The sequence below is a fragment of the Nocardia mangyaensis genome (assembly GCF_001886715.1).
In the GTDB taxonomy this organism is placed as follows: domain Bacteria; phylum Actinomycetota; class Actinomycetes; order Mycobacteriales; family Mycobacteriaceae; genus Nocardia; species Nocardia mangyaensis.
The window spans coordinates 5,049,396-5,164,738 of sequence record NZ_CP018082.1 but is presented as its reverse complement, the minus strand read 5'-3'; the positions used below and the strand labels follow the sequence as shown (position 1 = coordinate 5,164,738).

92 protein-coding genes and 3 pseudogenes (1 of these 95 only partly in view) are annotated in these 115,343 nt (G+C 68.7%); 44 read left to right on the top strand and 51 right to left on the bottom strand.

Features of this window, described 5'->3' with window-relative positions:
- From BOX37_RS23465 to BOX37_RS23440, 6 genes are all read right to left on the bottom strand, one after another.
- A protein-coding gene (locus BOX37_RS23465) for a fatty acid desaturase family protein (RefSeq protein WP_071929524.1) crosses the window boundary here: on the bottom strand, nucleotides 1–702 show its 5' portion. 345 nt of this gene lie to the left of the window's left edge; 702 of the gene's 1,047 nt are visible here — the first part of the coding sequence; it begins with the start codon at nucleotides 700–702; its stop codon lies beyond the left edge, outside the window.
- Nucleotides 703–824: 122 nt separating this feature from the next.
- Nucleotides 825–1,196, bottom strand: coding sequence for an RDD family protein (locus tag BOX37_RS23460; protein ID WP_071929523.1), 372 nt, complete (start codon nucleotides 1,194–1,196; stop codon nucleotides 825–827).
- 107 nt (nucleotides 1,197–1,303) lie between these two features.
- Nucleotides 1,304–2,020, bottom strand: a complete 717-nt coding sequence (locus tag BOX37_RS23455) for a TRADD-N-associated membrane domain-containing protein (RefSeq protein ID WP_071929522.1) — start codon at nucleotides 2,018–2,020, stop codon at nucleotides 1,304–1,306.
- A 150-nt stretch (nucleotides 2,021–2,170) separates the two neighbouring features.
- Entirely contained in the window at nucleotides 2,171–3,718 is a 1,548-nt protein-coding gene (locus BOX37_RS23450) for an endoglycoceramidase I (RefSeq protein WP_071931812.1), read from the bottom strand.
- A gap of 157 nt (nucleotides 3,719–3,875) precedes the next feature.
- A complete protein-coding gene (locus tag BOX37_RS23445; protein ID WP_071931811.1) occupies nucleotides 3,876–4,871 on the bottom strand; it encodes an LLM class F420-dependent oxidoreductase in 996 nt (331 codons plus the stop codon).
- A gap of 170 nt (nucleotides 4,872–5,041) precedes the next feature.
- A complete protein-coding gene (locus BOX37_RS23440) occupies nucleotides 5,042–5,728 on the bottom strand; it encodes a DUF899 domain-containing protein (RefSeq protein WP_071929521.1) in 687 nt (228 codons plus the stop codon).
- A gap of 78 nt (nucleotides 5,729–5,806) precedes the next feature.
- Between BOX37_RS23440 and BOX37_RS23435 the strand changes: the two genes are divergently transcribed.
- Nucleotides 5,807–6,388 (top strand): TetR/AcrR family transcriptional regulator, encoded by a 582-nt coding sequence (locus BOX37_RS23435; RefSeq protein ID WP_071929520.1) that lies wholly within the window; start codon nucleotides 5,807–5,809, stop codon nucleotides 6,386–6,388.
- A gap of 344 nt (nucleotides 6,389–6,732) precedes the next feature.
- A complete protein-coding gene (gene mgtE, locus BOX37_RS23430; RefSeq protein ID WP_240505026.1) occupies nucleotides 6,733–8,181 on the top strand; it encodes a magnesium transporter in 1,449 nt (482 codons plus the stop codon).
- On the opposite strand, the gene BOX37_RS23425 is transcribed toward mgtE, so the two are convergent.
- From BOX37_RS23425 to BOX37_RS23415, 3 genes are all read right to left on the bottom strand, one after another.
- Nucleotides 8,178–9,158 carry a peptidase gene (locus BOX37_RS23425; protein WP_071929519.1) on the bottom strand — a complete coding sequence of 327 codons (981 nt, stop codon included), beginning with the start codon at nucleotides 9,156–9,158 and terminating at the stop codon, nucleotides 8,178–8,180. The genes mgtE and BOX37_RS23425 overlap by 4 nt on opposite strands.
- Nucleotides 9,159–9,262: 104 nt before the next feature.
- On the bottom strand, nucleotides 9,263–10,210 hold the full coding sequence (locus tag BOX37_RS23420; protein WP_156910507.1) for a hypothetical protein: 948 nt from the start codon (nucleotides 10,208–10,210) through the stop codon (nucleotides 9,263–9,265).
- A 78-nt stretch (nucleotides 10,211–10,288) separates the two neighbouring features.
- Nucleotides 10,289–11,275, bottom strand: a complete 987-nt coding sequence (locus tag BOX37_RS23415; RefSeq protein ID WP_156910506.1) for a hypothetical protein — start codon at nucleotides 11,273–11,275, stop codon at nucleotides 10,289–10,291.
- A gap of 266 nt (nucleotides 11,276–11,541) precedes the next feature.
- Here BOX37_RS23415 and BOX37_RS23410 point away from each other — a divergent pair, with 266 nt between their 5' ends.
- The 3 genes from BOX37_RS23410 (at nucleotide 11,542) to nrdF (ending at nucleotide 14,397) form a co-directional block, all read left to right on the top strand.
- On the top strand, nucleotides 11,542–13,086 hold the full coding sequence (locus tag BOX37_RS23410) for a sodium-dependent transporter (RefSeq protein ID WP_071929516.1): 1,545 nt from the start codon (nucleotides 11,542–11,544) through the stop codon (nucleotides 13,084–13,086).
- On the top strand, nucleotides 13,086–13,193 hold the full coding sequence (locus tag BOX37_RS23405) for a methionine/alanine import family NSS transporter small subunit (RefSeq protein WP_071929515.1): 108 nt from the start codon (nucleotides 13,086–13,088) through the stop codon (nucleotides 13,191–13,193). The genes BOX37_RS23410 and BOX37_RS23405 overlap by 1 nt, the downstream gene beginning before the upstream one ends.
- 241 nt (nucleotides 13,194–13,434) lie before the next feature.
- Entirely contained in the window at nucleotides 13,435–14,397 is a 963-nt protein-coding gene (gene nrdF / locus BOX37_RS23400; RefSeq protein ID WP_071929514.1) for a class 1b ribonucleoside-diphosphate reductase subunit beta, read from the top strand.
- Nucleotides 14,398–14,458: 61 nt separating this feature from the next.
- Here the strand turns inward: nrdF and BOX37_RS23395 are convergent, their stop codons facing one another.
- Nucleotides 14,459–16,027, bottom strand: a complete 1,569-nt coding sequence (locus BOX37_RS23395; protein ID WP_071929513.1) for an AMP-binding protein — start codon at nucleotides 16,025–16,027, stop codon at nucleotides 14,459–14,461.
- Between the two features lie 46 nt (nucleotides 16,028–16,073).
- Nucleotides 16,074–17,366, bottom strand: coding sequence for a lipase family protein (locus BOX37_RS23390; protein WP_071929512.1), 1,293 nt, complete (start codon nucleotides 17,364–17,366; stop codon nucleotides 16,074–16,076).
- Nucleotides 17,367–17,461: 95 nt separating this feature from the next.
- Here BOX37_RS23390 and BOX37_RS23385 point away from each other — a divergent pair, with 95 nt between their 5' ends.
- Entirely contained in the window at nucleotides 17,462–18,133 is a 672-nt protein-coding gene (locus BOX37_RS23385) for a TetR/AcrR family transcriptional regulator (RefSeq protein WP_071929511.1), read from the top strand.
- A 248-nt stretch (nucleotides 18,134–18,381) separates the two neighbouring features.
- Here the strand turns inward: BOX37_RS23385 and BOX37_RS23375 are convergent, their stop codons facing one another.
- The 7 genes from BOX37_RS23375 to BOX37_RS23345 form a co-directional block, all read right to left on the bottom strand.
- A complete protein-coding gene (locus tag BOX37_RS23375) occupies nucleotides 18,382–19,248 on the bottom strand; it encodes a dioxygenase family protein (protein ID WP_071929510.1) in 867 nt (288 codons plus the stop codon).
- 97 nt (nucleotides 19,249–19,345) lie between these two features.
- Nucleotides 19,346–20,437, bottom strand: coding sequence for an ABC transporter substrate-binding protein (locus tag BOX37_RS23370; RefSeq protein ID WP_071929509.1), 1,092 nt, complete (start codon nucleotides 20,435–20,437; stop codon nucleotides 19,346–19,348).
- A gap of 49 nt (nucleotides 20,438–20,486) precedes the next feature.
- On the bottom strand, nucleotides 20,487–21,299 hold the full coding sequence (locus tag BOX37_RS23365) for an ABC transporter permease (RefSeq protein ID WP_084760015.1): 813 nt from the start codon (nucleotides 21,297–21,299) through the stop codon (nucleotides 20,487–20,489).
- Nucleotides 21,299–22,117 carry an ABC transporter permease gene (locus BOX37_RS23360; protein WP_071929507.1) on the bottom strand — a complete coding sequence of 273 codons (819 nt, stop codon included), beginning with the start codon at nucleotides 22,115–22,117 and terminating at the stop codon, nucleotides 21,299–21,301. The genes BOX37_RS23365 and BOX37_RS23360 overlap by 1 nt, the downstream gene beginning before the upstream one ends.
- The gene (locus tag BOX37_RS23355; RefSeq protein WP_071929506.1) at nucleotides 22,114–23,124 is read right to left on the bottom strand and encodes an ATP-binding cassette domain-containing protein; all 1,011 of its coding nucleotides are present in this window, start codon (nucleotides 23,122–23,124) and stop codon (nucleotides 22,114–22,116) included. The genes BOX37_RS23360 and BOX37_RS23355 overlap by 4 nt, the downstream gene beginning before the upstream one ends.
- Nucleotides 23,121–36,587, bottom strand: coding sequence for a non-ribosomal peptide synthetase (locus tag BOX37_RS23350; protein WP_071929505.1), 13,467 nt, complete (start codon nucleotides 36,585–36,587; stop codon nucleotides 23,121–23,123). The genes BOX37_RS23355 and BOX37_RS23350 overlap by 4 nt, the downstream gene beginning before the upstream one ends.
- 141 nt (nucleotides 36,588–36,728) lie before the next feature.
- Nucleotides 36,729–37,142 (bottom strand): AMP-binding protein, encoded by a 414-nt coding sequence (locus BOX37_RS23345; RefSeq protein WP_071929504.1) that lies wholly within the window; start codon nucleotides 37,140–37,142, stop codon nucleotides 36,729–36,731.
- A gap of 494 nt (nucleotides 37,143–37,636) precedes the next feature.
- Between BOX37_RS23345 and ctaD the strand changes: the two genes are divergently transcribed.
- The 11 genes from ctaD (at nucleotide 37,637) to BOX37_RS23295 (ending at nucleotide 47,620) form a co-directional block, all read left to right on the top strand.
- The gene (gene ctaD / locus BOX37_RS23340; RefSeq protein ID WP_071929503.1) at nucleotides 37,637–39,379 is read left to right on the top strand and encodes an aa3-type cytochrome oxidase subunit I; all 1,743 of its coding nucleotides are present in this window, start codon (nucleotides 37,637–37,639) and stop codon (nucleotides 39,377–39,379) included.
- An 87-nt stretch (nucleotides 39,380–39,466) separates the two neighbouring features.
- On the top strand, nucleotides 39,467–40,690 hold the full coding sequence (gene serB / locus BOX37_RS23335) for a phosphoserine phosphatase SerB (RefSeq protein ID WP_071929502.1): 1,224 nt from the start codon (nucleotides 39,467–39,469) through the stop codon (nucleotides 40,688–40,690).
- A gap of 80 nt (nucleotides 40,691–40,770) precedes the next feature.
- Nucleotides 40,771–41,205, top strand: a complete 435-nt coding sequence (locus BOX37_RS23330) for a protease inhibitor I42 family protein (protein WP_071929501.1) — start codon at nucleotides 40,771–40,773, stop codon at nucleotides 41,203–41,205.
- 73 nt (nucleotides 41,206–41,278) lie between these two features.
- A complete protein-coding gene (locus BOX37_RS23325; RefSeq protein ID WP_071929500.1) occupies nucleotides 41,279–42,067 on the top strand; it encodes a peptidyl-tRNA hydrolase in 789 nt (262 codons plus the stop codon).
- A 142-nt stretch (nucleotides 42,068–42,209) separates the two neighbouring features.
- Nucleotides 42,210–42,368, top strand: coding sequence for a hypothetical protein (locus tag BOX37_RS34215; protein ID WP_156910505.1), 159 nt, complete (start codon nucleotides 42,210–42,212; stop codon nucleotides 42,366–42,368).
- Between the two features lie 18 nt (nucleotides 42,369–42,386).
- Complete coding sequence (locus BOX37_RS23320) at nucleotides 42,387–43,220, top strand: ABC transporter ATP-binding protein (protein ID WP_071929499.1); 834 nt, start codon at nucleotides 42,387–42,389, stop codon at nucleotides 43,218–43,220.
- A 128-nt stretch (nucleotides 43,221–43,348) separates the two neighbouring features.
- A complete protein-coding gene (locus tag BOX37_RS23315) occupies nucleotides 43,349–44,155 on the top strand; it encodes an NUDIX hydrolase (protein WP_071931809.1) in 807 nt (268 codons plus the stop codon).
- 9 nt (nucleotides 44,156–44,164) lie between these two features.
- The gene (locus BOX37_RS23310) at nucleotides 44,165–44,941 is read left to right on the top strand and encodes an enoyl-CoA hydratase-related protein (RefSeq protein ID WP_071929498.1); all 777 of its coding nucleotides are present in this window, start codon (nucleotides 44,165–44,167) and stop codon (nucleotides 44,939–44,941) included.
- A gap of 199 nt (nucleotides 44,942–45,140) precedes the next feature.
- Complete coding sequence (locus tag BOX37_RS23305; protein ID WP_071929497.1) at nucleotides 45,141–46,118, top strand: class I SAM-dependent methyltransferase; 978 nt, start codon at nucleotides 45,141–45,143, stop codon at nucleotides 46,116–46,118.
- Nucleotides 46,119–47,417, top strand: a complete 1,299-nt coding sequence (locus BOX37_RS23300; RefSeq protein WP_071929496.1) for a THUMP-like domain-containing protein — start codon at nucleotides 46,119–46,121, stop codon at nucleotides 47,415–47,417. It abuts the gene before it with no gap.
- Nucleotides 47,414–47,620 carry a helix-hairpin-helix domain-containing protein gene (locus BOX37_RS23295; protein WP_071929495.1) on the top strand — a complete coding sequence of 69 codons (207 nt, stop codon included), beginning with the start codon at nucleotides 47,414–47,416 and terminating at the stop codon, nucleotides 47,618–47,620. Before BOX37_RS23300 ends, BOX37_RS23295 begins: the two co-directional genes overlap by 4 nt.
- 30 nt (nucleotides 47,621–47,650) lie before the next feature.
- On the opposite strand, the gene BOX37_RS23290 is transcribed toward BOX37_RS23295, so the two are convergent.
- Both BOX37_RS23290 and BOX37_RS23285 read right to left on the bottom strand, forming a co-directional pair.
- Nucleotides 47,651–48,187, bottom strand: coding sequence for a DUF1697 domain-containing protein (locus tag BOX37_RS23290; RefSeq protein ID WP_071929494.1), 537 nt, complete (start codon nucleotides 48,185–48,187; stop codon nucleotides 47,651–47,653).
- A gap of 47 nt (nucleotides 48,188–48,234) precedes the next feature.
- The gene (locus tag BOX37_RS23285) at nucleotides 48,235–48,984 is read right to left on the bottom strand and encodes an acyltransferase (protein WP_071929493.1); all 750 of its coding nucleotides are present in this window, start codon (nucleotides 48,982–48,984) and stop codon (nucleotides 48,235–48,237) included.
- A gap of 164 nt (nucleotides 48,985–49,148) precedes the next feature.
- Between BOX37_RS23285 and BOX37_RS23280 the strand changes: the two genes are divergently transcribed.
- Nucleotides 49,149–50,417 carry an outer membrane protein assembly factor BamB family protein gene (locus tag BOX37_RS23280; protein ID WP_240505025.1) on the top strand — a complete coding sequence of 423 codons (1,269 nt, stop codon included), beginning with the start codon at nucleotides 49,149–49,151 and terminating at the stop codon, nucleotides 50,415–50,417.
- Between the two features lie 2 nt (nucleotides 50,418–50,419).
- Here BOX37_RS23280 and BOX37_RS23275 read toward each other — a convergent pair whose 3' ends face one another.
- Entirely contained in the window at nucleotides 50,420–51,421 is a 1,002-nt protein-coding gene (locus tag BOX37_RS23275; protein WP_071929491.1) for a polysaccharide deacetylase family protein, read from the bottom strand.
- 156 nt (nucleotides 51,422–51,577) lie between these two features.
- On the opposite strand from BOX37_RS23275, the gene BOX37_RS23270 reads away from it, so the two are divergent.
- Entirely contained in the window at nucleotides 51,578–52,882 is a 1,305-nt protein-coding gene (locus BOX37_RS23270) for a putative glycoside hydrolase (RefSeq protein WP_071929490.1), read from the top strand.
- Between the two features lie 225 nt (nucleotides 52,883–53,107).
- On the opposite strand, the pseudogene BOX37_RS35985 reads toward BOX37_RS23270, so the two are convergent.
- The 4 genes and pseudogenes from BOX37_RS35985 to BOX37_RS23250 form a co-directional block, all read right to left on the bottom strand.
- A pseudogene (locus BOX37_RS35985) lies at nucleotides 53,108–53,288 on the bottom strand (hypothetical protein); the annotation flags it as partial.
- Nucleotides 53,289–53,348: 60 nt separating this feature from the next.
- Nucleotides 53,349–54,602 carry a glycosyltransferase family 4 protein gene (locus BOX37_RS23260; protein ID WP_071929489.1) on the bottom strand — a complete coding sequence of 418 codons (1,254 nt, stop codon included), beginning with the start codon at nucleotides 54,600–54,602 and terminating at the stop codon, nucleotides 53,349–53,351.
- Complete coding sequence (locus BOX37_RS23255; RefSeq protein WP_071929488.1) at nucleotides 54,599–56,158, bottom strand: 1,4-alpha-glucan branching protein domain-containing protein; 1,560 nt, start codon at nucleotides 56,156–56,158, stop codon at nucleotides 54,599–54,601. The genes BOX37_RS23260 and BOX37_RS23255 overlap by 4 nt, the downstream gene beginning before the upstream one ends.
- A complete protein-coding gene (locus BOX37_RS23250; RefSeq protein WP_071929487.1) occupies nucleotides 56,155–56,958 on the bottom strand; it encodes a methyltransferase domain-containing protein in 804 nt (267 codons plus the stop codon). The genes BOX37_RS23255 and BOX37_RS23250 overlap by 4 nt, the downstream gene beginning before the upstream one ends.
- Nucleotides 56,959–57,150: 192 nt before the next feature.
- Between BOX37_RS23250 and BOX37_RS23245 the strand changes: the two genes are divergently transcribed.
- The 3 genes from BOX37_RS23245 (at nucleotide 57,151) to BOX37_RS23235 (ending at nucleotide 59,681) form a co-directional block, all read left to right on the top strand.
- A complete protein-coding gene (locus BOX37_RS23245) occupies nucleotides 57,151–57,936 on the top strand; it encodes an electron transfer flavoprotein subunit beta/FixA family protein (RefSeq protein ID WP_071929486.1) in 786 nt (261 codons plus the stop codon).
- Nucleotides 57,937–57,972: 36 nt separating this feature from the next.
- Nucleotides 57,973–58,929, top strand: coding sequence for an electron transfer flavoprotein subunit alpha/FixB family protein (locus tag BOX37_RS23240; RefSeq protein ID WP_071929485.1), 957 nt, complete (start codon nucleotides 57,973–57,975; stop codon nucleotides 58,927–58,929).
- A gap of 101 nt (nucleotides 58,930–59,030) precedes the next feature.
- Nucleotides 59,031–59,681, top strand: a complete 651-nt coding sequence (locus BOX37_RS23235; RefSeq protein ID WP_240505023.1) for a Uma2 family endonuclease — start codon at nucleotides 59,031–59,033, stop codon at nucleotides 59,679–59,681.
- Nucleotides 59,682–60,145: 464 nt separating this feature from the next.
- On the opposite strand, the gene BOX37_RS23230 is transcribed toward BOX37_RS23235, so the two are convergent.
- Complete coding sequence (locus tag BOX37_RS23230; protein WP_071929483.1) at nucleotides 60,146–61,000, bottom strand: LysR family transcriptional regulator; 855 nt, start codon at nucleotides 60,998–61,000, stop codon at nucleotides 60,146–60,148.
- A 133-nt stretch (nucleotides 61,001–61,133) separates the two neighbouring features.
- Between BOX37_RS23230 and BOX37_RS23225 the strand changes: the two genes are divergently transcribed.
- The 4 genes from BOX37_RS23225 (at nucleotide 61,134) to BOX37_RS23210 (ending at nucleotide 71,046) form a co-directional block, all read left to right on the top strand.
- Nucleotides 61,134–62,477, top strand: coding sequence for an NAD(P)/FAD-dependent oxidoreductase (locus BOX37_RS23225; protein WP_240505022.1), 1,344 nt, complete (start codon nucleotides 61,134–61,136; stop codon nucleotides 62,475–62,477).
- A gap of 248 nt (nucleotides 62,478–62,725) precedes the next feature.
- Nucleotides 62,726–63,544 carry a GNAT family N-acetyltransferase gene (locus BOX37_RS23220; protein ID WP_071931808.1) on the top strand — a complete coding sequence of 273 codons (819 nt, stop codon included), beginning with the start codon at nucleotides 62,726–62,728 and terminating at the stop codon, nucleotides 63,542–63,544.
- Nucleotides 63,545–63,549: 5 nt separating this feature from the next.
- Complete coding sequence (locus BOX37_RS23215) at nucleotides 63,550–64,500, top strand: lysophospholipid acyltransferase family protein (RefSeq protein WP_071929482.1); 951 nt, start codon at nucleotides 63,550–63,552, stop codon at nucleotides 64,498–64,500.
- A gap of 381 nt (nucleotides 64,501–64,881) precedes the next feature.
- Nucleotides 64,882–71,046, top strand: a complete 6,165-nt coding sequence (locus tag BOX37_RS23210) for a non-ribosomal peptide synthetase (RefSeq protein ID WP_156910504.1) — start codon at nucleotides 64,882–64,884, stop codon at nucleotides 71,044–71,046.
- Nucleotides 71,047–71,059: 13 nt separating this feature from the next.
- On the opposite strand, the gene BOX37_RS23205 is transcribed toward BOX37_RS23210, so the two are convergent.
- Together BOX37_RS23205 and BOX37_RS23200 are read right to left on the bottom strand one after the other, a co-directional pair.
- Nucleotides 71,060–71,704 carry a Rid family hydrolase gene (locus tag BOX37_RS23205; RefSeq protein ID WP_071929480.1) on the bottom strand — a complete coding sequence of 215 codons (645 nt, stop codon included), beginning with the start codon at nucleotides 71,702–71,704 and terminating at the stop codon, nucleotides 71,060–71,062.
- A 29-nt stretch (nucleotides 71,705–71,733) separates the two neighbouring features.
- The gene (locus BOX37_RS23200; protein WP_071929479.1) at nucleotides 71,734–73,302 is read right to left on the bottom strand and encodes a flavin monoamine oxidase family protein; all 1,569 of its coding nucleotides are present in this window, start codon (nucleotides 73,300–73,302) and stop codon (nucleotides 71,734–71,736) included.
- Between the two features lie 251 nt (nucleotides 73,303–73,553).
- Here BOX37_RS23200 and BOX37_RS23190 point away from each other — a divergent pair, with 251 nt between their 5' ends.
- The 3 genes from BOX37_RS23190 to BOX37_RS23180 all read left to right on the top strand — a co-directional run bounded on the left by BOX37_RS23190 (nucleotide 73,554) and on the right by BOX37_RS23180 (nucleotide 76,198).
- Nucleotides 73,554–75,056 carry an APC family permease gene (locus BOX37_RS23190; protein ID WP_071929477.1) on the top strand — a complete coding sequence of 501 codons (1,503 nt, stop codon included), beginning with the start codon at nucleotides 73,554–73,556 and terminating at the stop codon, nucleotides 75,054–75,056.
- Complete coding sequence (locus BOX37_RS23185; protein ID WP_071929476.1) at nucleotides 75,053–75,778, top strand: IclR family transcriptional regulator; 726 nt, start codon at nucleotides 75,053–75,055, stop codon at nucleotides 75,776–75,778. Before BOX37_RS23190 ends, BOX37_RS23185 begins: the two co-directional genes overlap by 4 nt.
- Before the next feature lie 69 nt (nucleotides 75,779–75,847).
- A complete protein-coding gene (locus BOX37_RS23180) occupies nucleotides 75,848–76,198 on the top strand; it encodes a hypothetical protein (RefSeq protein ID WP_071929475.1) in 351 nt (116 codons plus the stop codon).
- Nucleotides 76,199–76,249: 51 nt separating this feature from the next.
- On the opposite strand, the gene BOX37_RS23175 is transcribed toward BOX37_RS23180, so the two are convergent.
- The 6 genes from BOX37_RS23175 to BOX37_RS23150 form a co-directional block, all read right to left on the bottom strand.
- Complete coding sequence (locus BOX37_RS23175; RefSeq protein ID WP_071929474.1) at nucleotides 76,250–77,101, bottom strand: 3-hydroxybutyryl-CoA dehydrogenase; 852 nt, start codon at nucleotides 77,099–77,101, stop codon at nucleotides 76,250–76,252.
- Between the two features lie 164 nt (nucleotides 77,102–77,265).
- Nucleotides 77,266–77,415: an amino acid permease C-terminal domain-containing protein gene (locus BOX37_RS36225; protein WP_420811559.1), complete on the bottom strand. Its 150-nt coding sequence runs from the start codon at nucleotides 77,413–77,415 to the stop codon at nucleotides 77,266–77,268.
- Nucleotides 77,416–77,529: 114 nt separating this feature from the next.
- The gene (locus tag BOX37_RS23165) at nucleotides 77,530–78,612 is read right to left on the bottom strand and encodes a Glu/Leu/Phe/Val family dehydrogenase (protein ID WP_071929473.1); all 1,083 of its coding nucleotides are present in this window, start codon (nucleotides 78,610–78,612) and stop codon (nucleotides 77,530–77,532) included.
- 162 nt (nucleotides 78,613–78,774) lie between these two features.
- On the bottom strand, nucleotides 78,775–82,248 hold the full coding sequence (locus BOX37_RS23160) for an indolepyruvate ferredoxin oxidoreductase family protein (RefSeq protein WP_071929472.1): 3,474 nt from the start codon (nucleotides 82,246–82,248) through the stop codon (nucleotides 78,775–78,777).
- A 192-nt stretch (nucleotides 82,249–82,440) separates the two neighbouring features.
- A complete protein-coding gene (locus tag BOX37_RS23155; protein ID WP_071929471.1) occupies nucleotides 82,441–82,926 on the bottom strand; it encodes an Lrp/AsnC family transcriptional regulator in 486 nt (161 codons plus the stop codon).
- A gap of 47 nt (nucleotides 82,927–82,973) precedes the next feature.
- Nucleotides 82,974–83,570 carry a TetR/AcrR family transcriptional regulator gene (locus tag BOX37_RS23150; protein ID WP_071929470.1) on the bottom strand — a complete coding sequence of 199 codons (597 nt, stop codon included), beginning with the start codon at nucleotides 83,568–83,570 and terminating at the stop codon, nucleotides 82,974–82,976.
- 143 nt (nucleotides 83,571–83,713) lie between these two features.
- Here BOX37_RS23150 and BOX37_RS23145 point away from each other — a divergent pair, with 143 nt between their 5' ends.
- Nucleotides 83,714–84,220: a DM13 domain-containing protein gene (locus BOX37_RS23145; RefSeq protein WP_071929469.1), complete on the top strand. Its 507-nt coding sequence runs from the start codon at nucleotides 83,714–83,716 to the stop codon at nucleotides 84,218–84,220.
- Nucleotides 84,221–84,236: 16 nt separating this feature from the next.
- On the opposite strand, the gene BOX37_RS23140 is transcribed toward BOX37_RS23145, so the two are convergent.
- Both BOX37_RS23140 and BOX37_RS23135 read right to left on the bottom strand, forming a co-directional pair.
- On the bottom strand, nucleotides 84,237–84,902 hold the full coding sequence (locus BOX37_RS23140; RefSeq protein WP_240505020.1) for an RNA polymerase sigma factor: 666 nt from the start codon (nucleotides 84,900–84,902) through the stop codon (nucleotides 84,237–84,239).
- A 26-nt stretch (nucleotides 84,903–84,928) separates the two neighbouring features.
- Nucleotides 84,929–85,162 (bottom strand): anti-sigma factor family protein, encoded by a 234-nt coding sequence (locus tag BOX37_RS23135; RefSeq protein WP_071929467.1) that lies wholly within the window; start codon nucleotides 85,160–85,162, stop codon nucleotides 84,929–84,931.
- A 290-nt stretch (nucleotides 85,163–85,452) separates the two neighbouring features.
- Here BOX37_RS23135 and BOX37_RS23130 point away from each other — a divergent pair, with 290 nt between their 5' ends.
- Nucleotides 85,453–85,935, top strand: coding sequence for a TspO/MBR family protein (locus BOX37_RS23130; RefSeq protein WP_084760013.1), 483 nt, complete (start codon nucleotides 85,453–85,455; stop codon nucleotides 85,933–85,935).
- An 8-nt stretch (nucleotides 85,936–85,943) separates the two neighbouring features.
- Here the strand turns inward: BOX37_RS23130 and BOX37_RS23125 are convergent, their stop codons facing one another.
- Complete coding sequence (locus BOX37_RS23125) at nucleotides 85,944–86,432, bottom strand: GbsR/MarR family transcriptional regulator (RefSeq protein ID WP_071929465.1); 489 nt, start codon at nucleotides 86,430–86,432, stop codon at nucleotides 85,944–85,946.
- An 11-nt stretch (nucleotides 86,433–86,443) separates the two neighbouring features.
- Nucleotides 86,444–86,953, bottom strand: a complete 510-nt coding sequence (locus tag BOX37_RS23120; protein ID WP_084760011.1) for a GbsR/MarR family transcriptional regulator — start codon at nucleotides 86,951–86,953, stop codon at nucleotides 86,444–86,446.
- An 89-nt stretch (nucleotides 86,954–87,042) separates the two neighbouring features.
- Between BOX37_RS23120 and BOX37_RS23115 the strand changes: the two genes are divergently transcribed.
- From BOX37_RS23115 to BOX37_RS35495, 3 genes and pseudogenes are all read left to right on the top strand, one after another.
- Nucleotides 87,043–87,957 carry an ABC transporter ATP-binding protein gene (locus tag BOX37_RS23115; RefSeq protein WP_071929464.1) on the top strand — a complete coding sequence of 305 codons (915 nt, stop codon included), beginning with the start codon at nucleotides 87,043–87,045 and terminating at the stop codon, nucleotides 87,955–87,957.
- On the top strand, nucleotides 87,954–89,612 hold the full coding sequence (locus tag BOX37_RS23110; protein WP_240505018.1) for an ABC transporter permease: 1,659 nt from the start codon (nucleotides 87,954–87,956) through the stop codon (nucleotides 89,610–89,612). The genes BOX37_RS23115 and BOX37_RS23110 overlap by 4 nt, the downstream gene beginning before the upstream one ends.
- A 65-nt stretch (nucleotides 89,613–89,677) precedes the next feature.
- Nucleotides 89,678–90,445: pseudogene (locus tag BOX37_RS35495) on the top strand (alpha/beta fold hydrolase); the annotation flags it as partial.
- Between the two features lie 47 nt (nucleotides 90,446–90,492).
- On the opposite strand, the gene BOX37_RS23100 reads toward BOX37_RS35495, so the two are convergent.
- The 5 genes from BOX37_RS23100 to kdpA form a co-directional block, all read right to left on the bottom strand.
- Complete coding sequence (locus BOX37_RS23100; RefSeq protein ID WP_206045703.1) at nucleotides 90,493–91,845, bottom strand: glycosyltransferase family 87 protein; 1,353 nt, start codon at nucleotides 91,843–91,845, stop codon at nucleotides 90,493–90,495.
- A 41-nt stretch (nucleotides 91,846–91,886) separates the two neighbouring features.
- On the bottom strand, nucleotides 91,887–93,194 hold the full coding sequence (gene nhaA / locus BOX37_RS23095; protein ID WP_071929462.1) for a Na+/H+ antiporter NhaA: 1,308 nt from the start codon (nucleotides 93,192–93,194) through the stop codon (nucleotides 91,887–91,889).
- A gap of 296 nt (nucleotides 93,195–93,490) precedes the next feature.
- Entirely contained in the window at nucleotides 93,491–94,360 is an 870-nt protein-coding gene (locus BOX37_RS23090) for a potassium-transporting ATPase subunit C (RefSeq protein ID WP_071929461.1), read from the bottom strand.
- Nucleotide 94,361: 1 nt separating this feature from the next.
- Nucleotides 94,362–96,497, bottom strand: coding sequence for a potassium-transporting ATPase subunit KdpB (gene kdpB, locus BOX37_RS23085; RefSeq protein ID WP_071929460.1), 2,136 nt, complete (start codon nucleotides 96,495–96,497; stop codon nucleotides 94,362–94,364).
- Nucleotide 96,498: 1 nt separating this feature from the next.
- Entirely contained in the window at nucleotides 96,499–98,169 is a 1,671-nt protein-coding gene (kdpA, locus tag BOX37_RS23080) for a potassium-transporting ATPase subunit KdpA (RefSeq protein ID WP_071929459.1), read from the bottom strand.
- 455 nt (nucleotides 98,170–98,624) lie between these two features.
- Between kdpA and BOX37_RS23065 the strand changes: the two genes are divergently transcribed.
- The 3 genes from BOX37_RS23065 to BOX37_RS23055 are packed head-to-tail and all read left to right on the top strand — an operon-like array spanning nucleotide 98,625 to nucleotide 102,024.
- Nucleotides 98,625–98,783 carry a hypothetical protein gene (locus BOX37_RS23065; protein WP_156910503.1) on the top strand — a complete coding sequence of 53 codons (159 nt, stop codon included), beginning with the start codon at nucleotides 98,625–98,627 and terminating at the stop codon, nucleotides 98,781–98,783.
- On the top strand, nucleotides 98,780–101,317 hold the full coding sequence (locus BOX37_RS23060; RefSeq protein WP_071929455.1) for a sensor histidine kinase: 2,538 nt from the start codon (nucleotides 98,780–98,782) through the stop codon (nucleotides 101,315–101,317). The genes BOX37_RS23065 and BOX37_RS23060 overlap by 4 nt, the downstream gene beginning before the upstream one ends.
- Nucleotides 101,314–102,024: a response regulator gene (locus BOX37_RS23055; protein ID WP_420811558.1), complete on the top strand. Its 711-nt coding sequence runs from the start codon at nucleotides 101,314–101,316 to the stop codon at nucleotides 102,022–102,024. Before BOX37_RS23060 ends, BOX37_RS23055 begins: the two co-directional genes overlap by 4 nt.
- Before the next feature lie 86 nt (nucleotides 102,025–102,110).
- Here the strand turns inward: BOX37_RS23055 and BOX37_RS23050 are convergent, their stop codons facing one another.
- Nucleotides 102,111–102,551: a hypothetical protein gene (locus tag BOX37_RS23050; protein WP_071929454.1), complete on the bottom strand. Its 441-nt coding sequence runs from the start codon at nucleotides 102,549–102,551 to the stop codon at nucleotides 102,111–102,113.
- 195 nt (nucleotides 102,552–102,746) lie between these two features.
- On the opposite strand from BOX37_RS23050, the gene BOX37_RS23045 reads away from it, so the two are divergent.
- Together BOX37_RS23045 and BOX37_RS23040 are read left to right on the top strand one after the other, a co-directional pair.
- A complete protein-coding gene (locus tag BOX37_RS23045) occupies nucleotides 102,747–104,006 on the top strand; it encodes a sensor histidine kinase (protein WP_071929453.1) in 1,260 nt (419 codons plus the stop codon).
- Entirely contained in the window at nucleotides 103,994–104,638 is a 645-nt protein-coding gene (locus BOX37_RS23040) for a response regulator (RefSeq protein WP_071929452.1), read from the top strand. The genes BOX37_RS23045 and BOX37_RS23040 overlap by 13 nt, the downstream gene beginning before the upstream one ends.
- A gap of 43 nt (nucleotides 104,639–104,681) precedes the next feature.
- Here the strand turns inward: BOX37_RS23040 and BOX37_RS23035 are convergent, their stop codons facing one another.
- Both BOX37_RS23035 and BOX37_RS23030 read right to left on the bottom strand, forming a co-directional pair.
- Nucleotides 104,682–106,187 carry an alpha/beta fold hydrolase gene (locus BOX37_RS23035; protein ID WP_071929451.1) on the bottom strand — a complete coding sequence of 502 codons (1,506 nt, stop codon included), beginning with the start codon at nucleotides 106,185–106,187 and terminating at the stop codon, nucleotides 104,682–104,684.
- 63 nt (nucleotides 106,188–106,250) lie between these two features.
- The gene (locus tag BOX37_RS23030) at nucleotides 106,251–107,429 is read right to left on the bottom strand and encodes a serine hydrolase domain-containing protein (protein ID WP_071929450.1); all 1,179 of its coding nucleotides are present in this window, start codon (nucleotides 107,427–107,429) and stop codon (nucleotides 106,251–106,253) included.
- Nucleotides 107,430–107,531: 102 nt separating this feature from the next.
- On the opposite strand from BOX37_RS23030, the gene BOX37_RS23025 reads away from it, so the two are divergent.
- A complete protein-coding gene (locus BOX37_RS23025) occupies nucleotides 107,532–108,593 on the top strand; it encodes an alpha/beta fold hydrolase (RefSeq protein WP_240505017.1) in 1,062 nt (353 codons plus the stop codon).
- A complete protein-coding gene (locus BOX37_RS23020; protein ID WP_084760009.1) occupies nucleotides 108,577–109,476 on the top strand; it encodes a MerR family transcriptional regulator in 900 nt (299 codons plus the stop codon). Before BOX37_RS23025 ends, BOX37_RS23020 begins: the two co-directional genes overlap by 17 nt.
- Here BOX37_RS23020 and BOX37_RS23015 read toward each other — a convergent pair.
- Nucleotides 109,430–109,840 carry a hypothetical protein gene (locus tag BOX37_RS23015; protein ID WP_240505015.1) on the bottom strand — a complete coding sequence of 137 codons (411 nt, stop codon included), beginning with the start codon at nucleotides 109,838–109,840 and terminating at the stop codon, nucleotides 109,430–109,432. The two genes, BOX37_RS23020 and BOX37_RS23015, sit on opposite strands and share 47 nt — an antisense overlap.
- A 40-nt stretch (nucleotides 109,841–109,880) precedes the next feature.
- Between BOX37_RS23015 and BOX37_RS34700 the strand changes: the two genes are divergently transcribed.
- Nucleotides 109,881–110,051, top strand: a complete 171-nt coding sequence (locus BOX37_RS34700; protein WP_167659877.1) for a hypothetical protein — start codon at nucleotides 109,881–109,883, stop codon at nucleotides 110,049–110,051.
- A gap of 305 nt (nucleotides 110,052–110,356) precedes the next feature.
- On the opposite strand, the gene BOX37_RS36220 is transcribed toward BOX37_RS34700, so the two are convergent.
- The 3 genes and pseudogenes from BOX37_RS36220 to BOX37_RS36215 form a co-directional block, all read right to left on the bottom strand.
- Nucleotides 110,357–110,644 carry a carbohydrate-binding module family 14 protein gene (locus tag BOX37_RS36220; RefSeq protein ID WP_167659977.1) on the bottom strand — a complete coding sequence of 96 codons (288 nt, stop codon included), beginning with the start codon at nucleotides 110,642–110,644 and terminating at the stop codon, nucleotides 110,357–110,359.
- A gap of 515 nt (nucleotides 110,645–111,159) precedes the next feature.
- Nucleotides 111,160–111,339: a TetR/AcrR family transcriptional regulator C-terminal domain-containing protein gene (locus BOX37_RS35860; RefSeq protein WP_276207213.1), complete on the bottom strand. Its 180-nt coding sequence runs from the start codon at nucleotides 111,337–111,339 to the stop codon at nucleotides 111,160–111,162.
- Nucleotides 111,340–111,469: 130 nt separating this feature from the next.
- Nucleotides 111,470–111,541 (bottom strand): annotated as a pseudogene (locus tag BOX37_RS36215) (TetR/AcrR family transcriptional regulator); the annotation flags it as partial.
- A 157-nt stretch (nucleotides 111,542–111,698) separates the two neighbouring features.
- On the opposite strand from BOX37_RS36215, the gene BOX37_RS23000 reads away from it, so the two are divergent.
- Together BOX37_RS23000 and BOX37_RS22995 are read left to right on the top strand one after the other, a co-directional pair.
- Nucleotides 111,699–113,441: an N-acyl-D-amino-acid deacylase family protein gene (locus BOX37_RS23000; protein ID WP_071929446.1), complete on the top strand. Its 1,743-nt coding sequence runs from the start codon at nucleotides 111,699–111,701 to the stop codon at nucleotides 113,439–113,441.
- Nucleotides 113,442–114,113, top strand: coding sequence for a TetR/AcrR family transcriptional regulator (locus BOX37_RS22995; RefSeq protein ID WP_071929445.1), 672 nt, complete (start codon nucleotides 113,442–113,444; stop codon nucleotides 114,111–114,113).
- Between the two features lie 272 nt (nucleotides 114,114–114,385).
- Here BOX37_RS22995 and BOX37_RS22990 read toward each other — a convergent pair whose 3' ends face one another.
- Nucleotides 114,386–115,153, bottom strand: coding sequence for a hypothetical protein (locus BOX37_RS22990; RefSeq protein ID WP_156910502.1), 768 nt, complete (start codon nucleotides 115,151–115,153; stop codon nucleotides 114,386–114,388).
- Between the last annotated feature and the right edge of the window lie 190 nt (nucleotides 115,154–115,343).

The following is a 115,343-nucleotide window of genomic DNA, read 5'->3' as shown; positions in this document are numbered from 1 at the left end:
CTGGTGGACGGCGAAGAACGCCAGCGCCTTGTCGGCGGGCAGTACCGCGAACAGCGCGGTCAGGTAGAGGGCGAAGTGACCCAACAGCAGGGCGCCCTCCCATCCGCGGTGTTTGACCGACCGATTTCGGAGCGCGCGAACGCCTGCCACGTGGAGGTTGAGACCCTCCAGCAACAGCAGGGGGAAGAACAGGAACGCCTGCGCCCGGCCGATGAGGCGCGGTAGACCTCGGCTGGACCGTGCCTGCCGCTGGGACCAGACCAGAACGTCGGGCGCGACATCGGGATCGAGTTCCTCGTGGTTCGGATTGGCGTGGTGGCGGGTGTGCTTGTCCTGCCACCAGCCGTAGCCGAGGCCGATGCCGGCGTTGCCGACGATTCGCCCCACCAGCTCCGTCGGCTGCCGCAACCGGAACACTTGACGGTGCGCGACATCGTGCATGACCAGCGCGATCTGTGCGAAGGTCACCGCCATGAACGCCGCGACCAGCAGCGTCCACCACGAATCACCGAGGAGCACGAACGCCGCCCAGCCCGCTACGAACGCGAGCCCGACGAGTCCGAGCCGGGCGGCATAGTAGACGGGACGCCGCGTCATCAGCCCGGCGTCGGAGATCCGGCGTAGCAGACGGGCGTAGTCACCCTCGGCGCCACGCTGCGACACCCGTCGAGATGATCCGGGGGCCAGGTCAGATGTGGTCATGACTCGACGCTATCGGCGGAATTCTCGATGCCGGTAACCCTCTGGTATGGCAGGGAATCAGACGTCGGTGTGGTATCCGACCACTCCGCGGCGGCCGAGGTGGCCACGGTCCACCGCCGACTTCAGTCGACGCTGCCGAAGACATCGAAGCAGCACAGGCCGCCTCGGAACCACTGGCCGACCAACTGCCCGGTCGAGGGGTAGGTGCCGTCCACGTGGCGCAGCTCGAGCCCGAACGAGCACTTGCCGACCGTGGTGCGGGTGAGTCGTTGGATGAGGGTCCGGTGCAGGAAGGACGCACCCAGCCACGCCACGATGCCGTAGAGGACGGCGGTCGGACCGGACGCGATGGACCAGGCGGTGGCACCGATCGCGGCGTGCAGCGTCATGTCGATGAGGAACGCCGCGATCACCCCGGTCTCGTCGCCGTCGGAAGTGCTTCCGGTGAGCGGAAACTCGTTCGCCGCACGCTGGGGCCGTACTGCAGTGGTCATACGGGTCAGCGTGGTGAACGCCGCTTAACAGACACCAAGTGACGACCTTGCTGCCCTGCTTGATCGCTCGTGTCACCACCGCAGTGGCGTCGGTAGGCGTTGACTGCTCAATTCGCCACCGGGAGTGTGGATTCTGGAACGACCTCGTCGACCTTGGCCCGGTCCGCTTCGCATTCGCTCTCGATCTGCTCGGCCATGCGCCAGATCTCCGGCCCCGCCAGTGCGGGGAACGCCGAGCTGAGCAGGACGGCGGTGGTGAAACGGTCGCGGGTGCCGCGGTCGAGGATCACCGCGGACATGCGCAGTGCCTCGGCGCGCGCGGCCGTGGTGGAGATCCGTTCGGCGAACTTGTCGGCCCGGATGCTGGCGCTGCGGGACTGCCAGAACAGCAGACCGCTGGCCGCGCCGGGGAGGATGCCCGCGGCCGCGGCGGCGACGCCTTGCGGATCGCTCGCGCTGCCGACGAACAGGCCGAACATGACCACGCCGATCGCGATGACACCGCACAGCAGGCTGGCCACCGTGGTCCATCGCTGCTGCTGCAGTGCCGCGGCATGGTTCCTGACATCGAGGCTGGAACGTTCCCGTGCGATGGACTCGAGCCAGTCCAGTCGGGCCTCGCCGGTCTGCGTCCTGGCCTCGACGGTGAGGGCAGCACCCTCGCTGTGGTCGCCGGCCACCGCGATGGCCTCGTTCAGCTGCTCGACCTGTCGCGCCGCGCCACGGGCATCGAAGAGCTGCAGCACCGCCGCGTAGATCGCGCCGACCGTGGTCGAACCTGCCGCGAGGAGCAGCACCGCGGTGTCGGCGAGAGTGTCGATCACCAGAATTCCCCCTTCCGAATCTGTCGAGATCGCCGGTCCGGGTGGCGATCCGACAGATTCGGGGTCGAGGCTACCGGGTCGCGGATTCCTCGGGAAACGGCATGCTCCGTCCGTAGCGCGTTGTCCGGGAACCGAGTTCGGACGACGTGGTCAGCCCGCCGAGCCGGTGGGCAGCCGGGGGAAGCCCGAGGACGATCCGGTGCCACCCGACGATGATCCGCCGTCACCACCGGACGGTAGGTCGGCGCCCGGCGAGCCAGGGCGGTGGATCCGGACAGTCACCGGATCGGTGCCGTCGGCTTCCACCGTGACGATGCGGGCGCCAGGCGCCGAGGTGACCGCGCCGCCGGTGATCCGTACCTCGTAGCCCTCGGGATAGGCGAGGTCGGAGACGTAGATCTTGGTGGGTGCCGAGGTCGGTCGCGGGTGGTAGCGGTAGGCGAAGTCCCCGTTGCCGGAATCGAAGATCATGCGGTCCGGAGTGCCCGCCGTGGCCTGGGGATAGGTGCGGACGAGTTCCCTGCCGAGTTCGCCGCGGAACGGATCGCCGTCGCTCGCGCTGTAATGCCAGTAGTGCCAGCCGATGAAGCGTTCGTCGGCGCGGGTGACGGTGTTGCGCAGCACCGTCGGGTCGCCGTCCCCGAATTCGGTGACCATGGTGGGAATGTCGGTGCGCTCGGTGAACGAGTCGATGTTCGACCATGTCTTGTCCTGCTGCACCGGGCACAGGGCGCGCAGTTCCTCGGGCAGGCCCAGGTAGATGGCGAGCTGGCTGGGGATGCAGTAGTCGTGTGGGGAGAACACGATATTGGGGCTGGTGATCGGCGGGTTCTTGCCGAGGTGGCTCGGCATGGTCTCGTTCCAGGTGACATTGGGTTCCCAGAACACCGGTACCGCGGAATTGCGCGAGTGCACGGCATCGGTCAGTTGCTGCAGTGCGCGTTGATATTTCGCGTCGAAGTCCGGGCAGCCGTTGGGGAAGCAGGTGAGAAATGGTGTGCCGGGCCACGGTTCGTTGAGCAGTTCGATGCCGAGCACGCTCGCGCGCCCGTTCATCCGCTCGGCCAGCGCCGCCAGCGCGACCCCGAGATGATCGAGTACGCCATAGGTGTTGTTCCAGACCTCGTCCCAGCCCTTGTTCATGCTGGGCATCAGGTAGTACAGCGGGAACCCGGGATTCGGCTCGTCGGCCGCCGGTCGCGCCCGGATCGCCCACTCCGGAAAGCCGTTGCCGCCCCAGATCTTCGACAACCCGTCCTGATGGTTGTCCAGCAGCGTGTAGATCCCGTGCGCCGCCAAGGTGTCGACCACGTTGGCGAGCCGATCCAGATACGCGGTGTCGACCACGCCCTCGGTCGGCATCAACCCGTCGAACGACACCCCGAGCCGCACGGTGTTGAACCCGTGCCGCGCCAACAACGCCGCCGACGCATCGGTCAGCGTCAAGCCGTCTCCGGGCTGTACATACGGCGGCGACTTGTCGACATTGTTCACCCCGTGCAACAGCACGGTCCGCCCGAACCCGTCGACGATCTCGGCCCCCTGCGTCCGCAACGGACTCAACCCGCCCCCGGGTTCGGCCACCACCGGCCCGCCTCCGGCGGCGACCACGCCCGTGACCAGGGAGATCACCGCCAACCATCGCGCAGTGATCCGCCGCCCACTGACTGCGCGCACTCGTCGCGCATCGGTCAACATCATTCGTATCCCTCGATCCCCAGCAGGACGTCCGTTGAACTGAACGTCCGTCCAAGTCTGTTGGCGAGAGAACATAGCCGGAGCAACGCGGTGTGGTCAAGGCCACAGCAATTCGAAATCGCTACCGGGAGAGTGCAACTGGCCGCGGCGGAGAGGTTCAGGCGGTGAGGGCGGGGATCACCTCGCGTTCGAAGAGTTCGATGCCGGAGGTGTCGTAGGCGGCTTCGGGGAAGTTGAGTACGGCGTAGGCGAGGCCGAGATCCCTGACGGTGGTGAGGCGTTCGATGATCTGTTCGGGGGTGCCGGTGGTGGCGCTGTTGGTGAACTGGTCGTGGACGTGGACCTTGGCTTCGTCGGCGCCGAGGAAGGGCGTGAGGCGTTCGACGATAGCCGAGAGGCGTTCCTGGACTTCGGATTCGGTGCTGCCGACGATGGCGTTGAAGTTGGCGCTGCGGGTGATCGCGTCGAAGTCGGTACCGACGTCGACGGTGTGTCGGCGCAGGATCTCCGACTTACGGGCGAACTCCTCGGGGTCGCCGCTGAAATTGGTGTAGTCGGCGTACTTCGCGGCGATACGCAGCGTCTTCTTCTCGCCACCGCCCGCGACCCAGATCGGAATCCCGTGCTCCTGCAACGGACGTGGGTGCACGATGGCGTCGTCGACCTGGTAGTACTCGCCATCGAGGGTGGCGCGGCCGGTCCGCCAGGCCTGGCGCAAGATCTGCACGCCCTCGTCGAGGCGGCCCAGCCGCTCACCCGCGGACGGGAAGCCGTAACCGTAAGCGCGCCACTCGTGTTCGTACCAGCCGCCGCCGATGCCCATCTCGACTCGTCCGCCCGAGATCAGGTCGACGGTGGCGGCCACCTTGGCCAGGTAGGCGGGGTTGCGGTAGCTCATGGCCGTACACATCTGGCCGAGCCGCACGCGCGAGGTGGTCGCCGCGAACGCCGACATCAGCGTCCATGCCTCGTGGGTCGCCTCGTCGGTGGGAACGGGCGTGGTGTGGAAGTGGTCGTAGACCCAGATCGACTCCCACTCGGGCGTGCTGTCGAAGCGCTGGGCGAGCTCCCGCATCACCGCCCAGTGGTCGGCCGGTTCGATACCGACCAGATCGAGTCGCCAGCCCTGGGGGATGAAGATGCCGAAGCGCACAGGTTTCTCCTCGGTGTTGTCCTGAACGGTGTTGTCCTGAACCGATGTCGCGGCGCGACTCACCGCGGGTGTCGGGTCCACTGTCGCACTGTCGGCCGCCCGGGCAGCTGTGGTGCGCGCGTCGGGCCTGATCCTGGACCGGCCGGTGTGCGCCGATACTCACCCATGGCTCACGCGCTCGGGTCGCCGTAGGAGGCGGCGATGTCCTGGGAACTCGGCCAGCGACTGTAGGTCGGTGATTGCGGCCAGCCTTCGGGGCTGTCCTGCCATTCCTCTTGGCGGCCGTAGGGGAGGGCATCGACGAGGCCGAAGGTGTAGGAGAGCTGCTCGGTGCCGCGACCGTCGGTGTGCCAGCTGCGGTAGACGGTGTCGCCGTCGCGCAGGAAGGTGTTCACCGCGAAGTTCCCGCCCGGTGCCGCGCCCATGTCGGCGCCGAAGGGGCTCTCGGCGGTCGAATACCAGGTCATCGTGTTGCCGACGCGGCGCTTGTAGGCCAAGGCCTCGTCGATCGGGCCCTGGGTGACGATGACGAATCGCGCGTCGTAGGCGTCGAGGAAGTCCAGGCGTGCGTATTGGGCGGTGAGCCCGGTGCAGCCGGGGCACTGCCAGGTGTTACCCGGGGTCCACATGTGGTGGTAGGTGATCAGCTGGGAGTGTCCGTCGAAGACCTCGGCGAGCGAAACCTCGGTCCCGTCTTCGGCTTTCAGTGTGTAGTCGGGCAGGCGGACCGCGGGCAGGGCGCGTCGCTGCGCGGCGACGGCGTCGAGTTCGCGGGTCGCCGCCTTCTCTCTGATCCGGAGCCGGTCCAACTCGGCCTGCCAGGTGTCCTGATCGACGATGCTCGGCAGTGCGGTCATGATGCCACCCTTCGATGTGTACGGCGTGCACATTTGATATGTTCACAGCGTATACTTCGCGGGAAGGGGGTTCAAGGGTTGGCCTATCACCACGGTGACCTCGCTGCGGCACTGGTCGAATCCGGGCTCGAACTCACCAGGTCCGGCGGCCCCGACGCGCTGACGATCCGCGAGGTCACCCGCCGTGTCGGCGTCACGCCGAACGCCGCCTACCGGCACTTTCCCGACCGGCAGGCACTGCTGCGGGCGGTCTCGGCCGCGATCGAGGTGCGGATGGCGACGGGCATGGCGGCCGACCGCGGCCTGGCCACCCCGCGCCAGCGCCTGCGTGCCGTCGGTCTCGGCTATCTCGCGTTCGCGCTGGCCGAACCGGGTTGGTTCGCGACCGCCTTCTTCGGTGCGGGGGACACCTCACCGGAATCGGTGCTCGACTCACCCGCCTACCTCGCGCTCGCCGACGCGCTCGACCTGATGGTCCACATCGGCGACCTGGCGCCCTCGGCCCGCACCGGCGCGACCTGGAGTTGCTGGTCCACCGTGCACGGCTTCGCCGAGCTGGCCCTGCGCGGACCGCTGCGTCACGTCGACCGCGCCGAGCTGTGGGTCCTGGCCGAACAGGCCGTCGACACCGTCATCGCGGGGTTGCCGCCGGTGGGGTGACTGTGACCAGTGGTACGCACGGGTCGAGATGAAATGCCTGGCCTCCGCGTGTACTGTTCTGGGTCGAGTGTGTGCCCGAACGGGTACTCCAACGATCTGTATCGGCGACAGCCTGCAGCGACGACGAGGAGGTGGTGTTGCCATGTGCAACGAACCCCCCAGTCGAAGGCCGCGCGGCGTCGCCCCTTCGTCCTCGCACTGAGTCCCGGCCGGTTTCGGCCCGGTGGTGCGTGATGGTCGTGGCGCGGTGACGCCCGCGGTGTACATCGCCGTCTCCCCAACCACTCGTCGCATTCCTGCAGCCCGGCCGTAGGTATGCCGCACGCGCGCCAGAGGACTGTCCCATGTCGCAGATCGATCTTGTCGAAGCCCGTCACGTACCCGCTGATTCCGCTGTGCCGGAATCGAATTCGCCGCGCAACGCCGACATCGAGGACCACTCGGTGACCGAGGCGCTGGCGATCCTGTCGGATTCGGTGCGTGACATCGTCGAGACCCACCGGGTCGACGGCGCGATGGACTGGCTCGACAACCGCCCACCGCACGTCATCGCCGACGCGCTGGCCCGCATGGACGCCGTGCAGGCCGGCGTGGTGTTCCGGCTGCTCGACAAGGATCGGGCGATCGCGGTGTTCGAGGAACTCGAGCCCGTGGACCAGCAGCAGATCCTGCAGGGCCTGCGCGAGAAGAGCTTTCGCGATCTGGTCGAGGCAATGGACCCCGACGACCGCGCCCGCATGCTGCACGAGGCGCCCGCCAAGGTCGCCAAGAAGGTGCTCGCCGGGCTGAGCCCGCGCGAACGCCGGATGACCGCCGCCCTGCTCGGCTACCCGGAGGGCTCGGTCGGGCAGTACATGACCCCGGAGGTCGTCGCGCTGCCGGGCAATCTGACCGTGGCCCAGGCGCTGGCGTGGGTGCGGGTCAAGGGCGGCACCGCCGAGACCGTGTACACGCTGCCCGTCGTCGACCGCGGCCGCAGGCTCACCGGCATCGTCGAGTTGCGCGAACTGGTGCTGCACGCGCCCGAGGCGATGGTGTCCGAACTCGTCGTCACCGAACCGCCGTTCGCGCGGGCCACCGACTCCGCGGAGAAGGCCGCCCGGTTGATGAGTTCGACCAACGACATCAACCTGGTCGTCGTCGACAGCGAGGACCGGGTGGTCGGTCTGCTCACCATCGACGACGCGATGGAGGTGCTCGAGGCCGCCGACAGCGAGGACGTCGCCAAGCAGGCCGGTTCGGCGCCGTGGGAGGGCCACTACATGGCCACCAAGGTGTTCCAGCTGGCGCGCTACCGGGCGCTGTGGCTGATGCTGCTGCTGTTCGCCGCCACGCTGACCGTCAGCGTCACCGACATGTTCTCCACGACGCTCGAGCAGGCCGCGAGCCTCGCCCTGTTCATTCCGCTGCTGATCGGGGCGGGCGGGAACGCGGGCGCCCAGGCCGCGACGGCGTGCGTGCGCGCGCTGGCCGTCGGCGAAGTGCGGGTCTCGGATCTGTTCAAGGTGATCTGGCGGGAATGCCGGGTCGGGCTGGTGCTCGGCACCATGCTGGCCGCCGCCGGGCTGCTCATCGGCACGGTGTTCGTCGGGCCGAAGATCGCGATCGTCGTGGCGATCACGCTGGTCATCATCTGCGGCTGGGCGGCCACCATCGGCGGCACGATGCCGCTGGTGGCCAAGCGGTTCCGCATCGACCCGGCGGTGGTCTCGGCGCCCATGGTGACCACCCTGGTCGACGCGACCGGGCTGATCATCTACTTCACCACCGCGAAGCTGGTGCTGGGGATCTAGCCCTGCGGAAACAGCGTCAGCACCTGGCCCAGCACATCGCGGCCGACATCGTCGGTCACCGAGACCACCTCGACGACCGGGATCCGGGTGCCGAACTGGGTGCTGTCGGCGGGCAACTCGGGTCCGACCGCCGTGGTGAACATCGGGATGCGGCTGTCGTAGATCGAGACCGAGCGGTAGACGGGATGGTCGTCGATCCGCTCTTCGGTGCCGCGAGCACCGAGGTAGTCGGGCACCCGGTACTCGTAGCTGACGGTGACCCGCTCGCCCCGATAGGTGAACAGGCAGGTGGTCAGCCGCTGCTCGCCGGTCTCGGCCGTGCCTTCCAGTCTCTCGCGGACCTCGCACGGGTCGGCGCCGAGCAGCACCGTGGACACGGTGTCGGGCGAGGTGCCCTGCGGCGGCGATTCTCGCCACCGGTCCAGCATGCCGGGCATCAGCCCATCGGCGACATCACACGGGTTCTGCCCCGGCGGGGTCGACAGGCCCAGGTAGAACGCGGCGCCCGAGGGGAAGCGGGCGGTGGCTCCGCACGAGCGCGGCTCGCCGGCATCACGGTCGGGCACCAGGCGCACGCTCGCGTCACCGAACTGCTTGGTGGTGCCGCGTCCCGAGGAGCCGAGCGAGTCGAGCAGGGTGGAGTGCCAGGTCAGGGTGGTGCCTTGGCCGGGCTGGTCGGTGTCGAGAATGGCCCGGCACGAGTCGAGGCCAACGGTCACGCTGTGCACGTGGTCCAGTTCGTCGAGGACGTCGCGGGGGAGCAGGGCGCACACGTCGACCTGGCGGGTGGCCTGGGCGACCATCGCACGCTGTTCCTCGGTGGTGGCAGGCGTCGACCAGAACTCCGGTGGTTGCGCGGGGACCACGGGGGACGGCGGTGGGGGCAGGTCGGCGCGATCAGGGGCGGACGAATCGTCACCGCCGCAACTCACGACGGTCAGCACTGCGAGAGCAGCCAGCGAGAGCGTGCGGTACATCGTCACCCCTGTCCTCGACAGACTCGGGCCGGAATCGGCGTCCGACCATCGAGTCTGCCCGCAGCAGCAACTGGTGCGCAAACATCCCGGTCGGCGCGGGCAGGTCAGGGCAGCAGCGCCAGCGCCTCGCGCATGATCTTCTCGGCGACCGCGGCGTCGGTGGTGACCCGGACCGTCGGCACCTGTGGGCCCAGCAGCGAGTCGGCCGCACTCGCGGCGAGAGCGGGGCCGACGATCGCGGTCAGCGAGGTGATGTCGGATTGCGCACCCTCGGAGCGATACACCTGGCCAGGCCCGGCGGCGAAGGCGGGGGTGGCGCTGGTGACCGAGCGTTCCGGGCCGTAGCCGAAGGTGACGATGGCCTCATGGCCATCGACGGTCAGCCTGCAGGTGGCGATGCCATGATCGGCCACCGGGACACGTGTGCCGAGGAAGGCGGCGACCGCGCACGGATCGGCCCCGGTGATCGCCGTGCGGTCGGAATCCGGCGAGCTTCCGTGGGCGGGTTCGTCCCGCCACTGGACCAGTGCGATGCGAAGCAGGTCCTCGACTGTCGCACAGGCATCCTGGGGCGCACGCACACTCAGCATGAGGTCGGCACCGGAGACGAACGCGGCGCGCGCGTCACAACTGTCGCGGACCTGCGGGTCGGCGGAGGTGGATGGTTCGTCGCGATAGAGCACCCGCACATCGCCCATGGCCCGCTCGACCACCGGCTCACCCATCGTTGGCTCCACCACCCCGTACGACGTCCCGACGCTCCAGGTCGCGGCGATCCCGCCCGGATGTCCGTCGACGGCGATGTTCGCCCGGCACTGATCAGGCTGCACATTCTCGACCTCGCTCACCTGTCCGAGCGCGGCGAGCGATTCGCGAGGCAGCAGCGCGCACACATCGATCGCACGCACCTTCTGGATGACGGCGAGCTTCTCGTCATCGGATACCGCTCCCGTGGACCAGAATCCGCCCTCGGGCATGGAATCCGTGGCCTGCCCGCCCTGACAGGCGACTGCCGTCAGACTCGCGGCGATGAGCATGAGAATCCGTCGCACAGTCGTTTTCCCTTCTTTGGCGCTGATGTCGAGGCCGCTTCGAACTGCCGGCAGCTGACTCGGTCGTCTCGTTCCGGTTCAGCGGGCGGGAAAGAGTTCGGTGGTGGCGCGCAGGACCGCTTCGACGTTCGCGCGGTCGGAACCGAAGACCCGGACGACGGGAAGGTTCGGGCCGGCATAGGTGTCGGGACCGGGTAGCTCGGGTCCGAGAACCGCAGCATAGGAGCCGAATTCGCTGTCGATGTCCGGATCTCCGTACGCCTTGTGGCCGTTGACCACGAACAGCGGCTCGCCGCGCACCACCAGACCCTCGCTGTCGTAGGTGTAGTCCACGTCGACGGTGCCATCGCGATAGCTGAACTGGCAGCCCCACAGTCGCTGGTCGAGCACCGGCGCCTGCACGCCGAGGGCGGTCGCCACCGCACACGGATCCTCCCCGAGCAGCACCGTGTCCGGGGTGTCCGGGGATGTGCCCTGGGCAGGCTCGTCGGCGAGTGCGCTCATCGCCTGGGTCAGCGCCGCCTGGGCGGCTGGGCACGGTTCGGTGCCCAGTGGCGTGCTCACCCGCAGCGGCAGTGTGACGGTATTGGCGAAACTGGCAATGGCCGAGCAACTCCGCTCGGTGAGCTGACCTTCCAGCTGCGGTGAAGCATCGAGATCGCGGAGCATGCCGACCGTGATCCCGTCGACCTCGTCGCGCTTGGTTTCGCCCCAGGTGTAGCCGCGGGGAGCCACCCCGAGCGCCCAGCTGATCTCGGTTCCCTTGCCGTGTTCGAGGGAGCCGAAGGTCGCCGAGCAGCTGTCCGGATCGTCGATCTCGACGCGCAGCGGCTCGCCGAAGCGTGCCAGAACCGAGCGGGGGATGAGCGCACACACGTCGATCGCGCGGATCCTGCGCAGAAGCTCCCAGCGCTTGTCGTCGGAGCTGGGAGCGGTCTTCCAGAATTCCGGCATCGAAGCGGCGACCGAGATCGGGGTGTCGGCGGGTTGTCCGGGCAGCTCGTCCTGGCACGCCACCAGGCCGAGCATGACGGCGACGACCATCGCCGAACGGCGCACCAGCATCGAAAATCCCCCTCGCACGGGGCATCCCCGCCTGTCCACTGCCTGTACCGGGTGCCCAGTGTGCCCGATCTCCGGTCGCGGAGCCGCATCAGGTCGGCCCGCGTCGTCGAGGCGCTCGCTCACCGCGCCGATCCGCCGGATGCCTGATCCGGCCCGATCGACGCCATGACGAGACCTGTTTCGCGAGAATCGAGCGCTGTCGGCTCCCTACACTACGTTTGTCGCGAATCGGAGCAGACGGCGTCGTCAGCGGATGGAGAGTGCACATGACCGCACCGGCCAGGGAACAGTGGGCGACGAGGGCGGGCTTCCTGCTCGCGGCGATCGGCTCGGCGATCGGCCTCGGCAACATCTGGCGGTTCCCCTATGTCGCGTACGAGAACGGTGGCGGTGCCTTCCTGGTGCCCTATCTCGTCGCTCTGCTCTCGGCGGGCATCCCGCTGCTCATCTTCGAATACACGATCGGCCACAAGTTCCGTGGCTCACCGCCGCTGGCTTTCCGGCGCATGGCGCGCGCGGCCGAGCCGATCGGGTGGTGGCAGGTGGCGATCAGTTTCGTCATCGCCGTCTATTACGCGGTGATCATCGCGTGGGCGATGCGCTATGTCGGATTCTCGGTGGGTCAGCAGTGGGGCGCCGATCCGGAGACGTTCTTCTTCGAGGACTTCCTGCACATCGCCGAGCAACCCGGATTCGCCGCGCCGTTCGTGCCCGGGGTGCTGTGGCCGCTGATCGCGGTGTGGGCGGTGACTTTGATCGTGCTCGCGCTCGGTGTCCGGCGTGGCATCGAAATCGCCAGCAAGGTCTTCATTCCACTGCTGATCGTGCTGTTCGTCATCCTGGTGGTACGCGCGCTGTTCCTGCCCGGCGCGCTCGACGGGCTCAACGCGTTCTTCAGCCCGGACTGGTCGAGCATCACCAACGGCAAGGTGTGGGTGGCCGCGTACGGGCAGATCTTCTTCTCGCTGTCGGTCGGCTTCGGCATCATGGTCACCTACGCGTCGTACCTGCGCCGCAAAGCCGACCTCAGCGGATCCGCCATGGTCGCCGGCTTCGCCAACAGCTCGTTCGAGATCCTCGCCGGAATCGGCGTTTTCGCCACCCTCGGCTTCATGGCGCACCAGACCGGGGTCGCGGTGAGCGAGGCGTCGACCAGCGGCCCCGGCTTGGCGTTCGTCGCCTTCCCGACGATCATCTCCGAATTGTCCGCTGGCGCGGCCTGGTTCGGCATCCTGTTCTTCACCTGCCTGGTGCTGGCCGGGCTGAGCTCGCTCATCAGCATCGTCCAGGTGATCGTCTCCTCGGTCCAGGACCGTACCGGCCTGGCCAGGGTTCCCGCGGTGCTGATCATCGGTGGTTTCACCGCCGTGGTCTCGATCGCGCTGTTCCCCACGCGCAACGGTCTGTACCTGCTCGACGTCGCCGACCACTTCATCAACCAGTACGGCATCGTCCTCGCGGCCTTTGTCGCAGTGGTCCTCGTGGCCTGGGTACTGCGCAAGCTGGGCGTGCTCAAACTGCACACCGACACCGTCTCCAGCCTGAAGGTCGGACCGGTGTGGGTGATCCTGCTCGGGGTGATCACTCCGCTGGTTCTGGTGTGGATGATGATCGACAGCCTGCGCCAGGAGTTCGACGAGAACTACGGCGGATACACCACGAGCTACGTGCTCGCCGCGGGTTGGGGGGTCGCGGGCGCGGCGATCCTGTTCGGTGTGCTCATGTCCCTGCTGCCGTGGAAACGAGCCGGCACCCCTGACGACGAAGACGGCACCCCCGCGGTGCCGGTGACCGAGGAGGCGAAGTCCTGATGTCGGCTGGTGCGATCACAATGATGATCATCTCGATCGTGGTGGTGTGGGGCGGGCTGCTGGTGTCCATCGCCCTGTTCCGCCGCAACTCCGACGACTCGGAGTAGGCGGCCCCGCCTATGCGCTGAATCACTGGCGATGCGATGCGGGACCAGTGGCTCCGGTGGCGCACAATGGGGGCCGCGTGTGTGGTGCGCGGCCCCGGCCATTGGAGTCGGTTTCGGCGCGCCGCAACACAAGCTGTTGTGTTGGCCGGAGTTGTCACCCACTACGAGTAGTGTTCAGGGTGAATCGGCTCGCGCGCGGCGAGGTGTGGGTAATGGTCTGGCAGAAAGGTGTGGAGGCGGAATGAAGCTCATCGATCGGGCGTCGGCCATCAACTGGAATCGGGTGCCCGATGAGAAGGACGCCGAGGTCTGGGACAGGCTGACCGGCAACTTCTGGTTACCGGAGAAGGTGCCGGTGTCCAACGACATCCCCTCCTGGAACACCCTGAGCCCAGATGAGAAGCAGCTCACCATGCGGGTCTTCACCGGCCTGACGCTGCTGGACACCATCCAGGGCACCGTCGGCGCGGTCTCGCTCATCCCCGACGCGCTCACCCCGCACGAGCAGGCGGTGTACACCAACATCGCGTTCATGGAGTCGGTGCACGCCAAGAGCTACAGCTCCATCTTCTCCACCCTGTGCTCCACCAAGGAGATCGACGAGGCGTTCCGCTGGTCGGAGGAGAACCGCAACCTGCAGCGCAAGGCCGAGATCGTCCTGTCGTACTACAACGGCGAGGACCCGCTCAAGCGCAAGGTCGCTTCCACGCTGCTGGAGAGCTTCCTGTTCTACTCCGGCTTCTACCTGCCGATGCACTGGTCCTCACGGGCCAAGCTCACCAACACCGCCGACATGATCCGCCTGATCATCCGCGACGAAGCGGTGCACGGCTACTACATCGGGTACAAGTACCAGAAGGGCCTCGAGCTGGTCTCGCAGGCCGAGCGCGACGAGCTCAAGAACTACACCTTCGAGCTGCTCTTCGAGCTCTACGACAACGAGGTGGACTACACCCAGGACCTCTACGACGAGGTCGGCCTCACCGAGGACGTCAAGAAGTTCCTGCGCTACAACGCCAACAAGGCGCTGATGAACCTCGGCTACGAGGGCCTGTTCCCCAAGGACGAGTGCGAGGTGAACCCGGCGATCCTGTCGGCGCTGTCGCCCAACGCCGACGAGAACCACGACTTCTTCTCCGGCTCGGGTTCCAGCTACGTCATCGGCAAGGCGGTCAACACCGAGGACGAGGACTGGGAGTTCTGAGGCGGTAGCGCCGGGTGACACCCAAGACGGCGGCGACCCCTCGTCGCCGCCGTCTTGTGCCTCAGCTCAATGCCGCGATGCCGCGGCGATCGATCTTGCCGGTGGGCGTGCGGGGTAGTTCGTCGACGAAGACGACATCGCGTGGTGCTTTGAAGCGGGCCAGGTGTGTCTTCACGTAGGCGCGGACCGCGTCGGCGTCGAGTTCCGCGCCGCGAACGATGAAGGCGGCCAGACGCTGGCCGAACTCCTCGTCACCGACGCCGACCACCGCGGCCTCGGTGATCGCCGGGTGCCGGTAGAGCAGGTCCTCGATCTCGCCGGGGAAGACGTTCTCACCGCCGGAGACGATCATGTCGTCGTCTCGGCCGTCGATGAAAAGCCTGCCGCCGGAGTCGAAATGGCCGAGGTCGCCGGTGCTCATCAGCCCGCCTCGCACCTGCTTGGACCCACCACCGGAATACCCGTTGAAGGCGATGGAGTTGCCGACGTACACGGTGCCGACCACCTCCGGCTCGGTGATGTGGGTGCCGTCCTCGGTGTAGAGCGCGACCGAGATACCCACGGGCGCTTTGCCGACCGTGCCCGGGGCGGCGAGCCAGTCCTGCGGCGTGGCGATGGTCGCGGTGCCGGTCTCGGTGCAGCCGTAGAAGTTGTAGATCACCGGACCGAACACCTCGATCGCCCGCGTCCCCAGCGAGGAGGGTAGAGCGGCGCCCGCTGTGAAGATGATCCGCAGCGACTCGGTATCGGTGGCGGACAGCACCTCTGGATCCAGATCGAGGATGCGGCGCAGCATCGTCGGCACCAGCACCACCATGTCGGCGCGATGCTCGGCGATCTGGGCGAGTGCCCGCGCCGCGTCGAACCTGCCGTGCAGCACGATCGTCGAACCGAGGTTCAGCGCCAGGATGAACTGTGACAGTGCGGTGCCGTGGAACAGGGGTGCGCACAGCAAAACGGTTTGTCCGCGCCGCAAGGGCACTCGATCGACGAATTGCGCACCAGCCAAGGGTGATTCGACCCGACGAGGGGCGCCCTTGGGTGTGCCGGTCGTGCCGCCGGTGAGCAGGACGAACCCGCCTTGCTCGGCCGGGTCGGGCAGGCGGGAGGTGGTGTCGGCGCCTTCGGTGTCGAGCAGGGTGATCCCGTCGGGCAGATCGGCCGCGAGCGCGGTCAGGCTCGGGTCGAGTGCGAGTGCGCCGACCTGTTCGCGAACGAGCACATCACGCAGCTGCGCCGCACCGAATCCGGTGTTCAGCAGCACCAGCTTGCAGCCGAGTTTCGCCGCGGCGGCCATGGTTTCGACCAGGCGCAGGCCATCGGGCCCGAGCACGCCGATGGTGTCTCGTGCCCGCAGCCCCTCGGCATGCCAGCGGGCGGCGATCGCGTCGGTGCGCTCGTCGAGTTCCCGGTAGCTGACCTGCCGATCATCGTGGACGACAGCGATGCGGTCCGGTGAGCGCCGCGCCGCGGTCCGGATGCCGCCGGCGATCGGCCCGAGAATGCGCATCGCACGGGCGGTCTGGACGACCTGATCGGGACGCCGGAGGTCGATGAGTCCGGCGCGCTGCATGGCGCGGATCTGTCGCGCAGATGTGCCGGCGGTGCGAATCCAGTGGGTGGGGTTCATGTCGAATCAGCCTGTCGGTCAAGGGGGTCGAGGTCAGAACACACGGTCAACACACCCGCGGCCCCGGATCGGCGCCCGCGGTCACCGCGAGCAGCCAGGCCACCGTGCCCAGCTCGGGGACGATCTCGGCACTGATGTGCTCCGACATCGGCACCCAGAACATGCGCATGTCCACTCCGCGCGCACAGTAGGCGGCGGCGATGTCGGTGATCGCCAGTTCGGCGGGCAGCAGCTGGTCGGTGGTCGAATGCCACATGAGCAGGGGCATGTCGGGTGTGTTCTCCGGCTTGCCGAAGCTCGCCTGCGCGAGACCCGCGTGCGCGGCCGCCAGCGCGGCGTCCGGATCGGTGAGGTAGTCGATGACCGGGCGCAGGAACGTGGTGCCGACGGCGGTGTAGAGGCAGCGATCTCTCAGGTCCTCGGCGACCTGCTTGCCTTCCGGAGTCAGATACTGCTGCAGTGCGCGGTCGAACTCGGGAAACTCGCGAGCCAGGCCGAGAATGGCCAGCCAGCCGGTGAAGTTGGCCTGCGGCTGCTGCCCCGAGATGGCGAACGGCGCGATCGCGACCTTGTCGCCGGGGATACCGCCCTGGGCGCTGCCGCGGATGTCGAGTTCGGGCGCGTAGTGCTGGCGCTGCTCGGCCGCCGACGCCGAGGAATTGCCGCCGCCCGAGTAGCCCCACAGCCCGATCGGCGAATTCTCGAGACCGAGCCCGCCGCGCTGAGCCGCGCGGATGCCGTCGAGGACCATGCGTCCCTCGCTCGGCGACATGATCGTGTTGTTCTTGCCGTCGAAATCGGTGACGACCACCGCTGCGCCCGCGGCGAGGAACTGGCCGATGAGCGCGATCTCCTTCTGCAGCCCGGCCCGCAGCGTGTAGGAGGGATTGCACTGCTGGCCCAGGCTGTCGATGGCCTCCTGATACGAGATCAGCGGGCGCGCACCGGGGCCGAGCCACGGGATGCCCGGCATCAGCACGGTCGTCGCGGTCGCCTGCGGCGCGTCGTGCGCGTCGGTGCTGCGCAGGAGCAGCTGGGTGGTGTGCACCGGGATCGGGATACCGAGCGAGTAGGTCTGCACGACGCGGCTGCGGATCACATCGCCGTTGGCGAAGGCGGCGAAATCGGCCGGGTCGTCGTACCAGGGATCGTTCTGCGGCGTCGGGACAGGCACGAGCGCCGGATACACCTGCGCTTCGTTGGGCAGGGGCGGGAGCTGGAAGTCCTGCGCGGCCGCGGGACCGGCGGTGACCAGCGCGGCGACGGCGACCAGCGGCAGGGTGCGCACACGGCGCCATCGAGATCGCGGTGACGGGTGGGTGGCCGTGCTGCGCTGCATGGCATCTCCTTCGGTAGGTGATCCTGATTACAGCACGCACTCTTGTTTAGAACAAGAGTGCTTGTTCTAAACAGGTGATCGGTAGGCTGAGCTGCGTGACCTCGACCGACAAGAGCCAAGTCCGCGCCCGGCGCATCCAAGGACTCGACGCCGAGCAACGCCGCGCGCGCAGACGCGAGCAGATCCTGGCGGCCGCGTTCGAGCTGATCGCCGCCGAGGGCTATGTCAACACCGCCATCGAGCAGATCTGTCAGACCGCCTTCGTCGGTAACAAGGCGTTCTACGAACTGTTCGACAGCAAAGAGGACTGCTACCTCGCGCTGCTCCAGCAGCTCAGCGAACAGGCGCAGGACCGGGTCGTCGCGGAGCTGGCGAAGACCTCCGGTGACCGCGACGCCATCGTGACCGCCGTCATCGGCGGCCTCGCTCACGCGCTGGTCGACGACCCCCGCGTCGCCAAGGTGACCTTCGGTGAGGCCAGCGGCATCTCGGCGAAGGTCGAACTGCAACGTCGCACCAACCGCCGCTGGGCCGCCCAGTTCCTCGAAAACCTTTGGCGCGACCACGAATTCGTGCCACCCGAAGGAATCGGCCGCGATCTGCACGCCCTGGCGGTCGCCACCATCGGCGGCCTGTTCGACACCGTCGCCGACTGGCTGCACACCGACGCCGGCGCCGCGGGCGACATCGACACCCTGATCCGCGACCTCACCGCGTTCATCGAGATCGTGCACCTGGGGTTGGCGGCGGCGCGGTCGGCGGGCTGAGGCTTGGTGGCGGTCTCGGCGGCGGGCCGGGGCCCTCGCTCTGCTGACCGGGTTCAGCTGAGGGCGACCACGGCGCAGGCGGCGAGAAGCACTGCCTGGAGCAGTGGTCGCTGGTCCACGGTTTCGCCACGCTGTGGCGCGAAGGCGCACTCGGCGGCTCGGAGCCGGCGTGGTCGCCGGATCCGGAACAGCTTGCCCGGGTCATGCTGGCGGCAGTGCAGTTCGACTGACGAGCAGACGTGTGCCGATCAGCGCGGCGGGCCGCCGCCAGGCGGGCGGCCGCCACCGGGAAATTCGCTGTCGGACTGGGTGTTCTGGGACTTCTCGGCGACACCGACGGTGAGAGAAACCGACATGGTGGTGGTGGGTGTGCCGGTGACAGTGGCGAGTTCGGCGTCCCAACCGTCGCCGAAGACGTTGTCGGAGGACAGGGTGACGCCGGACATGTTGCGGGTGCTGGTGGCGTAGCCGGGGTCAGCGGCGAAGACGGCCTCGCAGGCGTCCTGGGGGAGGGCGATCTGGGAGGTGAGGCGGGCGTTGTCGCCGGCCACGGCGGTGCTGAGGGAGTCGTAGACCTCGAAGTGGATGTGCGGCCAGCGGCCGGTGTAGCAGGCGGGGAAGATCGAGGTGAAGCGGACCGTGCCCGCCTCGTCGGCGACCTGGACGCCGCGCAGATAGTTCTGCTCGGTCACGCCCTCGCTGTAGAGGGAGTAGCCGCCCTCTCGATCGCAGTGCCAGACGTAGACGGCCATGCCCGCGCCCGCGGCGCCGATGGCCAGGTCGTACAGGTTCAGCGTGAGGTCCATCGGGACACCCTGGGCGACCCCGGAATACGCGCCGAAGCTGGTGGTGATGTCGGAGCGGACCACGCCCGACTCGATGAGGACGTTCGGCCCGTTGGAGCCATCGCCGGGGTAGGGGCCCGCGGTTTCCTGCGGTGCCGCCGCTGGGGCGGTGGTCGTGGTGGTCGTCGTGGATTCCGCCGCGGGAGTATCCGGCGACGTGCCGCAGGCCGCCGCCGCGGCCGCGACCCCGGCTATGCCGAGGGCACCGAATACCCGTCGGCGCGACATCACCCGCAGGTCGTGACCGAGTCCGAGATCGTGTTCGTGCATCGCCGCTCCTTTGTCTTGGCCGTGTCATCGACGACGGTAAAAGCGGGAACTGCGTCGGAGCTGGGGACGCGCTGGGAGTTCGCTGGGAGCCCGGCGATCAGTCGGTGACGTAGCCGTTGAGGCTGTTGCGCAGGTCGGTCAGGACGGCGCGGGCGGCGGTGAGGCCGGTGGTGTGCCAGATCTTGTCGTCGACGGCGAAGACGCGGCGGTCGGTCGCGGCGCCGAGCTCCTCGAAGTCCGTCGAGCGCAGGACCTGCTTGCCGTACTCCTCGCCGTCGGGGCCCGCGAACATCACGTAGATGATGTCGCCCTCGGCCTTGGTGGCGAGGTCGGCGCGGTCGATGTCGAAGGACTCCGCGCGCTGGGCGGTCGGTCGTTGCACGCCGACATCGGAGAGCACCTGGGCGGCAAAGGTTTCGGTGCCCTGGACCTGGATGGTGTCGGGGGTGAAGCGCAGGACCGAGGCCTGCGACTGGGCGGCGTTCAGGTCGTCGCCGAGGTCGTGCGCCTCGGTGAGATAGCTCCGCAGGGCGGCCGTGGCGGCGTCGGCGCGGTTCATCCCGGCGGCGTAGGCGGCGAAATCGGACTGCCAACTGCCGCCCGCACCGATGAGCACGGTCGGCGCGATCTGTTCGAGCGCCTCGTAACCGCCCGCGGCGGGCGCGATGTCGCCCAGGATCAGGTCCGGCTTCAGCTCCGCCACGCGCGCCGGGTCGGGGTGACCGATCGGGCCGACACTGGGCACCTCGAGCACCCCGTAGCCCAGGTACATCGGCTGCGGGCGGTCGCCGTCGAGAGTGACCGCACCCGCGACGCGCTCCCACAGGCCGAGCGCGCAGGCCGCGTCGAGTGCCGAACTGGTCAGTGCGACGATGCGCTGCGGGTCGGCGGGCACCTCGGTGACACCGGCGGTATGGGTGACCGTGCGGGTGGCGCCACCGGGATCGGGTGCGCTCGGTGTCGGGCACGCGGTGGCGGTGTCACGGTCGGCACCGACCACACCGGCGCCCGCGATGTTGGTGGTGGTGCGGATGATCGTGCTCGCGTCGTCGGCCTTGTCCGCGCACCCCGCGGCGAGCATCGCGGCGCACAGCAGCGTGGCGATGGCGACGATGCCGCGCGAGCGGGCACGGGCGCCCGGCTCGGCGGTGCGACGAAATCGGGTGCGTTCTCGGGCGCTCACCGGCATGCGCACGAGGGTACTGCGTAGCTGGTGGTGCGGACCCCGCGGGCCGATCTCACCGGCGGCTGGCCCGCCGGAAGCCGATGGCGGCGGGAATGGCGAACAGCAGGACCGCACCAGCGGACCAGAGCAGGGTCATGGTCAGCGGCCGGGCGATGGGGCCTTGGTCGGCGAGGCCGCGCATGGCGTCGACGGCGACCGACATCGGTTGATTGCGCACGACCGGCTGAATCCAGGTGGGGAAGGCGACCAGCGGGACGAATCCGGTGCTGAAGAACATCATCAGCGAGGTGAGGATGGTGATGCCCTCGACCAGGGAGGCCTTCGCGGTGTAGACGGCGACCGCGGTGACGATGGTCGCGAAGGCGAGTCCGAAGATCACCGGGACGAAGAAGAACGCCAGGGCGGCCAGCGGGCCCTGGTGGAAGCGGAAGCCGAGCAGGAAGCCGACGATCAGCACCGCGATGGTGCCGAGCAGGATGCGGCAGCCCTCGGCGAGGATGCGCGAGGCCAGGCCGGAGGCGCGGTGCACGGGCAGCACCCAGAATCGGGCGAGCAGGCCGGCATCGCGTTCGCGGCCGAGCAGGACCCCGCCGGCGACGGCGCCGGAGAGGGCACCGACCAGCGCGACCATCGGGACCGAGCCGTAGAGTGCGTCCTCGCCGGTGAAGCGCTCGATCTGACCGCCGACCACGATGTCGAGCATGATCAGCAGCAGGCACGGGATGAGCAGGGTCTCGAACAGCGTGATCGGGTTGCGCGCCCAGCGCAGCAGCAGGCGCTGGGTCTGGATCAGGGTGTGCCGGATCAGCGCGGCCGGTGAGGTCTCGCCTGCGGTGTCACCGGTGCGGGCGGCGAGCAGCGACATCATGCTCTCCTCGAACTCAGGCGGATGGCGACGGGCGTGCAGATCGCCACGATGGCGGCCAGCCACAGCAGTGACGGGCCCATCAGTGACCAGCTCACCGTCCCGGCATTGCCCGCGGTGTCACCGGCCAGCGCGCGCAGGCCGATGGCGAACTGGGAGACCGGCTGGTTGCGGACGAACCATTGGATCCACTCCGGGAACTGACTCGCCGGCGCCAGACCGGTCGAGAGCATGCCGAAGATCAACGGCGGCAACACCAGTGCCTGGGAGGTGGCCTCCGGACTTTTCGACAGGGTGCCGATCACGTCCGCGCCGAGGGTGAGGGCCAGGCCGATCAGTACCGAGAACACCAGGAATCCGAGGGTGTGTACGGCATCGAGTCGGAAGCGGAAACCGATGACGTATCCGGCGGCGATGGCCGCGGCCAGGGAGATCAGCAGCCGGAACAGATTGGCCGACATCCGGGCCGCCACGGGCACCAGCGGGCGCAGCGGCATGGCGCCGAAGCGGCGGTTGAGTCCGGCGACGGAGTCGGTGGCCGAGCGGAAGGCCGCCGAGATGGCGGTGAACGCGGCGGCCTGCAGGATCACCAACGGCATCATGTACTGGGCGTAGCTGCTGAAACCGTTGCCGGAGAACATCATCACGGTCTTGAGCGGAATGTAGAAGCTGGCGGTGAACGCCGCGGGGGCGAGGACCGAGGCCAGCACCTCGCCGGTCTTGACCGAGGGCACGATCAGGCGCATGGTCAGCACCCACCACTGCTGCACCGTGTCCGGGGTGGCGGGGGTGTGGGTGTGCCAGGTGGTGGCGGTCACGCGACCGGCTCCGGTTGCGTCTCGGTGCTGGCGAGATGGCCGGTGAGCTGGAGAAAGACATCGTCGAGCGAGGGGCGTCGCAGGGCGATGTCGACGAGTTCGACCGAGGCGTTGTCGAGGCGTCGCAGGGCTTCGGCGAGGGTCTTGGCACCGTCGGGGGCGGGGATGGTGATGCGATCCGATTCCGGGGTCAGCGCGGCCAGGTTCTCCGCGGGGAGCAGAGAACCCAGCGCGGAGACGATCGCGGGCAGGCCCTCGAGATCCAGCGGCACGATCTCGCAATAGCTGCCGCCGGTGCGGTGTTTGAGCTCGTCGGCGGTGCCGGAGGCGATGACCACGCCGTGATCGATCACGATGATCTGGTCGCTGAGGGCATCGGCTTCCTCCAGGTACTGAGTGGTGAGCAGGGTGGTGATCCCGGCGTTCTTGAAGCTCCGCACCAGGTCCCAGACGCCTTGACGGCTGCGCGGGTCGAGGCCGGTGGTCGGCTCGTCGAGGAACACCACATCCGGGCGGACCACCAGGCCGCAGGCGATGTCGATGCGGCGCCGCATCCCGCCGGAGTAGGTGCCGACGCGACGGTTCGCGGCGTGCTCGAGCGCGAATTCGGTGATGAGTTCGCGGGCGCGGGCCTGGGCCGCGGGCTTGCGCAGGCCCATGAGTCTGCCGAACATGACCAGGTTCTCGTAGCCGCTGAGCATGTCGTCGAGCGCGGCGTACTGACCGGTCAGCATGATGCGTTTGCGGACCGCCGCCGGGTCGGCGACGACATCGTGTCCGGCGACCACCGCCCGCCCGCGATCCGGGCTGATGAGTGTGGACAGGATGTTGACCATGGTGGTCTTGCCCGCGCCGTTGGGGCCGAGGATGCCGAGAACCTCACCGGGCGCCGCCGTGAAATCGACACCGCGCAGGGCTCGCACCTCTCCGAAGGATTTCTCGATGCCCTCGACGAGGACGCCGCCGGTTCGCGAATCGCTGTGCGCGAGAGTGGGTTCGACGCTCATATCCGGTCTCCTGCTTCCATGTGGTCGTCGAGCACCGGCGAGATGACCGACAGTGCGTAGGGGTTGGTCAGGTCGTCGTGGGTCACCGCGACGTCGTGGGTGACGATCTCGCCGGTCACGTAGGGCCGCCAGCCGTCGGGGCCCATGTGTTCCGAGGGATCGACCGTGGCGCGCACATAGAGGACGTCACCGTGGTAGACCGGGCGCTGATAGCCGGTCCGGGTGCCCGCGGAGGCGTTGTAGGAGCCCGCCATGCGCTCGATGGTGGCGGCGTCGAGGAGTTCGACGCCGCCGAGCCGCTCGGTGATGATCGCGGCCGCTTCCTCGGCGGTGGCCTCGGCGCAGACGTCGTCGATGCCGAAGATGGCGCCGAAGGTGTTGATGAACTGGCCCGCTGTCAGGCGTTCGATGCTGTCACCGTCGATGTCGGCGGTATCGGTGTCGAGCAGGGCGACGATGCCGACCCGTTCGCCCATGGCGGCCAGCTCGACCGCCATGGCCTGGGCGATGAGTCCGCCGAAGGACCAGCCGAGCAGGTGATACGGGCCGTTGGGTTGGACGGTACGGATCTCGCGGATGTAGCGATGCGCGAATTCCTCGATGGAGCGTGCGGAAGGTTCGCGGCCGCTGAGGTCGGGGGCTTGGAGTCCGTAGATCGGTCGGCCCGGTCGGAGATGTTCGGCCAAACCCAGGTAGCTCCACGACATTCCGGAGGAGGAGTGGACGCAGAACAGGGCGGGGCGGTCGCCGTCGGGGCGGATGGGCAGGAGCACGTCGAGGCCGAGGCCGGTGGGTCCTGCCGGTGTGGCGGTTCGCGCCGCCATCGCCGCCGCCTCGTCGGCAGAAGCTGTTCGGGCCGCCGGTGTTTCGGCGAAGCTCGCGGCCGCGCCGAGTGCTTCGACCCACAGATCCGCGAGTTCGGCGACCTCGTCGCGCGTCAACAGTTTTGCCGCGTAGCCGAACTCGGCGTGCAGGCGATTGCCGGTCACCATGGCGTTGATGTCGATCGGCGACATGATCGCGACGTCGGAGTGTTCGGTCGCGTCCAGGTCGCCGAGTTCGTCGGTCGGGAGCCAGCCGAGACCTTCCAGGCCGGTCGGGGTTTCGACGGAAGTGTGCCTGCCGAGATAGTTCACGCAGATCTGACCGGGGAGGGCGGTGGGGAACTGGGCGGCTGTTTCGGGGTTCAGATAGCGCAGCAGGCCGAAGCCGATGCCCTTGTCCGGAACTGTCAGGAGCTCGTGTTTGACCGCGCGGATGGCCGCACCCATCGCGGGGCCGCCCGCGAAGGCGTCGGCGATGTCGATATCGGTCAGGTCGAGACGCACCGGGTACAGGTTCGTGAACCAGCCGATGGTTCGGGACAGGTCGGCGCCGGGCACCACTTCTTCCTGTCGGCCGTGGCCTTCCAGGCGCAGCAGGGCCGAGCGTTCGTCGATGCCTCGGCGGGCGCGCCAGCGGACCAGGGCCAGGGCCAGGGTGGTGAACAACGCGTCGGTGACGCTGCCGTGGAAGAGGCGGGGCAGGGTGGTCAGCAGGGCGGTGGTGACCGCGTCGTCGACCTCGATCTCCAGACGGCGCACCGTCTTTGCCGAATCGATGGTGGGGTCGAGTTGTCGCGTGCCCAGGAGCGGGTCGGGGCCGTGCACGATGTCTTGCCAGTAGGCGAGTTCGGCGCGACGCTGCCCGGAGTGGGCCTGCTCGGTCAGCGCATGCGACCAGCGGCGCATCGAGGTGCCGGTCTCGGCCAGGACGGGGGTGGTGCTCGCGGCAACCTGTGCCCAGGCGGCGATCAAGTCCTGCACCAGGATTCGCCAGGAGACGCTGTCGATGGCGAGGTGGTGCGCGACGACGATCAGCTTTCCCGGTCGGGTGTGGGTACCCGCGTCGCCGACCGGGTCCAGCCAGACGAATTGCAGGACGACGCCGTCGGCCGGGTGCAGGCGGTTCATCGCGGAGTCGAGCTCGGCGCGGGCGTATTCGCGGAGTTCGACCGGGTCGGTGGTCGCGTCGAAGGGGGTTCGGTGGACGAGTGCGTCCACCTCGACCGAGCCGGGGTCGTCGACGCGCAGTCGCCAGCCGTCCTCGGTCGACCACAGGCGGGCGCGGAGCATGTCGTGCCGGTCGATCACGGCGGTGAGGGTGCTGAGCAGCTGTGTGCGGTCGATGCCGACGGGCAGGTCGAGTACGGCGGTCTGGGCGAAGCGGTCGAAGTTGCCGCCGCGTTCGGTCATGTAGCGCACGATCGGGGTGAGCGGGAGGTCGCCGGTGCCGCCGCCGGGCAGTTCCGCGAGGGCTTCGACGGTGCCGGTGGCCTCGACGGCCGCGGCCAGCGCCGCCACGGTGCGGTGCTCGAACACCTGCAGTGGTGTGCAGTGCAGGCCGCGCAGCTTCGCCTGGGTGACCAGCTGGATCGCCAGGATGCTGTCGCCGCCGAGGGCGAAGAAGGAGTCGTCGACGCCGACCTGTTCGCGGCCGAGGAGTTCGGCGTAGATCTCGGCGAGGAGGTGTTCGGTGGGTGTGCGCGGGGCACGGTAGGGGGCGTCGTCGGTGGCGAACACTGGTTCCGGCAGAGCTTTTCGGTCGAGTTTGCCGACGGCGTTGACGGGGATGGCATCGAGCACGACGAAAGCGGCCGGGACCATGTAGGCGGGGAGGATGTCGGCGGCTTCGGCCCGTACTCGCGCGACATCGAGGTCGACGTCGGGTGGGCGCACCAGGTAGGCGGCGAGAGCAGTGGCGCCGGTGGGGCCCGGAACACCCAGTGTCACGGCGAGATCGACGCCATCGATGCCGCTGAGTACCGCATCGATCTCACCGAGCTCGATGCGCTGACCGCGAACCTTCACCTGGAAGTCGGTGCGGCCCAAGTATTCCAGGGTCAAGGGTCCGGTCGTGGTGGCGACCGCTGCGACGGGAGCGTCTGACGAGGGCATGGCAGCGGTGTCGGGTGTCGGCGTCGAACGGCGGGCCCAGCGCACCAGATCGCCGGTGCGGTAGAGGAGTTCGCCGGGCTCGCCGAAGGGGTTGGCGACGAATCGGGTGGCGGTCAGGGCGGGGCGGGCGTGGTAGCAGCGGGCCAGGGCGGTGCCGGCCAGATACAGCTCGCCCGGGACGCCGACGGGGACCGGGTGCAGGCGGTCGTCGAGGACGAGGGTGGCCGCGCCGTGGATGGGGGTGCCGATGGTGACGGGTTCGGTGGCCGACAGTGGCTCGGAACCGGTTGCCCAGATGGTGTATTCGGTCGGGCCGTACAGGTTGACCATCGTCCGGCCCTCGACACCGCCGCACCAGCGGGCGACGAGGTCGGGGCCGACCGCCTCGCCGGCCACCGCGAGCACCCGCACACTCGACACCTCGGCCGGGTCGATGGTGGCCAGCGCGGAGGGGGTGATCACCATGTGCGTGACCTGCTCGGCCGCGATGAGCTCCGCGAGTGGGCCGCCGCCGAAGACCGCCGGCGGGGCGATGACCGAAGCGCCGCCGCAGCCGAAGGCCATCAGAGCCTCGAAGATCGACGCGTCGAAGCTGGGGGAGGCGACCTGCAGCACGCGGGAATGCTCGTCCAGCCCGAGGTCGGCGCGCTGGGCGGCCACCAGGTCGGCCAGGCCACGGTGGGTGACGGTGACGCCCTTCGGGGTGCCGGTGGAGCCGGAGGTGTAGATCATCCAGGCCGGGTTCTCGAGCCTGATCGGGACCAGGAGGTCGGCGGGGGTGAGTGCGGCGTCGCTGGTGGTGCGCAGGCGCGCGGCGATCTCGGGGTCGTCGAGAACCAGCCACCGGGTCGTGTCGGGGAGCTGGGAGCGATACTCGGCAAGGGTGATGCCCACGCGCGCGGCGGAATCGGTGAGCATGTGTTCGATGCGGTCTGCCGGATGTTTCGGGTCCACCGGCAGGAATGCCCCACCCGTCTTGGCTGTGGCCCAGATGCCGACGTGCAGTTCGGCGCAGCGCGGGAGGCCCAGGGCAACAACGGTTTCCGTGTGGGTGCCGGCTTCGATCAGCAAGCGGGCGAGCTGGTTGGCGTGTGCGTCGAGGACGCGGTAGGGGATCGTTTCGGCGCCCAGCGCGGGTGGGTGCGCGGAGTCCGTGCCGTTCGGGGTGGAAACAGCGGGGTGGTCTGGGGAGATCGCACCGGCGGTGGAGAGGGTGTGCTGGTTGCGGGTGTGGGTGGCGATGAGAGCGGGGCGGTCGGGGAAGGCTCCGGCGGTCGCGGTGAGGAGATGGGACAGGGTGATCGTGCCCGCGGTGGCAGGCCCGCAGACCGGGATCAGTTCGGTGCGTTCGGATTCGGCGAGGATGTCGATGTCGGCGAGGCGGACGTCGATGTCGGTGAGGACGGTGGTGAGCACTTGCTGCCAGCGGGTGGCGAACGAGGTGATGGTGGGAGCGTCGAAGAGGTCGCTGGCGTAGGTCAGGACGCCCTCGATGCCGGTGGGGCCGGTGTCGTCGAAGCGTTCGCGCAGGTCGAGGGTGAGATCGAAGGCGGAGGAACGGCGGTCGAAATCCTCGACCTCGAAGCGCAGGCCGGGGAGTTCGAGAACCGGTTCGATGAAGTTCTGGAGAGACACAGACACCTGGAACAGCGGGTGGTGGGCGGTGGAACGGGTGGGGTCGATGGCCTGGACGAGCTGCTCGAAGGGGACATCGGTGTGGGCGAAGGCATCGAGGTCGGTGGTGCGGACGGTGGCGAGGAGCTGGCGGAACCCGGTGCCGGGATCGACCGGGGTGCGCAGGGCAAGGGTGTTGACGAACATGCCGACCAGGTCGTCCAGCGCTGCCTCGCCGCGACCGGCCACCGGGGTACCGATGACGATGTCGGAGGTGCCGCCGAGCCGGGCCAGCAGGACCGCGAGCGTGGCGTGGACCACCATGAACACGCTGACGTTGTTCGCGGCGGCGAAGTCGACCAGGGCACGGTGCGTCTGCTCGTCGAGAGAGAAGTCGATGTCGTCGCTGCGCATGGACTGGACGGCCGGGCGGGGACGATCGGTGGGCAGTTCCAGGGCATCGGGAGCATCGGCGAGGGTCTCGCGCCAGTATCGGATCTGCTGCGCTGCCAAGGATTCCGTATCCGCCGCGCTCCCGAGCAGCTGACGGTGCCACTGCGCGAAGTCGGCGTACTGGACGGCGAGCGGTGGCCGGGTGGGGGCTTCGCCCGAGACCCGCGCCGAATAGGCGGCGACGAGGTCGGCCGCCAGCGGTGCCATCGACGCACCATCGGCGCTGATGTGGTGCACCACCAGCACGACAACATGCACAGGTGCGGTGCCGTCGGCGTGCGAGACTTCTGGTCCGCTCACCACACCTGGCCTGTCCTCCGGTACGGGGTGGGCTTCCCCCCGATCCGGCGTGCCGGAGACGACGCCGTTGAGTCGGAAGAGGCCGACTCGCAGCGGAGGTTCACGGGTGAGGTCGAAGCCGGTGGCTGCGAGGGTGTTGATTCGATCGCGCAGAGGTGCGCCGTCCTCGGTGTCGAGGAGGGGCATGGCGGGGGTGGCGGTGTCGCTGCCGACGATCACCTGGCGGGGGCCCTCGGCGTCGGCGGGGTAGCGGGTGCGCAGGGTTTCCTGGCGGGTGATGACATCGGCGAGGGCCTGGCGCAGCGCGTGCACGTCGAGAGTGCCGGTGAGGCGGAGGGCGATGGCGATGTTGTAGGCCGAGGAGTCCGGGTCGAGCTGGTTGAGGACCCACATGCGCTGTTGGGCGGGGGAGAGGGGGATCCGGTCGGGGCGCACGCGCGGGGCGAGGGCGGGGCGGCCCCGGGCGCCTTCGGCGGCGGGGACGATCCGCGCGGACAGTTGGGCCACGGTCGGTGCGTCGAACAGGTCGCGCAGGGCGATGGTGGCGCCGAGGGACGAATTGACCCGGGCGACGACCTTTGTCGCGCTCAGGGAGTTGCCACCGAGTTCGAAGAAGGACTGGTCGACGCTGACCCGGTCACTGCCGAGGACCTCGGCGAACACCTCGGCGACGGACTCTTCGATCGGCGTGCGCGGGGCGAGGTAGGCGCGCTGGGCAGCCGAGAAGTCCGGTACCGGAAGGGCTTTGCGGTCCAGTTTGCCGACCGGGGTGAGCGGAATCTCGTCCAGGACGACGACCGCGGCGGGCACCATGTAACCGGGCAGCTCCGCGGCCACCCCCGCCCGCAGGCGCTCGGGGTCGAGGTCGATGCTTGGACCGGGCAGTACATAGGACACCAGGACGGTCGCGCCCGCCGGTCCCTCCCGGCCGATGGTCACCGCGTACTCGACCTCGTCGTCGCGGGAGAGCACCGCGTCGATCTCACCGAGCTCGATGCGCAGGCCGCGGATCTTCACCTGGAAATCACTGCGGCCCAGGTATTCCAGGGAGAGTCCGTCCTCGCCGGTGACCCAGCGGACCATGTCACCGGTCCGGTACATGCGTTCTCCGGCGGTGCCGAACGGGTTGGCGACGAAGCGGCTCGCGGTCATCTCGAACCGGTGGAAATAGCCGCGCGCCAGCGCCGGCCCGGCCAGATACAGCTCGCCCTGGATGCCGACCGGCACCGGCCGCAACCAGCTGTCCAACACGACTACCGCCGCGCCGCGGATCGGCCCGCCGATGGTGACCGGCTCGCCCGCACGGAGTTCGGCGGGACCGGTGGCCCAGATACTGAACTCGGTGGGACCGTACAGGTTCATCATCCGCCTGCCCGCCGACCACTTCTCGATGAGCTCGGGGGTGGCCGCCTCACCGGCGACCGAGAGCACCCGCAGATCGGCGAGATCGGTGGGTTCCATCGTGGCCAGCGCCGACGGGGTGATGACCGCGTGGGTGACCCGTTCGGTGCGCAGCAGCATCTCGAGTTCGCTGCCGCCGTACACCTCCGGTGGCGACACCACGAGTCGTCCGCCCGCCGCGTGCGCGGTGAGCATCTCGAACACCGAGGCGTCGAAGCTGGGGGAGGCGACCTGCAGCGCGCTGGCGTTCTGATCGAGGGCGAGCGTGGCTTGCTGGGCGGCAACCAGATTCGCGATGCCGCGGTGGCTGAGCAGCACTGCCTTGGGTTTGCCGGTGGAACCGGAGGTGTAGATGAGGTAGGCGGTGTGGTCCAGGTCGAGGGGACCGCCGCGCTCGGCATCGGTGATCGGCGCGTCGGAGACCAGCATGGCGCGGCGCATCGTGTTGAGATCGTCGAGCAGCAGCCAGTCGATGGTGCCGGGCAGGGTTTCGCCGGTCTCGGTGACGGTGACCCCGATCGGCGCCTTGGAGTCGGCGAGCATGTGTTCGATGCGCTCCACCGGATAGCTCGGGTCGAGGGGGACGAAGGCCGCGCCGGTCTTGGCCAGCGCCCACACGGCGACCACCGATTCCAGCGAGCGGGTCAGCGCCAGGACGACGAAGACCTCGGGGCCCACTCCGCGACCGAGCAGGACCCGGGCGAACCGGTTCGACCAGGCGTCGAGTTCGCCGTAGCTCATCCGTAGATCGCCCGAGCTGACCGCGATCGCGGCGGAGTCGATGCGCGCGCCCGCGGTCAGGATGTCGGGCAGGGTGCGCATGGGCAGCGGCGGCGCGCCGTGTACCGGTGCCAGCGTGGCCAATTCGGTGTCGTCGCAACAGCGCAGCCGCGAGACCAGGGCGTGGGGGTTCTCGGCGAGTTGTCCGAGCAGCCGGACGAAGCGGTCCAGCAGTGACTGCGCGGCAGCGGGATCGAGCTGATCGGCCATGTACTTCACGCTCACGCGCAGCGCGTCGCCGGTGTCACCGCGCAGCGGAATCACCATGAGGTTCACCGGATACGGCGTCGCGTCGGTGCCTTCCACCTCGAGCACCCGCATGCCCGCGATGTCGAGTGCCTGGGAGAGCGCCTCGCGGTCGATCGGATAGGACTCGAAAACGGTGAGAGTGTCGAACAATTCGGCCAGGCCGACGGCGCGGTGGATCGCGGCGAGGCCGACATGCTGGTGGTCCATGAGCCGCACCTGCTCGGCCTGCACCCGCGCCAGCAGGTCGGTGACCTTCTCGGCGGGGTCGAGGCTCACCCGTACCGGGACGGTGTTGATGAACAGACCGACCATCTCCTCGACGCCGGGCAGTTCCGGCGGGCGGCCGGACACGGTGCTGCCGAACACCACCTCGGTGCGGCCGGTGAGCATGGCCAGCAGCATCGACCAGGCCGCCTGGACCAGGGTGTTCACCGTCGCGCCCGCCTCGCGCGCGGCGGCCTCGAGTTTCGCGACCGCGACCGGGGACAGGTCGTGCGAGAGCATCGCGGTCTCGGTCGAGGCGATCCCGGCGAGCGTGGGAACCGCACGGGTGGGGGTGTCGATGCCTGCCAGGGACTCCTTCCACGCGGCGATCGAGGCGTCCGCGTCCTGCTGGTCCAGCCAGGCCAGGAACTCCCGATAGGACCGGGCGGGCGGCAACATCGACGCGTCGCCCGCCGTGACGTACAGCGTGAGCAGTTCACGGACCAGCAGGGGGGTCGACCAACCGTCGAGCACCAGGTGGTGATTGGTCATCACGAGACGGCAGGTGTCCTGGTCGGTCCGGATCAGAGTGAAGCGCAGCAGTGGGGGACGGGTGAGGTCGAAGCGGGTGAGCGCGTCGAGCTCGATCACCCGGTCGAGGTCGCGGGCGCGCTGGGCGTCATCGGTGATCGAGGTGAGATCGACCTCGTGCCAACCGATCTCGGCTGCGGCGAGAACCAGCTGGCGAGGGCCGTCGTCGGTTTCGACGAAGGCCACGCGCAGATTCTCGTGCCGGTCGACGAGTGCCTGGGCGGCGGCGCGCAGACGGGTGGCGTCGACAGTGCCCGCGAGGGTGAGCAGGGACTGGACGGTGTAGCCGTCGGCGGTGTCGGAGTCGTAGAGGGCGTGGAAGAGCAAGCCGTACTGCAGGGGAGACAGTGGCCAGACATCGGTGAGTGCCGGATAGGTGCGCTCCCAGCTGTCGATCTGGGGCTGGTCGACGGTGACGAGGGGGAAATCAGAGGGCGTACGGCCGCCCGCGTCGGCCGAGCGGGCGTGGCGGCCGAGCGCGTCGAGGGCCGCTGACCACAGGTCGGCCAGCTCGCGCACATCGGATTCGTCGAGCAGCCTGCCCGCATAGGCCCAGGTGACATCGAGGCCCGCGTCGGTCAGGACGGCGTTGATGTCGACGGTGGCGGCCAGGGGCGCGTCGTCGTTGTTGGTGGCGGCGAAGCGTCGAGGCAGCCACGGGCCCTCGCCGGTGACCGCCCGGCCGAGGTAGTTGAAGCTCAGCTGAGGTATCGGTGCGTCGGCGAGCGCGGCGGCGGTGTCGCTGTTCAGGTAGCGCAGCAGGCCGTAGCCGACTCCGCGGTCGGGGACCGCGCGCAGCTGTTCCTTGGTCGCCTTGATCGCCGATCCCGCGGCTTCGCCACCGGCGAAGGCATCGTCGAGATCGATCCCGGTCAGGTCGATGGCCACCGGGTAGACGCTGGTGAACCAGCCGACCGTGCGGGCGATGTCGGCGCCGGGCAGCAGGGATTCGGCGCGGCCGTGGCCTTCCACGGTGAGCAGGGTGCCGGTGCGAGCGCGCCAGCGGGACACGGCGAGAGCGAGCGCGGCGAGCAGGACATCGTCGGCGCCGCAATGGAATTGCTCGGGCACGGTGGTGAGGACGGTGTGCGCGGTCTCGGCGGGGACGGTGGTCTGGCACTGCGCCATGGTGGCGACCGTGTCGAGGGCCGGATCGAAGACGCTGTCACCGAAGGCCGGGTCGGGCGTCGACACGATGCGTTGCCACACCGGGAGTTCCTCGGTGCGCGCGGCCGCCTGCTCGGGCTGCGCGTGGGCCCAGCGCCGGAACGAGGTGCCGACCGGGTCGAGCGCGCCGCCGAAAGCCGCGGTCGCCAAGTCGGGCAGCAGGATTCGCCAGGAGACCCCATCGGTGACGAGATGGTGCAGCACCAGCCAGCACAGCGGGTCGGCGTCCGCGCGCTCGATCAGCACGAAGCGGGCGACGACGCCGGATGCGGGATCGAGCTGGTCCGCGGCGCGCTGTAGAGCACGTTCGATGGTCTCGGCCATGTCGGAATCGGCTCGAGCTGCCTCATCAGGCGCGGAGTCGATCAGGGTGTCGGCGTCGACCGCGCCCGGTGCGGCGACAACCCATTCCCAGGTGCCGGAGGACCTGCGCAGTGTGGAACGCAGGAGGTCGTGCTGGTCGATCAGCGTTCGCAGGGCCGTGGCCAGGGCGGCTCGTCCGGTTCCGGCCGGCAGGCCGATCAGCACCGCTTGGCTGTAGCGGCTCCAGGGGGCACCGTCGTCGAGCATCGCGTGCACGATCGGGGTGAGCTCCACCGGGCCGATGCCGCCACCGGGTAGTTCCTCGACCACGTCGATCTCGGTCTCGGCGGCGACGGCGGCCAGTGCGGCGACGGTCTTGCGCTCGAAGACATCTCGGGCACTGAAGGTGATGCCCGCGGCCTTCGCCCGGGAGACGAGCTGGATGGAGACGATGCTGTCGCCGCCGAGAGCGAAGAAGCTGTCGTCGGCACCGATGGTCTCCAGTCCGAGTACCTCGGCGAACAGTGTGGCCAGCGTTTGCTCGCGCGGCGTCGACGGTGCGCGGCCGACGACGGGACCGGCGTGGAAATCCGGTGCGGGCAGGGCCTTGCGGTCGATCTTGCCGAGGGGAGTGAGCGGGATCCTGTCGAGGACCATCACGACGGCGGGCACCATGTAGGACGGAAGGTGCTCGCCGACCGCGGCTTTCACCGCCTCGGGGTGGACCTCGGCCCCCGGTTCGGTCGTGACGTAGGCGACGAGCGCGGTCGCGCCGGTGGGGGTTTCGACGCCGAGGGTGATGGCGAAATCGAGTTCCGGCAGGCGCTGGAGGGCGGCATCGATCTCGCCGAGCTCGATGCGGTAGCCGCGGACCTTCACCTGGAAATCGCTGCGGCCCTGGTATTCGAGAGTGAATCGTCGGTTGGGCGCGGTCCACCGGACCAGGTCGCCCGTCCGGTACATCCGCTGGCCCGGGGCGTGTGGATGCGCGACGAAACGGCTCGCGGTCAATCCCGTGCGCCGGTGATAGCCGCGCGCGACGCCGGGCCCGGCCAGATACAGCTCACCCACCGTGCCCGCGGGGACAGGGCGCAGCCAGGGGTCGAGGACCAGGGCGGACACGCCATCGGTGAGGCTGCCGATCGAGACCGGGGCGCCGGGGACCATGGGCTCGGTCAGGGTGGTGGTGATGGTGGTCTCGGTGGGGCCGTAGCCGTTGAGCAGTGCGCGACCGGCCCACTTCGACACCAGCTCCGGCGGACACGCGTCGCCGCCGACGACGATCGTGCGCAGGTCGGGCAGTGCCGCCGGATCGAGCGAACCGACCACGGCCGGAGTGACATTGAGATGGGTGACCCGATGCGCGCGCAGCACCTGTGCCATGTCCTCGCCCGCGTACGCCGACGGCGGGACCACCGCCAGCGTGGCACCCGCCGCGAGCGTCACCAGGATCTCCTCGACGGAGATGTCGAAACTCGGCGACACCGCGTGGGCGACAACGGAATCGGCGTCGACTCCGAACCCGGCACCCGAGCCGGCGACGAGACCGGCCAGCCCGCGGTGCGAGACCAGCACGCCTTTGGGCAGCCCGGTCGATCCGGAGGTGTAGATGACGTAGGCGACCTGATCCAGGTGGATCGTGGCGGCTCGGTCGGCGTCGGTGATCGCGGTGGAGTCCTGGGCGGCGAGGCGACCGAGGGTGGTTTCGCCGTCGAGGGTGAGCCAGTCGACCGTGTCGGGCAACGACGCTCGGGCCCGCGCGACGGTCAGGCCGGTGACCACGCCGCTGTCGTCGATCATGTGCTCGATGCGATCCGCCGGATGGGTCGGATCGATCGGTGCGAAGGCGGCGCCGGTCTTGGCGACCGCGATCGTCGCCAGTACGGACTCCGCCGACCGCGGAATCGACAGGGCGACAGTCTGTTCGGGACCGGCACCGGCGGAGATCAGGAGTCGGGCCAGCCGGTTGGTGTAGTCGTCGACCTGCCGATGGGTCATCGTGTCGCCGGTGCCCCAGCGCAGGGCCGTCGCGTCGGGGTCGATCGCGGCGCCGGCGGCGAGAATCGCGGGCAAGGTCCGGGGCTCGGGTCCCTGCGGACCACGGGCAGGCACAGAGACGGACTGCTCGGCGGCCGAGAGGACGGGCACCGTCGAGAGCGGGGCATCGGGACCGGCGACGAGGAACCGGTGCAGGAACAGCAGAAACCGTTCGTGATGGGCCGCCAGCTCGGCCTCGCTGTACAGATTGCCGTTGCCCTGTAGATCGATGTGGGTGCTCTCGCCGCCCACACCGGGATAGAGGTTGACGAACAGGTCGTCGATCAGCCCCGAGGTGAGCACGTGCAGCCGCCCGACCACCGGACCCAGTGCGATCCTGGTGTCCACCATCATCAGATTCACGGCGGGACCGAACGAGGCCGCCTCGTCCATCGCCCACCCGAGATCGCGGACGATGTCCTCCTGGCGATACCGCTGCCGGCGCAGCGCACCGGTCAGCTCGCTCTGCACGGCCAGGATCGCCGCGCCCACGGTCGTCGTCGGCGTGGGGGCGACGCGCAGCGGGACGACGTTGGCGAGCATGCCGCCCGAACGGCGCAGCGTCGCCGAGGTCCGCGCGGACACCGGCAGGCTCAAGACCACCTCCGACGCTCCGGTCATCGCGGCCAGATACGCGCCGAAGGCCGCGACCACGGTGGGCGCGACCCCCGAGTTCACCGCCGCGGCCACCGAGTCGAGCAGGACGGCGGTCTCCGCGGGCAGCGCGCCCGAGACACGGTTCGGATGGCTGTCGACTTCGGCCTCGCGCCCGGCGGGGTTCACCGGGTCGGGCATGCCGGTCAGGTGTTCGCGCCAGTACTCGCGGTCGGCCGCGAACCGGTCGGAGGTCCGGTAGGCCAGATCGGCCTCGACGATCTTCTGCAGCGGCTCGGCCTTGGAGCGTGGCGGTTCCCGGCCCTCGAGCGCGGCGTTGTAGAGCTCGCCCGTGCGCTGTACCAGCGCCAGCGCGCCCATGCCGTCCAGCACGATGTGGTGCATCCGTGAATACCAGAACCAGCGGTCCTCGGCGACGCGCAGCATGGCGAGGCGGACCAGGCGGTCGCGCATCATGTCCAGGGGCGCGGAGTACTCGGCGCGCATCCAGGCGTGCGCGGCGCGCTCGGGGTCGGGCTCGGCGCGCAGGTCCAGTTCGGAGATGTCGGCGTCGAGGGTCACATCGACGAGCTGGTGCGGTTGGCCGTCGACGTCGAGCAGGCGGAGGTAGCCGGTGCCGAACTCGCGGCCGGTCCGGCGCACGGCCTCGGTCAGCAGCGCGTGATCGACCGGGCCGGTCAGCTCGACGTACTGGGCGATGGAGATGGGGGTGTCGCCCGCGATGTGCTGGGCGAACCAGATCCCGCGCTGGGCCGCGGACAAGGGGAAGGGGACTTCGACCGCGCCCGGCGCGTGCGAAGAAGGCTGGATCATGAGCGGACCTGCGTTCTCATGTCTGGATCTCGGTGTTCACCGTGTGTCCCCGACCGTCGAGTTACCCGGTGGGTAGTACTCGCCGCTGCGTACTGCGCTCCAGATCCATTCTGGACCCGCGGGGACCGGATCGGAACGGGTTCAGCAGACCGCGCGCAGATCGGTACCCGACAGCGGCGCGTCCGAACTCACCAGGTAGCGGCGCAGGGTGGACCGGTCGTCGAGGACCAGCCAGTCGGCGGTGTCGGTGAGCTCGGCGCGGCGCTCCTTGGTGGTGATCCCGAAACCGGCCACGGGGGCGGTGCCCTCGGCGACCGGCACCGGGATCGCGCCGATCTTGCGCACCGCCGCCTCCGCGACGGTCGCCTCGATCGCGGGGTCGACCGCCAGCGCGATCCGGCTACCGACGCCGACACCACCGGCCAGCAGCAACCGGGCCAGCCGGTTCGCCCAGCGGTCCAGATCGGCGTCGGCGAGCTGCCCGGCGGCGATCGGCGCGTCCGCGCGGCGCGGCAGCTGGACGACGGTGGCGGTGGCGGTGGCCAGAGTGCTCATCGGGTTCCCCTTCGAGGCTGGTGGGAGGTGTTTTCGGTACACCTCCAATCTCGCCCTCGGAAGGGGGATCCGACAGCAACCCCAGCGTTGGAGACCCCGCCTCCAAGGTGGAGCGATTCCCACCCAAGGTGGATGAACCCGGCGAGCCGGCGCCGCAGCGCGTGTTTGCGCCGATGCTGAAGTGGTGGGCGCCGGTCGGGGTCGGTGCGCCCGGCCGACTTGCCGTAGGAGCTGTCGATCATGACGCGCCCAAGCGCGAAAAGTCATCGCCGACAACCGTTGCACCCGCGCTACCTGCGGAGGAGGATCGGGAACGGCGTCGACTCGACACGCCACCGATCGTCTACGGCGCGCCGAATACGACACAGAGTAGGACCCGCGCGGAATGCTGCGGCAGCACGGTTTACGATTCACTCCAACGCATGTCTGCTGCTGTCCTTGATCAAGGCGCGGTCGGGTCTGCGAGTGACGTACAGGCATCTTCAGGAGGATCAGTGACTGCGGTAGAGCCCAGGCCAGTCCCTCAGTTGGAAGCGACTCGACCGTATCCGGCTCGGACCGGGCCGAAGGGCTCGTTCCTCTACAAGGCGGTCACCACCACCGACCCCAAGGTCCTCGGCACCATGTATCTGGTGACCGCGATCAGCTTCTTCCTGATCGGTGGACTCATGGCGCTGCTGATGCGCGCCGAGTTGGCCCGCCCGGGTCTGCAGTTCCTCTCGCCGGAACAGTTCAACCAGCTGTTCACCATGCACGGCACGATCATGCTGCTGTTCTACGCGACGGCGATCGTGTTCGGCTTCGCCAACATCATCCTGCCGCTGCAGATCGGCGCCCCCGACGTCGCCTTCCCGCGACTGAACGCGTTCAGCTACTGGCTGTACCTGTTCGGCGGCACCATGGCGACCGCGGGCTTCGTGACCCCCGGCGGCGCGGCGGACTTCGGCTGGACGGCGTACGTGCCGCTGACCGACATCCTGCACTCGCCCGGTGTCGGCACCGACCTGTGGATCCTGGGTCTGGCGGTCTCCGGTCTCGGCACCATCCTCGGTGGCGTCAACATGCTCACCACGGTGGTCTGCCTGCGCGCACCCGGCATGACCATGTTCCGCATGCCGATCTTCACCTGGAACATCGCGGTGACCTCGGTCCTGGTGCTGCTGGCCTTCCCGCTGCTGACCGCGGCGCTGTTCGGTCTGGCCTACGACCGCCACCTGGGTGGCCACATCTACGACCCGGCCACCGGCGGCATCCTGCTCTACCAGCACCTGTTCTGGTTCTTCGGCCACCCCGAGGTGTACATCATCGCGCTGCCGTTCTTCGGCATCGTCTCCGAGATCTTCCCGGTGTTCAGCCGTAAGCCGATCTTCGGCTACACCACGCTGGTCTACGCGACCCTGGGCATCGCGGCGCTGTCGATCGCGGTGTGGGCCCACCACATGTACGCCACCGGCGCCGTGCTGCTGCCGTACTTCTCCTTCATGACCTTCCTCATCGCGGTCCCGACCGGTGTGAAGTTCTTCAACTGGATCGGCACGATGTGGCGTGGCCAGTTGACGTTCGAATCACCGATGCTGTGGTCCATCGGCTTCCTGGTGACCTTCCTCTTCGGTGGCCTGTCGGGCGTCATCCTGGCCTCGCCGCCACTGGACTTCCACGTCACCGACTCGTACTTCGTCGTCGCGCACTTCCACTACGTGCTCTTCGGCACCATCGTGTTCGCCACCTTCGCCGGCATCTACTTCTGGTTCCCGAAGATCACCGGCCGCATGATGGACGAGCGTCTGGCGAAGTGGCACTTCTGGACCACCTTCGTCGGCTTCCACACCACCTTCCTGGTGCAGCACTGGCTGGGTGCCGAGGGCATGCCGCGTCGCTACGCCGACTACCTGCCCAGCGACGGCTTCACCACGCTGAACACCATCTCCACCATCGGTGCCTTCATCCTGGGCTCGTCGATGCTGCCGTTCGTGTGGAACACGTTCAAGAGTTACCGTTACGGCGAGGTCGTCACGGTGGACGATCCGTGGGGTTACGGCAACTCCCTGGAGTGGGCGACCACCTGTCCGCCGCCGCGCCACAACTTCTACGAGCTGCCGCGCATCCGCTCGGAACGTCCGGCCTTCGAGCTGCACTATCCGCACATGATCGAGCGGATGAAGGCCGAAGCGCACGTGGGCTGGGGTTCGAGCAAGCACAGCACGCACGTCGCCGACGACGCGCTCGCGAAGAAGTAGAAACACCGTAGGACCAGGGTGTGCACCTGCTGGGTTCACCAGCAGGTGCACACTCTTTTTGTGGGTATTCGAACGGAGTTAACCGACTTGGCCGACACCACAGTTCTCGTGACCGTCACCGGCCCCGACCGACCCGGCGTCACGTCGGTGTTGCTGGCGGCGCTGTCACGGCATCAGGTGAGCCTGCTGGACGTGGAACAGGTGGTCATCAGGGGACGGCTCACCCTCGGGGTGCTGGTGTCGTGCCCCAACGACCCCGAGGCGCTGCAGGACGAGCTCGAAGAGGCGATGAACACCGTCGGCATGCAGGTCGACGTGTCGGTCGACGCGCGGATCGGCAAACCGCCCATGTCCACGCACGCCGTCGTGGTACTCGGCGCGCCCGTCACCGCGCACGCGTTCAGCGCGATCTCGCGGCTGCTGGCCGGCCTCGGCGCCAATATCGACACCATTCGCGGCATCGCCGACTACCCGGTGACCGGCATGGAGTTGCTGGTCTCGGCCACCGACTCCGGCGCCGACACCGACGCGCGCCTGCGTACCGCCCTGGCGGACGTGGCCGTCGCCGAACAGGTCGACATCGCGGTGGAACGGGCCGGGCTGGCCCGCCGGGCCAAGCGACTCATCGTCTTCGACGTGGACTCCACGCTGATCCAGGGCGAGGTCATCGAGATGCTCGCCGCGCACGCCGGCGTCGAGGAGCAGGTGCGTGAGGTCACCGAGGCGGCCATGCGCGGCGAACTCGACTTCGCCGAATCGCTGCGTCAGCGGGTGGCGACCCTCGAGGGGCTCGACGAGTCGGTGATCGAGGAGGTCGCCGACCGGATCGAACTCACCCCGGGCGCCCGGACCACCATCCGCACGCTGCGCAGGCTCGGATTCCGCTGCGGTGTGGTCTCGGGCGGGTTCCGGCAGGTGATCGAGCCGCTCGCGCACGAGCTGGAACTGGATTTCGTGCAGGCCAACACCCTGGAAATCGTCGACGGCAAGCTCACCGGCCGGGTGATCGGCGAGATCGTCGACCGGGCGTTCAAGGCGACCGCGCTGCGCAAGTTCGCCGCCGAGGCGGGCGTGCCGATGGAACAGACCGTGGCGGTCGGCGACGGCGCCAACGACATCGACATGCTCAATGCCGCCGGGCTGGGGGTGGCGTTCAATGCCAAGCCCGCGTTGCGCGAGGTGGCCGATACGGCCCTGTCGCATCCGTATCTGGACGCGGTGCTGTTCATCCTGGGTGTCACCCGCGACGAGGTCGAAGCCGCCGACGCTCGGGACGGTGGCGTGCGGCGGGTGCCGCTGCTCGGTCGGTAGGGGTCCAATCGCGATCTCGGGACATAGAGTGACGGGCGAGTATCCGAATCGTCGTCACTTCTCGTCACCGGGAGGCTGTTGTGCGTAGGTCCTCGCTCGTCCTGGTCGCCGTCGCCGCGGTGGGCGCCCTGCTCGCCGGATGTGGTGCTGACGACGACTCGGCGGACACGGATGTCGTCATCACCACCACTAGGGGCACGACGCCGCAGTCCGCGGCGGGTCCGATGACGATCGATCAGTCGGCCAACGGCAGCACTGTGGAGTTGATCGTGGGGCAGCGTCTGGTCGTGCGGTTGCCGCAGGACCCGGCGGCCACCGAGCAGTGGGGGATGGTGAACGAGGCGGAGGGCGTCCTGATCGCCGACGGCGGGCCCGAGAGCGAGGGCGAGACCACGGTGTGGCCGTTCCGGGCGATCGAGCAGGGGGTGGCCACGCTCGAGTTCGTCTACGCCCCGGCCAGTGCACCGCCGGTCGAGCCCGATCCCACGTTCGTCGTCGACGTCCGCGTCTCGTAGTCGAACCGGGGCGGTGCCGCTCGCTAGGCTGGTCGACGGACTGGGTGGCGTCGATCGGATCGGGTGGGTGGCTATGGGTAGCGCGGAGTCGAGCAGCGTGGAGATCCACGATCGGGTCGACGAGCGCGACGAGGCAGCCGAATTCGCCGTGCGGCACGCGGAATTGGCGCGGGGGTACGGCGGCAACGGCGATCCCGACGACCCGGCGCTCGTCCAGGCGATGCAGATGGTGCTGCACATCCCGAAGGTCGATCCGCCCGCGCGCAGCGCGCTGCTGGCGGCCGCGGCGGCCGCCGCCGTCGCGGTGTGTCTCGATTCGCGATCGGGGCCGGGCGGGGACTGGGCCGCGCGGTATCTGGCGTGGAAACGGTCGCGGATCAGGAAGGTCGCGCGCCGGGCCCGCGGGGCGCAGTGGGTGGCTGCGGGCGAGGTCGAGGGGGTGACCATCGAGGTCGACGGCGCCCAGGCCCGCGCGTTCGTGCCGGGACCGATCGGCGCGATCGACCCGCGAATCCGCAAACTCCAGATCGGTGGTACCGACCTCGCCCACGATGACCCGGGCCCGCCGGACCCGGAGCTGCCGGTGCTGTGGGTGAACGCGGCGCTGGAGATGTCGGTCGGCAAGGCCGCCGCCCAGGTAGGCCACGCGAGCATGCTGCTGGCCGGGGCGTTGCCCGTCGCGGCCGCCGCGGCGTGGGCCGACCGCGAATTCCGGTGCGCGGTGCGCGATGCCGACGAGCGGCAGTGGGCCCAGGTGTCGGCCGAGGTGGCGGCGGGGCGCGCGGTGGCCGTGCGCGACGCCGGATTCACCGAGGTGGCCCCCGGTTCGATGACGGTGATCGCCGTGGCGCCGCGCCGCTGAACCTCGGCGACACGCGCGGGGCGGATTCGACGGTTCGGTTGCGGTTTTCGCGACCCGCCGCCACAACACGGGGCGCTGGTGTTTCCTCGGGGGTATAGGTAACCGACTGCTGACCCACATCGAGGCACACGGAGGTTCCGCGATGACGATGACGATTGTGGTGATCTTGCTCGTCTGGTTGGTGCTGTCGATCCCGGTGTCGTTCGTTGCGGCGCGGATGTTGCGCAGCGGGATCGACCCCGACCGCGATCGCTGCGCGCGGCGAACCGACGAATCCCACACGGGCCGGTCGTTCCACTGAGCGCCCGCGTGGGCCAAGATGGAGCGCGTGTCGCAACCCGATCCCGATCTGCTCATCGACTTCTCCGACGTCACCATCCGCCGCTCGGGCCGAACGCTCGTCGGCCCGGTCACCTGGCAGGTCGAGCTCGACGAACGCTGGGTGGTGCTCGGCCCCAACGGGGCCGGTAAGACCTCGCTGCTGAGAATGGCCGCCGCCGAGGTGCATCCGACCTCCGGCGCGGCAAACCTGCTGGGCGAGACGCTCGGTCGCGTCGACGTCACCGAACTGCGCCCGCGCATCGGCCTGTCCTCGGCGGCGGTGGCCAGCCGCATCCCGGTCGACGAGAAGGTCAATGACCTGGTCGTGTCGGCGGGCTACGCGGTGCTGGGCCGCTGGCGGGAACGCTACGACGACATCGATACCGAACGCGCCGTCGACATGCTGGAGACCCTCGGCGCCGAACACCTCGCCGACCGCACCTACGGAACCCTGTCCGAAGGCGAGCGCAAGCGGGTGCTGATCGCCCGTGCGCTGATGACCGACCCGGAGCTACTGCTACTCGACGAACCCGCCGCCGGTCTCGACCTGGGTGGGCGAGAGGAACTGGTCGAGCGCCTCGGCGATCTGGCCGCCGATCCCGACGCACCCGCCATGGTGCTGGTGACGCACCACGTGGAGGAGATCCCGCCGGGGTTCACCCACGCACTGCTGCTCAAGGAGGGCGAGGTCGTCGGGCAGGGACTGCTCGAGGACGTGCTCACCGCCGAGAACCTCAGTGCGGCGTTCAGCCAGTCCATCGCGCTGGACCGGGTCGACGGGCGCTGGTTCGCGCGCCGGGCACGTCGCTCGGGGCAGCACCGCCGCGCCTGAACCTGTCCCGGTCCCCGGACAGCTCCCGTTCCGATAGGAACCAAGCACGCGTTAGGGTGCTGGCAGGTCGACGTCGCGGCGTTCGACTGCGATCAATGGTGATCGCGCGAGCGGTGGAGAGGAACGTCATGAGTGAGTCCGGAGTGCAGGCGCGCGACGCGTCGACGGTGATGCTGGTGCGCGACGCCGCCGAGGGCATCGAGGTGTTCCTGCAGCGGCGGGTCACGGGGATGGCGTTCGCGGGCGGGGTCACCGTATTCCCCGGCGGTGGCGTCGACGCCACCGACGCGACCGCCGACATCGCGTGGGCCGGACCGGAACCCGCCTGGTGGGCCGAGCGTTTCGCCACCGACGAGCCGACCGCGCAGGCCCTGGTCGCTGCGGCGGTGCGCGAGACCTTCGAGGAATGCGGTGTCCTGCTGGCCGGGCCGACCCCGGATTCGGTCGTCGAGGATTCGGCGCGCTACCGCGCGGCGAGGGGCAAGCTCGAGTGCCGCGAACTCTCGCTGGCCGAATTCCTCGCCGCCGAGAACCTGGTGCTGCGCGCCGATCTGCTGCGGCCGTGGTCGAACTGGATCACTCCCGAGGCCGAGCCCCGCCGCTACGACACCCGCTTCTTCGTCGCCGTGCTCCCGCACGGCCAGGACGCCGACGGTGCCACCTCCGAGGCCGCCCACGTGGCCTGGCGGACACCGGAGCAGGCGTTGGCGAGCTGGCGGGCGGGCGAGCACGTGCTGATGCCGCCGACCTGGTCGCAGCTCGACGCGCTGCGCGGTTTCGCCGACACCACCGCCGTGCTGGCGGGCGAACGGGTGATCGAGCCGATCATGCCGAAGTACTCCCCGGGCGCCGCGGGCCATCCGCTCTCGGACTTCCCCGACAACGAACGGTATTTCGCGGAGCTGCCCGAATTGGGCGCACTGCGCGGCCGGTAGGTTTGCCGCATGGCCGAATTCGTCACCATCGAGCTGCCCGCCGAGCCGACAACGCGGGGCGTCGCGCTGCTGCGCATCGACCGCCCGCCGATGAACCTCGTCGACACCCAGCTGGCCCGCGAGGTGGCGGCCGCGGCCGCCACGGTGGCCGAGCATCCCGGGGTGGCCGCGCTGATCGTCTACGGCGACGAGCGGGTGTTCAGCGCGGGCGACGAGATGCGCGAGCTGGCCGAGCTCGACGCCGGGCAGGCCGCGGCCATGGCGGCCGATCTGCAGGCCGCGCTGGGCTGCCTGACCCGGGTCCCGCAGCCGACCGTCGCCGCGATCACCGGCTACTGCCTCGGCGCGGGCCTCGAGCTGGCGCTCGGTGCCGACCACCGCATCGTCGGTGACAACGTCAAGCTCGGCCTGCCGCAGATCAAAGCGGGCCTGATCCCGCTGTCGGGCATCCGCAGGCTCTCGCTGTTGATCGGTGCCAGCCGGGCCAAAGACCTCGTCTACACCGGGCGGCTGGTCGACGCCGAGGAGGCCGCCGCCCTCGGCCTGGTCGACGAAGTCGTCCCGCCCGACGACGTCCTCACCGCCGCCCGCACCTGGGCGGCCCAGTTCGTCACCGCGGCCCCCCGCGCCCTCGCCGCGGCCAAAGCGGTCTTCGAAGCGGGCCCCCACGGTCACTCCGCCGCCGTCACCGAATGGTCGGCCCTGTTCGAGACCGACGACACCCGAGTCGGCACCCGCACCTATGCCGCCGAGGGCCCGAACAGCGCGGTCTTCACCGGACGGTAGACGGAATCCCGGTGAACTTCACCGTGAGTTACGGCCGACTCCGAGGCTCCTGGCCGGAGGTAAGTGCTGATCTCGCGAATACATGGGTAACTCCCCGGCCACCTCGAACAGGTCTCGCTGGGACCGCATGCCCGATGCCGGAATTGTCACGTCGGGAGCCCCGGCAAAAGATTCGGGGCGGCGGGTAAGCTGCGCTGTTATGACGGTTCACCCCGATGACCCGGCGCCGAACCCGCACGCCACCGAGGCCGAGGTCGAAGCAGCGCTGAAAGACACCAAGCTCGCCCAGGTCCTCTATCACGACTGGGAAGCGGAGACCTACGACGACAAGTGGTCGATCTCCTATGACGAACGCTGTATCGCGTATGCCCGCGGCCGATTCGATCTCGCCGTCGGCCCCGCCCCGCTGCCCTACGAGCGGGCGCTCGAGCTCGGCTGTGGCACGGGGTTCTTCCTGCTCAACCTGATGCAGGGCGGCATCGCGAAGACCGGTTCGGTCACCGACCTCTCGCCCGGCATGGTCAAGGTCGCGTTGCGCAACGCCGAGCACCTCGGCCTGGATGTCGACGGTCGCGTCGCCGACGCCGAGACCATCCCGTACGACGACGACACCTTCGACCTGGTCTGTGGCCACGCCGTGCTGCACCACATCCCCGACGTGGAACTGGCGCTGAAGGAGTGCCTGCGCGTCCTCAAGCCCGGCGGACGGTTCGTCTTCGCCGGTGAACCGACCACGGTCGGCAACCTCTACGCCCGCAAGCTCGGCCAGGCCACCTGGAAGGTGACCACCGAGATCACCAAGCTGCCGTTCCTGTCCGGCTGGCGTCGTCCGCAGACCGAACTGGACGAGTCCTCTCGCGCCGCCGCGCTCGAGGCCGTCGTCGACCTGCACACCTTCGACCCGAGCGACCTCGAGAAGATGGCGTCCTCGGCCGGTGCCGTCGATGTGAAGGCCACCACCGAAGAATTCGCCGCCGCCCTCTGGGGCTGGCCGGTGCGTACCTTCGAAGCGGCCGTGCCGGACGAGAAGCTGACCATGGGCTACCGGATGGCGCAGTACCGCGCCTGGCTCGGCCTGAGCTGGCTCGACGAGAACGTGCTGCGCAAGGTCGTCCCGCGTGAGTTCTTCTACAACGCGATGATCACCGGCGTGAAGCCGGGCGCCGCGCAGAAGTAGGTGGGCTACCGCTTCGGCCGCGACGACGTCGCCTACCTCGGCAGCGCGGCAGGACGCGCCGCGCTGACCGAGGTGGACCGGCTGGAGCTGACCCCCGCGACGCACCTGCGCGACATCGAGCAGGTGCGTCGCTCGTTCGGCGACCAGGCCGCGGCGCTGATCGAGACGGTGCGCTTGCGTCGCAAGGCCGTGGTGAAGCTGCCCGCGGCCGCGGACTGGCTGTTCACCGACGACGCGCTGCAGCAGGCCACGCCTGCGCTGGTGGCCCGGCATCGGGCCGCCCGGTTGGCCGGGCGTTCGGTGCACGACGTCACCTGTTCGATCGGTGCGGAACTGGCCGAGTTGGCTGCGGTGTGCCCCGCGGTGATCGGCAGCGATCTCGACGAGGTGCGGTTGGCCATGGCCGCCCACAATCTCGGCGTCGCGCCCCTGTCGGATGTCGGAGGGACCGGAGTCGCTCGTGTCGCCGGTACGGACCGGCTCGCCCGGGGCCTTGTCGCCGGGGACCGCAGCGAGCCCGATCTCGCCGACACCGCGGCTCGGAGCCGAAACATCCTGCTGGCCAGGGCTGATGCCCGCACGCCGATCAGCAAGGACACCGTGATCATCGCCGACCCGGCCCGTCGCGCCGACGGCCGCCGCACCTACGATCCGGCGAAACTCCAACCCCCGCTGCCCGACCTGCTCGCCGCTTACGCGGGCCGCGACATCGCCGTGAAATCCGCCCCCGGCCTCGATTTCGACCGGCTCGGCTGGGACGGCGAAGTAGAGATCGTCTCCCTCGACGGCGCCGTTCGCGAAGCCTGCCTCTGGTCGCCCGGTCTGAGTGACGGCATCACCCGCCGCGCCACCGTCCTCGACTCGCGCGGCGCCGCGATCACGCTCACCGACGCCGACCCCGGCGACATCCCCGAGCGCGCCCCCGGGGACTGGATCATCGACCCCGACGGCGCCGTCGTCCGCGCGGGTCTGGTCCGCCACTACGCCGCGAAACACGGCCTCTGGCAACTCGATCCCCACATCGCCTACCTCACCGGCGACACGGTCCCGTCCGGCGTCCGCGGCTTCCGCATCGAAGACCGCTTCGACCTCCGCGAGAAGACCCTGCGCCAGGAACTCGCCCGCCGCGACTGCGGAGCACTGGAAATCCTCGTCCGCGGCATCGACATCGACCCGGACGCCCTCCGCAAGAAACTCAAACTCCGCGGCACCCGCCCCTACACCCTGGTGATCACCCGAGTCGGCCGCGCGGGGACAGTGTTCCTGTGCACCGCGCACGCATCGAAAGGACGCCGATGACCGACGAGACCGTCGACACCGAGTTCCCGCGGACGATCGGCAAGGTCGCGACCCGCGAACTGGCCGCGCACGGGTACACCCGCTACGCCCACCTCAGCACCGTCAGCGCGGCGACCCTGCTCGCCATCCACGGCGTCGGCCCCAAAGCCGTTCGCATCCTCACCGAGGAACTGGCTGCCCGCGGCCTCACCTTCGCCGCCTGAAGCGGTTGTCCCGAGGCCCGCCATCGCGGATCAGCCCATCTTCTTGACCACTCGCTGGACCGTGAGCCAGGTGCGGGTGGTGATGTCCTTGCCGTACTGCTTTTCCAGCCACGCCATGAAATCGGGGGTCTTGCCCACGGAGTTGTCGACGACGGCCAGGACCGCACGCGCGGCACGGTCGACACCGACCACCCGGGCGAGGGGATCGTCGAAATCGGGGATCTCGGCGGGCGCCTCGAGCGCCTTGAAGAAGGTGGCGATCAGGTAGGTCCCGCGGCTGTGGGTGAGACCGGGGAAGGGGTCGCTGTCGAGCAGAGCCCGCAGCTCCTCCCGCGAGCGCACGATGGTGCCGCCGGGGATGCCCAGCTCGGCGTTGAGGGCCTCCTGGATGCGGTCCTCCAGCGCCGGGACGTCGGTGTCGGCGCAGCGGAAGACGATGTTGCCGCTGGCCACCACCGAGCCCACGTCGGTGAACCCGAGGCCGGTGAACACCGCACGCAATTTGTCGTTGGTCATCTGCGGGTTCGATGGCCCGATCCCACGCAGCAACGCCGCATAGCTGTTCATGGCTGTGACCGTACCCACCGGCACCGACACGGCGGGTACGTCCAGGCTCAGTTCGCGTTGCTGGCGGCGTTCTTCTTGCGTTCGATGTCGGCCAGCGCCGCCAGGTAGGCAGCGCGCTCCTCGGCGGTGGCATCCCAGGCGACCTTGCGGTTCTTGACCACCTTGGCCGGTGCGCCGACCGCGATGGAGAAGTCGGGGACATCGCCGCGCACCACCGCGTGCGCGCCGAGCACACAGCCGCGGCCGACGCGGGTGTCACGCAGCACGGTCACCTTGGCCGCGATCCAGGTGTCCGGTCCGATCCGCACGGGGCTCTTCGCGATGCCCTGGTCCTTGATCGGCAGCGTGATGTCGTCCATCTTGTGGTCGAAGTCGCAGATGTAGCACCAGTCCGCGACCAGGGTCGATTCACCGATCTCGATGTCGAGGTAGGTGTTGACGACGTTGTCCTTGCCGAACACCACCTTGTCGCCGATGCGCAGCGAACCCTCGTGGCAGCGGATGGCGTTGCCGTCGCCGATGTGCACCCAGCGGCCGATCTCCATGCGAGCCAGCTCCGGCGTCGCGTGGATCTCCACATTGCGGCCGAGGAACACCATCCCGCGCAGCACGATGTGCGGATTGGTCAGCCGGAACTTGGCCAGCCGGTAGTACCGCACCAGGTACCAGGGGGTGTAGGCGCGGTTGGCGAGCACCCAGCGCAGCGAGTCCCTGGTCAGAAACCGCGCCTGCTGCGGATCGCGGCGGCGTGATCCACGCCAGCGCGCGCTCAGTGGCGCGCCCCACATGCTCGTCACGAACTACTCCCTCGAGAATGGAACGGCGATCCGTCGGGCAAGCACCCGGGGATTCGGTCATCGGGTACACAGAGTACTTTCGGAGCGCACACTTACCGTGCCATACCCCGATCCTTGGCTCGATGACACAGGGAGATCAGCAGGTGCGAACTCGGACTCGTGTCGTGACCTCGCTCGCTGCCGCCGGTGTGGTGGCGCTGGCGGGCTGCGGCACCGATGTGGACGACATCACGGTCGGCGCCGGAAAGGGTTGGCCCGCGGTCCATCACGACGGCCGCAACGGTGGCACCAGCCCGGTGAGCGGTGCGGAGTCGGTGTCACTGAGCTGGTCGCGTCCGGTGGGTGGACCGATCGCCCAGCCGTTGACGATCGGCGAAGAGGGCCAGATGTTCGTCACGACGAGCACCGGCAACTGCGCGATCTTCTCCTTCCAGATGCTGACCGGCCGCAAACGCTTCTGCAACCCGCTCGGGCCGTCCACGATCGAGGCGCCGACCGTGGTCGACCAGGTCTCCAACGTCTACGTCGGTGACGACGGCGCGGTCAACTCGTTCAACTACCTCGGTCAGCCCCGCTGGCGCACGCCCGTGGCCGGGGTCCCGGTGGCGATCCAGTTCACCGGCGACGGCAAGCTGCTGACCGTGACCCAGTCCGGTCAGGTCGATGTGCTCAGCCGTCAGACCGGCGGTCGCGAGGTGCCGACCCTGCAACTGCTCGGCGAACCCGACTTCCTGCGGTTCCCCCGCCTCACGCGCCCTGCCTCCGGCGACGGCCTCGACGACTGCCGCACCGGCGGCCCGCGCTGCGCGGTCGCCAACACCACCGCCGTCGACCCGGCCACCGGCCGCTTCTTCGTCACCGTGTGGCAGCCTGGCAATGGCGCGGCCTCGCTGCGCGCGATGCGCTACGCCGAGGGCAAGGTGACCCAGGACTGGAGCGCCGACATGCTCACCGGCGGCAGTGCCACCAGCCCCGCCCTGTCCGCCGACGGTGACACCGTCTACGTCGGTGACAACAGCGGGCGCCTGATCGCGGTGAACACCTCCGATGGCAGCACCCGCTGGACCCACGATCTCGGCTGGACCCCCGTCGGGGGCATCGCCGTCGCCGACGGCCTGATCATCCCGGCGGGCGACGAAGGCTACCTGACGGCCTTGCGCGACGAGGATGACCGCGCCGAGATCATCTGGGAGCGCAAGGATCTCGCCCTGCGCGGCACGCCCGCCCAGACCGCGGGCGGCATCGGCTACACCGTCGCCGCCATCGGCCCCGGCCTCAACCTGATCACCTTCGACACCCGCAACGGCAACACCGTCGACTCCGACCCCCTCCCCGGTGCCACCGGCACCACCACCGGCACCTCGATCGGTCCGGAGGGCGAGATCGTCGTCGCCACCCGCCTCGGCGAGATCTTCACCTTCACCCCCGCCTGACCTCAGTACGGGTTGGCCCGGTCCGCCCAGCGAGCATCGAGTTCTGTCGCGAGGTGCCGGGGGAAGGAGATGCGCGTGGCATCGCCGTCGGCGGTGTAACGCTGGTCGGGGTTGGCGGCGAGCCAGTCCAACCAGTAGGCGGAATCGAACGGAACCGCGCCCAGACCCGATCGGATGCGCGGCACGGCGGCCCGGTCGACGGCGCCGTACGGCGCGGGGGCCGGATTCGCGCCGACCAGCATCACCGCGTCGAAGGCGTAGGACGTGCCATCCCAGCTGCCCGCGGCTGCCAGGGCGTGATCGCGGGGATAGATGCCGAGCGGCAGTGCCATGGTGCGCACGGTCACCTCCGGCGCGGCCGCGGTCACCGCGCGCACATTCTGCACGAACTCGCGCTGCACGTTGTCGGCGTCCAGGCTCGCCAGGTGGGCGTGAGCGGCCGTGTGCGCGCCGATCTCGTGGCCGTGCGCGGCCAGCCAGGGCAGAGCGCGCGGGTCACCGCCGAAGGGCTCGTTGTTGACGTAGAACGTGGCGACGGGTCGGAAATCCGGGTAGCGGGCGCCGAACTCGGCGAGGATGCCCGCGGCACTGTCCGGGTCCACCTCCCCGGTGTCGGTGAACGTGAGCTGGCTGCGGGTGGAGTCGTCGAAGGTGAGCACCACCGGATGGGTGCCGGCCGGTAGGTCGAGCTCGCCGGCGATGTACTGGGCGGCGGTCACCGGTCGGTAGCCCTCGCGGTGCAGCCGTTCGAGTTCGTCGCGGAACTCCGCCGGGGTCTGGTCGTACTCGCCTGCCGGATGCGGGGTGATCTGGTGATACATCAGCACCGGGACGAGTCCCAGTTCGTTGGCGGCGATCTCGGCCGGATTCGGTGGTGCCGGTGTCGTTGTCGTCGCCGGTGCGGGCGGTTGCTCGCTCTGCGCCGGTGCCGTGCAGGCGGTGAGTGCCGCGGCCAGCAGGAGCGCGGGCGCAACTCGGATCATCGTGTTCGAACCACCTGCCATCGTGGCGATATTACGCGGCGGCAAAGGTTTTCCCTCGATCTTTCGATATCCGGCGGCGGATCCTCGATCTGCGAGATAGTGGCCTGACGACAACAGTGGAAGTTGGTGTGGGCGTTGGGTTTGCGACTCCGGTCGGTCGATCGACGACGATCGGTGATGATCGTCGTCGGGGTGGTTCTCGCCGTGGTGGTGGTCGCGTTGTCGGCCGGATTCGCGCTGAGCAGATCGGGCGGCACGCCGGTGGCGGATACCGCGCCGCCGGCACTGCAGGTGCTCCCGGTAGAACCCACAGGCTCCTATCGTGCACCGGTTGTGGTGCGCGGCAACACCATCGACGCGGTGCGTGTTTTCATCGGCTCGGTGAGCGTGACGCCCGATCCGGACGGCTCCTTCGAGATCGAGGTGCCGTGGGCGCCCGCCGTCGAGGTCGTCGCGGTGGACGCTGCCGGGAACCAGAGCAGCAGCGCCGTCGTCACCGCGGTCACGCTGCCGCGGATGCGGGCGGTGCACGTCACCGCGCATGCCTGGTCACACGAGGGGCTGCGCGAAGCCGTGCTCGATCTCGCCCGCGAAGGCCGTATCGACACCGTGCAGCTCGACATCAAGGACGAGGACGGCGTCGTCGGCTACGACTCCCAGGTGCCGCTCGCTCGCGAATCCGGTGCGGTCGAAACGATTTACGATGCCAAAGCGGCTCTCGCGCACCTGCATGATCTCGGCGTGCAGGTGGTCGGCCGCATCGTCGCGTTCCGTGATCCGACGGTGGCCGCGTGGGCCTGGCGCCACGGCCGACCCGACTGGGTCGTCCAAAACCCTTCCGGGCAACCCTATTCCAGCCACTACGGCGCGATCGCCTTCACCAATTTCGCCCATCCCGAGGTGCGCCGATACAACATCGATCTGGCGGTGGAAGCCGCGCAGCTCGGTTTCGACGGCGTCATGTACGACTACGTCCGCCGTCCCGACGGCAGCCTGAACAGCATGAGTTTCGCCGGACTCACCGGCACCCCGTCCCAGGCGGTCGCGGATTTCCTTGCCCAGAGCCGGTATCCGGTGCATCTGGCGGGCGCCCACCTCAGCGCCGCGGTCTACGGTATCGCCTCGACCCGACCCGACGAGATCGCCCAGGACATCCCGCTCATGTCCCGCAGCGTCGACTTCGTCGCCCCCATGGTCTACCCCTCCCACTGGAACTCCGGCGAATACGGCGTCGCCAACCCCAACGCCCAGCCCTACGACATCACCTTCCGCTCACTCCAAGACTTCCAAACCGTCACCGCGAACACCGGCGCCACCGTGATCCCCTGGCTCCAGGACTTCAGCCTCGGCGTCCCCTACGGCGACAACGAGATCCGCGCCCAGATCGACGCCACCCGAGACGCGGGCATCGACAGCTTCTTCCTCTGGAACGCCGCCACCCGCTACCACCGCGGCGGCATCGAACCCGTCGCCGCCCGATAGGTCCCGACCGCTGAGTGCGGTCGAGCGCGTTCACTCGACGGGTTCTGTTGGGATCAGGCTTGGTCTTGCGCACCGGCCGTTTGGTAGTGGCGACACCGCTGCCAGGGGTGGTCGGGGCGCTAGCGGACTGCGCGGGTCACCCCGACGGGCTCCTGTGAGGGGCCTCCGCCAGCTCCCGTGAGTCAGCTTCGTCGTCGACTCACGCGGGACTTGTGGTGTGACCGGTCAAGCTTTGCCGAACCGCTGGAACGCAGCGTGCCGGGTTGTATCCAATGCGGTTCCGATGACGGTCCAGGAGTTCCCCCCCCGCATGCGCTTCGCGGACTGCGGCCCGCAACTCGGCTTCTGCGGTGGCGACCTTTTGTCGTGCCGCGATGATGCGGGGGAAGTGTGTCGCGTCGGTTGCCGGGGTAGTGGCTGGATTGTCAAGGGCAGGTTTACACGGACTGGGTTGATGCCGTAGGGACTATTTCGGATCCCGTTCTGGGAGGGGGCGTTCGAGAATGGTGGGGCGGCCGAGGGAGGTGCGGACTCGGCGTTTGGCCACCGAATAGACCTGGGCGGTTTCGGCGGCCACGACGTCCCAGGCGAAGTCGGCGGTGAGGCGTTCGCGGGCGGTGTAGGCGCGGTCCTGGGCGGTGGCGGGGTCGTCGAGGACCGCGCGGGCGGCGTCGACGATGCCGTCGATGTCGGCGGGTTCGAAGGAGGCGCCGGTGACGCCGTCGATCACCGCTTCGCCCAGGCCACCCGCGGTGGAGGCGATCAGGGGGACACCGGCGGCGGCGGCCTCGAGGGCGACGATGCCGAAGGGTTCGTAGCGGCTGGGCAAGACGATGGCGTCGGCGCCGTGCAGCCAGCCGAGCAGTTCGGCGTGGCCGAGGCTGCCCACGAAATTCACGGCGCGGGCGACGCGATGCACGCGGGCGCGCTCCCGCAGCCAGTCGAACTGGGTGCCGACACCGGCCACGGTGAGCGTGGTGCCGGGGTGGGCGCGGCGGATGCGGGGCAGGGCCGCGATCGCGTCCTGCACGCCCTTCTCGTATTCGAGACGGCCGACATAGAGCAGTCGTGGCGGTCCGGAGCGCGGAGCGCGGGGCCGGAAACTCCACGAGCCGACGTCGATGCCGTTGCGGATCACCGTGATCGGGGACAGCTCGGGCCCGTAGAGCCGGTCCACCTCGTCCTGCATGGAGGCCGAGCAGGTGATGAGCTGATCGGATTCGTTGGTCAGCCACCACTCCACGGAGTGGACCTGCTTGTTGACCCGCCCCGACACCCAGCCGCTGTGCCGACCGGCCTCGGTGGCGTGAATGGTCGAGATGAGCGGCACGTCGTAGTACTCGGCCAGCGCGATCGACGGATGCGCGACCAGCCAGTCGTGGGCGTGCACCACGTCGGGCGTCCAGCCCTCGCCGACCCCGGGCTTGCCGAGTGCGACCCCCGCGCGAACCATCGCGTGCCCCATGGCCAGCGTCCAGGCGAGCATGTCCTCGCCGAAGTCGAAGCACGGCGGGTCCTCCGCCACCGCGACCACGAGCACGCGGTCGGCGATGTAGGAGTGTGTGGGGTGGGTCAGCGGATCGGTGCCGGTGGGCCTGCGTGCCAGCACCACCACCTCGTGACCGGCCGCGGCCAGCTCCACCGCGAGGTGGTGCACATGCCTGCCGAGCCCGCCGACCACGACCGGCGGGTACTCCCACGACACCATCAAAATCTTCATGCGAATCCTTCAGCGGCGGCCGACGGGACGGCGGTCGGCACCCGCCGCGCGTCCAGACCTGGGAAGAATCCGTCGGCCGCGTTCCATCCTGCCGCGAGTCGGGCCGCTTTGGCGAACTGACCGGCGCCGATCGCCTCGGCGAGTTCACGCACGGCGTGCGCGTGCTCGTGCGCCCGGTCGCGGGCGTACCCGGCCGCGGAGTCCTTGCTGACCATGAACGCCCAGTCGCTGGAGACGGTGAGAATCGCTTCGCGCAGCAACTGGTCGGCGACCGGATCGCGCAGGCCGGCCTCGTCGCCGCGGACCTTGTCGATGGTGTCCAGCGCCAGCCGCACCACCTCGGCATTGAGTTCGACGAGGTCGGCGACCTGGTCACCCGCCCACACCCGCCAGTCCTTGCCCGAACCCCACGACGAGTCGTTGAGCTGCACGGGTTCGCCCACGAAGCCGTTGTCGCGGGCGTCGGCGAGAGTGCCGACGGTGACACCGGCCGCGGGCAGCGCGCGCAGCACCTGCTCGAGCCACTGCGGCCCCTCGTGCCACCAGTGCCCGAACAGTTCGGTGTCGAAGGCGGCGACCACCAGCGCCGGTCGGCCGATGCGCGCGGACTCCTCGATCAGCCGGGCGCGCACGGTCTCGACGAAGTCGGCGACATCGCGGGTGATGGCCTCGGCGGCGAGTTGCGGATCGTAAGGGGCCTTGTCGGGACCGGCGACGGTTTTGCCGGTGACGCGCGAGGGTTTGAGACCTGTCGCGTGGTCGTAGTGGTGGAAATCGCGGTAGGCGCTCTGGCCCGGATAGCCCTGTTTCGGCGACCAGACCCGGTAACTCACCTGCAGATCGCGGCCGAAGGCGAGCACATCGGAGTCGCGAACCGGCCTGCCGAGGGTGGTGTCGCCGCGCAGTGACGGTCCGTCGACCATGAAATGCGTCACACCCGCGTCGGCGTAGCCGTGTTCCATGCCGGGGGTGTAGCCGCATTCCGGCGCCCAGATTCCGGTCGGGGTGGTACCCCAGCGCAACCGCGCGTCGGCCAGGCCCTCGGTGAGCTGGAACCGCCGCAGCCGGTCGTCGAGCAGTGGCTGGAAGGGGTGGGCCAGCGGACCGCCGAGCAGTTCGATCGCGTCGGCGTCGATGAGCGAGCGCCAGACCGGCGCGCTGCCGTGCCGCCAGTCGCGTTCGAACTCCGTCAAAGCCGTTGCGGCGAGCCGATGTTCGTGGCTGCCCAGTGCCACATTGCCCGACATCGACGCTTCATCGGCACGCAACTGCCAGTTGCCCAGCCAGTGGTGCATGCCCGCCAGGCTGTGCGGATCGTCGAGCTGGGCGGCGAGCACTGGCGTGATGCCGAGGCTCAGCAGATGTGAATGTCCTTCGGCTGCAAGGTTTTTCAGGACGCGGACCAGGGGTAGATAGGACGCGGCCCAGGATTGGTAGAGCCACTCCTCGCCGACCGGCCAGCGGCCGTGATGGGCCAGCCAGGGCAGGTGCGAGTGCAGGACGAGAGTGAACTGGCCCGGCACGGAGCCGGACCCGGCGGAGCGGGAGTCGGTCACCTTCTTGCCCGCCCGGCGCTTGCCTTTTCAGCGATCGCGACCAGGTCCAGGCTGGCGTCGATATCGCCCGCGCGCAGGTCGAAATCTTCGATGGTGACTGCGGCGACGTCGGCGGTGAGGTCGGCGGGCCAGGGCTCGCCGGCCAGCGCGCGCTCGATCTGGGCGTCGATGAACGACCCGCCGTGCTTGGCGTCGAGCGCTTTCAGGCTCGCGCCGTGGTGCACGCCGAGCATCTCCGTGACGGTGAACCCCGCCTCGACCAGCAGTTCGGTGAGTTCGGCCGCGTTGAGTTCGCGCGTGTGGAACGGGTTGAGCGGGGTGTCGCGACCAGGGGAGAAGGTGATCCGGTTCGGCGTGCTGATCAGCAGCTCTCCGCCCGGCCGCAGCACCCGCAGGCATTCGCGCAGGAATTGCGCCTGGTCCCACAAGTGCTCGATGACCTGGAAATTCACCACCACGTCGACGGATTCGTCGTCGAGTGGGAGCGCGGCGAGATTGCCCTGGATCATCCGCACGCGGGGGTAGCGCGCGCGCACGTGCGCGACGGCGCCCTCGTCGTAGTCGACACCGGTGACGCCCGCGGCGACGCCGGCGATCATGTCGGCGCCGTAGCCCTCCCCGGAGCCCGCCTCGAGCACGGTCTTGTCGGCGCAGCGGTCGAGCAGGCGAGCGTAGGCGATCTCGTGCCGACGGAACCAGTAGTTCTCCTCGGCGATGCCGGGCACGGTCCGCTCGCCGGTCAGTGGCAGTGGTTCATGTGTGTCGGCCACAGGTGCGGCAGGGATCACAGCCTCGCTCATGACCCTGACGTTACTGGTACCGCCGGTCCGGGTGGGAGTCAGGGATCGGTTGCGAACCTCTTGTGCAAGTAGGTTACCCACGAGTAACTTAGCGTAGGGTAGTGTTCCGCTCTGAGCTACTCACCCGGACGTACGGCCCAGCTCGTGCGGCCCACCACACCCGTGTCCCCAGAAGGAGGTCGACGAAGACCGATGCCGAACATCGTCGTACTCATCAAGCAGGTCCCCGACACCTGGTCCGAGCGCAAGCTGACCGATGGTGACTACACCCTCGACCGCGAGGCGGCCGACGCCGTGCTCGACGAGATCAACGAGCGCGCCGTCGAGGAAGCGCTGCTGATCAAGGAGGCCCAGGGCGGCGAGGTGACCGTGCTCGCAGCCGGTCCGGATCGCGCCACCGAGGCCATCCGCAAGGCGCTGTCCATGGGCGCCGACAAGGCCATCCACATCAACGACCCGGCGATCCACGGCTCCGACGCCGTGCAGACCGCCTACGTGCTGGCCGCCGCGCTCGGCCAGGTCGAGGGCGTCGAGCTGGTCATCGCCGGCAACGAGGCCACCGACGGTCGCGCCGGTGCCGTGCCCGCGATCATCGCCGAGTACATCGGCATCCCGCAGCTGACGCACCTGCGCAAGCTCACCGTCGACGGCGAGAAGATCACCGGCGACCGCGAGACCGACGAGGGCGTGTTCAAGCTCGAGGCGTCGCTGCCCGCGATCGTCTCGGTCTCCGAGAAGATCAACGAGCCTCGCTTCCCCTCCTTCAAGGGCATCATGGCCGCGAAGAAGAAGGAAGTTCAGGTCTTCACCCTCGCCGATCTGGGCATCGACCCGTCGACCGTGGGCGTCGCCAACGCAGGCACCCAGGTCACCGGCGCCACCCCGAAGCCCGCCCGCACCGCGGGCGAGAAGATCGCGGACGAGGGCGAGGGCGGCAACCAGATCGCCACCTACCTCATCGGTCAGAAGATCATCTGATCCGGCCCGTCCGAGACTTCGAAGGAGAAAGAAACAATGGCTGAAGTACTTGTGCTCGTCGAGCACGCCGACGGTGCCGTGAAGAAGGTCAGCACCGAACTGCTCACCGCCGCCCGTGCCCTGGGTGAGCCCGCCGCTGTCGTGGCGGGCCCGGCCGGGACCGCCGACAAGCTGGCCGCCGCGCTGGCCGCCGCGGGCGCCGAGAAGATCTATGTCGCCGAGTCCGACGACATCGAGGGCTTCCTGGTCACCCCGAAGGTCGACGTGCTGGCCGCGCTGGTCGATTCCGCCGCGCCCGCCGCCGTTTTGGTCGCCGCCACCGCCGAGGGCAAGGAGGTGTCGGGCCGCCTCGCCGCGCGCATCGGCTCCGGTCTGCTCATCGACGTCATCGACGTCAACGCCGACGGCTCGGCCGTGCACTCCATCTTCGGTGGCGCGTTCACCGTCGACGCCAAGGCCACCGGCGACGTGCCGGTCATCTCGGTGCGTCCGGGCTCGATCGAGGCCGCTCCGCAGGCCGGGGCCGGTGAGCAGGTCGCGGTCGAGGTCCCCGCGCAGGAAGACGGCGTCGTCAAGGTCGTCTCGCGTGAGCCGATCGTGGGCGGCGACCGTCCGGAGCTGACCGAGGCGAGCATCGTCGTCTCCGGCGGCCGTGGTGTCGGATCCGCCGACAACTTCGCGGTCGTCGAGGCGCTGGCCGACTCGCTCGGTGGCGCCGTCGGCGCCTCGCGTGCCGCGGTCGACTCGGGCTACTACCCGGGCCAGTTCCAGGTGGGCCAGACCGGCAAGACGGTCTCCCCCCAGCTCTACATCGCCCTCGGCATCTCCGGCGCCATCCAGCACCGCGCCGGCATGCAGACCTCGAAGACCATCGTCGCGGTCAACAAGGACGAAGAGGCCCCGATCTTCGAGATCGCGGACTACGGCATCGTGGGCGACCTGTTCAACGTCACCCCGCAGCTGACCGAGGCCGTGAAGTCCCACAAGGGCTGAGTTTCGGCGCTGAGCGCACCGAGTGGCCCCGTCCGGGATTCCGGGCGGGGCCACTTGCGTCTTGCAAGATCGGCGCTGGACGTGGTGCGTAGCATGAATGCATGGTCATGCCCAGTGTCGATCGCCCTGACCTTCCCGAGTGGATGACCTGGGAGGAGCTCGAGGCGCTACCCGAAGAGATCGCCGCCCAGATCGAGTTGTGGGACGGGCGGGTGGTGTGGATGCGTAGGGGGTCGGGCGAGCATCAGTTGGCAACCTTGTTGCTGACGCAGGAGATCAGGCGGTGTTCCAGTGATGACAGGTCCTCGCACCCTGAGCGCTGCTGGCGCGGAAATCTCGAAACCAATGTCTTCTTCGGCCACACGGGGAAGTCCGACTTCGTCACCCCCGACTTCCTCGTTCACCGGTGCCTGGAGCCGGGCGCCGACGTGCGCGCCACTGACACGGTATTGGTGGGTGAGGTGCTGTCACCCTCGAACACACCGACCGAGATCGAAGCCAAGAAGGCCCGCTACGCGGGTGCGGGCATTCCGTCGTACTGGGAAGTCGAACTGCGAAAGGACCTCACCGGCATCGCGGCATTGCGGGTGTACATCCTCGAGACCGGTCACGGCGAGCTCCCGCCGGGCGTGCGTCCCCTGCGCAAGGCGAACTACCTGCTGGCAGGGGAGTGGACACCCGATTCCGCAGCACGCGTTTCCTTCCCCTATCCCTTCTCGCTAGAGATTCCCTGGTCTGCACTGGTCTTCTGATCCTTGCAGGTCGACTGGTGTCACTGGGGGGTCATTTACTTGTCTCGCTCGGTAATTCGGATTGACGAGACGGGTGCGGGGTTGGCAGGGTCGAGTGGTGGCGTTGGAGCGCGTTGTGGTGTCGTTGCCGGTCGAGGTGGAGGCGACTATTCGGCAGGTGTTCGGGGCGGGCGGGGTGCGGTGGATCGCCGGTCTTCGCGAACGGCTCGCCGACCCGAGTCCACTTCTGACCGAGCAGATCTCGGCTGCACTGCGCGAACGCGTCGATGACGTGGGCCATCGAGGACGAGGACCCCGACATGCTCGCCCTGCACACCGCGGTCGCCTACGCACTCGCCGACCTGCCGGTGGCCTGACCCCGCGCGGTGGCGCGGGAACCGAAACTCTGGCGCGAAAGCTCCGCGAGCACCCGCGCTCGACTCGCCGACGGACCTCACCGGAACCTGGTGATCGGTCCGCGCGGCTCAGTCGCGATGCAGGGCGTCGAGGAGGGTGGCGATGATGGCGTTCTGGCGGCCGTCTTCGCGCAGGACGGCGGAGACGGGGATGCGGAGGCGGTGGTCGGTCAGGTCGAGGGTGAGCAGGCCCTTGGTGGGGCCTTCGTAGAGGATGGTCCAGGCGTCGGGGCGGTTGAGCAGTTCCATGGTGGCGGTGTGGTCGGGCGGGATGGGTGGGCCGAAGGTGGGGCCGGTGGGGAGGTCGGCGAAAGCGGTGCGGATGAGGGTGTGCAGGAGGACCTGCTCTTGTTCCGGGGGTAGGAGCAGGGGGTAGGGGCTGAGGTCGGCGAGGGTGACCGCGCCGCGTTCGGCCAGCGGGTGGCTGCTGGAGATGGCGATCACCAGGTCCTCGACCCACAACTGCTCGACCGCCAGGCCCGGCTGTTCCACGCTGCCGCGGATCAACGCCAGATCGCAGTCCCCGTCGGCGACGGCGTTGATCCGCTGCCGGAACGGCTTGATGACGTATTCGATCTCGGCGTCGGGATGCGCGGCGCGGGCGGCGGCGATCGCGGACAGCGAGGGTGCGGCGAAGGACATGTTCGCGGCCAGTCGCACCCGGGGCCCGGTGGTGCGCACGGCGGCGCGGATGGCCGATTCCAGGCTCAGCATCTGCTTGGCGAGCGGCAGTAGGCGCAGGGTCGCGTCAGTCGGGACGACGGCCCTGGTCGTGCGCTCGAACAGTTGCGCGCCGAGATCACGTTCCAGTCTCGCGATCTGGTGGCTGATCGCGGATTGGGAGATGAAGCAGCGGCTCGCGGCCCGGCTGAAGCTGAGCTCCTCGCAGACGGCGACGAAGTACGCCAGCTGGCGAAGTTCCACGAGGTGACCTCCATTGATTAGTCATACAGATAAGAGTCATCTTCAGTATGCGCCCAAACACGGGAAACGTTTCCGTTCCGCATCGCGTTTACTCATATGAAAGGAATCATTACCGATCTTGGAGCGCGCGATCATGGAACACACTGATGTCGTCATCGTCGGTTCGGGCTTCGGCGGCCTGGCCGCTGCCAAGCAGCTGGCCAAGTCACGGATCAACTACGTCTTGATCTCGAGCACCCCCGAGCACCTGTTCCAGCCGCTGCTGTACCAGGTGGCCACCGGGGTGCTCGCGCCGGAGGAAATCGCCCCGCCGATCAAGAACGTACTGCGCCGTCACCGCGAGGGCGACGTCCGCCTCGGCAAGGTCACCGGCATCGATGCCGAGGCCGCGGTGCTCACCTACGAAACCGCCGAGGGACCCCGTCAGATCCGCTACGGCTCGCTGATCGCGGCCACCGGCGCCAGCCAGGGCTACTTCGGCCGCGACGAGTTCGCCGAGAAGACCTACTCGCTCAAGACCATCGAGGACGCCCAGCGCCTGCGCGAGCAGATCGCCCGGGTCTTCGCTCAGGCCAAGGGCGCCGACGAGGCGACCAGGCAGAAGCTGCTCAGCTTCGTCGTGGTCGGGGCGGGCGCGACCGGCGTCGAGGTCGCGGGCCAGATCAAGGAACTCGCCAAGCGTCACTTCCGCCAGCGGGTCTCGGTGACCCTGGTCGAGGGCGCGGGCGAGGTGCTCCCGCCCTTCGGTGGCGGACTCTCGGAGTACGCGAAGCGCTCGCTCACCGACAGCGGCGTCGAGGTGCTGTTGGGCACCTTCGTCACCGATATCACGGAGGGCAAGGTGACCGTGCGCGATGCCGACGGCATCGAGCGTGGCATCGCCGCCGAGACCGTCGTGTGGTCGGCGGGCGTGCAGGTCGGCGGGTTCGCCGAGCTGCTGGCCGAGGCCACCGGCGCGGAGACCGACCGCGCGGGCCGGCTGCTGATCAATCCCGACCTGACCGTCGGTGGGCACGCCGACATCTTCGCCATCGGCGACATGACCTCGCTCAACGGCTATCCCGGCCAGTCGCCGGTGGCCATGCAGGAGGGTCGGCACGCCGCCGACATCATCCGCCGCAAGATCGACGCCGGTACCCCGTTCGTCTACTGGGACAAGGGCAGCATGGCGGTGATCAGCCGGTTCAGCGCGGTGGTGAAGCTCAACGACCGCATCAGCTTCCGCGGCACCATCGCCTGGGGCATGTGGCTGGCCGTGCACCTGCTGTACCTGGTGGGCTTCCGCAACCGCTTCGCCGCGGTCGCCTCGTGGCTGGTCGCCTTCATCGGCACCGCGCGGCCCGGTTTCGCCGACACCGAGGAGGTCGGCACGGTCGGCAAGCTCGAGAAAGCCGAGCGGACTGTGCGGGCCGCACCGGCCGAGCCCGAGACCACATCGCGCCGGGAGGAGTCGGAACGGGTGGGCGCCTCCGTCTGATCCACTCCCCATCGGCCCGCTGTGCGCACGGCGGGCCGATCGTTGTTTCCGCACGCCCCGGAAAGCCTGCCGTCGAAGCGGATTCTGCACCGAAACCACGGAGTTCGGCCAGAAACCCGCAGGTGGACGAACGATGGGCAGCGCATCGGTGAACGCGCGGTGTGACGGGTATCTCGTTCACCGAACGGGCATCGACACGACACTGACGCGTCGCTCCGATGCCAATTCGGGCTGGCTTCATCATCGGTATGACAATTTCGTCCGTGTTGACCACTCCGGCGCCGGACTCCGGGGTGGGGAAGTCTCGGTACTCGTTGGTTGTCGCCGCCGACGCCGAGCACAGGGAAGCCGCCCAGCGGTTGCGCTTCCAGGTCTTCGCCTCCGAGCCCGGGTTCCAGATGCCCGACAACGGTACCGGCCTCGACGCCGACCGGTTCGACGACCACTGCGACCACCTGCTGGTCCGCGACGAACTCACCGAGCAGTTCGTCGGCTGCTACCGGATGCTGCCGCCGGACAAGGTCACCGCGGCGGGCGGGTACTACACCGCCACCGAATTCGATCTCACCCAGCTCGATCCGGAGGGCCACCGGATCGTGGAGATGGGCCGGGCCTGCGTGGTGCCCGATCACCGCAACGGCTCGGTGCTCACCCTGATGTGGGCGGGAATTCTGCACTACATCCAGCTGACCGGCTACGACTGGGTGATGGGTTGCGTGTCGGTTCCGATGCGCGACACCCCCGAAGATCCCGCCGGTGTCAATGTCCGCGGCGTGCGTGACCTGCTGCTCGGACGCCACGCGTGCGACCCCGAGCGTCGCGTGCACCCGCACCGTCCGGTCGTCGTCGACGGGCTCTCCCTCGACGAGCTGACCCCGCCGAGCCGCCCCAAGTTGCCACCACTGCTGCGTGGATACCTGCGCCTTGGCGCCGAGATCTGCGGCGAACCGGCGCACGACCCCGAGTTCGCGGTCGCCGATTTCGTCGCCCTGCTCGGCATGGAAACCATCAACACCCGCTACCTGGAGCGGCTGCAGAGCGCGGCCGCCACCTTCGACGGGAAGTAATCACCATGGTGTTCGACGCGCCGCCCGCCACCGCCACCCATTCGTGGATGCCGTCGAGCCCCTGTGGGGCCGGGTGCATCGAGCCGATCGATCAGGTCGGCACCGCCAGGATGCTCGCCCGGCTGGCGGGCGTCGTCGGCCTGGTGCTCAGTTTCCCGGTGCTCACCGTCGCCACCCCGAAGTCTCGGCGCGAGAACCTGCAGCGCAGCTACGCTCGCGCCGCGCTCGGCTGTCTGGGGATGCGGCTGCGCATCGTGGACCGTCGCGCACCCGAGCAGGGCGCGTCGACGGACGGTTTCGCCGATTCCGGGACCGCGGTCATGGTCGTGGCGGGGCATATCGGCTGGACCGACATCGTCGCGCTGGCCGCCGTGCAGCCGGTGAGTTTCGTCGCCCGCGCCGACATGGTCGAGTGGCCGGTGCTGGGCAAGCTCGCCCGGCTCACCCGCGTGATCCCGATCGAACGCGCGCACCTGCGCGCGCTGCCGGGAGTGGTCGATCAGGTCGCGCGGCGATTGGCCGAGGGCAACCGGATCGCGGTGTTCCCGGAGGGCACCACCTGGTGCGGGCGCGCCTACGGCTCGCTGCGGCCCGCCATGTTGCAGGCCGCGATCGACACCACCACCCCGGTGCAGCCGGTTCGGCTGCGTTACCTCGACCGGCACGGCACACCGAGTACGGTCCCCGGCTTCGTCGGCGACGACACCTTCGCCGATTCGGCCGAGCGGGTGCTGCGCAGCAAGGGGATGGTCGTGGAGATCGTCCTGGAGCCGCTGGAGCGGCCCGGCCTGGATCGGCGCGATCTCGCGCGGCGGTGCGAGGCCGCGATCCGCGGCGCCGACCGCTCGCGGCACGGAGTCTTCGACACCGAGTGGATCGCCTCGGGCAACACTCGCGTGCAGGATCCGTCGGTGGACGCGCAGAATACGCGATCGACGTCGGCTACCGCCCGGTAATCTTCGCCGCCGCACATCATCGAACACCGGAGTGCCGCCGCGCGGCCTCCGGTGTTCGTGTGTCTGGGCCCTGGACCGGCAGTGATGCTCTGGACGGTTGCCGAGGGTTCCGATTCGGAGAAATGTGAAAAGGAGGCGTCCGCGCCAAGATTGTTCGCCATGCATATGACCTGCGTATGACCTGTGCTGCAGACCGGGCAGTCGGGTCCACCCGAGTCGAAGGGAAGTGAAACCCACTGATTGTCGTGACGCCGAAATTGATGAGATATTTGCGGTACCGTCACGCCGGATCTTTCCGATACCCCGTGTAGCCGAGAGTCCAAGCGAGCGTGAGAGCAGTGCGATCGCATGGGTGATCCATGGTGAAGGGAAGCGTTAACGGTGACCGAGCAAGTTCCTGGCGTCCGCCGACCAGTTCTGCGTCGCGCCCGCCGGGCGGCGACACCGACCCTGCCCCGCCTGCTGATGGCCGCTGTCGATCGCGCACCCGAGGCGATCGCGCTGCGGTCCGGCGGACGGCGCCTCACCTACGCTGAACTCGATCAGCGCTCGTCGCAGCTCGCCCGAATCCTGATCGCGCGCGAAACCGGCCCCGGTGACCGGGTGGTACTCGCGCTGACCAGGTCGATCGAGGCGATCGTCGCGATGTGGGCGGTGGCCAAGACCGGCGCCGCGTTCGTGCCGGTCGACCCGCGCTACCCGGCCGAACGCGTCGAGCACATGCTCGCCGACTCCGGCGCCGACCTCGGTCTGGCCCTCGGCGCCGACGCCACCCGGCTCGATGCCGGATTCCGTTGGCTGGCACTGGATTCGGCCGAGATCACCGAGGAGCTGTCGCGCGCGTCGAACGCACCGGTGAGCGCGGCCGAGCGCACCCGCAGGCTCTTCGCCGACGACCTGGCCTACCTCGTGTACACCTCCGGCTCGACCGGCGTGCCGAAGGGAGTCGCCGTCACTCACACCGGCCTGGCCGGACTGTGCGCCGAACAGGTCCGCCGCTTCGGCATCACCGGGGCATCGCGCACCCTGCACTTCGCCTCGCCCAGTTTCGACGCCAGCATCCTGGAACTGCTGCTGGCGATCGGCGCGAGTTCGACGATGGTGATCGCGCCGACCGACATCTACGGCGGCGACGAGCTGGCCGAGCTGCTGCGCGCCGAACGGGTGACCCACGCTTTCATCACCCCCGCCGCGCTGGCCGGTGTCGATCCCGCCGGACTGCCGGATCTGGCCGCGCTCGCGGTCGGCGGCGAAGCTGTTCCGCCGGAGCTGATCGCCGCCTGGTCGACCGGTCGCCAGTTCTTCAACGTCTACGGCCCCACCGAGACCACCGCCGTGGTGTTGATGAGCGATCCGCTCACCCCGGGCGACCCGATCACCATCGGCGGCCCGATCCCCGGCATGACCGCGCTGGTGCTCGATGCCAGGCTGCACCCGGTTCCCGACCGCGTCCCCGGCGAGCTGTACCTGTCCGGGCCCGGGCTGGCCAGGGGCTATCACGCCAGGGCGAGTCTGACCGCGGCCAGGTTCGTCGCTGATCCGGTCACCGGCGGCAGGCTCTATCGCACCGGTGACCTGGTGAGATGGGAGACCATCCCGGGCAGTGGTCCGCAGCTGGCCTTCCTCGGCCGCACCGACGCTCAGGTCAAGCTGCGTGGCTTCCGCATCGAACTGGGCGAGATCGACGCGGTGCTCGCGACCGACGACACCGTGCGCTTCGCCACCACGGTGGTGCGCGCGCTGCCCAGCGGCGTGGACGCGCTCGTCGCCTATGTGGTGCCCGCCGCGGGCACCACGATCGACCCGGCCGCGCTGACCCGGCTCGCCGAGCAGCGACTGCCCCAGCACGCGGTACCCGCCGCGATCGTGCCCATCGACCGGCTCCCGCTGACCCCGGTCGGCAAGCTCGACCACCGGGCGCTGCCCGAGCCCGAGCTCACCGCTCGCGCCTTCGAGGCGCCGCGCACCGAGACCGAGCGAGCTGTCGCCGCGGTCTTCGCCGATCTCCTCGGCGCCGACGAACCCGGCCGCGCCGACGACTTCTTCGCCCTCGGCGGCAACTCGCTGCTCGCCACACAGCTGGCCGGTCGCCTCGGCGCGGTGACCGGAGTTCGGGTGCCCGCCCGGACCGTCTTCGAACACAGCACGGTCGCCGACCTGGCCGCCGCGCTCGATGCCCTGGTCGGCGGCGCGGCGGTCCGCGTCCCGCTGACTCGCCGCCAGCGCGGGGAGCGGGTGCCGCTCTCGCTCGCCCAGCAGCGCATGTGGTTCATGGCGCGCCTGGACCCGCAGTCGAGCACCTACAACATCCCCGTGGCCCTTCGGCTGTCCGGTCCGCTCGACACCGCCGCGCTGACCGCCGCGCTCGACGACGTCCTCGACCGGCACGAGGTCCTGCGGACGGTCTACCCCGAAGACGACGGCGCGGGATCTCAGCGGGTGCTGACGGTGGCCGAGGCCGGTCTCGACGTGGCGGTGGTGCCTATCGAGGAGGCCGACCTGGGTGGCGAACTGGCCAGGCTGACCTTCGGCGGATTCGACGTCTGCACGCGAGTTCCCGTGCGCGCGGCGGTATTCCAGCTCTCGCGCACCGAGCATGTACTGGCCGTGGTGGTGCACCACATCGCCACCGACGGCTTCTCCCTCGGCCCGTTGACCCGCGACCTGATGACCGCCTACGTCGCCCGCGCCCAGGGCCGGGCGCCCGGTTGGGCGCCACTGCCGGTGCAGTACGCCGACTACACCCTGTGGCAGCAGGAGCTGCTCGGTGCCGCCGACGACCCCGAATCACTGCTGTCCCAGCAGCTCGGCTACTGGCACGCCGCGCTCGCGGGCACACCTGCCCTGCTGGAGCTGCCCACCGACCGCCCGCGCCCGCCGATCGCGGGCAGTCGCGGGGCCGCGCACAACTTCGAGCTGGACGGCGACCTGCATCGCGGGTTGGAAGCCCTTGCGCGCGAACACAATGCCTCGCTGTTCATGGTGGTGCGCGCCGCGCTGTCGGTGCTGCTGGCCCGGGTCGCGGGTACCGATGACGTCACCGTCGGTGCGCCGGTCGCCGGCCGTGGCGAGCCCGAACTCGACGAGTTGGTCGGCATGTTCGTCAACACCGTCGTGCTGCGCACCCGCATCGATGCCGCCGAACCCTTCGCCGCCCTGCTGGATCGGGTCAGGGAGGCCGACCTGGCCGCCTTCGCCCACGCCGACGTGCCGTTCGAACGCCTTGTCGCCGAACTGGATCCGCCGCGGTCGCAGGCCCATCATCCGCTGTATCAGGTGGCGTTGTCGTTCCAGAACTTCGGCGGCGCACGGCTGGAACTGCCCGACCTGGTGGTCGCGGCCGTCGATCTCGGCGAGGAGGTCTCGCCGGTCGACCTGCAGCTGACCGTCGTCCCGCACGAGGACGCCGATGGCCCGGCGGGCCTGCGCTGCTCCTGGCGTTATGCCACCGATCTGTTCGACGAGTCGACCATGGCCGGCCTCGGCAAGCGGCTGGCCGGGCTGCTGGCGGCCGCGGTCGCCGCTCCACAGCGGCCGGTCGGTGACCTGCCCCTGCTGACCGAGGCCGAGCGGGTCGAGCCCGCCGGCGAGGTCCGGCTCGTGCCCGACCCGACCCTGCTCGACGCGTTCCGGGCGCAGGCACAGCGTCGTCCGGACGCTCCCGCGGTCACCTTCGCCGAGATCACCCTGAGTTACGGGGAGCTGGCAAGCCGGGTCAACCGGCTGGCGCGGCTGCTCGTGGCGACCGGTGTCGGCCCCGGCGGCACAGTCGGGGTGGCGATCCGGCCGTCGATCGAGCTGGTGGTCGCCATGTACGCGGTGTTCGCCGCCGGCGGTGCCTATGTGCCGATCGATCCGGACTCGCCCGCCGAACGCCGCGCCGACATCCTCGCGGCCGCGGGCCCGGTCTGTGTGCTGACGACCACCGCCGACGCGATCGAGGTCGACGGCCTGCCGGTCGTCTCGGTCGACCTGGTCGCGAGTTCCGGTGCCCTGTCGGCGTTCTCGGATCGCTGGCTGACCGACGCCGACCGCTCGCGGCCGCTGCGCACCCTGGACCTGGCGTATGTGATCTTCACGTCCGGGTCCACCGGCAAGCCCAAGGGTGTCGGGGTGCCGCACTCGGCGATCGTCAACCAGGCCGCGTTCATGGTCGGCGAGTACGAGGTGGACACCGAAGATACTGTCCTGCAGTCGATCCCGTTCACCTTCGACGCGTCGATGATCGGTTTCGCCACCCCGCTGCGCGCGGGCGCGCACATGATCGTCGCGGCCTCGCACGGGCTCACCGATCCGGCCTACCTGGCCGCGCTGATCGCCCGGCACCGGGTCAGCGGCACCACGATCGTGCCGTCGGTGCTGCAGATGCTGCTCGAGGCCGCCCCCGCGGGCTCCCTCGGTTCGATCCGCGCGGTGTGGGTCGGTGGTGAGGCGCTGCCCAATGCCACGATCGCCCGCTTCGCCGCCGCGACCTCGGGGCGCCTGCACAATCTGTACGGTCCGACCGAGGCGACCGTGTCCATCACCGGTGCCGATGTCACCGAGATCGGGGACGGGACCGTCCCGATCGGCCACCCGCACTGGAACTCTCGCGCCTATGTCCTCGACGCCCGGCTGCGGCCGGTGCCTGTCGGCACCCCCGGTGAGCTCTACCTGGCGGGTGCGCAGTTGGCGCGCGGCTATCTGGGTGGCCCCGATCGCACGGCGGAGCGGTTTGTCGCCGACCCGTACGGCCCGGTCGGGGAGCGCATGTACCGCACCGGCGACCTGGTCCGCAGGCTCGCGTCCGGCGATCTGACCTATCTGGGCCGCACCGACGTCCAGCTCAAACTGCACGGGTTGCGTATCGAGCCCGGCGAGATCGAGGCGGCCTTGCGTACGCATGCCGCGGTCGCCGGTGCGGCGGTCGCGGTGCGCCACGAGCAGCTCGTCGGGTACGTGATCCCGGCCACCGGTCGTACGGTCGATGTCGCCGAGGTGCTGGCGACCATCCGAACCCTGTTGCCGCCCTACATGATTCCGCATCGGCTCCTGGTGCTCGACGAGTTCCCACTGGGCGCAACCGGCAAGCTGGACCGCAAGGCCCTGCCCGCGCCCGCGGTGGAGATTCGCGAATACCAGGCTCCGGTCACTGCCGACGAGCAGATCGTGGCCGAGGTGATCGCGCGGGTGCTCGAGCTCGAACAGGTCGGCCGCGACGATGACTTCTTCGTCCTCGGTGGCACCTCGCTCTCGGCGATCCGGGTCCGCGCCCAGCTGTCGGAGCGGCTCGACGTAGCGGTGCCGCTGCGGTTGCTGTTCAGTTATCCGCTGGTCAGCGAGCTGGCGCTGGCGGTGCGCGACGAGTCCTCGACCTCGTCCACCGGCCCCGATCCCGCCGCCGACACCGCCCTGGACCCCACGATCGACCCCACCGGGTGCGCGCCGCGTCGCACCGGCGCGCCGGCGACGATCCTGCTCACCGGCGCCACCGGCTTCCTCGGCAGTTTCCTGCTGCGCGAACTGCTCGACCAGACCGACGCCACCATCCACTGCCTGGTCCGTGCCGCCGACGACCGGGCGGCGGTGGACCGCGTGGTCGCCACCACCGCGAAGCTCGGCATCGACGTGACACCCCACCTCGACCGAATCATCGGTGTACCAGGCGATCTCGCCCGCCCCGGCCTCGGCATCGCCCCGTCGCGCCTGGCCGAACTGGCCGCCGACATCGAGGTGATCTACCACAACGGCGCGCTGGTGAACCATCTCGAGCCGTACGCGCGGATGCGCGCGGCCAATGTGGAGGGCACTATCGAAGTGCTGCGGCTGGCCACCACCACGCGGGTGAAGCCGATCCACTACGTCTCCACCCTGTCGGTGCTCGCCGGCATCCCGCAGGACGACGGTGTCCCCGGCGGGCTGCCCGGCTACGCGATGACCAAGTGGGTCGCCGAACAGCTGGTGCACACCGCGATCGAACGCGGCGTCCCCATCGCCATCTACCGCCCCGGCCTGATCACCGGCGACTCGCGCACCGGCGCCGCGCCCGCCGAGGACGCCTGGTGGACGATGCTGCGGGCCATGCTCGTCCTCGGCGTCGCCGTCGACGTCCGCGCGATCGGCATCGAGATGGCCCCCGTCGACTACGTCGCCGCGGGCATCGTGCGCCAGTCCCGCGACGCGGTCTCCCTCGGCAACATCTACCGAGCCTCGGGAACCCACGTGCCGTTGCAGGTCGTGTACGAGGAAATCCTGCGCCGCGGTTACCGATTCGACTTCATCGACCCGATGCTGTTCGGGCAGACGCTGAACTCCACCGCCGAACGCCCCGACGCCGACCCGATCCTGGCCCGCGCCGCCGCCCTGAGCGGCAACTACGCCGCCGCCATCGCCAAGGCGAACCCGGCCACCGTCCTGAGTTCGGTGGAAGGCGCTCCCGCCGAGGTCTTCCGCGGCCTGCCCATCGATTTCCCCGCCGTCGACGCCACCGCCATCACCCGCTATTTCGACCACTACATCGAAACCGGCTTCTTTCCCACCCCCGGCGGCCAACTGGCCAGGGCGTGAGACCTCGCGGCGCCTACCCGACCGTGGGGAAGACGGCGTCGACCTCGACCTCGACCAGCCAGCCCGGGACCGGGAGGCTGGCGACCTCGAGGGCGAAGCGGGAGGGGCGGGCCGGGTTGCGGACGAGGGGAGCGGCCGGGGCGGCGGTGCCGAGGGGAACGAGTTCGGTGTCGCCGGTGTCGAGGTTGGTGTTGGCGAAGTACTGGCGGTAGGCGCGGTTCCAGCCCGCGTAGTCGGCGCGGTCGGTTCCGGGGGCGTTGTCGAGGAAGACCCGCATGGTGATGACGTCATCGAGGGACAGGCGCTGTGCCTCGAGGTTCTCCTTGATCGCGGCCAGCGCCGCCATGCCCTGTGCCTCGGTGATCGTGACGCCCGGGCTCAGCTTCGCGTCGGGGAATTGGCTGGTGTCGATGAAGGATTCGGGACTGCCGGTGGGTGCCGCCTTGTTGGCCGCGGCGGGGCCGAGGCCGCTGGACTTGTAGATCGCGGCGTCCTTGGCGATCACCACGCCCTGGGCGATCATCGGAGTGGCCTGTCCGGCTTCGAGAATCGAGGTGCTGGGTGCGGTGTCGGGCTCGGCGGCGTCCGTGCCGGAGGAACAGGCGGTCAGCGTCATCGCCGCCACGGCCGCCACGGCCACATAGATGGTTCGCTTCATGGTCGATACTCCTTGTGAGGGTTGAAGTGTCAGCTGGCGGCGACGCGGGTGTGCAGGGCGGTCACCACGTCGCGGGCGGAGGTGAACGCGCCGTGTTGCCAGGCGATCGCATTGGACAGATGGTCTCCGGCGAAGTAGATCCGCTCGACCGGCTCGAGCAGCTTCGTGTACTCGGCGGTGGCTTCCCCGCCGTGGGAATCGCTACCGGACCAGCCGACCCACGCACCCTCGGAGTACCTGGTTCGCCGCCAGCTGCCGGAGAAGGCCGAGGCGATGTCGCGCCGGTAGTTCTCGCCGTGCAGCGCCGCGCCTTCGTCGATCGCTTTCGCCAATCGTTGCCGGTGCGTGAGGGATTCGAAGGCCAGGTGGCGCTTGCCGGTGTTGTAGTAGCCGACCACCACACCGCGATCACCGTGGTAGTGGTCGTAGGGGAACATGATCTGGGAGATGTCCTTGTCGGTGTTGCTGGCGCCGCCGTAGATGCGGTCGTCGAGCTCCCACCACCGGCGGGTGTACTCGATGCCGAGCTTGCCCGAGGAGATCGGGATCGCCGCCTTCAACGCCGTCAGCACGTCGCCGGGCAGGTTGTTGGCCAGGCGGCCGACGAGATTGGGCGGCAGCGTGCAGATGCAGTAGTCGGCGTCGAGCGACGTGCGCGTTCCGTCGCGGGTGTAGTCGATCCGCACCCCCTCCGGGGTGTTGTGCATCGCCGAGACCTCGGCGCCGAAATGAATTCGCTCGTCGCCGATCTCGCGCTGGAACGCGATGTAGATCCGGTCCATGCCGCCGACCGGGGTCATCATCATCATGGCCTGGTCGTAGCCGAAGTCGAAGCTGAAGTTGCGGCCGAGACCGCTGCGGATCGTCTCGGACATGCCGAAGGGTGTGCGCTGGTCGCCGACGTTCAGCCCGGCGCCGGGTTCGGAATCGTAGCCGCGCCGCGACGAGCCGAGATAGCGGCCGTCGCTGGAGAGGTCACCGAAATCGCTCAGGAACGACGACAACGCTTCTTTGTCGTCGACCGAGAGCACGTCGTCGAGCGCGCCGCGGGACGCCGCCTTCTGCAACAGCTCCGACATGTACCCGTACACGTCGGCCTTCGCCGTCCGGTACTGCACCGACTGCCCGGAGATCGGCGTCGAGCTCTGGTAGTTGACCAGGGTGTTGGCGTTCTGATTGCCGAACGGCTGGATCTCGACGCCGAGTTCGCGACAGTAGTCGAGGGTGATGTGGCTCTGCGGGATGCGCGTCGCGCCCAGATTGAAGTAGTGACCCTCGGCGAAGGTGCAGGTCTGCGTCTCGCCGTTGAGGTCGGTCTCGGTGGTGCCGTTGCGCACCGACCACACCCGCCCGCCCGGCCTGCTCCGCGCCTCGAGCACGGTGACGTCGTATCCCGCCTTGCCCAGTTCGTAGGCCGCGCACAGCCCGGCCGGACCGCCGCCGAGGATCGCGACCCTGGCGCCCGCTCCGGCCTTGCCGATCAGATCGCCCATGGCGGGGGACCGGTAGGAGACCTGTGCGCTCGCCGGGGCGAGGCCCAGCGTCGACAACGCGCCGTAGGCGAGCCCGGCGCCACCGGTGACCCCGAGGCTCTGCATGAACGATCTTCTGGTGACTGCCATGGGTGACTCCGTCCGCGGTCCGATCCTCGATGTGCTGCTGCGAAAGTCTGCGCAGCGCGCGGGTCGGTTCGACTACACCGGCGAAAACGTTCACCGGTCGGCGAGTGAGAGCGGTGTCGGCGCATTCTCGCTCGGCGTGCACCGACGGACTCCTGACCGCAATATCGCCGAAACCCGATCTGGATAGGGTCGCCCGCACAGTGGGCACGGTTCGGCGGAGGTGAGTGGTGACTGCTCTGGCCGACGCGCTCGCGCGTTCGTTCGCGGCGGGTGAACCCGAGCGGCCCGCGCTGTCTCCGCTGCGCGCGCTCGGCCGCAAACAGCTCTCCGGCGCCGCGGTGCTCGGCCAGTCGGTGGCGACCACCGCGCCCGCGGCGTCGATGGTGCTGGTACCGGTCACCATGCTCACCCACGAGACCCTGCTACCCGGACTGATCACGATCGTCGTGGCGACCCTGGTCGTCACCCTGATCGCGCACTGTGTCGCCCAGTTCACCCGGCGGCTCTCGGCGGCGGGTGGGCTCTACACTTTCGTCAGCCACGGCGCGGGTCCACGCGCGGCGCTCACCTGCGGTGTCGGCATGTTGGTGAAGTATCTCGGCAGCGCCGCGCTGACCATGTATCACGGCTCCCAGACCGTGCTGGCGCTGGCCGACCAACTCGGAATCACCGTGCGCGGCTGGGGAATCGCGGCGGTGTATTTGAGCATCGCCGTGCTCATCGGCGCGGTGCTGGTGCGCGGGGTGCGGTTCGCCGCCATCGCGATCCTCGCGGTCGAGGCGTGTTCGCTGGCCTTCATCGTGGGGCTCATGCTGGTCTCGGGTCCGGCGGCGCCGGTCACCCCGGTCGCGGCGAATGTGCCCGCGGTGCTCGCGGTTGCGATGGTGGCGCTGTTCGCGCTCGCCGGATTCGAGAGCGCCACGTTCTTCGCGCCGGAGACCCGCAGACCGCTGGTGACGGTGACCCGCACCGTGCTGCTCACCCCCGTCCTGTGCGGGGCGCTGTTCATCTTCGCGTCCTGGGCCGCCTGGTCCGGGCACGCGGGCGCGGTTGTCAACGCCTACCTGTACGGGACGGCGGGCGGCTCGAGTCTGGTGGTGGTGTTGCTGCTCGACGCCGGCCTGACGTGTTCGTGGCTCGGTTCGTCGATGGCCTCGGCCAATGCGGCCTCGCGGCTGGTCTATTCGATGAGCGTGGAAGGCGTGCTGCCACGGGTGTTCACCCGCGTCGGACCGCGCCTGCGGACCCCGCACGTGGCCTTGACGGTGATCATCGGGATCGTGACGGCAGCCGGGCTGACCTTCGTCGCCCTCGACGGCGTGCCCGACCCGGTGAAGACCGCCGTCCGGACCGCGCTCGCGGTCGCCTACGTGCTGGTCGCGATCGCGGCGGTGCTGTTCCTCGCCCGGATCGATGAGGTGAATCGGCTCGACCGCGCGGCGGGTCTGCTCGGCGCCGCGGCGTTGGTCGCCGTCCTCGGCTATCTGACGGTCTCCGACGCGCGCTACGGGGTGCTGGTCGCCCCGGCGACGGTGCTGGCCGTGCTGGTCGTCGGCGCGGTCTGGTACCGCTATCTCTGGTGTGCCAGGCCCCGAAGTCTCACCGCCATCGGGGTTTTCGACAGTCCGGAATCGGCCGACGTGCTGCCCGGCGCCGGGGCGTTCGCCATCAACGCCCGCGGCGCGATCGCCCTGGTCGGGGCGAATCGGACCGGTCGCGGCGAGTCGTGAGCGTCTCGACCCGCCGCGACGGGCCCACCGGGCACGAGCCGAGGGCGGTACAGAAGGCGCTGGCCTTGCTCGAGGCGGTCGCGCGGCTGGGGCCCGGCGCCACCGCGAAACAGATCGCGGCCCAGACCGGCACGCCGCCGGCGACCGCCTATCGGTTGCTGAATCTGCTGGTGGCCGACGGCTATCTGGTGCGGATCGAGGACCTGTCGGGTTTCGCGCTGGGCCGCCGTACCCGCGAATTGGCTGGTGCCGCCGCCCCCGAGCCCGACCATGTCCTGGCTGAGCTGCGCGATCAGCTGCGCTTCGGCATCCACCTGGCCTCCTTCGCCGGGAGCCGGATCCGGATCGTCGACAAGGATCCCGATCACGAACTCGGCGGGGAGAAGGTTCTGGTCAGTCATCCGCACGCGTCCGCGATCGGCAAACTGCTGATGGCGGATCATCCGGAACTCGTCGCCGCGCCTTTGCGCCGGGTCACCACCTTCACCATCACCTCACCGGTCGCGCTCGCCGAGGAGCTGCGCCGGGTCAGCCGCGCCGCCGTGGCGACCGAGGTGAACGAATGCCGGCTCGGGCGCAGCGCGATCGCCGTGCCGGTCCGCGCGGCCGGTGGGGCCGTGGTCGGCGCACTGGCCGCGATCGGGCGGACCGGGCGGCTCGCGGTCGACGATCGCGAGCTCATCGAGCTGCTCACGGCCTCGGCGCGACGGCTGCGCCGGTGACGTGTCGTCGGCGTGGCGCCCGCTATCCGTTGCGCCGCGGTCCGCCGGTGCGATATCAACTCGCACAGAGTGGTTCGGGTCACCGACCGCTGCAGCACCGACCACACCTCCGGTTCTCAGCAGAACTACCTGTCCAGGGGGCGCGGTGCGCTCCGCGCGCTGAGCAACCTGTTCGGCGATCGAATCCCCACCCTGTACAAGGCGTCCCATGCCGCGCCGAGCTACTCCAACAGCTGGGGCGGATCGGCCTCGGCCACCAAGGACAAGGCGTTCACGAAGGCCGTCGAGGAAGTACGCGGTGACTTCCGGCTCTGCGCGGCTGCGGCACCGCCCTCGACCTGCGTGTGCGCTGCGAATGCGGCCACGAATCCCAGGCCGGCGCCGCCTTCTGCGCGAATTGCGGCCGGGCGCAGCCGGTGACCTAGGGGACCGGCCCCGCAGGCGCCGAGTGGGCGCCCGCGGGGTGGAGGCTCACTGCGCGTAGTCGTAGAACCCGCGACCGGACTTGCGGCCGAGGCGGCCCGCCTCGACCATCCGGCGCAGCAGCGCGGGTGGGGCGAGGTGCGGCTCGGCGAACTCCGCGTACAGCGATTCCGAGGCGGCCAGGGCGATGTCGAGGCCGACGGTGTCGAGCAGGGTCAGCGGGCCCATCGGGTAGCCGCAGCCGCCCTTCATCGCCGCGTCGATGTCCTCGGCGGTGGCGTAGCCGGACTCGAGCATCCGGATCGCCGAGCACAGGTAGGGGATGAGCAGGGCGTTGACGATGAAGCCGGAGCGGTCACCGGCCTGCACGGTCAGCTTGCCCAGGGTGTTCTTGGCGTAGTCGGTGACGGCCGTGGCCGCCTCCGGCGCGGTCACCAGGGTCGAGATGATCTCGACCAGCGGCATCACCGGCACCGGGTTGAAGAAGTGCACGCCGACGACCCGCTCGGGCCGCTCGGTGGCACCGGCCACCTTGATCACCGGGATCGAGGAGGTGTTGGTGGCGAGAATGCCCTCGGGCTTGACGATCTTGTCCAGCTTGCCGAAGATCTCGTACTTCACCGCTTCGATCTCCGGCGCGGCCTCGATCACCAGGTCACGGTCGGCGAACTCGTCGATGTCGAGGGTGACTCGCACCCGGGCGATGGCCGCGTCGGCCTCCTCCTGGGTGATCTTGCCCCGGGCCACGCCCTTGCTGATCGACCCGGCGATCCGCTGGTGGGCAGCCTCGGCGAACTCCGGCTTGGTCTCGAGCACCAGCACCGAGCTACCGGCTTTGGCGCACACCTCGGCGATACCGGCACCCATGGTGCCGCCACCGATCACTCCGATCAACTCCACTGCAGTCACTTCCCATCGCGTCGCCCTGCTTGTCCCTGGGATTATTTCACCCCTGTCTGGCACTCAGTGCCACAGGCTGTGCGAAGTGCTGCCCGCCACGTCCGACGACACCGACCGGGTCGCCCCTGCCAGGGTCGACAAGCGGGGCGGCCCAGCGGTTTCGGCTACCGAGCCGGAGTGGGCCCGGACTCGGCCACGGGTGGTCGTTCGCGCCTGAGGACCGAGTGCCCGCGACCGTAGGTGAAATACACGATGACACCGAGGGCCATCCAGATCGCGAAGCGCAACCAGGTCTTGACCGACAGCTCGAGCATCAGCCACCGGCAGGATGCCGAGGTTGACCATCTCCTCCAGGGTGCCGAAGCCGACGAATCCGGCCGGCAGCGCGCAGACCACGCCGACGAGCACGGTCAGTCCGCTCGCTCAGGTCATGCACAGCGACCGGGGATGGCGTCGAGCCGGCGCTCGGCGAACCGGTTGGCGGCGGCGCCGGTCCCGATGCCCTCGGCCTTGGCGGCGGCGATGATCTCGCGGCAGCGCGGGTAGATCTCGGCCACCTCGTCGTCGATCTCGGCCGGAGCGGCGGTGCGCAGCTCGCCCGCCACCTGGATGAGCCCGCCGCCGTTGGCGACGAAATCGGGCACCCAGGTGATGCCGCGACCGGTGAGCGCCTGTTCCACCGCGGGGGTGGCGAGCTGGTTGTTGGCCGCGCCGCAGATCAGCGTGGCCTCGATCGCGGCGGCGCTCGACGCGGTGAGAGTGGCGCCCATCGCGCACGGGGCGTACACGTCGACCGGTGCCGTGGCCACCGTGGACAGCAGCCGCACAGCGGGCTGTTCGTCGGCGATGCGGTGCAGGGCGGCCTCGTTCACATCGGCGACGCAGACCTCGGCGCCGTCGGCGAGCAGCAGCGCGGTGAGTTCGCGGCCGACCTTGCCGACACCCTCGATGCCGACGGTGCGCCCGGCCAGTGTAGGTGCGCCCCACACGGATTCGGCCCCGGCGCGCATGGCGTGGAAGACGCCGAGGGCGGTCAGACGGGCACTGTCACCGCTGCCGCCCGCGGCGACACTGCGCCCGGTGACGTGGCGGGTGTGCTGGCCGATGACATCCAGATCGTCGGTGTTGGTGCCCACGTCGCCGGCGGTGATGTACCGCCCGCCGAGGGTCTCCACGAAGCGGGCGTAGGCGGCGAGCAACTCCTCGCTCTTCTGCGTGGCCGGATCGCCGATGATCACGGCCTTGCCGCCGCCGAGGTCGACACCCGCGGCCGCGGCCTTGTACGTCATGCCCCAGGACAGGCGCAGTACGTCCTGCAAGGCCGCGGATTCGTCGGCGTACGGGTGGAAGCGGGTACCGCCGAGGGCAGGGCCGAGCGCGGTCGAGTGGATCGCGATGATCGCTTTCAGCCCGGACCGGTCGTCCTCGCAGAACACCACTTGCTCGTGGGCGCGGGCGCTCAGTTCGTGCGATCGGCCGAAGACGCCTGCCTCGGAGTGCACAACGGTCACTGTTCGATTCCTTTCGGGTTGCCGCGCATCGCGGGTCGTGCCCGGGTGCGACGGTGTGCGGTGCCGCGGGTCCGCGGCGGTGTCGGCGCACCACGGGGTCGTGGTGCTGTGGCGTATCGGCGGCGTGATCGGGCTGCCGATACGAGTGTCGGTGTCTCGCGGTCAGCTCTCGATGCCGAGGTCGCGGAGCCCGGCGCGGTAGACCTCGACATTGCCGAGCTTGATGTCCTCGTAGCCACGCACCACATCGGGCAGCGCGGCTGCCGCGGTCGCGGTGTCGTAGTTCTCGGCGTCCAGATCGTTCGCCAGTCGGCGCACCATCGCGGTGTAGTCGGCCAGCAGTTCCCGCTCGACCTTGCGGACGTGCGCGTAGCCGAAGGGATCGAGGCGGGTGCCGCGCAGGAACTTGCCCTTGGCGAGAACCTTCAGCGCCACATGCGATTTCGGGGTCAGGTCGATCTTCTTGCGTCGGCCCATGGCCCGCAGTGCGGGCGGATGCAGCTTGTAGGTGAGTTTCTCACCGCCCGGCACCTGGGCGCGTACCTCGTCGAGGAACGCGGGATCGACCAGCAGCCGGGCCACTTCGTACTCGTCCTTGTAGGCGGTGAACTTGTACAGCCCGCGCGCCACCGCCTCGCTGAAATCGGTGCGCTCGGTGACCGTCCGCTCCGCCGACCACACGAGGTCGACGGTCTCGACATAGCGCCGCGCCACCGCGATGCTCTGATAGTCGATCAGATTCGCGGCCCGCAACTCCACCAGCCGCCGCACCTCACCGTGAAGACCGATGTGCGCCAGCAGTTCCGGCGGAACCGTCGCGGTGCTGCGCCGCGGCTGCCCCTGACCGACGGCCGCCGCGAACGCGCCCGGTTCGGCGACGGCGACGCGCCCCCACCGGAATGCCGCGATCGTGGCCGCCACGGCGACACCGTTGATTTCGATGGCCTCCTCGACCGCCGACGCGGGCAGCAGCAGCCCACCGGACTGCACGGCCGCGCCGACGATCAGGAAGTTGGCCGAGGCGGTGTTGCCGAACAGGGTCTGCGCCGCGGCGAGGGCATCGAAGTGATTGATCGAATGTGACACCGCCGCGAGACGATCCAGTAGGGCATCGGTGGCGGGATAGTCGACCGACTTGTCGTAGACCATGTCGCCGGTCGGCGTCTGGCTCGTCGAGGCCACCGCGATGGTCCGGTCCACGTCGCCGTACTGGAGGTAGCGGGATTCGGTCGCGGTGAGCAGGTCGACGGCGAGCAGGCAGTCCGCGCTGCCCGGGGTCAGCCGGTTGGACGGCTCCAGTTCCGTGGCGGCGAACCGCAGGTGCGAGACCACCGGGCCGGCCTTCTGGCTCATCCCGATCTGGTCCAGGCTCTCCACCGCGTACCCGGCGCGCAGCGCGGCGGTGGCCAGGACCTGGTTCACCGTCACGATGCCGGTGCCGCCGATGCCCGCGATCAACACGTTCTGGGTCCGCTGCGGCGCGCCCAGCCCCGGATCGGCTACGGCCGGCGGTTCGGCGGCCTTGCGACGCTTGGCCTTTCGCGTCTCCTCCGGTACCTCCACCGTGACGAACGACGGGCAATCACCGTCGAGGCAGCTGTAGTCGGTATTGCAGGAGCTCTGATCGATGCGGGTCTTGCGCCCGAACTCCGTGTCGACCGGCTGCACGGACAGGCAGTTCGATTTCGTGCCGCAGTCGCCACAGCCCTCACAGACCGCCTCGTTGATCACGACCCGGGTGGTGCGGACCGGCAGGGTGCCGCGCTTGCGCTGCCTGCGCGCGTCGGCGGCGCAGTGCTGGTCGTAGATCAGCACGGTGACACCCTCGATCTCGCGCAGCATCCGCTGGGCCTCGTCGAGCCGGTCGCGGTGCCACAGCAGTGTGCCCTTGGCGAGGGAGCGCTTGCGATGCCGCTGGGGTTCGTCGGCGCAGACGATGATCTGCCGGACACCCTCGGTCGTGAGCTTGTGGGTCAGCTGAGCGACGGTGAGCACGCCCTCCACGTCCTGGGCGCCGGTCATCGCGACGACCTCGTTGTAGAGCAGCTTGTAGGTGATGTTCACCCCTGCCGCGACACACGCCTGCACCGCCAGCTGTCCGGAGTGGAAGAAGGTGCCGTCGCCGATGTTCTGGAACAGATGCGGTACGTCGGTGAACGGCGCCTGCCCGATCCACTGGCTGCCCTCGCCGCCCATCTGGGTCAGTCCGGTGACCGCGCTGTCGCTGCGTCCCGACATCGTCACCAGGGTGTGACAGCCGATCCCGCCGCCGCCGATCGAACCCTCGGGCAGCGCGGTCGAGCGGTTGTGCGGACAGCCGCTGCAGAAGTACGGGGTCCGCTGGGCGGACAGGACCTCCAGCGGAAGTGGCGGTGGCGCGGCCCGTTTCAGCTCCACCCGGCCGTGCAGTACCCGGCGCAGTGGCGCGAGCAGCCGACCCGGGGTGAGCTCGCCGTCGACCGGTATCAGCCGGGCCCCACGCTCGTCGCGTTTGCCGAGGACGCGCGGGGCGTGGGGGGTGCCGTAGAGGATCTCGCGGATCTGGGTCTCGATGAACGCGGTCTTGTCCTCGACCACGACGAGTTCGTCCAGGCCGCGGGCGAATTCGGTGACCGCGGTCGCGCCGACCGGATAGGGCATGCCGATGCGCAGCAGCCGGATTCCGGCCCGGTGCAGGGCTGCCTCGTCGACGCCGAGGTCCAGCAGTCCCTGGCGGAGGGCATCGAAAGTGGTTCCGGTGGCGGCGATCCCGAGCTTGGCTCCCGCGGGATCCACCTCGATCACATCCAGGACATTGGCCGCCGAGTAGGCGTGCACCATCTCCCAGCGGGGACCGTAGAGATCGGCTTCGGCCAGCACGCTGTCCGAGGGCGCCGCCATCGGCCGCTGCCGGTAGGCGAACGGTCTTCCCTCCCAGTGGACCTCGGGAACCGTGACGACGAGGTTCGCCACGTCCGCGTCCACCGTCCACGCGCCGTCGGCGACATCGGCGACGATCTTCAGCGCCACCACGCACCCCGAGGCCCGCGACAGCGCGATGCCCTGCATGCCGAGGGTGATGATCTCCCGCGCAGTGCGCGGGAACAGCACCGGCACGCCCATCGCGGCCAGCGAGCGCTCGCTCACCGCGGGCACGGTCGACGACTTCGCCGCCGGATCGTCGCCCACCAGCAGCAGCATGCCACCGCGCGGGTTCACCCCGTACATGTTCGCGTGCCGGATCGCGTCGGTGGCCCGGTCGACGCCGGGCCCCTTGCCGTACCAGACGCCGACCACGCCGTCGTGGGTCGCCGTCCCGGTGGGCAGGTCCGCCTGGCTGCCCCAGACCGCGGTGGCGGCGAGTTCCTCGTTGAACCCGGGGACGAAGGTGATGTCGTGTTCGGCGCGAACCTCCGGCATGCCGAGCAGCATCTTGTCCACCCCGCCCAACGGGCTGCCCTGGTAGCCGGACACGAACGTCGCCACCCGGCGCCCGGCGCGCAGATCGCGCACCTGCTGTTCCACGAGCAGCCGGGCGATGGCCTGGACGCCGGTGAGCAGCACCGGACCCGCCCCGGAGCGATAGCGATCGGCGAGATCGTAGGGTGCCCCCGCCTGGGCCTGCGCTCCGGCACTGGGACAGACGATGGTGGTCATGAACGCCTCACCACACTTTCCACAACCCGGATCGCGAGCTGCGCAACGAAGGAATTTGCTGTCGGTGCAGCGAAATCTGCCGTGGTGGGGTGATCGGTGTCAACAGTCGGTCGGAAAGTTGATCATTCTGCGCAAAAGTGAGCTACGCCACTGCGGTGGAGGTGTCAGTCTGCTCGAGGTGGGAGACCTGGGTCACATGTCGGTCGAGCGATGGGTCAAGTGGTCGACCAGCGGCAGGCTCCGGTAGCCGATCGGGGTCGCCAGGGCGAGCATTGTCTCGGTGTGGTTCACGCCGTCGATGGCGTGCACCCGCTGGATGATCTCGAGCAGATCCTGCTGCGAGCGCGCGGCGATGCGGACCAGCAGGTCGGCGCGGCCGGTGGTGGCGTGCACCTCGAGGACGTGCGGGAACCCGCGCAGCGTCTCGATGATCGGGTCGATCCGGTTCTGGTCGAGTTCGACACCGAGGAACGCGTGCACCGCGAAGCCGATCGCCTGCAGGTCGACGTCGGGCGGGTAGCCGCGCACCGCCCCGGAGGACTCGAGCCGCTTCATCCGCGCCTGCACCGTGTTGCGGGCGACGCCGAGGCGCTGGGCCAGCTCGAGGATCGGCACGCGCGGGTCGTCGGCCAGTTCGGCCAGCAACGCGGAATCCAGCGCGTCGAACTTGATGGTCATGCCGCATTGTGGCACGCGGGCACATCATGGCGGCGCGGCCTGCCTGGTCAGGGGCGGAAGGCCCGCAAGGTGGTCTCCACGAGGGAATCGGCGTAGTCGGCGGTCAGCGGTCCCGACCGCAGGAGCCAGCGCTGGAACAGGGGCGCGTAGAGGAACTCGAGGACCAGATCGAGATCGGCATCGGGATCGAGCTGGCCCGCTTCTTGCGCACTGCGCAGCCGGGCCTTCTTGATCTCGTCCACCGGCGCGGCCAGCTTCTCGCGGTACTGGATGGCGAGTTCACTGTCATGAATGATCTCGATGTTGAGCGCGCGAATCGGGCGCTCGAAGTCGGGGTCGGCGAACTCGGCCACGGTCGCGCGCAGGACGAGTCTCAGGTCGGCCGCGAGATCGCCGGTATCGGGCAGCGCCGCCTCCTGCCCGGTGACCTCGCTGAGCGCCAGGAACGAATCGAAGATCACCGCCCCCTTGGACGGCCACCATCGATAGATCGTCTGCTTGCCGACCCCGGCCCGCGCCGCGATGGCCTCGATCGACACCTTCCCGTATCCCACCTCGGAGACCAGCTCGCGGGTGGCGGTGAGGATGGCCTGTCGGGACCGCTCACTGCGCCGGGAGGTCGCCGGACTCTGGGCATTCGACATGCCCGCAGCCTACAACGCATCGAGACGAAACGGTTCGTTTGATCCTTGGCCGCTGTAACGCGCACTGGAGTGCGAGGCACTGGGTTCACGGTGTGTGTCCGTCGATGAGGCGCGCGCCGACCTCTCACCGAACGGAAGATCTCATGGCCTCCACTCCCACCCGGCGCCGCGTACTCTCGGCGCTCGCTCTGTTCCTGGCCGCCCTCGTGGCGGTCGGCCTGTACTTGTTCCAGCCCTGGCGGGCCTTCACCACCGTCCGTGTCGACGAAACCGTGGTCGTCGCCCCCGACGGCGGGACAGCGCGCACGATCGCCACGGGTTCGTTCCTGTCGCACGAGCATTCGACCTCCGGGACGGTGACGGTGACGGCGCTGCCCGACGGCACGGTCACCCTTCGGCTCGCCGACCTGCGCACCTCCGACGGTCCGGCCCTGCGGGTGTGGCTCAGTGACCAACCCGTCGAACCGACAGGACTGGGCCGCAATCTCGACGACGGCAGGCACGTCGATTTGGGCGCGCTGAAGGGCAACGAGGGCAACCAGAACTACGCGGTGCCGGCGGGGACCGATCTGACGGAGCTGCGCACGGTCACCATCTGGTGCGAGCGGTTCGCTGTGTCCTTCGGCGCCGCCGCGCTCACCCTGGCCTGAGCCGGTTCCGCGCCGATCAGCTCTCCGTGGTCACGTCGCCGGTGATCGTGCGGAAGTACGGCTCCAGCTGGGCGCGGACGGCCGCGCGGGCGCGGTGCAGGATCACTCGTTGATTGCCCGGGGTGATCTCGAGCAGTGCGCAAACCTCTTCGCAGGTATAGCCTTCCGCGTCCCGCAGGGTCAGCACGACCCGGCTGCGGGCGGGGAGCTGCGCGATCGCGGCGGCGAGCACGTTCCCCAACTCCACCCGTTCGGCGGCGTCCTCCGGTTCGGACCAACGCCGGGGCTTCTCGCCGGGCCGCCAGTGGCCGGGATGGGGATCGTCGGCCGGACGGAATCGGTCCGGATCGACGGTGGGTCCGCTGTCTTCGGGCAGCAGGCTGCCGAAGGGCACGGTGCGGTGTTCCTTGATGCCGCGCTTTTTCGCCGTGTTGACCAGGATGCGGAACACCCAGGTCTTCAGCGCCGACCGGCCCTCGAATCCGTCGATTCCGCGGATGACCGCGAGCCAGGTGTCCTGGACGACTTCCTCGGCCGAGGCCGGGGTCGAGACGAACGACATCGCCAGTCGCAGCATCGACCCCGACCAGGCGCCGAGAATCACGGCGAAGGCCGAGTCGTCGCCGTCGCGCAGGCGCTCGACCAGCTCGTCGTCGGCGGGCATCGGGGACTGGCCGACCACGGACTCTCTCCGCCCTGGCGTCGCCGTCACGGTCGGGTGTTCCAATCACGGAACGCGGCCAGCAAGCTGGAGCGGGCACCGTCGGACAGATCCACCATGTGCAGCGAACCGACTTCGCTGATCGTCGCGCGCATCTGGTCGAGGTAGATTTCGCAGCCGTCGCACTCGGCGAGATGGGCGATGAAGCGCCGCTCGGTGTGCTCGTCGAGCGCGTCGTCGAGGAAAGCCGTGACCAGCTCGACGAATTCGTCACAATCCATAGCGCGCCACGGGGGAGAGTTCTCGCAGGATGCTGTCACCGAGGTCCATCCCGCTCAGCATATCGATGGTCGCCCGGTAACGCCGAGCCCGGACTGCGGCACTGGTGCGTCGATCCGGTGCACGGGCGTGCGCGGCCACCCGAAGTGCAGGTCGGGCGACTATCCTCAGGAACGTGTCGTTCGACAACGGGAACCTCTCGACGCCGCCGCGTCAAGGCGTGGACTCGCCGCGCCCGTGCTCGGTGTGCTGATGGCGAGCTGACCACGGCGAGGCGAGCGGAAGGGGCTCGGTGAGCACGATCGTTCGGTTGATCATCGCCGTCGTGATCGTGGTGATCTCCGCGGCCATCGGCGCGGTGGCGGCCGGTGACGCGCTGTCGGGGTGGTACCGCGGATTGCGCCAGCCGGCGTTCGGGCTGCCGTTGTGGGGCTGGGGTGTCGTCGGCGCGATCTACTACTGCGCCTTCACGGTGGTGTTGTTTCGTCTGCTCGGCGTGACGCGCGCCGGACGCGAGGACCCGAGCCGGTTCGTTCCGCTCGCTGTGACGCTGGGCATCATGCTCGGCAACGAATTGTGGAACGTGGTGCTGTTCGGCTGGCACGACCTGTTTCTGGCCTTCGCCGTGCTGTGGCCGTTCGCGCTGTACGTCGCGCTGGTCGCGCGGTATGTCTACCGCAGGGCCGACCGGATCGCCGGCGCGCTGCTCGGCGGCTACGCGGTCTGGCTGGTGTACGACCTCGCGTGGATGTACGGGCTGTGGCAGTTGAATTGACGGCCGGGTCAGGCGTCTCGACCAGGTCGTTGAGCGTGCCACCGGTCGAACATGGCGGGTAGCTCGGCGGCGAAGAACTCGAAGAAGTCCCGCATGTCGGCCAGCCGTTTGCCCGCGTCGCTGTCCGCGCCGAGCAGACCCATGCCTTCGGAAGCGGTGTCGGCCCACATCTTCATCAGCCGGTCGCGTTTGATGAAACTGGCGTACCAGAGGTCGTCGTAGAGGCGATAGCTGTCGCGGCGCTGTCCGGGCACGCGCTCCTTGGCGACGATGCCCACCTGGTCGAGGTAGCGCACGGCGCCCGAGACCGCGGCGGGACTGATGGACAAGGTATCGGCGAGCTCACCGGCGGTCAGGCGTCCGCTGTCGGTGACCAGCAGCGCGCCGAACACGCGCGCCGGAGTGCGCGGCCACCCCATGTCGACCAGGCCGAGGGCGAGTTTCTCGATGAATCGCACTGTGCCGTCGGCGTGCGATGAACTCGAAACCTCTGTCACGAGAGTCCCTTTCACTGATTCGGTGTACCGAGCGGATTCGCGAACAGCTCGTCGTGCCTGACGCGCCACCGTTGCATCGCCGCCGGCAGTTCGGCGCGCATGAACCGGTAGTACTCCAGCGTCTCGCGCACTCGCCGGGCGCCGGGTCTGGCCTGGTCGAGCAGTTCGACGCCCTCGCCGAGAAAGCGTATGGAGCGGTCGAGCGCGTCCTGGCGCTGCATCGTGATCGCGTACCAGACGTCGTCGTCGTAGACCCGATAGGTGTCGCTGCGGGCGCCGGGCTCGCGTTCGCGGCCGAGCAGTCCGATCCGGACGAGATGACGGACGGCGCCGGAGATCGCCGCGGGACTCACTCGCAGTCCGGTCGACAGTTCCTGAGCGGTATAGCGGTCGGCGTCGTCGGCCAGCACGTAGGCGAACACGCGGGCGGACATCCGCGGCATCCCCGAGTCGGTGAGCAGGAGCGCGAACTGCTCGACGAACCGCATCACGGCTTCCTCCTGCGGATCGCCCTCGTCCACGACCGGCCTCCTCTCGGGTGATTTCGGACCAGTTCCATCATAGCTGTCATAACATTCACAAATTTGTGAAAAGTGTGTACGCTTGCCGCATGGACACCGCGATCGCAATCTCCGGGTTGCACAAGTCTTTTGGCTCGACATCGGCCCTGGACGGCCTGGATCTGGAAGTGGCACACGGGGAAGTCCACGGGTTCCTCGGCCCCAACGGCGCCGGAAAGACCACGACCATCCGCACCTTGCTCGGGCTGCTTCGGGCCGACAGTGGCGAGGTGCGGTTGCTCGGCGGCGATCCGTGGGCGGACGCGGTCGCGCTGCACCGCAGGCTCGCCTACGTTCCCGGTGATGTCGAGCTGTGGCCCAATCTCACCGGGGGTGAGGCCATCGATCTGTTCGGCAGGCTGCGCGGGGGCCTGAACACCGCGCGCCGCGCCGAACTGATCGAACGTTTCGACCTCGACCCCACCAAGAAGGGACGCACCTATTCCAAGGGAAACCGGCAGAAGGTCGCGCTGATCGCCGCGCTGGCGGCCGATGTGGAGCTGTTCCTGCTCGACGAGCCGACCGCAGGGCTTGACCCGTTGATGGAGGTCGTGTTCCAGGACGTCGTCCACGAGGCCAAGTCGGCCGGTGCCACGGTGCTGTTGTCCAGCCATATCCTCGCGCAGGTCGAGAAGCTCGCCGACCGCGTCAGCATCATCCGGCACGGCCGGACGGTGCAATCGGGCACGCTCACCGAATTGCGGCATCTGACCAGGACCACCGTGGAAGCGGTGACCACTCGTGCGGTGGCGGGCCTGGCCGAGCTCGACGGTGTGTACAAGGTCGTCACCGAGGGCGATCGGGTGCGTTTTGATGTCGATGGTGCCGCGCTGGACGCCGCGATCGGCCGACTCGGGATCGCCGGTATCCGTTCGCTGACCAGCCACCCGCCGACCCTCGAGGAACTGATGCTTCGCCACTACGGCGATGAACTGGCCGCGACCGGGAACGGAGCAGCGGTATGACCGCGACCGCCACTGTGCCCGGCGTCGCGCCACACCGTCGAGTGAGCCCACGCCCGCAAGCGCTGGTGGGGACGCTGATCCTGGCCCGATTCTTCCTGCGCCGCGACCGCGTGAAGCTGCCCGCGTGGATTCTCGGCATCGCGCTCATGGGGCTCTACTACGGGTCGGCCCTGCCGCAGATCTACCAGACCGAGGACGATCTGCGGGCGGTGAGCCAGTTCGGCCGGGGTGTGGTCGGCGCCCTGCTCTCCGGGCCGGGCTACGGCCTGGCGGATCCGTCCGTCGAATCGCTGATCGTCGCGATCTACGGCCTGTACTTCCTGCTGCTCGCCGCCCTGATGAACATCTTGCTGGTGTCGCGGCACACTCGCGTCGAAGAGCAGAATGGCCGGGCCGAACTCGTGCGCGCCGACGTCGTCGGCAGGCACGCCCAGCTCACCGCCGCGTTGCTGGTGGCGGTGGTGGCGGACCTGATCCTGGCGCTGGCGGTCGCGGGTTCGATCGCGGCGGCCGGTCTGGCCACCGATGACGCGCTGTTGTTCGGCGCCAGTGTCGGAATGGCGGGTCTGGTGTTCGCCGCGGTCACCGCGGTGACCGTACAGATCACCGCCTACTCGCGGGCGGCGGCCGGACTCAGTGGTGCGATTCTGGGCCTGGCCTACGTGCTCCGCGCCGCGGGTGACGCGATGCGTGAAGGCGGGAGCGCGCTGTCATGGTTGTCCCCGCTGGCCTGGTCCCAGCAGACGCGGGCCTACGCCGACGGGCGCTGGTGGCCGTTGGGCTTGTCGGTGGTGTTCGTGGTGGTCACCGTCGCGGTGGCGTATGTGTTGTCGACCCGCCGTGATCTCGGTGCCGGACTGGTCCCGCCACGACCGGGTTCACCGCACGCCCCGCGATGGCTGAATTCGCCGTCCGCGCTGGCCTTCCGCTTGCAGCGCGCCGGCCTGATCGGCTGGGGATGCGCGCTGATCGCGTCGTCGGCGCTGTACGGGGGCATCGGCAACTCGATCGTCGCATCCTTCGAGGACCTGCCGGATCAACTCGTGGAGGTGATGGGCGGAGATGCCTCGCGGATGCTGGACGGCTATGTCGGCACCATGGCCCTGTTCGACGCGCTCCTGATCACCGTGTTCGTCATCCTCGGCGTCGGGGGTCTGCGCGGTGAGGAGACCAGAGGTCGCGCCGACCCGGTCCTGGCCACGGCGGTCGGGCGCCGCGCCTGGTACTTCGCCAACATCGGCGTGACCGCCCTCGGCGCGGTGCTGTTGTTGCTGGTGACCGGTCTGGTGTTCGGGTTGTCGACCGCGCTGTCGGTCGGCGACGGCGGCTATGTCTGGGCGGCCACGGCAGCGCATCTGGTCTACCTGCCCGCTGTGCTGGTGGTGCTGGCGGTGGCGGCGCTGCTGTACGGGGTGGCACCGCGTGCGATCGGCGCGACCTGGGCACTGTTCGGATTCGCAATGGTCCTCGGCTTCTTCGGCGCGATCATGGACCTGCCGGGGTGGGTACACGATCTGTCACCGTTCGAACACATCGCCCGGCTGCCGATGGATACCGTCCGGTGGCCCGCCCTGTGGTGGCTCACCGTCTTCGCCGGTGCGGCGGCCGCACTCGGATTCCTCGGATTCCGTCGGCGGGATGTGCATTCGAAATAGCCGCTCGTGCTGCGCGTCTCGGCACCGGCCGGACGGGCAGCACGACGAACGACAGGAAGACCGACATGCAGCCCGTCTACCGAAGCGACGACGCGCGGACCCGGGTGCGCGCGTGGTGTGGCGCCCGGCTCGACGCATGGCGCACGCCGCATGAACTGATCAGCGTGTCCACCGGCGCGGGCCCGACGAGCGTGGTCACCGTCGGTGCCCGCCGCGCCGCCGCGCCGACCGTCGTGGTGGTGCCGGGGACGAACATGTGCGCGGCGGTCTCACTCGATCTGCTCGACGCACTCGCCCGCCGGTGGCACACCGTCGTCGCCGACCTGCCCGGCCAGCCCGGGATGAGCGCCGATCGGCGGCCACGGCGCGACCGGATGGACTGGTACGCGCGCTGGCTCACCGACGTGCTCGACCACGTCGATCCCGGCCCGGTCGTGCTCGTCGGCCATTCACTCGGCGGTGCGATCGCGCTGGCCTGTCCGTCCCCCAGAATCACCGCCCGGGTGCTGCTCGCACCCGCCGGGCTGATCAGGCTCTCGGTGCCGCCTCGGGTGCTGGCGGCCACGATTCCCTGGATGACGCGGCCCAGTCCGAGTCGCACCGAACGCTTGCTCGGTCACCTGCTCACGCCCGGCATCCAGGCCCCCGGCTACCTGGTCGAATGGATGACGATGGTGGCCGCCGACTGCCGCAGCAGCCTCGCACCGCCGCCACTGTCGGCGGATCTGCTGGGCAGGCGACGCGGTAGCCGCTGTGTGGTGGCGGTCGGTGACCACGATGTGTTCCTGCCACCACGTCGACTCGGCCCCGTGGTGCGAGACCGGTTCGCCGAGGAGGCGCGGGTGTTGCAAGGCGTGGGGCACCTGCTGCTCGCGGACGACTACGCCGAGGTCGGCGCGCTGGTGGACTCCGTGCTGCGAGTTTCGCGCGGGCTGGCCTCGGCGTGCGTGGCGAGGGTCTTCTCCGCTGACGCCGTGATCGGCCTGCGGTCGGGTGTGGGAAAATCCGGTGCCAGGTGCAGCGGATCGATACCGAGCGCGAGGCGATTCTCCCGACGAGCCGCCAGGTAGCGGTCGCCGAGTACGCAGAACACGACGATCAGCAGCAGCGTCCAGCCGAAGGGCGCCCGCGAGTACTCCAGGTCGCGACCGAAGGCGGGCCACCGGAACAGCAACCATTTGTCGTAGGTGGCGAAGCCGAAGATCGCGAGCCAGGCAGGCCAATTCCTGAGTACGGATCGCTTCTGCACAACGGCGAGCAGGAACGGGAACAGGAACAGCGAGTAGTACTGCTGTCCCAGTGAACTCAGCGCGAATTCGCCGGTCAGTAGCACGCCGGTCATCGTGACCACGAAGAACAACTCGTCGTGGCGGCAATACCGGTACAGCAACCACAGGCTGACGGCGACCATCGCCGCGACGAGCACGCGGACCATCAGAATCGCTGTCGGCGCGATGTCGTAATAGGCGCCGAAGCCGGAGATCGAGGAATTGAAGTAGTCGCGCACACTCAAGCTGTACGGCAGGTTGTGCACGAAATAGGTGGCCGGGTCGACCGAGAACGGCCAGGCGATCGCGGTGGCCGCGACCGGAACCACACCGGCGACGACGATCGTCGACCACTGTTTGCGGACGGCGGGGATGAGCAGCAGCGGCGCGAGAATCGGTTTGATGGCGATGGTGAGGCCGAGAACCAGGCCCGCCGGGATGTCGCGGCGGGCCAGGACCAAGGCGAGGAACACGACCTCGGCGAGGAAGATCAGCCCATTGATGTTGCCGAAGGTGAGGGTGTTGATCAGCGCTTCGGACGCGAAGAGCGCGAAGTAGCAGATCGGTGCCAGGACCGACCGCTGGGTGTAACCGAACATCCGTAGCAGCAGGTAGACAGCGAGTACCGCCGCGGCGGCGTTGAGCAGCAGGAATACCGTCCGTCCTGCCGATTCGCCGAGGAGGCCCAGTGGGGCGAGGAGCAGTGTCCCACCGGGTGGGTACAGGTAGTGCGGATCGACCGACGACAACTCGGCGGTGTACACCGGCTGCTGGTCCAGGAACGCGCGGACAGCGGCGTAGACCGGTTTGAAATCATCGGTGACGCTTCCCCGGAACGCCTTGTCGAACACCATGTCGAGCGCGGTGATCACGGCCAGCGGCCACATGACGAGCCGGACCACCTGCGCCGCTGTCAGTTCGCCTGCCCCGAACAGGCGACGGATCGTGGAGACAGTGCGGGTCATACTGTGCCTTCTCGGTGAATGCTCGATTCGAGCCGGCCAGTTCAGGCGGGCGGGTTCGGCCGCTGATAGACGTCGGGGATGCCGTCCCCGTCGTCGTCCCGGGATTCGGCCTCGGCCACGGCACGGTAGGCCCGATTGCGCGTGTGCAACACGACCGCGGCCAGCGCCGCCGCGACGAGTGTGCCGAACAGCACGCCGATGCGCACGTTGTCGCCGTGGAAGGGATCGCCGGCGAAGGCGAGCTCGCCGACGAGCAGCGAGACGGTGAAGCCGATTCCACCCAGTAGTGAGACTCCGGCCACATCGATCCAGGACAGTTCGGCATCGAGCTCGGCACGGGTCAGTTTCGCGGTCAGGTATGTCGTCGCGGTGATACCGACCAATTTGCCCACGACCAGTCCCGCCATGATGCCGAGCGTCACGCGCTCGCCGAGCGAGTTCGTGAGCCCACTGAGCCCGCCGATCGTGACGCCGGCCGCGAAGAACGCGAACACCGGGACGGCGAAGCCCGCCGACAACGGCCGGATGAGATGTTCGAGGCGATGGGCGAGACCGGAGTCGGAGTCGCTCTCGCCTCGTCCGGCCAGAACGGGCACGGTGAACCCGAGCAGCACACCGGCGACGGTGGCGTGGACACCGGACCAGTGGACCAGCCACCAGGTCACCAGTGCCAGGGGGATCAGCAGCCACGGCGTGGTGATCCGGCGCTGCACAGCCACCGCGAACAAGACGAGGGGCACCACAGCCAGCGCGAGGAAGCGGAAGTCGAGAGAGCTGGTGTAGAAGACGGCGATCACCGTCACGGCCAACAGATCGTCGACCACGGCGAGGGTGAGCAGGAAGGTGCGCAGCGCCGTCGGCAAGTGGGTGTTGAGCACGGCGAGGACCGCCAGCGCGAAGGCGATATCGGTGGCGGTCGGGATCGCCCAGCCGTTGAGTCCACCGCCCGAGCTGTTGATCGCGACATAGATGAGCGCGGGGACCACCATCCCGCCGACCGCGGCGACGACCGGGAGGGCCGCCCGCCGGGGGTCTCGCAGATCTCCCGCGACGAACTCGCGTTTCAGCTCGAGACCGACGACGAAGAAGAAGATCGCCAGCAGCCCATCGGCGGCCCACTCGCTCAGTGACAGGTTCAGGTGCAGCGCGCTGGGTCCGATGTGGAATTCGCGCAGTGCCTCATAGCTGGCTGACCAGGGAGAATTAGCCCAGATGAGGGCAACGGCCGCCGCGATGATCAGCAGGATTCCACCGACGGTTTCGCGTCGGAGCACCGTGGTGATGCGGCGGGCTTCCGACCAGCTGCCACGTGTCAATAGGCGTTGACGCGGCATGGGTTCGGGCTTCATAGGGCATCACGAAGTAGCACGGGTGGACCTATCGTCGATCGGCCCGGCCCGACGTTCGCGGGACGGGTTGCCGACCAGACTTCCCGGCGCACCTACCCGTAAAGATGCCGTAAATGTCGTGCCCATGGCAAACCGACGGCCCACCGACCGTGGCCCGACCGCGTGTCTGTTCCTCGTCGAGGATGGGTGAATCGACGAGATCGGTGTACGCGAACGGGCGTGTGCCGGTCCGTTCAATCGGACCGGGACACGCCGATGTTCGCGCTGTTCGGACTGTCGTGCCGACGCCCGGTGGGTCAGCCGGGGAAGGGGTACCGTTCGTCCAGATCGAGGTTGAGTTCGAGCACGTTCACCCTCGGCGCGCCGAGGAAACCGAGCGTGCGTCCCTCGGTGTGCGTGTCGAGCAGGTCGCGTACCTGCTCGACGGTCACACCCCGGGCTTGGGCCACCCGGTCGACCTGGATGGCCGCGTACTCGGGGGAGATGTGCGGGTCCAGCCCGCTGCCACTGGCCGTGACCGCGTCCGGGGGCACCAGGGGTTCGGCGGGTCCGTCGCCGAGGATCGGGATGATCCGGCCGGCCGAGTAGTCCGCTCCCGGCTGCGCGCACTCGACGGTGACCTCGCCGAAGGTGGACAGGAACGGCGTCGCGGGGCACACCTCGTTGACACTGACGACCCGCACGGGCCGGGAGACATCGCCGTTGGCATCGCGCGGCCCGATCACCGAGAGCACCGCGCCCACTCCCGCTTCGGTGCAGAACGGCCGGGAGCCGTCGACCCCCTCACGGTCGCCGACCTCCTTGGACCGGGCGCAGACGGTGGTGAGCAGGCTGGTCCGGTCGGCGGTGTCGACGATGTCCTCTGGTCCGAGGTTGCTCGCGGAGGTGGCCAGTGGGTCGTAGCCCGCACCCGCGGCGGACGGGCGGCTCTGGAAGTACCACGGCAGGGCATCGCCGCCGGCGTCGGTGAAGGACTGCCCGATGAGGCTGGAGCCGACCAGTTGTCCGTCGCGCTCGATGAGCGAGCCGTCGGCCCTGCGGTCGAGTCCGGGCAGTTGAGCGACGGCGAAAACCGCCACGGGGTAGACGACTCCGGTGATCGCGGTCAGCACGAGCAGGGCGCGCAGGGCAGCCAGGTGTTGCCGGAGCCAGGTGGACAGACGCATTTCAGGCCATCCCGGGGAGAAGGTGGACGAGCAGGTCGATGATCTTGATGCCGAGGAACGGGGCGATGATGCCGCCGAACCCGTAGATCGCCAGGTTGCGGCTCAACAGTGTCGAGGCGTCGGCGGGCCGGTACCGCACGCCGCGCAAGGCGAGCGGGATCAGCGCCACGATGACGACGGCGTTGAAGATGACCGCGGACAGGATCGCCGATTGCGGGCTGGCCAAGCGCATGACGTTCAGCGCGTCCAGGCCGGGGAACAGCCCGACGAACAACGCCGGAATGATGGCGAAGTACTTGGCGATGTCGTTGGCGATGGAGAACGTGGTCAGCGCGCCACGGGTGATCAGCAACTGCTTGCCGATCTCCACGATCTCGATCAACTTGGTCGGGTCGGAGTCCAGATCGACCATGTTGCCCGCCTCTTTGGCGGCCGAGGTGCCGGTGTTCATGGCCACACCCACGTCGGCCTGGGCCAGCGCGGGGGCGTCGTTGGTGCCGTCACCGGTCATCGCGACCAGGCGGCCGCCGTCCTGCTCGGCCTTGATCAGGGCGAGTTTGTCCTCCGGGGTGGCCTCGGCGAGGAAGTCGTCGACACCGGCTTCCTCGGCGATCGCCTTGGCGGTCAACGGATTGTCGCCGGTGATCATCACCGTGCGGATGCCCATGCGGCGCATCTCGTCGAAGCGTTCCCGCATGCCCTGTTTGACCACGTCTTTGAGGTGGATGACACCGAGGAGACGCGGTGTTCCGTCGCGGAGTTCACCGACCATCAGCGGGGTGCCGCCGGAGGCGGAGATGCCGTCGACGATCACGGCGGCCGCACTCGGGACCGAACCGCCTTGGGCGCGCACCCATTCGGTGACGGCACCGGCCGCCCCCTTGCGTAGCCGGTGCCCGTCGGCGAGGTCGACACCCGACATGCGGGTCTGTGCGGTGAACGCGACCCACGTGGCGCCGGGCAGTTCCCCCGCGCTGCGTTCGCGCTTGTTGAACACCTGTTTGGCGAACACCACGATCGAGCGGCCCTCCGGTGTCTCGTCGGCCAGGCTCGACAATTGCGCGGCATCGGCGAACTCGTCGTCGGGGATCCCGGGCATCGGCACGAACGCGGCGGCCTGGCGGTTTCCGAGGGTGATGGTGCCGGTCTTGTCGAGTAGCAAGGTGTTCACATCGCCGGCGGCCTCCACCGCGCGCCCGGACATGGCGAGCACATTGCGCTGGACCAGGCGATCCATGCCCGCGATGCCGATGGCGGAGAGCAGGGCACCGATGGTGGTCGGGATGAGGCAGACCAGCAGCGAGACCAGCACGATGCCGGTGATGCCGTGCGCGTCCAGCGCCGAGGTGTCGGCCACGCCGGGGTTGTTCGCCTTCGAGAAGATCGCCAGCGGCTGCAAGGTGGTCACCGCGAAGACGAAGATGATCGTCAGCGCGGCCAGCAGGATGTTGAGCGCGATCTCGTTCGGAGTCTTCTGCCTGCTCGCGCCTTCGACGAGCGCGATCATCTTGTCGATGAAGCTGGCCCCGGGCTCCTGGGTGATCCGGACGACGATTCGGTCCGAGAGCACGGTGGTGCCGCCGGTGACCGCCGAGCGATCGCCACCGGACTCACGGATCACCGGAGCGGATTCCCCGGTGATGGCCGATTCGTCCACCGAGGCGATGCCTTCGACGACGTCACCGTCGCCGGGGATCACCTGTCCTGCCTCGACCACCACGAAGTCACCGCGCCGCAGTTCGGATGCCGCTACCCGCTCCTCGACGATGCGGCCACCGGGGGTCCACTCGGCCAGTCGTCGAGCGATGGTGTCGGTCTTGGCCTTTCGCAGGGAATCGGCCTGGGCTTTGCCACGACCTTCGGCGACGGCCTCGGCCAGGTTGGCGAAAACCACGGTGAGCCACAACCAGACGACGATGGCCCAGGCGAAGAAACTCGGGTCGGCGATCGCCAGGATGGTCGACCAGATCGCGCCGATCTCGACGATCAACATGACGGGGTTCTTCCACAGCGTGCGCGGGTCGAGCTTGCGTAGCGCGTCGGGAAGCGAGGTGAGCAGCAGCTTCGGATCCAGGATGCCCGGGGTCCGGTGTTCGTGCCGGGGCGCGGCCGGGGCTTCGAGAGTGGGAGTGGACATGTCAGTGGATTCCTTCGGCGAGCGGCCCGAGCGCGAGAGCGGGCAGGAAGGTGAGCGCGACCAGGATCACCGTCACCCCGACGACCATGCCGACGAACTGCGGACGGTGTGTCGGGAGCGTGCCGATCGACGGGGGAGTGGTGCCCTGCTGGGCGAGTGCACCGGCCAGTGCCAACACGAGGATGATCGGCAGGAACCGGCCGAACACCATGGCCAGGCCGAGCGCGGTGTTGAACCACTCGGTGCTACCGGTGAGACCGGCGAAGGCGGACCCGTTGTTGTTGGCTGCGGAGGTGAAGGCGTACAGCACTTCCGACAGGCCGTGCGGTCCACTGTTGAGCATGCCGGCTCGCTGGCCGGGCAGCGCCATGGCCGTCGCGGTGCCGACGAGCACGATCAGCGGGCTCACCAGGAAGTAGGACGCGGCCAGCTTGATCTCGCGCGGGGTGATCTTCTTGCCCAGGTATTCCGGGGTACGCCCGACCATCAGCCCCGCGACGAACACGGTGATCACGGCGAGGATCAGCATGCCGTAGAGACCGGATCCGACGCCGCCGGGCGCGACCTCGCCCAGTTGCATGTTGACCATCAACATCATGCCACCGAGGCTGGTGTAGGAGTCGTGGAACGAGTTCACCGCACCGGTCGAGGTGAGCGTGGTCGCCGCACCGAAAGTAGCCGAATTCGCCACGCCGAAGCGGGTTTCCACGCCCTCCATGGACGCGCCGATCGCGGTCGGCACCGTACCGTGGTGCTGGAGCTGGAACAGGTTGGTCAGTGCGATGCTCGCCAGCGCGATCGTGCCCATCACCGCCACGATCGCGTAGCCCTGTTTCGTACTGCCGACCATCCGGCCGAAGGTGCGTGGCAGCGAGAACGCGATCATCATGAGCAGGAAGATCTCGATGAAGTTGGTCCAGGTCGCCGGGTTCTCGAACGGGTGCGCGGAGTTGACGTTGTAGAAGCCGCCACCGTTGGTACCGAGCTCCTTGATCGCCTCCTGGCTCGCGACCAGGCCGCCGGGCAACGTCTGCTGGACGCCGCTGACGGTCTCGGCGACCTGATCGTGCACGTGGAAGTTCTGGACAACCCCGCCCGCGATCAGCACGATCGCGAACACGAACGCGATCGGCAGCAGGATGCGCAGGGTACCGCGCACCAGGTCGACCCAGAAGTTGCCGAGCTCGCCGGTGCGGCGGCGCGCGAAGCCGCGCACCAGGACCATCGCCACCGCCATGCCGACGGCCGCGGAGACGAAATTCTGCACCGCGAGGCCGGCCATCTGCACCAGATGGCCCTGGGTGGACTCACCGGAATAGTTCTGCCAGTTGGTGTTGGTGACGAAGCTGACCGCGGTGTTCCACGCCAGCGCCGGAGTCAGCTCGGTCCCCGGATCGGTCAGGTGCAGCGGCAGCGCCTGCTGGACCAGTTGGAACAGGAACAGGAACACGATGCCGACGGCCGAGAACGCCAGCACGCTGCGCGCGTAGACGCCCCAACTCTGCTCGACCTCGGGTTTCGCGCCGATGGCACGGTAGATCAAGCGCTCGACGCGCGAGTGCTCGTCGCTGGAGTAGACCCGGTACATGTAGTCGCCGAGCGGGACGTGTACCAGTGCGAGCGCGAGGACCAGGGCCGCGACGAAGACGATCCCCGCAGTAGTCGTGTTCACCTAGAACCTCTCGGGAAACAACAGCGCCGCCACCAGGAAGACGGCGGCGAGCCCAGCCAGTACGAGACCGATCAGGTTCGCGATCACAGCTTCTCCACCCCCCGCTGGATCAGGCCCAGCAACGCGAAGACAGCCACGGTGAGCACCGTGAACACCACGACAGACATTCCAACCTCCTTGGCGCTTCGAGCTGAAGCTCCGAGATGAGTGAAACGCTGAATTCCGACTCGGTGCGGTCTCCTTACGACTCTTTTGCGCCGTGTGGGCGTACCTTTGCGGATTGTTGACAGCCCTCGGTCATCGGGCGCGCGAATGCCGTCAAGGTCGAGCGAATTGCCGTCAACAATGCGTAAAGATCCAGACCAGAAGACTTTTCCGGCGGTAGAAAGGGTCACCGGCTCGGCGCGAAGGCCCGCCGGTCCCCAAGGATGGAAAGTGAGATCGCGGTGTCTGTGGTGACCGTTGCGGTGGTCGTCGGTTTCGTCGGGTTGCTGTTGGCCATCCGGTTGCTGAATCGGTTCGACGCCGCCCGCCCCTCGATGGTGACGGCCGAGGTGCTCCCCCCGGTGCGTTCGCGGGGTCCGGCACGATCGCGCGCGATGATGGACAGGTGAAACGCGGTCAACTGCGCATCTACCTCGGTGCCGCGCCGGGCGTCGGCAAGACCTACGCCATGCTCGGCGAGGCGCACCGGCGGCTCGAACGCGGTCGTGACGTCGTGGCGGGCGTGGTGCAGACCCATGGACGCGCCAAGACCGCGGGGCTGTTGGCGGGTATCGAGCAGGTCCCGCCGAAGCTGGCCACCTATCGGGGCGCGGAGTTGCCCGAACTCGATGTCGAGGCGGTGCTGGCGCGCCGACCCGCTGTGGTCCTGATCGACGAGCTCGCGCACACCAACATTCCGGGCGGCGCGCACGACAAGCGCTGGCAGGATGTCGAGCAACTGCTCGACGCGGGCATCGATGTCATCTCGACGGTGAACGTGCAGCACCTCGAGAGTCTCAACGACGTGGTGCGACAGATCACCGGCGTCGAACAGCGCGAGACCGTCCCCGACGCGGTGGTCCGTGGCGCCGACCAGGTCGAGCTCGTCGACCTCACACCAGAAGCATTGCGGCGCAGGCTCTCCCACGGCAATGTCTACTCCGCCGACAAGATCGACGCCGCCCTGCGGAACTACTTCCGTCCCGGCAACCTCACCGCGCTGCGTGAACTCGCGCTGCTGTGGCTGGCCGACCAGGTCGACGCGGCACTGGCGAAGTACCGCGCCGACCACAAGATCACCGAGGTGTGGGAGGCACGGGAACGGGTCGTGGTGGCGGTCACCGGCGGGCCCGAATCGGAAACCGTCGTGCGGCGGGCCGGTCGGATCGCCTCGAAGTCCAGCGCCGACCTGGTGGTGGTCCACGTCGTGCGCGGGGACGGCCTGGCCGGGGTCTCGACCGACCGGATGAACAGGTTGCGTGCGCTCGCGGCGGGACTCGGGGCATCGCTGCACACGGTGACCGGCGATGACGTGCCGACGGCGCTGCTCGAGTTCGCGCGGGAGGTCAACGCGACCCAGTTGGTGCTCGGCACATCACGCCGCTCGCGCTGGGCGCGGATGATCGACCAGGGCATCGGCGCCACCGTCGTGCAGCGTTCGGGCAAGATCGACGTGCACATGGTGACCCATGAGCAGGCCAACCGGGGGGTGCGCCGCAATCCGCTGCGCACCAGAGCCCCGCTCCTCGCCTGGCTCGCCGCGTTGGTGGTGCCCGCGCTGGTCAGCGCGCTCTGCTGGGCGTTGCTCGACGACTATCTCGAGCTGGGTGGGCTCAGCGCGATGTTCTTCGTCGGCGTCGTGGCGGTGGCGCTGCTGGGCGGTGTCGTTCCGGCGGCGCTGTCGGCGCTGCTCTCGGGGCTCATGCTGAACTGGTTCTTCGCCTCTCCGCGCCACAGCCTCACCATCGCCGAACCGGACAATTTCGTCACCGTGGTCGTGCTGCTGATCGTCGCGGTCGCGGTCGCCGCCTTGGTCGATGTCGCCGCCAAGCGCACTCGGCAGGCCCGCAAGGCTTCTCGCGAAGCCGAGTTGCTGACGCTGTTCGCCGGCGCGGTCCTGCACGGCGCCGATCTGCCGAACCTGCTCGAGCATGTGCGGGAGATCTATGGTCAGCGGGCTGTGAGCATGCTGTGTGGTGATGTCGTCGTCGCCGAGGTGGGCACCGATTCGCCGCGCCGATCCGGCGACGCCACGACCGTGATCGAGGCCGGTGACACCACCAGCCTGCTGCTGTTGGCCGGGCATCCACTCGATCCAGGGGAACGGCCGGTGCTCAACGCCGTCGCCAACCAGGCCGCCGGACTCGTCCGCCAGCAGCGTCTCACGGAGGAGGCCAGCGCCGCCGCCGCGTTGCTCGAGGCCGACCGCCTGCGCAGAGCGCTGCTCTCGGCGGTCAGCCACGATCTGCGCACCCCGCTCGCCGGTGCCAAGGCCGCGGTGTCGAGCTTGCGCAGCGACGATGTGGAGTTCTCCGCCGAGGACACCGCGGAACTGCTCGAGGCGATCGAGGAGTCCGTCGATCAGCTGACCGCGCTCGTGGGCAACCTGCTGGACTCCTCCCGGCTCGCGGTCGGAGTCGTCAGCCCACAGCTGCGACAGGTGTACATGGACGAATCGGTACACCGGGCACTGGTCAGCGTCGGGATGGGCGCGCGCGGACCGCGCCGTGCCGCGATGGACCGGGTCCGGGTCGAGGTCGGCGAGGTGTCGGTACGCGCAGATCCGGGTCTGCTCGAACGGGTGCTGGCCAACCTGATCGACAACGCGCTGCGACACTCCGGGCCCGACACCCCGGTGCGGGTCAGTGCGGAACACGACGGTGACCGGGTGTCGATCGCCGTGGTAGACCTCGGTCCCGGCGTGCCCGCGGGCAGCGAGGAACAGCTGTTCGAGCCGTTCCAACGGCTGGGCGACCGCGACAACTCCACCGGCGTCGGCCTCGGCCTGTCGGTGGTGCGGGGTTTCGTCGACGCGATGGACGGCACGGTCCACGCCGAGCCCACACCGGGCGGCGGGCTGACGATGCTCGTCGACCTCCCCGCGCCCGCGGGCCCCGACGCTGACGATGACACGGCGGCACAACGGACAGAGGCACACAGGTGAGTGAGAAGGACACGACCGCGCACCCCACGGTCACCGTGCTCGTCGTCGACGACGAACCACAGATCCTGCGGGCGCTGCGGATCAACCTGTCGGTGCGTGGCTACCAGGTGGTCACCGCCGCCGACGGTGCCGCGGCGCTACGGATCGCCGCCGAGAAACAACCCGACGTGGTGATCCTGGACCTCGGCCTCCCCGATCTCGACGGCATCGAGGTGCTCGCGGGCTTGCGCGGTTGGACCTCGGCACCGGTGATCGTGCTGTCGGCCCGCACCGACTCCGCGGACAAGGTCGAAGCGCTGGACGCGGGCGCCGACGACTACGTCACCAAGCCCTTCGGCATGGACGAACTGCTCGCCCGGCTGCGCGCCGCGGTCCGCCGTGGCGCGACCGCGGCGGACGGGGCGACCCCGGTGGTGGTCACCGACTCGTTCACCGTCGACCTGGCGGCGAAGAAGGTCACCAAGAACGGCGCGGCCGTGCATCTCACGCCCACCGAGTGGGGAATGCTGGAAATGCTGGTGCGGCATCGCGGAAAACTCGTGGGCCGCAAGGAACTACTGCGCGAGGTGTGGGGCCCCGCCTACGCGACCGAGACCCACTACCTGCGGATCTATCTCGCCCAGCTGCGCCGCAAACTCGAGGACGACCCGGCCCATCCGCGTCACCTGCTGACCGAGGCGGGCATGGGCTATCGCTTCCAGGAATGAGCCGCTGCGCCGCGGAACCATCCGGCGAACGTGCCTGAGCCGTGAACTCCGAACCGTGACCCGTATTCCGCCTCAGGACAACGGGTCTAGCTGTCCGGTGTGGCTTCGTGACCGGGACGGCCGTGGGTGCGGCGGGCTTCCTTCATCTCGGCCTCGTACAGGTGGGTGCGGCCGTTGACGAGCTCGTCGCGGATCTCGCGCTCGATCAGCCGGAACCGCGCATAGTAGCTCTCGTCGTATTCCTCCACGATCTGGAAAGTCCACCGGCCGGGCAGCACGTTGCGGCCGACCAACTCGGTAGCGAGCTTGTCGGCGAGCTGATGGTGGCCGGCGTCGTGCAGCATGTCCACCGCTTCACCGAGCGCGAGATCGGCGCCACCGGTGAGCTGGTGAAAGCTGTAGAGGTGCCCACGGGCACGTTCGGTCGTCTCCAACGCCTCGGACAGCTTGCCCACCGCGGCCACGGTCGCGGAGTCGACGCCGTCGGGCCGTCGGTGCCGCTCGGCGGGCTGCTCGTTGTCGGTCATATCACGAGGCTATCGCCGGGTATCGCTATGACCGGTCCATGACACCTACGAGTCTTCGGTCAAGCCTGGAGACGACGTAGGTCCGATGTCTGTGGTGCGCACGCGACCAGCCATGTCGCCCACACCTGCCCGCGGCCCGCTGGTCACTGGCACGGTGGGCACCGGCCAGGCGCGGTCGCGCCCTGTTCTGACAGCATGACGAGCGTGACCGAGGCCCTGCGCTGCGCGCGAGACACAGCACGGCGGCTGCCGGGCGCTGTCTGGTACCTGGCGGTCGGCGGTGTCACCGCGCTGCTCGCGCTGGTCGCGGTGGTCGGCCTGCTGATCGTCGGCGCGTTCTGCCTGATCGGCGTGGGGATACCAGCGCTGCCGGAGGCACTTCGGCTGGTCCGGCCGTTGGTGGCTTTCGATCGGCGCAGGGCGGCAGGGTATCTCGGTGAGCAGGCGGTGCGGGCCTATCAGCCGTTCACCGGCGGCTTGCGGCAGCGGGTCGCGACGGTGTTCACCGATCCGGCGAACCGCCGGGACGTCGGCTGGCTGGCCGCACACGCGCTGACCGGCATCTATCTCGCGGTGTTCGCACTCGCGCTGCCGCTCGCCACCCTCGTTCAGCTGGCGATCCCGGGATTCTGGCAGCTGATGCCGCCGGGGGAGGAGTTCGCCAGTTTCGGTTTCGCGGTCGACTCGTGGCCAAAGGCGATCCTGAGCTTCTTCCTGGCCTTCCCGGTGGCCCTGGTGACCCTGCAGCTTCCGGTGGCCGCACGCTGGCAGGCGATGGCCACCCGTGCCCTGCTGACACCGACCGAAGACGCCTTGCTGGCCGACCGGGTCGCGGCCCTCACCGCGACCCGGGCCGCCGCACTCGACGCGCACGGCGCCGAGCTGCGCCGGATCGAGCGTGACCTGCACGACGGCGCGCAGGCCCGGCTCGCGGCGGTGATCATGCAGCTCGGGATGGCCGACCAGCTGCGCGACCAGGACCCGGAAACCGCGCGGGATCTCGTGCGCAAGGCGCAGGACACCGCGACGGCCGCGCTGGCCGAGCTGCGTGATGTGGTGCGCACCGTGTACCCCCCGGTGCTCACCGATCGTGGCCTGGCCAGTGCCGTCTCGGCGGTGGCCGCTCGCAACCCGATCCCCTGTGTCCTCGATCTCCGCGACGTGGGCAGACGCCCCGCCGCCGTGGAGGCGGCGGCGTACTTCGTCATCACCGAGGCGCTCACCAACGCCACCAAGCACTCCGGCGCCACGGGCATCTCCCTGGTGCTCGCAGGTCTGCCCGAGCTGTTGACGATCGAGATCCGCGATGACGGGGTCGGCGGCGCCGTGGAGACCTACGACGGCGGGCTGGCCGGTATCCGGCGCAGGGCCGAAGCGCTCGACGGCGGGATGGTGCTGACCAGTCCACCCGGTGGACCTACTGTAGTGCGGGTGGAGTTGCCGTGCGGGTCATGATCGCCGAGGACAATGCCCTGCTGCGGGAGGGCTTGGTGCTGCTGCTGAGCACGGCGGGCATCGAGGTGGTCGCCGCCGTGGACAACGCGGACGACTTCCTCGCGGCGGTGGCCGCGGATCGGCCGGACGCGGTCGTCGTCGATGTGCGCCTGCCGCCGACGTTCACCGACGACGGATTACGCGCGGCCGTCAGCGCGCGCAAGCTGCATCCCGGCCTGCCCGTGCTGGTGCTGTCGTCCTGGGTGGAGGACAGCTACGCCGCGGAACTGCTCGGTGACGGCATGGGCGGCGTTGGTTATCTGCTCAAGGAGCGGGTCGGTAAGGTGGATCGCTTTCTCGATTCGCTGCGCCGGGTCGCGGCGGGCGGCACCGCCATGGACCCCGAGGTGATCGCGCAACTGCTGGTGCGGCGCAAGGCCGATGACCCGCTGGCCGCGCTGACCGCCCGCGAGCGCGAGGTGCTCGCGCTGATGGCGGAGGGGCACAACAACACGACCATCGCGCAGCGGCTGGTGGTCGGTGAAGGCGCTGTGCACAAACACATTCGGAGTATCTTCGCGAAGCTCGGGCTTTCCGCCGACGATGTCGGGCACCGTCGAGTGCTGGCCGTCCTCGCCTACTTGAACGCGTGAAGCCCTGAACCCCTTGGGGGTTCAGGGCCGCACCCGGTTCCGGTCAGTCGGCTGGACAGGTCCGATCGTCGGCGGGCAGTGTGCCGTCGAGGAAGTAGGTGTTCACCGCCGAGTACACGCAGGAGTTCTGGTAGCGCCCGAAGATCCAGTGGATCGGCACATCCTGGAGAGTGATCAATCGAGAGGCGCTCAGGTCGTCGTGCAGGGCGACCGCACCTGCGTAGGTGGTCCTGGTGTCGCCGGTGGATTGCACGATCATCGCGGGTACCGCGTTGCGCACCGCCGTGGCCGGTTCGGCCGGCGGGGTCCAGAACGCGCACGGGGTGATGTTGTTGGTGAACCCCGCGAACACCGGTTGGGTGGCGCGGGCGGCCTCGATATTGCGCAGGTAGAACGCCGGATCCCGTGGGGCCGCCACGTCACCGCACATGATCGCCATCTGTGCCGAATTGTCCTTCGGCCGTGCCTGCAAGGCGAAACCGAGGGTGGAGTCCAACGTGTCGTCGGGCTGGGCGGGCTTGCCCGCGGCGGCGTCGGCGATGGTACGAATCTGACCGGCGAGCATCTCGTATTGGTCGGGGCTGTCCAGCCCGACGAACAGCACCACCGGCAGCCAGTGTTCGTCGATCTCGTACTCACCCAACCGGATCGGCTTGTCGGCGGCCTGCCTGATCAGATCTTGGACGGCACCGCGAACCTGGGCTCGGCTGGTGCCGAAGTGGTAAACCCCGTCGCGTGCCGCGACCCAATCCGCCCACAGGTCGAGCGCGGCCTCGTTGGCCGGGCCCATGGCCCGCATCATGCCGACCGTCCCGTACTCGTCCGGATCGGCCGCGCTGTCGAGCACCATCCGGTCGCTGCGGCTGGGGAACATCTGCATGTACACCGCGCCGAGGTAGGTGCCGTAGGAGGTGCCGAAGTAGCTGATCTTCTCCGCGCCGAGAATGCCGCGGATGACGTCCATGTCCCGCGCGGTGTTTCGGGTGGTGACATGGGCCAGTCGTGCCCCTTCGGTGGCGGCGCAGCGGGCGGCCAGGTCGCCCTGTATCGCAACGGATTCCGCGAAGCCCACCGCGTCGAGCCCCGCCGAATGCAGGCCGAAGCCGACCGGCCACCGGCAATCGACGGCGGACGAGCGCCCGACCCCGCGCGGGTCCATGCCGATCAGGTCGTAGCGAGCCCGCACCTCCGGCGTCATCGCCTCGGCGACAGCGACCATGAAGTCCAGACCTTCGCCACCGGGGCCACCAGGGTTGGACAGCATGACGCCACGCTGTGGGGCGGTCCCTGCGATCCGGGAAATCGCCACCGTGAGCGTTGGCCCCTGCGGGTCGGCGTAATTCACCGGCACGGTGACGTCGGCGCATTGTGCCCCGACCTCATCCAATGTCGGCGCCCCGCAGGCTTTCCAATCGAGTTGCTGACCGGTGAACCGGTCCGGGACCGCGGTGTGCGGATTCGCCTCTGCGTCGGGACCGGCACAGCCGATCAGACCCGCACAGGCCACCAAGCCGACCAAGGCGGCCGTCAGCCCTTTCGCGCGTTTCACTGTTTCTCCTCAGAAGTTGGTCGGCCGCAACCGAAACGGGGCCGTGGTCACTGAACGGGACGATTACGAGGCGCACAAGGCGGCGTCCAGCACGCCGTTGACCGCCTCGGCCTCCTCCTCGGTCGAGGGCAACTGGTTGACCGTGACGGTCACCGCGGTGCCTTCGGCCGTCACACCGTTGCGTGTCTCGAAGCCGGGAATGCTGCCGCCGTGACCCCACACCTCTTTGCCGCACGGCGCGGTCCGGTGGATCAGGGCGAGTCCGTAGTCGGCGCCCGGCATGCGGTCGAACGGCACGGTGCGCTGCATCTCGGCCAATTGCGCAGGGGGCAAAAGTTTTCCGGACAGAAGTGCGATGAAGAACCGGTTCATGTCGGTCGCGGTGGCGACCATGTCACCGGCGGTGGCACCCCAGGATGGGTCGAAGTCGGTGAAATCGACCGACTCGCCGTCGATCCGGTGGTATCCACGGGCGTGCGGGCCACGGATGCCGGTCTCGTGAGCAGCGGGCACATAGGTGTCGCGCAGGCCGAGCGGCTCGAGGAGCCGGCGCCCGATCTCGTCGGCGGCCGGATTGCCGGTCACCCGCTCGATCAGCAGGCCTGCCAGCAGGTAATTGGTGTTCGTGTACACGGATTTCGCGCCAGGGTCGAACTGCGGCGGCAACGTCATCGCGCGGCGCACCAGCTCGATCATCTCGAAGTGCTGCCACCGCAGCGTTTCCTCGTCCGGGTCGAGCTGTTCGGAACTCTGGGCGCTGATGCCGTCGCCGGAACCACGACCGAGATAGTCCGGCACCCCGCTGGTGTGCTGCAACACGTGCCGCACCGTGATCCGGTTGCCGTCGTTGCCGTTGCCGCGCACCACCCCGGGCAGATAGCGCTCGATCGCCGCGTCCAACTCGACCTTGCCCTCGGCGACCAGCTGCATGATCACCGCCGCCACGTAGGTCTTCGTGTTGCTGCCGATCCGGACGCGCGCGTTGTCCGGGAACGGTGCGCGTGTGCTGAGATCACCGACCCCCGCGGTGAACGTTCGAGGTCCGGCGGGGCCGTCGATCACCACCTGCACACCGGGAAACCCTTGCCGCATCAGCCTATCCATCGCGGTGGACACGGCGGGCGGTGGTGTCATCGTTGCCGCGTCCGGTGCCTCACCACCACACGCGGCCGAGGCGAGTACCGCGCCCACCACGACGACCGAGAGAGCCGCCTTGCCGGAGTTGCGCCGAAATGGGTTCATGAGCAGTGTCTTCCTCCTGTTCGAGTCGGAAGGCATGGGTGCGTCCCCGACGATTCGAGCCTAGGAATCCGGAGTTCCCGCGCCCATGACGCGCGCACCCGAATGCTGGGTACTGCCTGCTGGCCTGACGTGGTGGTGCCAGCACCACCACGTCAGCTGGGCGACACGAGAATCTCAGGGATTCATCGCATCGCCGCCCGGCACTGGGGTGTGGTGCTCGCGCAGGTTGACCCTGACGCACGGTCAATCTCGCACTATGGTCGGCATGCCTACGAAAACCAGTGCGACGCGGCACTTCACGGTTCACCACGACGACGTCACGATCTCGGTGTCCCGCGGTGGCGACGGACGCCCCTGGTTCTGTGTCCCGGGCTGACTTCGACACAGGATGAACTGGGCGAGCTCCTCGGGCTGTTGCGTCACGATTTCGATGTGGTGAGTTTCGATCTGCGGGGCCACGGTCTTTCCTCTGCTGCTGACCGGTACTGCTTCGATGGGTTCCTCGGCGATGTCGTCGCGGTGATGGCGGAGGTGGGACGACTCGGCCTGCCCTCGGCGCCTCTGCTCGCGGGCTACTCGTACGGCGCGGATCTGATCGTGCACTACGCCGCCGAGCATCCCGACACCGTCGGGGAGCTCGTTGTCATCGACGGGGCGAACCCGATCCCCGCACCGTTCATCACCCAAGCCGACGTGCCGGAGTTCCGCGCGCTGTGGGAGAACCTGGCGACGGCGCAGGAGACTCTGCGGGGCACCCCGCGTCAGGTGTTGCTCACCGCACAGGAAATCCTCGACCTCAATCTCGAGCTGGATGTCATCCGGTCCGGAATCGACCTCGGGATCGACGTGGTCGGACCCGGAATCCTGGACCGGTACCGCACGATCGACCTTCCGATCCGCATGATCATGTCGACCTCGATGGCCGGCGACAGTGGCGAAGGACGCGCACCGCGGCACAACCGGCTCTGGCGTGCCGGTATCGACCGGCTCGTCCGCGAGCCACGCATCACCACCTCTTGGCTCGATGCCACTCACGCGCTGGTCGTCACCCACGCTCCGGACATCGCCCAGATGATCCGGAGCACACCAGGCCCAGCTGGCCAGGCGACTTCTCGAGTCGCTTCCAGATCTCTAGGAGACTGGTCCGATGCTGACCATCGGTGAGCTGGCCGCGTACGCCGGAGTGACGGTGCGTGCGGTGCGGCACTATCACGCCAAAGGGCTACTCGCGGAGCCGGGGCGGGATCATTCCGGCTATCGCAGGTACGACGCCGGCGTCGTGGTCGAGCTGATCAAGATCCGGACCCTCGCCGCGGCAGGGGTCCCGCTGGCGCGTGTGCGAGAGCTGCTTCAGGCCGACACGGAGGAGTTCGCAGCGGCGGTCGCAGACATCGACAAGCGGCTGCGGGCGGAGATTCGGCAGCGGCAGCGGCACCGCGAGCAGATCGCCGGCCTGGCTGCGGGGGACAATCTAGCGTTGCCGACGGAGGTGGTCGAGTTTCTCGACCAGTTGCGGAAGCTCGGGGTCGACGAGCGGATCGTCCAGGTCGAACGCGACGGCTGGATCCCCTTGGCAGCGCGCTCACCCGAGCGAGTCCCGGAGTTGATGGCGCGCAAGCGGGAGCAGATCGCCCACCCACAGCTCGTCGACTTCTATCTCACCCTGAGCCAGGCTCTCGACCGGACCGACAACGACCCCATACTGATCGAGCTGGTCGACAATATGGCCGCCTACCTCACACAGCTGGCATGCGAGCAAGGCGAGGACTACATCGGCGGCGACATCGAACCATCGTTGGTCGAGCAGCTCGACACACTGGTGCTCGACACCGCGCCGCCGGCCCGTCGACTGATCGAGCTGCTGAACGAGCGAGGCTGGACCGGCTGGACCACGCTCACGCGCATGGACTCGGGGCACGGTACCGCCGAAACGCGGCAGGAAGGCACCGCGGTGCAGCAGTCTCCAGTCGGCGATCTCGCGGATCGGGCAGGTATTCGGCTCACACCACATGTCGTGGAAACCTGGAAACTCCCGACCGATCCGTAGTTCGTCGACGAGATCCGTGACGTGGTCGGGGGCGGGGCGTACCTGTCGCTTGGGCGCCCCCGAACAGGGTCAGCCCGCGTGGCTTGACGACCGCGAGGACCGTCGCCCCGACCAGGATGACGGTCGCGGCCACACCATGAACGACGAACGTCGGCGCACGCAAGGCGTCCAGAGTGGAAGCGGGGTCGGCGGCAAGGGCGGCGTAGTGGTCGACAGTGCCGGTGTAGAGCAGCAATATCGCCGTAGCCACCACATTGAGCACCAATTCGAACAGCACCCAGTAATGCCCGATCAATCCCCACGGTGTGCCCAGAGACTGCACCACACCGGTCACCAGAGACGCCACCGACAGCGGCACCAGCACCCACCAAACCATCGGTACCGCAACGAGATTCAGTACCGCAATGATCGTGTTCCACACCAACCTGTCCGGACGGGTCGGCCTTGGGACGGCCGAGGAGAAGGTGCTGGAACTCGTATGCAGAGCTGGCCATCCATCCGTCGGGGAACTGGCCGAGCAGACCGGTATGGCCAAGAACTCCATCAGCGATGGGGACTGCTGCGGGGTCGGGTGAGACTGGAACCCAACTGGTGGGGCAGGTCAGTGTCACCGATCCTGCAGCAGTCCCGGTAGGCGCTGGCCGATTCTCGTTCGCGGGGCGATGCCGGTCTTCCGCGAGCCAGTGACTTCTGGTCTGAAACTCCACCCCAGGGCTATCGCGTCCTCGATCGTTTCGCGACAGCGATCGCCCTGACGACGTACGTGGCATCAAAGGGGAGGAACACAAGTACGCGGCGGCATCACCGAAAAATCATCCCTACCAGTGGGTACGTCGAACCCCGTTGGCTCCTCGGCGATTGCTACCGGAACCCGGTGGGGTCAACGGAAATTCCCGGATCGGTGCCGTTCGGCCACCGCGCCGGCGCTGCTCGGCCAATCGCAGTACTGTGCCTTCCGGTTCCAGTTCAGGCCACTCGGACAGGTGTGCACGGCCGGAACGTTGTTCGAGCACTCAACGTACTTCGTCACATCTCCGGGATAAGGGAAGAGCCCGTCTGGTTCGGGACAGTTGAAGGCGGCGATGTCGACTCCGGTGTCCTCCGCGAGAGCAGACGACGCGGCAACGAGCGTGAGGGCGGAACTGAGCAGCAGTCCGGCTGCCGGCACAGCGAGAACACGAGTAAATCGCACGGTCGTCTCCTTCAGGTTCTCTGTCGAGTCGATCAGGATGTCGTCGGCTACCTGTGTCTGGCTCCTGTATCCCGCTGCCGAGGAGTTGATGCACCTGCGCGGCACTCGGGCAGAGCGAACCTAGCTCAGCGACCGTGAGACCAGAGCACGACACGCGGTGCCGAGAGGTGGCCCTGGAACGCTGACGAGAATCGTGCCCTACCCGTGATACCTCTGTATTTGTCAACCGGCATCGGCTCGAGCGGTACCTGCCGATGCCGAGCTGGAAAGGGACGCGTTGCGTGAGGTCGCCAATGGCTGGAAAATTCTGAGCCCGGGGACCAAGCGCCGCGACGTGGACTTGACCGGCTCTTACCAGGGGCTTCGCCAGTTCTAGTGCGGTGTGAGTCATCGGTCATGCTGCGGGGCAACAGGACTCAGTGGCAGGATGAAATGGCCCACTGCAGCTTCCGTAGCGACGCACCGAATCAGTTGTGGCTCAGTACTGAAGGTCACTCGGCCGGGGTGGGATTTCGTGCGGTGAGCCGCTCGAAAAGCCCGTCCATCAGTGCGGCCAGACCGAATTCGAAGGCGCTGTCGGGTGCGGCGTTGTATTCGGTGGCTGCGGCCGCCCTTTCGATACGGCGACGGAGCCTCGGATATCCCCGAGCGATCTCGGTTGCCTCGGACATGGCCTGCGCGAGTGGGGTTTGTGCGCTGTTTCCGTTGCGGTTGAGGCGGCGATCGAGCGAGAGGTTCACCGTCCTCGTCGAATCCGGCCTGTTCGAAGATGGCCAGCATCCGATCATCGTGGTGAGACTTGTTGGGACCATAGAGCAGATATCCCGATTGGGCCTGCACGACCCAGGGGTGCCGGGTGATCATGGCGTACATGCCGACGGCGGCGGCCTCCGCGGCGCTGCGCCAGTCTGTGGTCCGGGAGTCCGGCAGCACGATCTCGAGGCAGCTTTCCTGGACGAGGCGCTAGCTCCAGCGGCCCCCGGATGTTCGCCTCTTGACACTTTATGACCGATCGGTTGCAATGTTATCTGTGAGCTACGACACGATCATCAGAGGCGGGCGCTGGTTCGATGGCGCCGGTTCCCCATCCGCCATTCGCCACCTCGGCCTGCGGAGAGATCGTGTCGTCACGGTCTCGGCGGACCCGCTGGATGAAGCGGGTTGCCCGAACGTCGTCGCTGCCGAAGGTAAATGGGTGCTGCCGGGCATGCTGGACATCCACACGCACTACGACGTCGAGGTGCTGAAAGAGCCGGCGCTGGCCGAATCCGTGCGGCACGGCATGACCACCATCGTGCTCGGGTCCTGCTCACTGTCGACGGTGCACGTCGAGCCCACTGACGCCGGTGATCTGTTCGGCCGCGTCGAGGCGATTCCGCGCCCGCATGTCATCGGCACTGTCGAGGAGGTCAAGTCCTGGAACTCGGCGCGCGAATACGCCGAAGCCCTGGAGCGCCTGCCGCTGGGGCCGAATCTTGCTGCCATGATCGGACATTCGGATATCCGGGCCGCCGCCATGGGCCTGGACCGCGCGACCCGCAAGGACGTGCGGCCGACGCGCGCCGAACAGGCGCGGATGGAGGCCTGGCTGACCGAGGCGCTGGACGCCGGGTTCGTCGGCATGTCGGCGCAGCAGCTGCTGTTCGACAAGCTCGACGGCGAGGTCGCGCGCTCGCGGACGCTGCCCTCGACCTATGCCGGTTGGCGGGAACGGCGGCGGCTCAACGCGATTCTGCGCCGGCACGGCCGGCTGCTGCAGGGCGGGCCCGACATCAAGAATCCGCCGCGGCTGGCCGCGATGATCTTCGCCAGCGCGGGCCTGCTCCGCAAACGGCTCAAGACCACGCTGATCTCGGCCGCCGACCTCAAGGCCAGCCCGCTCATCGTCTACCTGATGAGCGGCCTGGCCCGCGCGGCGAACGCACTCAACGGCGACTTCCGCTGGCAGCATCTGCCAGTTCCGTTCGAGGTCTACGCCGACGGCATCGACCTGGTCATCTTCGAGGAGTTCGGGTCCGGGGCGGCCGCATTGCACCTGGCCGACCAGGTCGAGCGCAACGCGCTGATGCGCGACGAAGCCTATCGCCGCCGCTTCCGCAAGGACTACGACGCGAAATTCGGCATCCGGGTCTGGCACCGGGACTTCTTCGATGCCGAGATCGTGGCCTGCCCGGACGAGAGTGTCGTCGGCAAGACCTTCGGCCAAGTCGGCGTGGACCGGGGCGGTGTACATCCGGTCGACGCCTTCCTCGACCTGGTGGTCGAGCACGGCACCAAGATGCGCTGGCGCACCACCATCTCCAACCACCGGCCCGAGATCCTGAACCGGCTCAGCGTCGATCCCGGTGTGCAGCTGGGCTTCTCGGACGCCGGCGCGCACCTGCGGAACATGGCCTTCTACAACTTCGGGCTGCGTTTCCTGCGCCGCGTCCACCGCGCCGAGCAGGCAGGGAAGCCGTTCATGACCCTGGAACAGGCGGTACATCGGCTCACCGGCGAACTCGCGGATTGGTACGGTGTGGCAGCCGGGCATCTACGCCCGGGCGACCGCGCCGACCTGGTCGTGGTCGATCCGACGGGCCTGGACGACTCGCTCGACGCCTACGCCGAATCCCCTGTCGCGATGTACGGCAACCTGGCTCGTATGGTCAACAGGAACGACAGAGCCGTTTCGGCCGTGTTCGTCGGTGGTCAGTATGTGTTCGGCGAGGGGCAACCCGCCGAGGTGCTCGGCGTCCGGCGCACCGGTCGCTTCCTACGAGCCGGAGAGTAAGTGACCAACGCGCGACGAACACAGGCCGAGCGCAGCGCCGCCACCATCGCCAAACTGGTCGAGGCCACCATCGAGGCGATCGAGCAGGTCGGCTATCACAGCACCTCGCTCGGTGAGATCAGCAGTCGCGCGGGGGTTTCCAAGGCGGCCATCTTCCGGCACTTCGACTCGCGCATGGACCTGGTGGTGGCGGCTGCGGGCGAGGTCAGCCGCCGGCACCTGGCCGTCGTCGCCGAGCTACGCATCCCCGAGAGCGTCGCGCACCCGGTCGATCTTGCGGCGCTGATGCACCTGATCCGCAAGCAGATTCGCAGCGACATCAACACCGTCTGGCTGGAACTGCTGGTCGCCGCCCGCACCGAGCCCGAGCTCCGGCTCCGGATCGCGCCGGTCCTGCGGGAGCTCTATGATGAATTGGACGAGCTCGCGGTCAGCGTGCTGACCCCCGACGTCTCGCCCGAGGCGGCCCGGCTACTGGCCACCTCGCTGATCCACATGTTCGACGGCGAGGCGATTCTGCGCACCACCTATCCGCGCCCGGAACTGGAGGACGCACGCATCGACCACGTCGCCGCCGCTTTCCGGACGCTGACGGGTCCTATAGCCCCCCAGCCGATGATCGATCAGCAGCTACCAGGGGTTGAGGAACATCCGCGCGGACTGTTCCGCTAGCGGAACCAGCGCTGTCCAGAACAAGGGCTGCGGGCGCCGTGGAGAGTGGGACAGGTCGCTCTTCGGCCAACCCGCCCCACCCCGGAACCCGCCGCAACTTGACACTTGGGAGCATCAGAGGTCTTGCATCTCGGGGACTCGACCCTGTGACCTGTCGCCGCAAATTCGGCAGCCCAGTTCACAGCCTCGAGCCTGCGCACGTGACCGATCGTGCGACCACTACAACCTCAGTGGGCTTCAGGTTCTTATTGCACCAGATGCTCACCGACTCGTCAGGTGTCCAGTACGTAGGTGTCGGTGAATTCCTGGCCGCCGATGAGGTAGCGGTCCATGCTTATTTCGTCTGGATTCTGCGGATCAACGGGAACGGCGATCTTGCCGTCGACGCCGGTGTTCATCGGCTCACCCCACGGCGCCATGATCTCGATCGGATGGCCGGTGTCGTTCGGGATTGCCCGGATCTTTCCGTTGGGTCGGTAGACGCCGGGTTCCGTGGTCGCCTCGTGGCGCTGGTCGAAGTGGGCTCGCGCGGCGGCGATATCCGGCTCGGCTGCTTTGTAGATGTACTGCTCACCGCCAGGGTTGGTGATGATGATCTGACCCTCGCGTGCCCGATTCGTGGTTTCCCGAGTACCGTCGGCCAGGATGGTTTCGACATGCTCGTCCTCGCGCGCTGCATGGGCACGGACCATGCCCTTTTTCCTGTAGATCGGGGCCTCGGCGAGCTTGGCCGTGTAGTCGGGGGTTGAAAGATCAAGTCGGATTCTCGTCACAGAATCGGAGCCCGTCGAGGAACTCGGCAACCCGGGATCGGTGTCCTCCGGCCGCCGATGTTGCGTGTCGCCACCATCGGCGCCCGCCCCGAGAATCGGACGCCGACCCTCCAAGTCATCCTCTTGTAGTTGTTGCTTACTCCTTCGAAGCTCGCCAGCGACCCCATGCATGGCTTCCCCGCTGGCTCTTCCTGCCTCTTCCAGCCGAGCGACCGGCGGGGCAACCCGTTTGCGAAAGAGATCAACAAGAACTCTACTGATCCACACATTTCCCCCTCAACTCACGGCAAAACGAACTGGGCTCGGCTGCAACACAATAGACGCCGCCAACATCCGAGCGGCCAAGGCGCTGACGACACAAAGATCACCACGCCAACGCCCTTGGCCGCTCGGATGTTGGTCAAACCCTCCACGTCGGCGAAAGCCACGGGAAGATACCTGGGCAGCGGCGTGTTGG

What these genes read in the sequence shown, in the direction of transcription:
- BOX37_RS23460 (WP_071929523.1), bottom strand. Translation starts at nt 1,196, where the DNA reads ATGACCACTGCAGTACGGCCCCAGCGTGCGGCGAACGAGTTTCCGCTC.
- BOX37_RS23450 (WP_071931812.1), bottom strand. Translation starts at nt 3,718, where the DNA reads ATGTTGACCGATGCGCGACGAGTGCGCGCAGTCAGTGGGCGGCGGATC.
- BOX37_RS23440 (WP_071929521.1), bottom strand. Translation starts at nt 5,728, where the DNA reads ATGACCGCACTGCCGAGCATCGTCGATCAGGACACCTGGCAGGCCGAG.
- mgtE (WP_240505026.1), top strand. Translation starts at nt 6,733, where the DNA reads ATGTCGCAGATCGATCTTGTCGAAGCCCGTCACGTACCCGCTGATTCC.
- BOX37_RS23425 (WP_071929519.1), bottom strand. Translation starts at nt 9,158, where the DNA reads ATGTACCGCACGCTCTCGCTGGCTGCTCTCGCAGTGCTGACCGTCGTG.
- BOX37_RS23415 (WP_156910506.1), bottom strand. Translation starts at nt 11,275, where the DNA reads ATGCTGGTGCGCCGTTCGGCGATGGTCGTCGCCGTCATGCTCGGCCTG.
- BOX37_RS23410 (WP_071929516.1), top strand. Translation starts at nt 11,542, where the DNA reads ATGACCGCACCGGCCAGGGAACAGTGGGCGACGAGGGCGGGCTTCCTG.
- BOX37_RS23405 (WP_071929515.1), top strand. Translation starts at nt 13,086, where the DNA reads ATGTCGGCTGGTGCGATCACAATGATGATCATCTCGATCGTGGTGGTG.
- nrdF (WP_071929514.1), top strand. Translation starts at nt 13,435, where the DNA reads ATGAAGCTCATCGATCGGGCGTCGGCCATCAACTGGAATCGGGTGCCC.
- BOX37_RS23395 (WP_071929513.1), bottom strand. Translation starts at nt 16,027, where the DNA reads ATGAACCCCACCCACTGGATTCGCACCGCCGGCACATCTGCGCGACAG.
- BOX37_RS23390 (WP_071929512.1), bottom strand. Translation starts at nt 17,366, where the DNA reads ATGCAGCGCAGCACGGCCACCCACCCGTCACCGCGATCTCGATGGCGC.
- BOX37_RS23375 (WP_071929510.1), bottom strand. Translation starts at nt 19,248, where the DNA reads ATGCACGAACACGATCTCGGACTCGGTCACGACCTGCGGGTGATGTCG.
- BOX37_RS23370 (WP_071929509.1), bottom strand. Translation starts at nt 20,437, where the DNA reads ATGCCGGTGAGCGCCCGAGAACGCACCCGATTTCGTCGCACCGCCGAG.
- BOX37_RS23365 (WP_084760015.1), bottom strand. Translation starts at nt 21,299, where the DNA reads ATGTCGCTGCTCGCCGCCCGCACCGGTGACACCGCAGGCGAGACCTCA.
- BOX37_RS23355 (WP_071929506.1), bottom strand. Translation starts at nt 23,124, where the DNA reads ATGAGCGTCGAACCCACTCTCGCGCACAGCGATTCGCGAACCGGCGGC.
- BOX37_RS23350 (WP_071929505.1), bottom strand. Translation starts at nt 36,587, where the DNA reads ATGATCCAGCCTTCTTCGCACGCGCCGGGCGCGGTCGAAGTCCCCTTC.
- BOX37_RS23345 (WP_071929504.1), bottom strand. Translation starts at nt 37,142, where the DNA reads ATGAGCACTCTGGCCACCGCCACCGCCACCGTCGTCCAGCTGCCGCGC.
- BOX37_RS23325 (WP_071929500.1), top strand. Translation starts at nt 41,279, where the DNA reads ATGGGTAGCGCGGAGTCGAGCAGCGTGGAGATCCACGATCGGGTCGAC.
- BOX37_RS34215 (WP_156910505.1), top strand. Translation starts at nt 42,210, where the DNA reads ATGACGATGACGATTGTGGTGATCTTGCTCGTCTGGTTGGTGCTGTCG.
- BOX37_RS23320 (WP_071929499.1), top strand. Translation starts at nt 42,387, where the DNA reads ATGGAGCGCGTGTCGCAACCCGATCCCGATCTGCTCATCGACTTCTCC.
- BOX37_RS23315 (WP_071931809.1), top strand. Translation starts at nt 43,349, where the DNA reads ATGAGTGAGTCCGGAGTGCAGGCGCGCGACGCGTCGACGGTGATGCTG.
- BOX37_RS23310 (WP_071929498.1), top strand. Translation starts at nt 44,165, where the DNA reads ATGGCCGAATTCGTCACCATCGAGCTGCCCGCCGAGCCGACAACGCGG.
- BOX37_RS23305 (WP_071929497.1), top strand. Translation starts at nt 45,141, where the DNA reads ATGACGGTTCACCCCGATGACCCGGCGCCGAACCCGCACGCCACCGAG.
- BOX37_RS23295 (WP_071929495.1), top strand. Translation starts at nt 47,414, where the DNA reads ATGACCGACGAGACCGTCGACACCGAGTTCCCGCGGACGATCGGCAAG.
- BOX37_RS23290 (WP_071929494.1), bottom strand. Translation starts at nt 48,187, where the DNA reads ATGAACAGCTATGCGGCGTTGCTGCGTGGGATCGGGCCATCGAACCCG.
- BOX37_RS23275 (WP_071929491.1), bottom strand. Translation starts at nt 51,421, where the DNA reads ATGGCAGGTGGTTCGAACACGATGATCCGAGTTGCGCCCGCGCTCCTG.
- BOX37_RS23270 (WP_071929490.1), top strand. Translation starts at nt 51,578, where the DNA reads ATGATCGTCGTCGGGGTGGTTCTCGCCGTGGTGGTGGTCGCGTTGTCG.
- BOX37_RS23260 (WP_071929489.1), bottom strand. Translation starts at nt 54,602, where the DNA reads ATGAAGATTTTGATGGTGTCGTGGGAGTACCCGCCGGTCGTGGTCGGC.
- BOX37_RS23250 (WP_071929487.1), bottom strand. Translation starts at nt 56,958, where the DNA reads ATGAGCGAGGCTGTGATCCCTGCCGCACCTGTGGCCGACACACATGAA.
- BOX37_RS23245 (WP_071929486.1), top strand. Translation starts at nt 57,151, where the DNA reads ATGCCGAACATCGTCGTACTCATCAAGCAGGTCCCCGACACCTGGTCC.
- BOX37_RS23240 (WP_071929485.1), top strand. Translation starts at nt 57,973, where the DNA reads ATGGCTGAAGTACTTGTGCTCGTCGAGCACGCCGACGGTGCCGTGAAG.
- BOX37_RS23235 (WP_240505023.1), top strand. Translation starts at nt 59,031, where the DNA reads ATGGTCATGCCCAGTGTCGATCGCCCTGACCTTCCCGAGTGGATGACC.
- BOX37_RS23225 (WP_240505022.1), top strand. Translation starts at nt 61,134, where the DNA reads ATGGAACACACTGATGTCGTCATCGTCGGTTCGGGCTTCGGCGGCCTG.
- BOX37_RS23220 (WP_071931808.1), top strand. Translation starts at nt 62,726, where the DNA reads ATGACAATTTCGTCCGTGTTGACCACTCCGGCGCCGGACTCCGGGGTG.
- BOX37_RS23215 (WP_071929482.1), top strand. Translation starts at nt 63,550, where the DNA reads ATGGTGTTCGACGCGCCGCCCGCCACCGCCACCCATTCGTGGATGCCG.
- BOX37_RS23205 (WP_071929480.1), bottom strand. Translation starts at nt 71,704, where the DNA reads ATGAAGCGAACCATCTATGTGGCCGTGGCGGCCGTGGCGGCGATGACG.
- BOX37_RS23200 (WP_071929479.1), bottom strand. Translation starts at nt 73,302, where the DNA reads ATGCAGAGCCTCGGGGTCACCGGTGGCGCCGGGCTCGCCTACGGCGCG.
- BOX37_RS36225 (WP_420811559.1), bottom strand. Translation starts at nt 77,415, where the DNA reads ATGCTCGAGCTGTCGGTCAAGACCTGGTTGCGCTTCGCGATCTGGATG.
- BOX37_RS23160 (WP_071929472.1), bottom strand. Translation starts at nt 82,248, where the DNA reads ATGACCACCATCGTCTGTCCCAGTGCCGGAGCGCAGGCCCAGGCGGGG.
- BOX37_RS23155 (WP_071929471.1), bottom strand. Translation starts at nt 82,926, where the DNA reads ATGACCATCAAGTTCGACGCGCTGGATTCCGCGTTGCTGGCCGAACTG.
- BOX37_RS23150 (WP_071929470.1), bottom strand. Translation starts at nt 83,570, where the DNA reads ATGTCGAATGCCCAGAGTCCGGCGACCTCCCGGCGCAGTGAGCGGTCC.
- BOX37_RS23145 (WP_071929469.1), top strand. Translation starts at nt 83,714, where the DNA reads ATGGCCTCCACTCCCACCCGGCGCCGCGTACTCTCGGCGCTCGCTCTG.
- BOX37_RS23135 (WP_071929467.1), bottom strand. Translation starts at nt 85,162, where the DNA reads ATGGATTGTGACGAATTCGTCGAGCTGGTCACGGCTTTCCTCGACGAC.
- BOX37_RS23115 (WP_071929464.1), top strand. Translation starts at nt 87,043, where the DNA reads ATGGACACCGCGATCGCAATCTCCGGGTTGCACAAGTCTTTTGGCTCG.
- BOX37_RS23110 (WP_240505018.1), top strand. Translation starts at nt 87,954, where the DNA reads ATGACCGCGACCGCCACTGTGCCCGGCGTCGCGCCACACCGTCGAGTG.
- BOX37_RS23100 (WP_206045703.1), bottom strand. Translation starts at nt 91,845, where the DNA reads ATGACCCGCACTGTCTCCACGATCCGTCGCCTGTTCGGGGCAGGCGAA.
- nhaA (WP_071929462.1), bottom strand. Translation starts at nt 93,194, where the DNA reads ATGAAGCCCGAACCCATGCCGCGTCAACGCCTATTGACACGTGGCAGC.
- BOX37_RS23090 (WP_071929461.1), bottom strand. Translation starts at nt 94,360, where the DNA reads ATGCGTCTGTCCACCTGGCTCCGGCAACACCTGGCTGCCCTGCGCGCC.
- kdpB (WP_071929460.1), bottom strand. Translation starts at nt 96,497, where the DNA reads ATGTCCACTCCCACTCTCGAAGCCCCGGCCGCGCCCCGGCACGAACAC.
- BOX37_RS23050 (WP_071929454.1), bottom strand. Translation starts at nt 102,551, where the DNA reads ATGACCGACAACGAGCAGCCCGCCGAGCGGCACCGACGGCCCGACGGC.
- BOX37_RS23045 (WP_071929453.1), top strand. Translation starts at nt 102,747, where the DNA reads ATGACGAGCGTGACCGAGGCCCTGCGCTGCGCGCGAGACACAGCACGG.
- BOX37_RS23030 (WP_071929450.1), bottom strand. Translation starts at nt 107,429, where the DNA reads ATGAACCCATTTCGGCGCAACTCCGGCAAGGCGGCTCTCTCGGTCGTC.
- BOX37_RS23025 (WP_240505017.1), top strand. Translation starts at nt 107,532, where the DNA reads ATGCTGGGTACTGCCTGCTGGCCTGACGTGGTGGTGCCAGCACCACCA.
- BOX37_RS23020 (WP_084760009.1), top strand. Translation starts at nt 108,577, where the DNA reads ATGCTGACCATCGGTGAGCTGGCCGCGTACGCCGGAGTGACGGTGCGT.
- BOX37_RS34700 (WP_167659877.1), top strand. Translation starts at nt 109,881, where the DNA reads ATGATCGTGTTCCACACCAACCTGTCCGGACGGGTCGGCCTTGGGACG.
- BOX37_RS35860 (WP_276207213.1), bottom strand. Translation starts at nt 111,339, where the DNA reads ATGTCCGAGGCAACCGAGATCGCTCGGGGATATCCGAGGCTCCGTCGC.